Annotated in this window: 108 protein-coding genes and 3 rRNA genes (2 of these 111 running past the window's edge); 82 read left to right on the top strand and 29 right to left on the bottom strand. The window is 71.7% G+C overall.

What is annotated here, in order from left to right; genetic code table 11:
- Positions 1 to 152, top strand: partial view of a PPOX class F420-dependent oxidoreductase gene (locus SKED_RS11120; RefSeq protein ID WP_012867251.1) — the final stretch only. 256 nt of this gene lie to the left of the window's left edge; 152 of the gene's 408 nt are visible here — the last part of the coding sequence; the start codon falls outside the window, past its left edge; it ends in the stop codon at positions 150 to 152.
- Between the two features lie 55 nt (positions 153 to 207).
- Here SKED_RS11120 and SKED_RS11115 read toward each other — a convergent pair whose 3' ends face one another.
- Entirely contained in the window at positions 208 to 426 is a 219-nt protein-coding gene (locus SKED_RS11115) for an RNA-binding S4 domain-containing protein (protein WP_012867250.1), read from the bottom strand.
- A 118-nt stretch (positions 427 to 544) separates the two neighbouring features.
- Between SKED_RS11115 and hisD the strand changes: the two genes are divergently transcribed.
- The 8 genes from hisD (at position 545) to SKED_RS11080 (ending at position 8,679) form a co-directional block, all read left to right on the top strand.
- The gene (hisD, locus tag SKED_RS11110) at positions 545 to 1,867 is read left to right on the top strand and encodes a histidinol dehydrogenase (RefSeq protein ID WP_012867249.1); all 1,323 of its coding nucleotides are present in this window, start codon (positions 545 to 547) and stop codon (positions 1,865 to 1,867) included.
- Between the two features lie 202 nt (positions 1,868 to 2,069).
- Positions 2,070 to 3,146 carry a response regulator gene (locus tag SKED_RS11105; RefSeq protein ID WP_012867248.1) on the top strand — a complete coding sequence of 359 codons (1,077 nt, stop codon included), beginning with the start codon at positions 2,070 to 2,072 and terminating at the stop codon, positions 3,144 to 3,146.
- Positions 3,143 to 4,144: an ATP-grasp domain-containing protein gene (locus SKED_RS11100; protein WP_012867247.1), complete on the top strand. Its 1,002-nt coding sequence runs from the start codon at positions 3,143 to 3,145 to the stop codon at positions 4,142 to 4,144. The genes SKED_RS11105 and SKED_RS11100 overlap by 4 nt, the downstream gene beginning before the upstream one ends.
- Positions 4,129 to 4,950 carry a PHP domain-containing protein gene (locus SKED_RS11095; RefSeq protein ID WP_342626418.1) on the top strand — a complete coding sequence of 274 codons (822 nt, stop codon included), beginning with the start codon at positions 4,129 to 4,131 and terminating at the stop codon, positions 4,948 to 4,950. Before SKED_RS11100 ends, SKED_RS11095 begins: the two co-directional genes overlap by 16 nt.
- Positions 4,943 to 6,436, top strand: coding sequence for a glycosyltransferase family 2 protein (locus tag SKED_RS11090; RefSeq protein WP_012867245.1), 1,494 nt, complete (start codon positions 4,943 to 4,945; stop codon positions 6,434 to 6,436). The genes SKED_RS11095 and SKED_RS11090 overlap by 8 nt, the downstream gene beginning before the upstream one ends.
- Positions 6,433 to 6,573, top strand: a complete 141-nt coding sequence (locus tag SKED_RS20310; RefSeq protein WP_012867244.1) for a hypothetical protein — start codon at positions 6,433 to 6,435, stop codon at positions 6,571 to 6,573. Before SKED_RS11090 ends, SKED_RS20310 begins: the two co-directional genes overlap by 4 nt.
- Complete coding sequence (locus SKED_RS11085) at positions 6,570 to 6,959, top strand: response regulator (RefSeq protein WP_012867243.1); 390 nt, start codon at positions 6,570 to 6,572, stop codon at positions 6,957 to 6,959. The genes SKED_RS20310 and SKED_RS11085 overlap by 4 nt, the downstream gene beginning before the upstream one ends.
- A complete protein-coding gene (locus tag SKED_RS11080) occupies positions 6,949 to 8,679 on the top strand; it encodes a sensor histidine kinase (protein ID WP_012867242.1) in 1,731 nt (576 codons plus the stop codon). Before SKED_RS11085 ends, SKED_RS11080 begins: the two co-directional genes overlap by 11 nt.
- A gap of 101 nt (positions 8,680 to 8,780) precedes the next feature.
- Here SKED_RS11080 and SKED_RS11075 read toward each other — a convergent pair whose 3' ends face one another.
- Together SKED_RS11075 and SKED_RS11070 are read right to left on the bottom strand one after the other, a co-directional pair.
- The gene (locus SKED_RS11075) at positions 8,781 to 9,374 is read right to left on the bottom strand and encodes an acetate uptake transporter (RefSeq protein WP_012867241.1); all 594 of its coding nucleotides are present in this window, start codon (positions 9,372 to 9,374) and stop codon (positions 8,781 to 8,783) included.
- Between the two features lie 302 nt (positions 9,375 to 9,676).
- On the bottom strand, positions 9,677 to 11,938 hold the full coding sequence (locus SKED_RS11070; protein WP_086015220.1) for a RecQ family ATP-dependent DNA helicase: 2,262 nt from the start codon (positions 11,936 to 11,938) through the stop codon (positions 9,677 to 9,679).
- An 860-nt stretch (positions 11,939 to 12,798) separates the two neighbouring features.
- On the opposite strand from SKED_RS11070, the gene SKED_RS11065 reads away from it, so the two are divergent.
- The 6 genes from SKED_RS11065 (at position 12,799) to SKED_RS11040 (ending at position 17,318) form a co-directional block, all read left to right on the top strand.
- Positions 12,799 to 13,941: a histidinol-phosphate transaminase gene (locus SKED_RS11065; RefSeq protein ID WP_012867239.1), complete on the top strand. Its 1,143-nt coding sequence runs from the start codon at positions 12,799 to 12,801 to the stop codon at positions 13,939 to 13,941.
- Entirely contained in the window at positions 13,938 to 14,552 is a 615-nt protein-coding gene (gene hisB, locus SKED_RS11060) for an imidazoleglycerol-phosphate dehydratase HisB (RefSeq protein WP_012867238.1), read from the top strand. Before SKED_RS11065 ends, hisB begins: the two co-directional genes overlap by 4 nt.
- Positions 14,549 to 15,049, top strand: coding sequence for a hypothetical protein (locus SKED_RS11055; protein ID WP_012867237.1), 501 nt, complete (start codon positions 14,549 to 14,551; stop codon positions 15,047 to 15,049). The genes hisB and SKED_RS11055 overlap by 4 nt, the downstream gene beginning before the upstream one ends.
- A gap of 1 nt (position 15,050) precedes the next feature.
- Positions 15,051 to 15,698 carry an imidazole glycerol phosphate synthase subunit HisH gene (gene hisH, locus SKED_RS11050; protein WP_012867236.1) on the top strand — a complete coding sequence of 216 codons (648 nt, stop codon included), beginning with the start codon at positions 15,051 to 15,053 and terminating at the stop codon, positions 15,696 to 15,698.
- 106 nt (positions 15,699 to 15,804) lie between these two features.
- Positions 15,805 to 16,536: a bifunctional 1-(5-phosphoribosyl)-5-((5-phosphoribosylamino)methylideneamino)imidazole-4-carboxamide isomerase/phosphoribosylanthranilate isomerase PriA gene (gene priA / locus SKED_RS11045; protein WP_012867235.1), complete on the top strand. Its 732-nt coding sequence runs from the start codon at positions 15,805 to 15,807 to the stop codon at positions 16,534 to 16,536.
- A complete protein-coding gene (locus SKED_RS11040) occupies positions 16,533 to 17,318 on the top strand; it encodes an SseB family protein (RefSeq protein WP_012867234.1) in 786 nt (261 codons plus the stop codon). Before priA ends, SKED_RS11040 begins: the two co-directional genes overlap by 4 nt.
- 36 nt (positions 17,319 to 17,354) lie before the next feature.
- On the opposite strand, the gene SKED_RS11035 is transcribed toward SKED_RS11040, so the two are convergent.
- From SKED_RS11035 to SKED_RS11015, 5 genes are all read right to left on the bottom strand, one after another.
- Positions 17,355 to 18,098, bottom strand: coding sequence for a S1C family serine protease (locus tag SKED_RS11035; RefSeq protein WP_012867233.1), 744 nt, complete (start codon positions 18,096 to 18,098; stop codon positions 17,355 to 17,357).
- Positions 18,095 to 18,913 (bottom strand): hypothetical protein, encoded by an 819-nt coding sequence (locus SKED_RS11030; protein ID WP_012867232.1) that lies wholly within the window; start codon positions 18,911 to 18,913, stop codon positions 18,095 to 18,097. The genes SKED_RS11035 and SKED_RS11030 overlap by 4 nt, the downstream gene beginning before the upstream one ends.
- A complete protein-coding gene (locus tag SKED_RS11025; protein ID WP_012867231.1) occupies positions 18,910 to 19,284 on the bottom strand; it encodes a DUF1844 domain-containing protein in 375 nt (124 codons plus the stop codon). The genes SKED_RS11030 and SKED_RS11025 overlap by 4 nt, the downstream gene beginning before the upstream one ends.
- 179 nt (positions 19,285 to 19,463) lie before the next feature.
- Entirely contained in the window at positions 19,464 to 20,963 is a 1,500-nt protein-coding gene (locus SKED_RS11020; protein ID WP_012867230.1) for a catalase, read from the bottom strand.
- Between the two features lie 105 nt (positions 20,964 to 21,068).
- Complete coding sequence (locus SKED_RS11015) at positions 21,069 to 21,548, bottom strand: Fur family transcriptional regulator (RefSeq protein ID WP_012867229.1); 480 nt, start codon at positions 21,546 to 21,548, stop codon at positions 21,069 to 21,071.
- 398 nt (positions 21,549 to 21,946) lie between these two features.
- Here SKED_RS11015 and infC point away from each other — a divergent pair, with 398 nt between their 5' ends.
- From infC to pheT, 7 genes are all read left to right on the top strand, one after another.
- Positions 21,947 to 22,936, top strand: coding sequence for a translation initiation factor IF-3 (gene infC, locus SKED_RS11010; RefSeq protein ID WP_012867228.1), 990 nt, complete (start codon positions 21,947 to 21,949; stop codon positions 22,934 to 22,936).
- Positions 22,937 to 23,069: 133 nt separating this feature from the next.
- Positions 23,070 to 23,264, top strand: a complete 195-nt coding sequence (rpmI, locus tag SKED_RS11005) for a 50S ribosomal protein L35 (protein ID WP_012867226.1) — start codon at positions 23,070 to 23,072, stop codon at positions 23,262 to 23,264.
- Between the two features lie 64 nt (positions 23,265 to 23,328).
- A complete protein-coding gene (gene rplT / locus SKED_RS11000; RefSeq protein ID WP_012867225.1) occupies positions 23,329 to 23,715 on the top strand; it encodes a 50S ribosomal protein L20 in 387 nt (128 codons plus the stop codon).
- A 64-nt stretch (positions 23,716 to 23,779) separates the two neighbouring features.
- On the top strand, positions 23,780 to 24,622 hold the full coding sequence (locus SKED_RS10995; RefSeq protein ID WP_012867224.1) for a TrmH family RNA methyltransferase: 843 nt from the start codon (positions 23,780 to 23,782) through the stop codon (positions 24,620 to 24,622).
- An 8-nt stretch (positions 24,623 to 24,630) separates the two neighbouring features.
- Complete coding sequence (locus tag SKED_RS10990; protein ID WP_012867223.1) at positions 24,631 to 26,004, top strand: amino acid permease; 1,374 nt, start codon at positions 24,631 to 24,633, stop codon at positions 26,002 to 26,004.
- Between the two features lie 58 nt (positions 26,005 to 26,062).
- Positions 26,063 to 27,175 (top strand): phenylalanine--tRNA ligase subunit alpha, encoded by a 1,113-nt coding sequence (pheS, locus tag SKED_RS10985; protein WP_042439095.1) that lies wholly within the window; start codon positions 26,063 to 26,065, stop codon positions 27,173 to 27,175.
- Positions 27,175 to 29,739: a phenylalanine--tRNA ligase subunit beta gene (gene pheT, locus SKED_RS10980; protein ID WP_012867221.1), complete on the top strand. Its 2,565-nt coding sequence runs from the start codon at positions 27,175 to 27,177 to the stop codon at positions 29,737 to 29,739. The genes pheS and pheT overlap by 1 nt, the downstream gene beginning before the upstream one ends.
- Positions 29,740 to 29,816: 77 nt before the next feature.
- Here pheT and SKED_RS10975 read toward each other — a convergent pair whose 3' ends face one another.
- From SKED_RS10975 to SKED_RS10965, 3 genes are all read right to left on the bottom strand, one after another.
- Positions 29,817 to 30,077, bottom strand: a complete 261-nt coding sequence (locus SKED_RS10975) for a hypothetical protein (protein ID WP_012867220.1) — start codon at positions 30,075 to 30,077, stop codon at positions 29,817 to 29,819.
- Between the two features lie 64 nt (positions 30,078 to 30,141).
- A complete protein-coding gene (locus SKED_RS10970; RefSeq protein WP_012867219.1) occupies positions 30,142 to 31,125 on the bottom strand; it encodes a quinone oxidoreductase family protein in 984 nt (327 codons plus the stop codon).
- 147 nt (positions 31,126 to 31,272) lie between these two features.
- The gene (locus tag SKED_RS10965; protein WP_042439093.1) at positions 31,273 to 32,028 is read right to left on the bottom strand and encodes an alpha/beta hydrolase; all 756 of its coding nucleotides are present in this window, start codon (positions 32,026 to 32,028) and stop codon (positions 31,273 to 31,275) included.
- A gap of 61 nt (positions 32,029 to 32,089) precedes the next feature.
- Between SKED_RS10965 and argC the strand changes: the two genes are divergently transcribed.
- From argC to rrf, 14 genes are all read left to right on the top strand, one after another.
- On the top strand, positions 32,090 to 33,172 hold the full coding sequence (gene argC / locus SKED_RS10960) for an N-acetyl-gamma-glutamyl-phosphate reductase (protein WP_012867217.1): 1,083 nt from the start codon (positions 32,090 to 32,092) through the stop codon (positions 33,170 to 33,172).
- Positions 33,169 to 34,344: a bifunctional glutamate N-acetyltransferase/amino-acid acetyltransferase ArgJ gene (gene argJ / locus SKED_RS10955; RefSeq protein WP_012867216.1), complete on the top strand. Its 1,176-nt coding sequence runs from the start codon at positions 33,169 to 33,171 to the stop codon at positions 34,342 to 34,344. Before argC ends, argJ begins: the two co-directional genes overlap by 4 nt.
- Positions 34,341 to 35,357, top strand: coding sequence for an acetylglutamate kinase (gene argB / locus SKED_RS10950; protein WP_012867215.1), 1,017 nt, complete (start codon positions 34,341 to 34,343; stop codon positions 35,355 to 35,357). Before argJ ends, argB begins: the two co-directional genes overlap by 4 nt.
- Positions 35,354 to 36,631 carry an acetylornithine transaminase gene (locus tag SKED_RS10945; protein ID WP_012867214.1) on the top strand — a complete coding sequence of 426 codons (1,278 nt, stop codon included), beginning with the start codon at positions 35,354 to 35,356 and terminating at the stop codon, positions 36,629 to 36,631. The genes argB and SKED_RS10945 overlap by 4 nt, the downstream gene beginning before the upstream one ends.
- Positions 36,632 to 36,633: 2 nt before the next feature.
- Positions 36,634 to 37,578 carry an ornithine carbamoyltransferase gene (gene argF, locus SKED_RS10940; RefSeq protein ID WP_012867213.1) on the top strand — a complete coding sequence of 315 codons (945 nt, stop codon included), beginning with the start codon at positions 36,634 to 36,636 and terminating at the stop codon, positions 37,576 to 37,578.
- Complete coding sequence (locus SKED_RS10935; protein WP_012867212.1) at positions 37,575 to 38,102, top strand: arginine repressor; 528 nt, start codon at positions 37,575 to 37,577, stop codon at positions 38,100 to 38,102. Before argF ends, SKED_RS10935 begins: the two co-directional genes overlap by 4 nt.
- A 157-nt stretch (positions 38,103 to 38,259) precedes the next feature.
- On the top strand, positions 38,260 to 39,504 hold the full coding sequence (locus tag SKED_RS10930; protein WP_012867211.1) for an argininosuccinate synthase: 1,245 nt from the start codon (positions 38,260 to 38,262) through the stop codon (positions 39,502 to 39,504).
- A 1-nt stretch (position 39,505) separates the two neighbouring features.
- Positions 39,506 to 41,008: an argininosuccinate lyase gene (argH, locus tag SKED_RS10925; RefSeq protein ID WP_012867210.1), complete on the top strand. Its 1,503-nt coding sequence runs from the start codon at positions 39,506 to 39,508 to the stop codon at positions 41,006 to 41,008.
- An 88-nt stretch (positions 41,009 to 41,096) separates the two neighbouring features.
- Positions 41,097 to 41,684 carry a nucleoside/nucleotide kinase family protein gene (locus SKED_RS10920; protein ID WP_012867209.1) on the top strand — a complete coding sequence of 196 codons (588 nt, stop codon included), beginning with the start codon at positions 41,097 to 41,099 and terminating at the stop codon, positions 41,682 to 41,684.
- Positions 41,681 to 42,340, top strand: coding sequence for a DNA-3-methyladenine glycosylase (locus tag SKED_RS10915; RefSeq protein WP_012867208.1), 660 nt, complete (start codon positions 41,681 to 41,683; stop codon positions 42,338 to 42,340). Before SKED_RS10920 ends, SKED_RS10915 begins: the two co-directional genes overlap by 4 nt.
- 43 nt (positions 42,341 to 42,383) lie before the next feature.
- Positions 42,384 to 43,646 carry a tyrosine--tRNA ligase gene (gene tyrS, locus SKED_RS10910; RefSeq protein WP_012867207.1) on the top strand — a complete coding sequence of 421 codons (1,263 nt, stop codon included), beginning with the start codon at positions 42,384 to 42,386 and terminating at the stop codon, positions 43,644 to 43,646.
- Positions 43,647 to 44,367: 721 nt separating this feature from the next.
- Positions 44,368 to 45,891, top strand: a 16S ribosomal RNA gene (locus tag SKED_RS10905).
- Positions 45,892 to 46,340: 449 nt separating this feature from the next.
- Positions 46,341 to 49,452 (top strand): 23S ribosomal RNA (locus tag SKED_RS10900).
- A gap of 78 nt (positions 49,453 to 49,530) precedes the next feature.
- Positions 49,531 to 49,647: ribosomal RNA gene (gene rrf / locus SKED_RS10895) — 5S ribosomal RNA — on the top strand.
- The 16S, 23S and 5S rRNA genes sit together here, the layout of an rRNA operon.
- Before the next feature lie 2 nt (positions 49,648 to 49,649).
- Here the strand turns inward: rrf and SKED_RS10890 are convergent.
- A complete protein-coding gene (locus SKED_RS10890; RefSeq protein ID WP_042437991.1) occupies positions 49,650 to 49,841 on the bottom strand; it encodes a hypothetical protein in 192 nt (63 codons plus the stop codon).
- Between the two features lie 102 nt (positions 49,842 to 49,943).
- Positions 49,944 to 51,542, bottom strand: coding sequence for a hypothetical protein (locus tag SKED_RS19755; RefSeq protein WP_086015195.1), 1,599 nt, complete (start codon positions 51,540 to 51,542; stop codon positions 49,944 to 49,946).
- Between SKED_RS19755 and SKED_RS10880 the strand changes: the two genes are divergently transcribed.
- From SKED_RS10880 to SKED_RS10810, 16 genes are all read left to right on the top strand, one after another.
- Positions 51,513 to 52,094 (top strand): hypothetical protein, encoded by a 582-nt coding sequence (locus SKED_RS10880; protein WP_081447975.1) that lies wholly within the window; start codon positions 51,513 to 51,515, stop codon positions 52,092 to 52,094. The two genes, SKED_RS19755 and SKED_RS10880, sit on opposite strands and share 30 nt — an antisense overlap.
- Positions 52,091 to 53,128, top strand: a complete 1,038-nt coding sequence (locus tag SKED_RS10875; protein ID WP_012867205.1) for an HAD-IIA family hydrolase — start codon at positions 52,091 to 52,093, stop codon at positions 53,126 to 53,128. Before SKED_RS10880 ends, SKED_RS10875 begins: the two co-directional genes overlap by 4 nt.
- Before the next feature lie 220 nt (positions 53,129 to 53,348).
- Positions 53,349 to 53,501: a hypothetical protein gene (locus SKED_RS19995; RefSeq protein WP_012867204.1), complete on the top strand. Its 153-nt coding sequence runs from the start codon at positions 53,349 to 53,351 to the stop codon at positions 53,499 to 53,501.
- Positions 53,501 to 54,457, top strand: coding sequence for a TlyA family RNA methyltransferase (locus SKED_RS10870; protein WP_012867203.1), 957 nt, complete (start codon positions 53,501 to 53,503; stop codon positions 54,455 to 54,457). The genes SKED_RS19995 and SKED_RS10870 overlap by 1 nt, the downstream gene beginning before the upstream one ends.
- Positions 54,454 to 55,437 carry an NAD kinase gene (locus tag SKED_RS10865; RefSeq protein WP_012867202.1) on the top strand — a complete coding sequence of 328 codons (984 nt, stop codon included), beginning with the start codon at positions 54,454 to 54,456 and terminating at the stop codon, positions 55,435 to 55,437. The genes SKED_RS10870 and SKED_RS10865 overlap by 4 nt, the downstream gene beginning before the upstream one ends.
- Positions 55,438 to 55,441: 4 nt before the next feature.
- Positions 55,442 to 57,193: a DNA repair protein RecN gene (gene recN / locus SKED_RS10860; RefSeq protein WP_012867201.1), complete on the top strand. Its 1,752-nt coding sequence runs from the start codon at positions 55,442 to 55,444 to the stop codon at positions 57,191 to 57,193.
- Between the two features lie 5 nt (positions 57,194 to 57,198).
- Positions 57,199 to 58,389, top strand: a complete 1,191-nt coding sequence (gene steA / locus SKED_RS10855; protein ID WP_012867200.1) for a putative cytokinetic ring protein SteA — start codon at positions 57,199 to 57,201, stop codon at positions 58,387 to 58,389.
- Between the two features lie 54 nt (positions 58,390 to 58,443).
- Positions 58,444 to 59,508, top strand: coding sequence for a copper transporter (locus tag SKED_RS10850; RefSeq protein ID WP_012867199.1), 1,065 nt, complete (start codon positions 58,444 to 58,446; stop codon positions 59,506 to 59,508).
- Positions 59,505 to 60,425, top strand: coding sequence for a hypothetical protein (locus tag SKED_RS10845; protein WP_012867198.1), 921 nt, complete (start codon positions 59,505 to 59,507; stop codon positions 60,423 to 60,425). Before SKED_RS10850 ends, SKED_RS10845 begins: the two co-directional genes overlap by 4 nt.
- Positions 60,422 to 63,316 (top strand): lipid II flippase MurJ, encoded by a 2,895-nt coding sequence (locus tag SKED_RS20525; RefSeq protein WP_012867197.1) that lies wholly within the window; start codon positions 60,422 to 60,424, stop codon positions 63,314 to 63,316. Before SKED_RS10845 ends, SKED_RS20525 begins: the two co-directional genes overlap by 4 nt.
- Positions 63,317 to 63,330: 14 nt before the next feature.
- Positions 63,331 to 65,007 carry a CTP synthase gene (locus tag SKED_RS10835; RefSeq protein ID WP_042437988.1) on the top strand — a complete coding sequence of 559 codons (1,677 nt, stop codon included), beginning with the start codon at positions 63,331 to 63,333 and terminating at the stop codon, positions 65,005 to 65,007.
- A gap of 1 nt (position 65,008) precedes the next feature.
- On the top strand, positions 65,009 to 65,668 hold the full coding sequence (locus SKED_RS10830) for an NUDIX domain-containing protein (protein ID WP_012867195.1): 660 nt from the start codon (positions 65,009 to 65,011) through the stop codon (positions 65,666 to 65,668).
- A 2-nt stretch (positions 65,669 to 65,670) separates the two neighbouring features.
- Entirely contained in the window at positions 65,671 to 66,189 is a 519-nt protein-coding gene (locus SKED_RS10825; protein WP_081447974.1) for a DUF2809 domain-containing protein, read from the top strand.
- 15 nt (positions 66,190 to 66,204) lie between these two features.
- The gene (locus SKED_RS10820; protein WP_012867193.1) at positions 66,205 to 67,518 is read left to right on the top strand and encodes a multidrug effflux MFS transporter; all 1,314 of its coding nucleotides are present in this window, start codon (positions 66,205 to 66,207) and stop codon (positions 67,516 to 67,518) included.
- An 83-nt stretch (positions 67,519 to 67,601) separates the two neighbouring features.
- On the top strand, positions 67,602 to 68,639 hold the full coding sequence (locus SKED_RS10815; RefSeq protein WP_012867192.1) for a daunorubicin/doxorubicin resistance ABC transporter ATP-binding protein DrrA: 1,038 nt from the start codon (positions 67,602 to 67,604) through the stop codon (positions 68,637 to 68,639).
- Positions 68,636 to 69,481 (top strand): ABC transporter permease, encoded by an 846-nt coding sequence (locus tag SKED_RS10810; RefSeq protein ID WP_012867191.1) that lies wholly within the window; start codon positions 68,636 to 68,638, stop codon positions 69,479 to 69,481. Before SKED_RS10815 ends, SKED_RS10810 begins: the two co-directional genes overlap by 4 nt.
- Positions 69,482 to 69,503: 22 nt before the next feature.
- On the opposite strand, the gene SKED_RS10805 is transcribed toward SKED_RS10810, so the two are convergent.
- Complete coding sequence (locus tag SKED_RS10805) at positions 69,504 to 72,899, bottom strand: AfsR/SARP family transcriptional regulator (protein WP_012867190.1); 3,396 nt, start codon at positions 72,897 to 72,899, stop codon at positions 69,504 to 69,506.
- 97 nt (positions 72,900 to 72,996) lie between these two features.
- Between SKED_RS10805 and SKED_RS10800 the strand changes: the two genes are divergently transcribed.
- Positions 72,997 to 73,899, top strand: a complete 903-nt coding sequence (locus tag SKED_RS10800; RefSeq protein WP_012867189.1) for a D-hexose-6-phosphate mutarotase — start codon at positions 72,997 to 72,999, stop codon at positions 73,897 to 73,899.
- 46 nt (positions 73,900 to 73,945) lie between these two features.
- Here the strand turns inward: SKED_RS10800 and SKED_RS10795 are convergent, their stop codons facing one another.
- The 3 genes from SKED_RS10795 to SKED_RS10785 form a co-directional block, all read right to left on the bottom strand.
- The gene (locus SKED_RS10795) at positions 73,946 to 74,887 is read right to left on the bottom strand and encodes a COX15/CtaA family protein (RefSeq protein ID WP_012867188.1); all 942 of its coding nucleotides are present in this window, start codon (positions 74,885 to 74,887) and stop codon (positions 73,946 to 73,948) included.
- Positions 74,888 to 75,015: 128 nt separating this feature from the next.
- Entirely contained in the window at positions 75,016 to 75,816 is an 801-nt protein-coding gene (locus SKED_RS10790; RefSeq protein WP_012867187.1) for an ABC transporter permease, read from the bottom strand.
- On the bottom strand, positions 75,813 to 76,727 hold the full coding sequence (locus SKED_RS10785) for an ABC transporter ATP-binding protein (protein WP_012867186.1): 915 nt from the start codon (positions 76,725 to 76,727) through the stop codon (positions 75,813 to 75,815). Before SKED_RS10785 ends, SKED_RS10790 begins: the two co-directional genes overlap by 4 nt.
- 313 nt (positions 76,728 to 77,040) lie before the next feature.
- Between SKED_RS10785 and SKED_RS10780 the strand changes: the two genes are divergently transcribed.
- The 8 genes from SKED_RS10780 (at position 77,041) to SKED_RS10745 (ending at position 84,046) form a co-directional block, all read left to right on the top strand.
- Complete coding sequence (locus SKED_RS10780; RefSeq protein ID WP_012867184.1) at positions 77,041 to 77,868, top strand: helix-turn-helix transcriptional regulator; 828 nt, start codon at positions 77,041 to 77,043, stop codon at positions 77,866 to 77,868.
- The gene (sufB, locus tag SKED_RS10775) at positions 77,865 to 79,313 is read left to right on the top strand and encodes a Fe-S cluster assembly protein SufB (RefSeq protein WP_012867183.1); all 1,449 of its coding nucleotides are present in this window, start codon (positions 77,865 to 77,867) and stop codon (positions 79,311 to 79,313) included. The genes SKED_RS10780 and sufB overlap by 4 nt, the downstream gene beginning before the upstream one ends.
- Positions 79,313 to 80,566, top strand: coding sequence for a Fe-S cluster assembly protein SufD (sufD, locus tag SKED_RS10770; RefSeq protein ID WP_012867182.1), 1,254 nt, complete (start codon positions 79,313 to 79,315; stop codon positions 80,564 to 80,566). Before sufB ends, sufD begins: the two co-directional genes overlap by 1 nt.
- Positions 80,563 to 80,904, top strand: a complete 342-nt coding sequence (locus SKED_RS10765; RefSeq protein ID WP_012867181.1) for a non-heme iron oxygenase ferredoxin subunit — start codon at positions 80,563 to 80,565, stop codon at positions 80,902 to 80,904. Before sufD ends, SKED_RS10765 begins: the two co-directional genes overlap by 4 nt.
- 12 nt (positions 80,905 to 80,916) lie before the next feature.
- Positions 80,917 to 81,678 (top strand): Fe-S cluster assembly ATPase SufC, encoded by a 762-nt coding sequence (sufC, locus tag SKED_RS10760; protein WP_012867180.1) that lies wholly within the window; start codon positions 80,917 to 80,919, stop codon positions 81,676 to 81,678.
- Between the two features lie 93 nt (positions 81,679 to 81,771).
- Entirely contained in the window at positions 81,772 to 83,079 is a 1,308-nt protein-coding gene (locus SKED_RS10755; RefSeq protein WP_012867179.1) for a SufS family cysteine desulfurase, read from the top strand.
- Between the two features lie 10 nt (positions 83,080 to 83,089).
- Positions 83,090 to 83,626 carry a Fe-S cluster assembly sulfur transfer protein SufU gene (gene sufU, locus SKED_RS10750; RefSeq protein WP_012867178.1) on the top strand — a complete coding sequence of 179 codons (537 nt, stop codon included), beginning with the start codon at positions 83,090 to 83,092 and terminating at the stop codon, positions 83,624 to 83,626.
- Positions 83,627 to 83,680: 54 nt separating this feature from the next.
- Positions 83,681 to 84,046, top strand: a complete 366-nt coding sequence (locus tag SKED_RS10745; protein WP_012867177.1) for a metal-sulfur cluster assembly factor — start codon at positions 83,681 to 83,683, stop codon at positions 84,044 to 84,046.
- A gap of 104 nt (positions 84,047 to 84,150) precedes the next feature.
- Here the strand turns inward: SKED_RS10745 and SKED_RS20740 are convergent, their stop codons facing one another.
- Positions 84,151 to 84,453 (bottom strand): DUF402 domain-containing protein, encoded by a 303-nt coding sequence (locus tag SKED_RS20740; protein ID WP_245534552.1) that lies wholly within the window; start codon positions 84,451 to 84,453, stop codon positions 84,151 to 84,153.
- 22 nt (positions 84,454 to 84,475) lie between these two features.
- Positions 84,476 to 84,802, bottom strand: coding sequence for a hypothetical protein (locus SKED_RS20735; RefSeq protein ID WP_245534551.1), 327 nt, complete (start codon positions 84,800 to 84,802; stop codon positions 84,476 to 84,478).
- Between the two features lie 74 nt (positions 84,803 to 84,876).
- Here SKED_RS20735 and SKED_RS19025 point away from each other — a divergent pair, with 74 nt between their 5' ends.
- The gene (locus tag SKED_RS19025) at positions 84,877 to 85,905 is read left to right on the top strand and encodes a nuclease-related domain-containing protein (RefSeq protein ID WP_169310143.1); all 1,029 of its coding nucleotides are present in this window, start codon (positions 84,877 to 84,879) and stop codon (positions 85,903 to 85,905) included.
- 49 nt (positions 85,906 to 85,954) lie between these two features.
- Here SKED_RS19025 and SKED_RS10730 read toward each other — a convergent pair whose 3' ends face one another.
- The 3 genes from SKED_RS10730 to SKED_RS10720 are packed head-to-tail and all read right to left on the bottom strand — an operon-like array spanning position 85,955 to position 88,043.
- On the bottom strand, positions 85,955 to 86,671 hold the full coding sequence (locus SKED_RS10730) for an energy-coupling factor transporter transmembrane component T family protein (protein ID WP_245534550.1): 717 nt from the start codon (positions 86,669 to 86,671) through the stop codon (positions 85,955 to 85,957).
- Entirely contained in the window at positions 86,668 to 87,408 is a 741-nt protein-coding gene (locus tag SKED_RS10725; protein WP_012867174.1) for an energy-coupling factor ABC transporter ATP-binding protein, read from the bottom strand. Before SKED_RS10725 ends, SKED_RS10730 begins: the two co-directional genes overlap by 4 nt.
- Entirely contained in the window at positions 87,405 to 88,043 is a 639-nt protein-coding gene (locus SKED_RS10720) for a biotin transporter BioY (RefSeq protein ID WP_012867173.1), read from the bottom strand. The genes SKED_RS10725 and SKED_RS10720 overlap by 4 nt, the downstream gene beginning before the upstream one ends.
- Before the next feature lie 244 nt (positions 88,044 to 88,287).
- Here SKED_RS10720 and SKED_RS10715 point away from each other — a divergent pair, with 244 nt between their 5' ends.
- The gene (locus SKED_RS10715) at positions 88,288 to 89,886 is read left to right on the top strand and encodes an ABC-F family ATP-binding cassette domain-containing protein (RefSeq protein WP_012867172.1); all 1,599 of its coding nucleotides are present in this window, start codon (positions 88,288 to 88,290) and stop codon (positions 89,884 to 89,886) included.
- Positions 89,887 to 90,203: 317 nt separating this feature from the next.
- A complete protein-coding gene (locus SKED_RS10710; RefSeq protein ID WP_012867171.1) occupies positions 90,204 to 92,276 on the top strand; it encodes a DEAD/DEAH box helicase in 2,073 nt (690 codons plus the stop codon).
- 67 nt (positions 92,277 to 92,343) lie between these two features.
- On the opposite strand, the gene SKED_RS10705 is transcribed toward SKED_RS10710, so the two are convergent.
- From SKED_RS10705 to SKED_RS19020, 3 genes are read right to left on the bottom strand one after another with little or no spacing between them, the layout of a single operon-like run.
- Complete coding sequence (locus SKED_RS10705; RefSeq protein WP_143755714.1) at positions 92,344 to 93,357, bottom strand: SURF1 family cytochrome oxidase biogenesis protein; 1,014 nt, start codon at positions 93,355 to 93,357, stop codon at positions 92,344 to 92,346.
- Positions 93,354 to 93,599 carry a hypothetical protein gene (locus SKED_RS10700; RefSeq protein WP_012867169.1) on the bottom strand — a complete coding sequence of 82 codons (246 nt, stop codon included), beginning with the start codon at positions 93,597 to 93,599 and terminating at the stop codon, positions 93,354 to 93,356. Before SKED_RS10700 ends, SKED_RS10705 begins: the two co-directional genes overlap by 4 nt.
- The gene (locus SKED_RS19020; protein WP_012867168.1) at positions 93,596 to 94,099 is read right to left on the bottom strand and encodes a DUF3099 domain-containing protein; all 504 of its coding nucleotides are present in this window, start codon (positions 94,097 to 94,099) and stop codon (positions 93,596 to 93,598) included. Before SKED_RS19020 ends, SKED_RS10700 begins: the two co-directional genes overlap by 4 nt.
- Positions 94,100 to 94,417: 318 nt before the next feature.
- Here SKED_RS19020 and fabG point away from each other — a divergent pair, with 318 nt between their 5' ends.
- The 3 genes from fabG (at position 94,418) to SKED_RS10680 (ending at position 96,476) form a co-directional block, all read left to right on the top strand.
- Positions 94,418 to 95,113, top strand: a complete 696-nt coding sequence (gene fabG / locus SKED_RS10690; RefSeq protein WP_281042560.1) for a 3-oxoacyl-ACP reductase FabG — start codon at positions 94,418 to 94,420, stop codon at positions 95,111 to 95,113.
- A 63-nt stretch (positions 95,114 to 95,176) separates the two neighbouring features.
- Positions 95,177 to 95,947, top strand: a complete 771-nt coding sequence (gene fabI, locus SKED_RS10685) for an enoyl-ACP reductase FabI (protein ID WP_012867166.1) — start codon at positions 95,177 to 95,179, stop codon at positions 95,945 to 95,947.
- Positions 95,948 to 95,951: 4 nt separating this feature from the next.
- Complete coding sequence (locus tag SKED_RS10680) at positions 95,952 to 96,476, top strand: SixA phosphatase family protein (protein WP_012867165.1); 525 nt, start codon at positions 95,952 to 95,954, stop codon at positions 96,474 to 96,476.
- 121 nt (positions 96,477 to 96,597) lie between these two features.
- Here the strand turns inward: SKED_RS10680 and serB are convergent, their stop codons facing one another.
- Together serB and SKED_RS10670 are read right to left on the bottom strand one after the other, a co-directional pair.
- Positions 96,598 to 97,302, bottom strand: coding sequence for a phosphoserine phosphatase SerB (serB, locus tag SKED_RS10675; protein ID WP_012867164.1), 705 nt, complete (start codon positions 97,300 to 97,302; stop codon positions 96,598 to 96,600).
- Positions 97,303 to 97,410: 108 nt separating this feature from the next.
- On the bottom strand, positions 97,411 to 98,649 hold the full coding sequence (locus tag SKED_RS10670; RefSeq protein WP_012867163.1) for a glucose-1-phosphate adenylyltransferase: 1,239 nt from the start codon (positions 98,647 to 98,649) through the stop codon (positions 97,411 to 97,413).
- Between the two features lie 57 nt (positions 98,650 to 98,706).
- Here SKED_RS10670 and glgA point away from each other — a divergent pair, with 57 nt between their 5' ends.
- Positions 98,707 to 99,936, top strand: a complete 1,230-nt coding sequence (gene glgA / locus SKED_RS10665; protein ID WP_042439067.1) for a glycogen synthase — start codon at positions 98,707 to 98,709, stop codon at positions 99,934 to 99,936.
- A 135-nt stretch (positions 99,937 to 100,071) separates the two neighbouring features.
- Here the strand turns inward: glgA and SKED_RS10660 are convergent, their stop codons facing one another.
- A complete protein-coding gene (locus SKED_RS10660; protein WP_012867161.1) occupies positions 100,072 to 100,944 on the bottom strand; it encodes a hypothetical protein in 873 nt (290 codons plus the stop codon).
- 93 nt (positions 100,945 to 101,037) lie between these two features.
- Between SKED_RS10660 and SKED_RS10655 the strand changes: the two genes are divergently transcribed.
- The 7 genes from SKED_RS10655 (at position 101,038) to SKED_RS10625 (ending at position 109,330) form a co-directional block, all read left to right on the top strand.
- Positions 101,038 to 101,856, top strand: coding sequence for an ABC transporter ATP-binding protein (locus tag SKED_RS10655; protein ID WP_012867160.1), 819 nt, complete (start codon positions 101,038 to 101,040; stop codon positions 101,854 to 101,856).
- A 67-nt stretch (positions 101,857 to 101,923) separates the two neighbouring features.
- On the top strand, positions 101,924 to 102,418 hold the full coding sequence (locus tag SKED_RS10650) for an NfeD family protein (RefSeq protein ID WP_245534549.1): 495 nt from the start codon (positions 101,924 to 101,926) through the stop codon (positions 102,416 to 102,418).
- Between the two features lie 64 nt (positions 102,419 to 102,482).
- Positions 102,483 to 103,772 carry an SPFH domain-containing protein gene (locus tag SKED_RS10645; RefSeq protein ID WP_012867158.1) on the top strand — a complete coding sequence of 430 codons (1,290 nt, stop codon included), beginning with the start codon at positions 102,483 to 102,485 and terminating at the stop codon, positions 103,770 to 103,772.
- A 186-nt stretch (positions 103,773 to 103,958) separates the two neighbouring features.
- The gene (locus SKED_RS10640; protein ID WP_042439065.1) at positions 103,959 to 105,692 is read left to right on the top strand and encodes an ABC transporter ATP-binding protein; all 1,734 of its coding nucleotides are present in this window, start codon (positions 103,959 to 103,961) and stop codon (positions 105,690 to 105,692) included.
- On the top strand, positions 105,689 to 107,701 hold the full coding sequence (locus tag SKED_RS10635) for an ABC transporter ATP-binding protein (protein ID WP_012867156.1): 2,013 nt from the start codon (positions 105,689 to 105,691) through the stop codon (positions 107,699 to 107,701). The genes SKED_RS10640 and SKED_RS10635 overlap by 4 nt, the downstream gene beginning before the upstream one ends.
- An 81-nt stretch (positions 107,702 to 107,782) precedes the next feature.
- Positions 107,783 to 108,598, top strand: coding sequence for a TrmH family RNA methyltransferase (locus SKED_RS10630; protein WP_012867155.1), 816 nt, complete (start codon positions 107,783 to 107,785; stop codon positions 108,596 to 108,598).
- A 147-nt stretch (positions 108,599 to 108,745) separates the two neighbouring features.
- Positions 108,746 to 109,330: a hypothetical protein gene (locus SKED_RS10625; protein ID WP_143755712.1), complete on the top strand. Its 585-nt coding sequence runs from the start codon at positions 108,746 to 108,748 to the stop codon at positions 109,328 to 109,330.
- A gap of 110 nt (positions 109,331 to 109,440) precedes the next feature.
- On the opposite strand, the gene SKED_RS10620 is transcribed toward SKED_RS10625, so the two are convergent.
- Positions 109,441 to 109,890, bottom strand: coding sequence for a hypothetical protein (locus tag SKED_RS10620; protein ID WP_012867153.1), 450 nt, complete (start codon positions 109,888 to 109,890; stop codon positions 109,441 to 109,443).
- A gap of 185 nt (positions 109,891 to 110,075) precedes the next feature.
- Here SKED_RS10620 and SKED_RS19990 point away from each other — a divergent pair, with 185 nt between their 5' ends.
- The 7 genes from SKED_RS19990 to SKED_RS10595 all read left to right on the top strand — a co-directional run.
- The gene (locus tag SKED_RS19990; protein WP_143755711.1) at positions 110,076 to 110,297 is read left to right on the top strand and encodes a hypothetical protein; all 222 of its coding nucleotides are present in this window, start codon (positions 110,076 to 110,078) and stop codon (positions 110,295 to 110,297) included.
- A 33-nt stretch (positions 110,298 to 110,330) separates the two neighbouring features.
- Complete coding sequence (locus tag SKED_RS20520) at positions 110,331 to 110,432, top strand: type II toxin-antitoxin system PemK/MazF family toxin (protein ID WP_217167872.1); 102 nt, start codon at positions 110,331 to 110,333, stop codon at positions 110,430 to 110,432.
- 108 nt (positions 110,433 to 110,540) lie between these two features.
- Positions 110,541 to 111,056: a hypothetical protein gene (locus SKED_RS10615; RefSeq protein ID WP_012867151.1), complete on the top strand. Its 516-nt coding sequence runs from the start codon at positions 110,541 to 110,543 to the stop codon at positions 111,054 to 111,056.
- A 38-nt stretch (positions 111,057 to 111,094) separates the two neighbouring features.
- Positions 111,095 to 112,366: a sensor histidine kinase gene (locus SKED_RS10610; protein ID WP_012867150.1), complete on the top strand. Its 1,272-nt coding sequence runs from the start codon at positions 111,095 to 111,097 to the stop codon at positions 112,364 to 112,366.
- The gene (locus SKED_RS10605; protein WP_012867149.1) at positions 112,363 to 113,031 is read left to right on the top strand and encodes a response regulator; all 669 of its coding nucleotides are present in this window, start codon (positions 112,363 to 112,365) and stop codon (positions 113,029 to 113,031) included. The genes SKED_RS10610 and SKED_RS10605 overlap by 4 nt, the downstream gene beginning before the upstream one ends.
- Positions 113,032 to 113,208: 177 nt before the next feature.
- A complete protein-coding gene (locus SKED_RS10600; protein ID WP_012867148.1) occupies positions 113,209 to 114,018 on the top strand; it encodes an ABC transporter ATP-binding protein in 810 nt (269 codons plus the stop codon).
- Positions 114,019 to 114,023: 5 nt separating this feature from the next.
- A protein-coding gene (locus SKED_RS10595; protein WP_042437979.1) for an ABC transporter permease crosses the window boundary here: on the top strand, positions 114,024 to 114,121 show its 5' portion. Its footprint extends 1,816 nt past the window's final position; only the first 98 of its 1,914 coding nucleotides appear in the window; its start codon is at positions 114,024 to 114,026; its stop codon lies beyond the right edge, outside the window.

Genomic DNA, 114,121 nt, shown 5'->3' with positions numbered 1-114,121 from the left:
GCCCCGTCACCGTGCTCACCGAGCCGGAGCCCGTGCGCGAGGCCGAGCAGCGCTACGCGCGCCGCTACAAGGTCCCCCGCGAGAACCCCGCCCGCGTCGTCGTGGTCATCACCCCCGACCGCGTCATGAGCTCGAGCTACATGGCGCGCTGAGCGCGCTGAGGGCTGCTGCGCGCTGAGCGGCCTGGTCAGTCCCTGCCAGCCCCTGTCAGGCGACGGTCGCGCTCGCGCGGCCGGTGGGGGAGTCGACGACCACCACGTCGCCCTTCTGCAGCTGGCGTCCTCGGCGGGTGTCGACCTCGCCGTTGACGGACACCTCGCCGTCGGCGACGAGCTCACGCGCGTGCGCGCCGGAGTCGGCGAGGTTCGCCAGCTTGAGGAACTGCCCGAGGCGGATGACGTCGTCGCTGATCTCTACGTGGTCCATGCCCCCATCCTCTCGCGAACCGGCACCGTGGCGCACCAGGGTCGGGCAGCGGGCGAGGCCCCGCGTCGCAGTGCGAGACGCACGTCCCGCCGCCCGCCGGTCGGCCTAGGATGGACGGGTGATCAACAGACTCGACCTGCGAGGTCGTTCCCTCTCCGCCCGTGAGCTCGTCGAGGCGCTGCCCCGGGCAGAGGTCCGTGTCGAGGACGCCGCCGAGCGGGTCGCCCCCATCATCGCGGCGGTGCGCCGCCGCGGGGCCGACGAGCTCCGCGACCTCGCCGAGCGCTTCGACGGTGTCCGCCCGCACCACCTGCGCGTCCCGGCCGAGGCCTTCGAGAGCGCGCTGGCCGGGCTCGACCCGCTGGTGCGCGAGGCGATCGAAGAGACCATCTCGCGCGTGCGCACCGTGCACCGCGCGCAGCGTCCTCAGGACTTCGTGGTCGACCTCGCCGACGGCGCGCAGGTCCGCCAGCGCTGGGTCCCCGTCGGCCGTGTGGGCCTCTACGTCCCCGGCGGCCTGGCCGTCTACCCGTCGTCGGTCGTGATGAACGTCGTGGCGGCCCAGGAGGCCGGAGTGCCCTCGCTCGCCGTCGCGAGCCCGCCCCAGAGCGAGAACGCGGGTCTCCCGCACCCGACGATCCTCGCGGCGTGCGCGCTGCTCGGCGTCGACGAGGTCTACGCCGTCGGAGGTGCCCAGGCCGTCGCGATGTTCGCCTACGGGGCGCGTGGCACCGAGGAGCAGGACGGCGCGGTGCTCTGCGAGCCCGTGAACGTCGTCACCGGCCCGGGCAACGTGTACGTCGCCGCCGCCAAGCGGCTCGTCCGCGGGGTCGTCGGCATCGACGCGGAGGCGGGCACCACGGAGATCGCGATCCTCGCCGACGGCACCGCGCACCCCGACCACGTCGCGGCCGACCTCATCAGCCAGGCGGAGCACGACCCCGCCGCCGCCTCGGTCCTGGTGACCTCGTCGGTCGAGCTCGCCGGCGCCGTCGAGGCCCGCCTCAAAGACCGCGCCGAGGGCACCCGCCACTCGGACCGGGTGCTGCAGGCCCTCGCGGGTCCGCAGTCCGCGATCGTCCTCGTCGACTCGGTCGAGCAGGGGATCGAGGTCGTCGACGCCTACGGGGCGGAGCACCTCGAGATCCAGACGGCCGACGCCGCAGCCGTGGCCGAGCGCATCTCCAACGCCGGGGCGATCTTCGTCGGCCCGTACTCGCCCGTCGCCCTCGGCGACTACATGGCCGGCTCGAACCACGTCCTGCCGACCGGAGGCTGCGCGCACTTCGCGAGCGGTCTCGGAGTGCACAGCTTCATCAAGGCCGTGCAGGTGGTCGAGTACACCGAGCAGGCGCTCGGGGAGATCGCGTCGAAGATCGTCGCCTTCGCCAACGCGGAGGACCTCCCGGCGCACGGCGAGGCCGTGCAGGTGCGGTTCTGAGCGCAGCCCCGCAGCGCCGAGGACGACCGGGAAGTTCATCCCCGGCCGTCCTCCTCGTGGGGATGAATCGGACGTAGCGTGATCAGTGCCGCGCGTCACATCTCATCGCGTCGCGCCGATCCGTCATGATCTGGGCGCACGGGACGATCAGGTAGCAGTGCACGGTGCGCGGTCAGCACCGGACGACGAGCGAAGGGACACCATGCCAGGCACGACAGGGGCCTACCGGGTCTGCGTGATCGAGGACGACCCTGACGTCCTGCTCTTCCTCACCACGGTGCTCGAGAAGCGTGCGGGTGCCACCGTGCTCGCCATCTCCGACCCCCGGGACCTCCCGGGCGCGATCGAGGGCTTCGAGCCCGACCTCGTGCTCACCGACATCGAGCTCCCCGGCGTGAGCGGCCTCGAGCTGCTCGCCAGGTTCCGGGCCCAGTCGCCGGAGATCCCGGTCGTCGTCATGACCGCCCACGCCTCGGTCGACTACGCCGTGACGGCGCTGCGCAGCGACGCCGACGAGTTCCTCACCAAGCCCATCTCCGCCGCCACCCTCGTCGAGGTCGTCACTCGCCTGGTCGAGGCCGCCCGGGCCAAGAAGGCCGCGCAGCGACCGACCGTGGTGCTCGCGATCGGGGCGCACCCCGACGACGTCGAGATCGGCGTCGGCGGCATCCTCTCGGCGCACCGCGCAGCCGGTGACACCGTGGTGGTGCTCACCATGTCGCGCGGCTCGCGCGGCGGGGAGGCGAGCGACCGGCAGGACGAGTCGCTCCTGGCGGCCGAGCGCCTCGGCGCCCGGCTGTTCCTCGAAGACCTCGAGGACACCCGCATCAGCGCCGCCGACCCGACGGTCGGGATCATCGAGCGGGTCGTCGCCGAGGTCCGTCCCGACATCGTCTACACCCACAGCATCAACGACCGGCACCAGGACCACCGCGCGGTGCACTCCGCGGCGGTCGTGGCCACCCGCAGCGTGCGCACGGTCTGCTGCTTCCAGTCGCCCTCCGCGACCATCGACTTCCGGCCGACGCGCTTCGTGCCGATCGACGACTTCACCGACGCGAAGCTCAGGCTGCTCTCCAGCTACGGCTCGCAGGTCGACATCCGCGGGTACCTCGAGCCGGGCTTCGTCATCGCGACGGCACGCTACTGGTCGAGGTTCGGCGGTGGTGACTACTGCGAACCCCTCGAGGTAGTGCACGACACGGCCGACATCTCCCCAGGCTCCAGGGCAGGCGCGTCCCGCCTGGCCGACTCTCACGCAGGACGGATCGACACATGACCCGAGTACTCGTCACAGGCACCGGCGGACCGGCAGGGGTCGCCGTCGTGCGCTCGCTCCTGCGCCGCGACGACGTCGAGGTCTTCTCGGCCGACATGGACGGCTGGGCCAGCGGTCTCTACCTCGTCGACGCCGACCACCGGCGGATCGTGCCCCGGGGCGCCGCCCCGGAGTTCGTCGACACCGTGCTTGACATGTGCCGTGACGACGGCGTGACCGTCCTCGTGCCGACCGTCGACGTCGAGCTCGAGGGACTCGTCGCCCGACGCACCGAGTTCGCCGCGCACGGCATCCAGATCGCCGCCCCGAGCGCCGAGACCCTCGCCAGCACCCTCGACAAGCACGCGCTCGCGCTGGCCTGCGCCGGCGCGCTGCGCGTCCCGGCCACCGAGCTGCTCGACGCCGACGGCGTCGCGGCTCCCTGGGACTTCCCGGTGATCGTCAAGCCCCGCCGTGGGGCTGGGTCGCGCGGTGTCCGCCTCGTCGACGACCGGGACGAGCTCGAGGACATCGGCACGGGCTCCGACCTCATCATCCAGGAGCACCTGCCGGGCGCGGAGTACTCGGTCGACGTGCTCGCGGGCACCGACGGCCACGTGATCGCCGCGGTCCCGCGCACGCGTGAGCGCGTCGACTCGGGCGTCTCCATCGCCGGTCGCACGGTCCGTGACGCCGAGCTCGTGGAGGCCGCCGCGGCTGCTGCGCGGGCCGTGGGACTCGTGGGGGTGGCCAACGTCCAGCTCCGCCGGGACAAGGACGGTCGTCCCGCCCTGCTCGAGATCAACCCCCGGTTCCCCGGTGCCATGCCGCTGACGATCGCCGCGGGCGTCGACATGCCGTCGCTGTACCTCGACCTGCTGCTCGGCATCCCGGTGCCCGAGCGGGTGGACTTCGAGGAGATCGCGAACGTCCGCTACCTCGAGGACGTGTTCGTCCCCGTCGACGAGATCGTCACCTCGACCGTGACCGGGCGCGACGAGGCGTGGGCGGAGCAGTGACGGCCGAGCGGTCCGAGCAGCCCGTCCCTCCCGTCACGCCCCTCCTCCTGCCCTCGACCACGGTCGACGGGCACGTCCACTCGACCTTCTCCGACGACGCCGTGAGCAGCGTCGACGAGAACCTCGCGGCGGCCGTCGCCACGGGCCTGACGTCGGTCACCTTCGTCGACCACGTGCGGTCCACGACCGCGTGGGTGCCCGAGATGGTCGCGACCGTCCGTGCGCTCTCGGTGTCCGAGGGGCTCGAGGTCCGCTGCGGCGTCGAGACCAAGCTGCTCGACGTCCACGGCCGGCTCGACCTGCCGCGTGACGCCGTCGTCGGCACCGGAGGGCTCGACGTCGTCCTGGTCGGCGACCACCAGTTCCCCGGCACCGACGGCCCCTGGTCGCCCTCGCAGACCCGGGCGCGCCTCGCCGACGGCCTGAGCGCGGCAGACGCCGTCGACCAGCTCGTCGCGGCGAGCGTCGCGGCCATGGTCGCCCAGCCGGGGATCCAGCTCGCCCACTGGTTCTCGATCCTCCCGAAGGTCGGGCTGAGCGAGGCCGACCTCACCGACGAGCACCTGCACGCCTGGGCGAGCGCCGCCCGGGAGACGGGCAGCACGCTCGAGGTCAACGAGAAGTGGGCCTGCCCCGGACCGCGCGCGGTGCGCGCAGCCCTCCTGGCGGGCGCCAGCCTCGTGGTCGCGACCGACAGCCACGACGCCCGCGACGTGGGTCGGTACGTGCGCGTCCCGTCGATCCTCGCGGCGGCGTCCGTACCCGGGGCGCCGGCCGCGCTCGAGGGAGCAGGCGACCGTGCTTGACCCCTCGAGCGTCGCAGGGACCACGCTCACCTACGTCCTCCTGGTGCTGGTGGCGCTGGGAGCCCTCCCGATCGTGGCGATGGGCTACCAGTTCGTGCTCATCCCGCTGCACGCCTTCCGCAACCACTACGCCAAGGCAGCGCCCTACCTGCCGCGCGTCGCCGTCGTGATCCCCGCCTGGAACGAGGGAGCGGTGGTCGGCAACTCGGTCGACATGCTCATGCGCCTCGACTACCCGGCTGACGCGCTGCGGGTCTACGTCGTCGACGACGCCAGCACCGACGACACCCCAGACGTCGTCCTCGCCAAGTCCCGGCAGTACCCCGGGCAGGTGTTCCACCTGCGACGTGAGAAGGGTGGAGAGGGCAAGGCCCACACGCTCAACCACGGCCTCGCCGTCATCCTCGAGGACGACTGGATGGAGGCGCTGCTCATCATGGACGCCGACGTGGTCTACCTGCCGGACTCGCTGCGCAAGATGACCCGGCACCTCGCCGACGAGCAGGTGGGTGCGGTGACCGCGTACATCCGGGAGGGGAGCGCGGAGAAGAACTACCTGACCCGGTTCATCGCTCTCGAGTACGCGCTGTCCCAGGCGGCGTCGCGCCGCGCCCAGAACGTCATGGGGGCGGTGGCGTGCCTCGCGGGAGGGGCCCAGCTCCACTCGCGGGCCAACCTCGAGGCCCTTGGGGGGCGCATCGACACGAGCTCGCTCGCGGAGGACACCGTCACCACCTTCAAGACCCAGCTCGCGGGACGCAAGGTCGTCTTCGAGCCGCACGCGGTCGTCCTCGCCGAGGAACCCCAGAGCGTCGCAGCCCTGTGGAAGCAGCGACTGCGCTGGGGCCGGGGCAACGTCCACATCACCCGGATGTACCGCAGGCTCTGGTTCCGGCCGCAGGAGGGGAACCGCCTCGGGAGCATCGCGTTCGGGCTCGTGTGGTTCGGCGTGGCGTTCCAGCCGGTGGCCATGGTGCTGTCGTCGGTCGGTCTGGTCGGGCTGTACCTCCTGGAGAGCACGACGTCTGCTCAGGTGTTCCGCACGATCTGGGCGCTCGCCGCGTGCACCTACGTCTTCACCATGGTCATGTCGCTGGCGCTCGACCCGACGACGGCACGCAAGACCTTGCGCGAGGCCGTGTTCTTCCCGGGCCTGGTCTCGGTGCTCATCACCGTAGAGACGTTCTTCCCGGGGCTGGTCTCGGACGACGTGCCCGCGATCTTCGGGGTCGAGGTCAGCGACGGAGCGCTGCGATGGTGGACACTGTTCGTGTACTCCTGGATCACGCTCTCGATGGTCGGGGCATGGCTCATCAAGAAGATCGACGGGACCCGAGCCGGCCGGTTCGTCTCTCCGCTGCTCGTGTACCTCGTGGGCTACGGGCCGATCTTGTGTGCGATCACCGTCGACTCCTACGTCAAGGAGCTGCGGCACGCCGACGCGTCGTGGGACAAGACCGAGAAGACAGGACGGATCCTCGCATGAACCGCTCGACCCGGGAGCAGCTGCAGCGCGAGATCGACCGTGATCGCCGCGCGGAGTGGCTCATGATCCCGTTCGCCCTGCTCGCGGTCGCCGTCATCGGCGTCTTCTTCGTGGTGCGAGAGGTGTGGTTCGTATGAGCGCGGTCCCCCGGGCGGTGATCGCCGACGACGACGCCGACATCCTCGGCCTGGTCTCGATCGCCGCGCGTCGCGCCGGCGTCGAGATCGTGGGTTCCTTCGACAACGGTGACGACGCCTGGCAGCGGATCGCGCAGGGGGGCGTCGACCTCGCGGTCCTCGACATCTCCATGCCCGGGCTGACGGGTGTCGAGGTGGCCGAGCGGATCCGGGGGGACGCGTCCCTCGCCGAGGTGCGGATCATCATGGTCTCCGCATCCGTGTACCTGCTCGAGCGTCAGTCGGCGGTCCTCACGGGCGCCGACACCTTCGTGCGCAAGCCGTTCAGCCCTCGGACGCTGTCCGAGATCATCCGGTCGATGATCGGAGCACCGGGTGACGCTTGACCCGCTCTTCGGTCGGGTCTCGGAGGGGCGTTCCGGGGTGCTGCTCTACCAGCTCCCGACGCTCGCCGTGCTCGTGCTCGCGCTCGGCACCCTTCCCCTGTCCGGGGTGCTCTCGAGCACGACGATGGTGGTCACGGGGACGCTCGTGGTCGTCGCGGTCTCGGTCGCCGCGCTCGTGCTCCCCTGGAAGACCTACGACGACCGCTGGGTCGTGCTGGTCCCGGTGGTGTCGCTCGTGGGCCTCGGGCTCGTCCGGTACGGGACCGGTGGGGTGGGGTCGCCGTACTCCGCGATGCTCTTCGTGCCCTTCGTGTGGATCGCGCTGGCCGCCGGCCGTCACAACGCGCTCGTCGCGGCTGTCGCCCTCGTCGCCACGTCGCAGGGGCCCGGGCTGCTGCTGACCGACCTGCGCTCGACCTCCGACCTCGTCCGGGTGCTCTTCTCCCCGCTGGTCTACGGCCTCGTCGCCCTGGTCATCAACGAGATCGCGCGTCGTCTGCGTCTCCAGCTGGCCGACGCACGCGCGACCGTGGCGCAGCGCGACTCCCTCCTGGTCGACGCCGTGCGGGCGTCGGCCGAGGCACGGTCGAGCGAGACCCGGGCCACCGCGGTGTCCCGGCAGCTCTCCGGCCTGTGGGACGCCGTGACCGAGCAGGCGATCATCGGCACCGACCTCACGGGGCGCATCGACTCCTGGAACCCGGGCGCCTGCAAGATGCTCGGCGTGGCTCAGCACGAGGCCCTCGAGGCCGGGCTCGTCATCACCGACGTGCACGTCGCCGAGGAGCTCCGCGAGCGGGTGGCCGCCGTGGGCGACTCGACGCCGCTCGACGCCCAGGCTGCGCTCACGGCGCTGGTGCGGGACGTCGGCCCCGGGTCTGCTGACGTCCGGGAGTGGACCTACGTCCGCCCCGACGACTCCCGGCTCCCGGTCCAGGTCGCCGCCACGCAGCGCATCGGCGACGACGACGCCGTGGTCGGGTACCTGTTCGTCGCGACCGACATGACCAAGGCGAGAGAGTTCGAGCGGCTCAAGGACGAGTTCGTCGGGATGATCTCGCACGAGCTCCGCACGCCGCTCAGCTCGATCCTCGGGTACCTCGAGCTGCTGCGCGACGAAGAGGACGGCCCGCTGACGGCGGAGCAGACGCAGTACCTCGACGTGGCGGAGCGCAACGCGCAGCGCCTGCTGCGGCTCGTGGGGGACCTGCTGTTCACCGCGCAGGTCGAGGCGGGGCGGTTCCCGATCGTCCACCAGAGCACCGAGCTCGAGTCGGTGCTGCGCGCCGCTGCGCAGACCTTCGAGCCCGTCGCCGCAGCGGCGTCGGTCCGGCTGCGCGTGGTCATGGACGAGAGCCTGTCGACGGTCGTCCGCGGCGACGCCACCCGTCTCGGGCAGGCCGTCGACAACCTCCTGTCCAACGCCGTGAAGTTCTCACCGGCCGGCGGTCAGGTGACGCTCTCGCTCGTCGCGCACGACGAGCGCGCGACCATCACGGTGCGCGACACCGGGATCGGGATCCCCGACACCGAGCTCGACCAGCTGACGACCCGGTTCTTCCGGGCCTCCACCGCCACCTCCGCCTCGGTCCCGGGCATCGGGCTCGGTCTCGCGATCACCAAGGCGATCGTGGTCGCGCACCGCGGACGCCTCGACGTGACCAGCGAGGTCGGCATCGGGACGGCGTTCACCGTCGACCTGCCGACCGTCGTCGAGTAGTCGTCGTCGAGCAGTCCTGAGACGCACACCGCCCGCCGGCCGGACCTCACGAGGAGGTCTGGGCGACGGGCGGTGGTGCGCTGCGGGGAGGGTGGTCCGGCTCAGCCGCGGACGCCGAGGGGGAGCACGTCGCGCTTCCACGTGATGTTGAGGACGCCGGCGAAGGAGTTGTACCAGGCCGTGCCGGCGGTGAGGAGCCCGACGAAGCCGGCCACGTGGGTCACGGTCTCCGCCTGGGCGAGAGCCCCGACGGTGAGCAGCGCGAAGGTGATCGAGAGGGGCACGAACACGCTCATGAGCCCGACAGAGACCTTGAGGGTGACCACGGTCATGTAGACCGTGAAGATCGTCCAGGCGAGCAGGAACAGGCCCGTGGCCTGGTGGGCCGTGTCGGCCGGGAGGCCGGGGACGACGAGCTTCACGTAGGCGGCGAAGGACATCCAGAACGCGCCGTAGGACGAGAAGGCGAGGGCACCGAAGGTGTTGTTCTTGAGGAGCTCCCACATGCCGGCGAGCAGCTGGACGAGCCCCCCGTAGAACAGCGCGAGCGGCAGGACGACGGGCTCGAGGCTCGGGTCGAGGATGCCGGCGTTGAAGACGGAGAGCACGAAGGTGGTGAGCGCGAAGGCGGCGAGCCCGAGCGGGCCGGGGTCGGCGATGAGACGCGGTGCAGGGGTGGGCGTCGAGGACGTCATGGGATCTTCTCCGAGCGTGGTCGTGGTGACCAGGTGTGAGGTGGCGCGGTCGACCGCGCGGACCCCCGCCGTACCGGGACCCGTCGGGTCTACCGGTGCGGCCGTGGGGTCTCGCCGGGGCGGGGCCGTGCCAGGGCGACGCAAGTGTCCAGGTCAGACCCCTCCGGCGCATAGGACCTACGTCCCATTCGGGGGTGCGGAGAGCCGGACGTGACGGACGACGCACCGGGGCGCCGGCTCCTGGTCCGCACCACGCCGCGCGCGGCTCGGACGCCTGAGGTCGCTGGCGCCCCTCAGCGCCCTTACTGCTGTGCCAGCACGAAGGGCAGCACGGCTCCGGCCCCTGCCTCGCGCAGCAGTCGCCCGGCGACGGCGAGCGTCCACCCGGAGGCGACGCGGTCGTCGACCAGCAGGATCGAGCGGCCTGCGAGACCACCCGAGGCCGCGGGCGAGAGCTCGAGCCCGAGGCGCTGCGCGACCCCGGCGAGCCGCATGGCGGAGTTGACGTCGTGGCGCGGCGGTGCCTCGTGCCCGGCGAGCGGCCCGACGGTGCCGACGAAGGGCTTGTCGAGGTACTTGGCGAGCCCGCGGGCCAGGTGCTCGACGAGCACGGGACGGGTCGTCGAGCGGATGCAGACCACCCCGTCGACGGAGAGCCCGGACCAGGCGTCGAGGACCTGCGCCGCGGCCCGCCTCAGGTGGACGGGCACCTCGCCGTCCGGCGTGGTGGACGCGAAGAGCTCGCGCAGCGGCTGGGACCACCCGAGCCCGTCGAGCCGGGCGACGGCTCGTCCCGGCTCGGTCTTCTCGGCGGGGGAGAGCTTGCCCTTGAGGTCGATCCCGAGCGTGGGCATCCCGGTCGGCCACATGCTCCGCGGCTCGACGACCACCCCGGGGACGTCCATCGCCTTGCGGGCCTCGGCCACGTGCTCGGTGCTCGGGGCGGCAGGGAGGGTGGAGCCGCCGCAGTTGTCGCACCGTCCGCAGCGCTCGTCGGCGGCGAGGTCGGGGTCGTCGAGAGTGCGGCGCAGGAAGGCCATCCGGCAGCCGTCCGTCGACTCGTAGTCGAGCATGGTGCGCTGCTCGGCGAGCCGCGCCTGCTCGACGCGGGCGTACCGGTCGGCCTCGTACGTCCAGCCCTGCCCGGTGGACTCCCAGCCGCCCTTGACACGCTTGACCGCGCCGTCGACGTCGAGGACCTTGAGCATCATCTCGAGCCGGGACCGCGTGAGGTCGACCTGGGTCTCGAGGGCCTGGGCAGACTGCGTCCCGCCGCGTGACAGCGCGTCGAGCGTCGCCCGGACCTGGTCCTCCCGGGGGAAGGCGAGCGACCCGAAGTACTCCCAGATGCGCTGGTCCTCCTCGCCCGGCAGCAGCACGACGAGCGCGCTGTCGACGCCACGTCCCGCACGGCCCACCTGCTGGTAGTACGCGATGGGTGAGCTCGGCGCCCCGAGGTGCACCACGAAGCCGAGGTCGGGCTTGTCGAAGCCCATGCCGAGCGCCGACGTCGCGACGAGGGCCTTGACCCGGTTGGCCTTGAGGTCCGCCTCGAGCGACTCGCGCTCGGTCGGGTCGGTGCGACCGGTGTACGCGGCGACGGGCAGACCGGCCGCCTTGAGCTGGGCGGCCACCTGCTCGGCCACGGAGACCGTGAGGCAGTAGACGATGCCCGACCCCTCGGTCGACCGCAGCGCCTCGAGCAGCCAGGCGACCCGCGTCGGCTGGTCGCCGAGACGCAGCACGTTGAGGTGGAGCGACTCGCGGTCGAGGCCGCCGCGCAGCACGAGGACCTCGCTGCGTCCCGCGCCCTCTCCGGTGACCTCGAGCTGCTCGGCGACGTCCTGGGTCACGCGGGCGTTCGCCGTGGCGGTCGTCGCCAGCACCGGGATGCCCTCGGGCAGCTCGGCCAGCAGCGTGCGGATCCGTCGGTAGTCCGGCCGGAAGTCGTGACCCCAGTCCGACACGCAGTGAGCCTCGTCGATGACCACGAGGCCGGCGTCCGCCGCCAGGCGCGGCAGCACCTCGTCCCGGAACCCCGGGTTGTTGAGGCGCTCGGGAGAGCAGAGAAGGACGTCGATGTCTCCGGAGGCGATCTGCTCGTGGATCTGGTCCCACTCGGTGACGTTCGCCGAGTTGATGGTCGCGGCCTTCACCCCGGCCCGACCAGCAGCGGCGATCTGGTCGCGCATGAGGGCGAGCAGCGGCGAGATGATGATCGTCGGGCCCGACCCCCGGGCGCGCAGCAGCGACGTCGCGACGAAGTACACCGCCGACTTGCCCCACCCGGTGCGCTGGACCACGAGGGCGCGACGCTGCTCGGCGACCAGCGCGTGGATCGCGGTCCACTGGTCGTCGCGGAGCACCGCGTCGTCCCGGCCGACCAGGCGGCGCAGCGCTGCCTCGGCCTCCGGGCGCAGGTCCTCGTCGGCCCCGGGACGCACCCGGACCGCCGCGGGGCGAGCAGGAGCGGGCGGGGCGGACGGGCGTCGGCTCGGCGGCGTGCTCCCTGTGCTCCCGGTGCTCCCGGCACGGTCTGCTCGTCCGGCCGACGCCGCGGCCATCTCCTCGCCCCACGCGTCGTCCACCGGCTCGTCGAAGAACGGGACGTCCTTATAGGGGTCGTCGCCGTAGGGGTCGGTGGGGGTGGAGCCAGTCATGGAGGGTTCTGCCGTCCTCGGGTCGTCGATCATCGTGCGGGCTGGGGCTGGGGCTGGGGCTGGGGCTGGGGCTGGGGCTGGGGCTGGGGCTGGGGCTGGGGCTGCGGATTCGTCGAAGAGGTCGTCCTCGTCGAGCAGCTCGTCGTCCTCGTCGTCCTCGTCGGGGATGGTCCCCTGCGAGACGGGGCTGCCTCCCGCCGGGGGCCCGTCGTGCGGCGCGAGGGGGGCTTCGGGCTCCGGCTCGGGCGCGAACCCCGGTGTCTGCCAGGAAGGAGCGGGCGGATCCGCCACGGGGCCGGGCGCAACCGGTCCCGGCGTCTCGACCGGGTCGGCCTGCACGAGCCGGCGCGCGTCCATCGACGACGCACCCCACCCGGGGCCGTCGTCCGCGACGTAGCGACGGCGCGGCGTGGACGGGAGCTTGGACCAGTCGGGCTCGACACCCCAGCGCTTGGGGCCCTTGGGCTTGAAGGGCAGCGGCGACGACGCGCCCTGCGGGACGTCGCCCTCCGGGGCGGGTGGTGCGCCGTCGGGAGCGTCGTGCTCACGACCGGCCGGGGTGCTGTCGCCAGAGGGGGTCATACGACCAGCCTAAGGACTTCTCGACGCCCGTGTGCCCGTCGTCCCTGTCGTCGGGGATCCTCGACGACTGCGGTGCGCCTGGGGACGACGAGGCAGGCCTGCGGGCCTCCGCACCCGGACGGCACCGCACCTCCGCGTGGACATCGGCACCTCCCCGCCCGGATGCTTCCTAGAATGGAGCGGTGACCTCACGAGCCGACACACCGATCACGCTGCCGCTCCGTCGCGACCTCGCGGGGGAGGTGCCCTACGGCGCCCCCCAGATCGACGTCCCGCACCTGCTCAACGTCAACGAGAACCCCTACCCGCCGGGGCCCGAGGTCGTCGCGACCCTCGCCGCGTACGTCTCCGCCGCCGCCGGCACGCTCAACCGCTACCCCGACCGCGACTTCCCGGCGCTGCGCGCCGACCTCGCCGACTACCTCGCGGGGGAGTCAGGGGTCCGGGTCGACCCCGCGCAGGTCTGGGCGGCCAACGGCTCCAACGAGGTCATGCTGCACCTCATGCAGGCCTTCGGCGGCCCCGGGCGCACGGCGCTGTCCTTCGCCCCGACGTACTCCATGTACCCCGAGTACGCCCGCGACACCCACACCCGCTGGGTGGCCGGGCGCCGCGAGGAGGACTTCACGCTCGACCCCGACGTCGCGGTCGCGACGATCCGCGAGCACACCCCGTCCGTCATCATCCTCACCAGCCCCAACAACCCGACCGGCACCGCGATGCCGTTCTCGACGGTCGAGGCGGTCTGCGAGGCGGCCCTCGAGCTCGACGTCGACGGGTCGCCGGCCGTGGTGGTCGTGGACGAGGCCTACGCCGAGTTCCGCCGGGCGGGCGTGCCCTCGGCCCTCGAGCTGCTCGAGCGCTACCCGAACCTCGCGGTCAGCCGCACCATGTCCAAGGCCTTCGCGCTCGCCGGCGCACGGGTCGGCTACCTGGCCGGCTCGACCGACCTCGTCGACGCGCTGCGCATCGTCCGCCTGCCCTACCACCTGTCGGCAGTGACGCAGGCCACGGCGCGTGCCGCCCTCGCGCACGCGCCCGCCCTCCTCGCCCAGGTAGATTCGCTCCGGACCGAGCGCGACGCCACGGTCGCGTGGCTGCGCTCGCAGACCCTCGACGGGAGACCGCTCCAGGCAGCCGAGTCCGACTCGAACTTCGTGCTCTTCGGCACGTTCGACGACCGGCACGCCGTGTGGCAGGGTCTTCTCGACCGAGGTGTCCTCATCCGGGAGACCGGACCCGAGGGCTGGCTCCGGGTGTCGATCGGCACACCGCAGGACATGATCGCGTTCAAGGACGCACTGGTGGAGGTGGCAGGGCTGTGAAGGCTGCACAGGGGACGCGCCGCGGGCGCGTCGAGCGGACGACGAGCGAGTCGAGCGTCCTCGTCGAGATCGACCTCGACGGCACAGGGCGCACCGACATCTCGACGACGGTGCCCTTCTACGACCACATGCTCACGGCGCTCGGCAAGCACTCGCTCATCGACCTCACGGTCAAGGCGACCGGCGACACGCACATCGACGCGCACCACACCGTCGAGGACACCGCCATCGCCTTCGGCGAGGCGCTGCGGATCGCGCTCGGCGACAAGTCGGGGATCGGCCGCTTCGGCGACGCCCTCGTCCCGCTCGACGAGGCGCTCGCGCAGGCCGTCGTCGACGTGTCCGGCCGTCCGTACCTCGTGCACACCGGCGAGCCCGCAGGCCAGGAGTACCACCTCATCGGCGGGCACTTCACCGGCTCGCTGACCCGCCACGTCCTCGAGTCCATCGCCCACCACGCCGGGATCTGCATCCACATGCGCGTCCTCGCCGGCCGCGACCCCCACCACATCGTCGAGGCGCAGTTCAAGGCTCTCGCCCGCGCCCTGCGCGCAGCGGTCGAGCCCGACCCGCGCGTCGAGGGCATCCCGTCGACCAAGGGAGCGCTGTGAGCAGCCCCGACCAGAGCACACCCGACCAGAGCACGTCAGAGCAGGCCCCCTCGCGCACGAGCGGGACGACCGTCGCCGCCATCCTCACCCAGGTGGCCACGGCCGAGGCGCTCGCGGCAGCCTGCGCGATCGGCAAGCACGTCGTCGACGCCGTCCCGTCGCCGATCGGTGCCTACGCGGTCCTCGTCGACCCGTCCGGCGACCGCCCGGCCGAGCTGGCCTCCGCGGTGTCGGGACTGGTCAAGACCGTCCCGCTCATCCTCTTCGAGGCGACCGACGGCCACATCACGGCCAGCCAGTGGCTCGCGGGCGTCCGCGGCGAGGACCTCCCCGCCGCGCTCGTCCTCGACGGGGCGCCGCACGAGTTCGAGGACGTCCTGCTCGGCTCCGTCGCGGCCTCCGAGGTCGAGGGAGCCGTGTCGAGCAAGGGGATGTCGAGGTGGAAGGCTGCTCGCAGCCTGGCCGCCTCGCGTCGCGCTCCCCGCGGGAGGCGCTGACGTGGCCGGCAGACCCACCGTCGTCGTCCTCGACTACGGCTTCGGCAACGTCCGCTCGGCGGTCCGCGCCCTCGAGCACGTCGGCGCCGCCGTCGAGCTCACCGCCGACCCGAAGGTGGCCGCTGTCGCCGACGGCCTTCTCGTCCCCGGCGTCGGCGCCTTCGCCGCCGTCATGCAGGGGCTCGAGAAGGTCCGCGGCGGGCAGATCATCGAGCGTCGCCTCTCGGGCGGACGGCCGGTCCTCGGCATCTGCGTCGGCATGCAGGTGATGTTCGACGCCGGCGACGAGCACGGCGAGCACACCGAGGGCCTCGCCCAGTGGCCCGGTGTGGTCGACAGGCTCGAGGCCCCCGTCGTCCCGCACATGGGCTGGGACACGGTCGAGCCGCCCGCCGGCTCGGCGCTCTTCGACGGCGTCGAGGACGAGCGCTTCTACTTCGTGCACTCCTACGCCGCCCGCAGCTTCAGCCTCGGCACCGACGAGCCCGTCGACGGTCGCTTCAAGCCCCCGCAGGTCACGTGGTCCGACCACGGCGGCCGCTTCGTCGCGGCGGTCGAGAACGGCCCGCTCTCCGCGACGCAGTTCCACCCCGAGAAGTCGGGCGACGCCGGTGCGCAGCTGCTGCGCAACTGGCTCGGCACGCTCTGACCGGCACGAGCGCACCCGGGGCGACCTCACCGTCCCGCCGGGTGCGCTCCGCCCCTGCACGCCCCCTGCTCCAGCCACGCCCACCGGTCCCCGAGAGGATCTCGTCATGACTGACCGTCTCGTCCTTCTGCCCGCCGTCGACGTCGCCGAGGGGCAGGCCGTCCGCCTCGTCCAGGGCGAGGCCGGCTCCGAGACCTCCTACGGCGACCCGCTGACCGCCGCCCTCGACTGGCAGTCCGGGGGCGCCGAGTGGGTGCACCTGGTCGACCTCGACGCCGCGTTCGGCCGTGGCTCCAACGCCGAGCTGCTCGCCGACGTCGTGGCGCGCCTCGACGTCAAGGTCGAGCTCTCGGGCGGCATCCGCGACGACGCCTCGCTCGAGCGCGCCCTCGCGACCGGCTGCGCCCGGGTCAACCTGGGCACGGCCGCCCTCGAGAACCCCGAGTGGACCGCCCGGGTCATCGCCGAGCACGGCGACGCCATCGCCGTCGGCCTGGACGTCCGTGGCACCACCCTCGCGGCGCGCGGCTGGACCCAGGAGGGCGGCGACCTCTGGGAGGTCCTCGAGCGCCTCGACCAGGCCGGGTGCTCGCGCTACGTCGTCACCGACGTGACGAAGGACGGGACGCTGCGCGGCCCGAACATCGAGCTGCTGCGCGACGTCGCGGCGAAGACCTCGGCGCCCGTCGTCGCCTCGGGCGGGATCTCGAGCCTCGACGACCTCGCCGCGCTGCGCGAGCTCGTCGGGTCCGGCGTCGAGGGCGCGATCGTGGGCAAGGCGCTCTACGCAGGCGCCTTCACGCTGCCGCAGGCGCTCGACGTCGCCGGTCGCCCGTGACGCAGCACCCCGATCACCCGCACGACGGGGCCGCCCAGGAGCACGGCGGCAGTGCGGCTGGCGGGGGCAAGGCGCTCCCCGGGGCGTCACCCTTCGCCGGTGACGACGGGTCGGCCGACCCGGAGCTCGCCCGTCTGCTCGTCGAGCACGCGGCGGGCACCGCGCCGCTGACCGCGGTCGTCGCACGGCTCGCGCAGGTGCGGGTGCTCATCCCGGTGCTCGCCGAGGTCGAGGCCGAGGGGACGACCGACGACGGCCTGCGGGTCGACAAGGAGGCCTCGGCGGGAGTCGTCGCGCTCGAGGCCCCCGACGGACGTCGCGCGCTCCCGGTGTTCTCCTCCGTCGCTGCGATGACCGCCTGGCACCCGGCCGCGCGCCCCGTCCCGGCCGACGCCGTGCGTGCCGCGCTGTCCGCGGTCAGCGAGGACTGGGCGCTGCTCGTGGTCGACCCGGCAGGTCCGGCGAGCGCGCTCGTGCCCCGTCCCGCCGTCTGGGCCGTCGCCCAGGGACGGTCGTGGGTCCCGGCTGTCGTCGACGGCGCGGTGGACGCGGACGTGGCGCACGCGGTCGTCCAGGCGGTCTCGGGTATCCCGTCGGTCGCCAGCGTCCGGGCAGAGCCTGGTCGCTCGAAGGAGGTCGCCGTGGTCCTCGCGATCGACCCGGGCCTGACCCGTGCCGGCCTCGACGCCGTGCTCGCACAGGTCAACGCCGCGCTCGGTGCTGACGACGTCGTCGGCGAGCGCGTCGACTCGCTCGAGCTGCGGATCGGCCGGGCCGGTTGACGCGCTGGTCGTCGGTCGGTCAGCCGCGCGACAGGCTCAGCAGGTCAGCGGTTCTTGCTCCACGAACCCCGAGTCGTCGGCCAGCAGCTCCTGGAGCGTGCTGACAGGCACGAGGTAGCTGAGGTCGTCCGAGCTCTTGGCGTAGACGATCCCGATCACCTGACCGGCAGAGTCCAGCGCCGCAGAGCCCGAGCTGCCCGGCTCGACGCTGGCGTCCGTGAGGAGCACCTGGCCGAGGGTGACGTTGAGAGGGTCCGAGGTGTACTCGATGACGGTGCCCTTGGTGACCGTGAGCGCCCCTCCGTTCGGGTAGCCCACGACCGTCACGGAGTCCCCGGGCTCGGGGTCCTCGGGCGCCAGCTGGGGGAAGGTGTCGAGGTCGGTGGCGGTCCGGATGACGGCGAGGTCGGCGAGGTCGGCGCTCTCCGAGGCGGTCACGCTCACGTCGCGGCCGTCGTAGGTGCTCAGCTGGAGGTCCTGGTTCCCCTCGACCACGTGCTTGTTGGTGATGAGCAGCCGCTCGCCGACCGCGAAGCCGGTACCGCGGATCACGCCCTCGCACCCCACGTTCCGGACCCGTACGGCCATGCGGCGGGCCGCGTCGAAGCCGTCGGGCGACAGGAACCCGGTCTCGTCGGGGACGCTGCCGGAGCCCCGCGTGGGCACGACGGAGTCGGGCATCGGCCCGGGGAGGTCGGGGACGGTGCCGCACCCGGCCACGAGGAGCGCGCACAGGGCGCCGGTGGTGAGCGCGGTGCGCGCCCTGGTCGGCCGGCTCACTGCTGCGACAGGTCGCGCTGCAGGGCGTTGTAGCTGTCGATCGCCACCTTGCAGATGCTGTTGGTGTCGTCGGTGGCCTGCTGGAGCCCCTCGGGGGTCGTCGAGTCCGGCGCCGAGAGGAAGCCGAGCAGGGAGGTCTGCGCCGTCACGCAGTCGCCCATCTTCGACGAGACGTCGACCGCGGCCTCGGCGACCGCCTGGAAGTCGGAGACGGCGATCCGCTGGCTCTCGCGGTCGTCGCCCACCTGGGCCTTCTCGTCGGCGAGCTCGGTGATGCGCTGCTGCGCGGTGGTGAGCTGGTCGCGGGTGCTCGTGAGGTCGCCGGTGATCCCCTCGAGGTCGGTCGTCAGGTCGGCCACCCGCTGCCCGAGCTCGCGCGACTGCGCCTCCCACTCGCCCGAGCGCTCGTTCCACTGGTGCGAGAGCACGCCGAGATAGCCCCCGCCGGCGAGCGCGGCGACGAGCACGACCGACAGGAGGACGATCGCGACGGTCGCGCCACGTCGTCGCCGGGGTCGCTCGAGGTGGTGGGCCGTGCCAGGACCGGTCGGCGCGGACGACGCGTCAGCCGGAGCGGGCTCGGGCTCGTTCGCGACGTCGTCCAGCACGAGGTGGTCGGCCAGAGGAGCGTCGTCAGACTGCGCCTCGCCCGAGCGGGGAGACCCGGACCGCACGTCGTCCGGGTGCAGCGCCGGCTCGACCGGGGTCCTGGCCTCCGCCGCGACGTGCCCGCTGGTCCGTGTGCGTGCGGCCGGGGGGAAGGACGGCGGGACGGCGTCGGTGCCGTCGGCGCGGTCCTCGCCAGGGCTGCTCAACTGACCGTGCCGGTGAACGACTCACCCGGGCCCTCGCCCGGGGCGTCCGGGTAGATCGACGCCTCGCGGAACGCGAGCTGCAGGCTGCGCAGCCCGTCGCGCAGGGACCGTGCGTGCTGGTTGCCGATGTCTGGCGCGGCGGTCGTCACGAGCGCGGCGAGCGCGTTGATGAGCTTGCGGGCCTCGTCGAGGTCGAGCTGGTCGGCTGCCTCGGGGCCGTCCGCGAGACCGCACTTCACCGCGGCCGCGCTCATGAGGTGGACGGCGGCGGTGGTGATCACCTCGACGGCGGCGACGTCGGCGATGTCTCTCGTGGCCTGCGGCGCGAGGTCGTCGACGGAGTGTGCTTCGTGGGTGTGCTCTGCGGTCATGGGTCTAGTGTCCACGAGGACGCCCCGGTCTGGCGACCTCCGGCGCTCCTCGGGCCGTGCCCGGACGCACCACGGGGCCAGGACCGTCCGGTCCTGGCCCCGTGGTGGGCGTCAGCGGTGGGCGCCAGCCTGCTGCGCCGGGCGCCTGCTCAGGCCCGCTCAGGCCCGCTCAGGCATCGTCAGGCGTGGTCGGCGCCGATGCCGATCGGCTCGGCCGACTCGTTGGCCGTCTCGATGGAGCCGACCTTCTCGCGGAGCGTCGCGCCGAGGGTGGCGTCGACGCTGGTCCAGTACCCGAAGAAGCGCTCACGGACGCGGTGCACCGTGATGCCCGAGCCCTGCCCGACGAGGGTCTCGACGAACCGTGCCTTGGCGGCGTCGTCGAAGACCTCGCGGTACAGCGTCCCGGCCTGGCCGAAGTCGTCGTCCTCGCTGTGCAGCGTCGCCGCGGTGCGGACGAGCTCGCCGTCGCTCTCCCACGAGCCGGCTGCCGCGCGGGACGCGTCGGCGACCGGTCCGCCGAAGGAGTTCGGGGCGTAGACGGGGTCGGAGGCCGCCTTGAAGCCGTGACGCTGCGCCCCGTCCTGCGAGTAGTTGTGCACCGGTGCCTTGGGAGCGTTCACCGGGATCTGGTTGTAGTTGGTGCCGACGCGGTACCGCTGGGCGTCGGGGTAGGAGAACACGCGAGCCATGAGCATCTTGTCGGGGCTAATGTCGATGCCGGGGACGGTGTTCGCGGGGGAGAACGCAGCCTGCTCGATCTCGGCGAAGAAGTTCTCGGGGTTCCGGTTCAGCGTGTGCGTCCCGACCTTGATGAGCGGGTAGTCCGCGTGCGGCCAGACCTTCGTCAGGTCGAAGGGGTTGAACCGGTAGGTCTTGGCGTCCTCGTAGGGCATCACCTGGACGTGGACGTCCCAGGACGGGTGGTTCCCGGCCTCGATGGCCTCGTAGAGGTCGCGGCGGTAGTAGTCGGCGTCGGCGCCGGCGATCTGCTCGGCCTCGGCGCTCTCCATCTCGATGTTCCCCTGGTTCGAGGTGAAGTGGTACTTGACCCAGAAGCGCTCGCCCGCGGCGTTGATCCACTGGTACGTGTGCGACCCGAAGCCGGGCATCTCGCGCCAGGAGCGGGGGAGCCCGCGGTCGCCCATGAGGTAGGTGACCTGGTGCGCGGACTCGGGGGAGAGGGTCCAGAAGTCCCACTGCATGTCGCCGTCGCGCAGGCCGGAGCCCGGCAGGCGCTTCTGCGAGTGGATGAAGTCCGGGAACTTGATGCCGTCGCGGATGAAGAACACCGGGGTGTTGTTGCCGACGATGTCGTAGTTGCCCTCGGAGGTGTAGAACTTCACCGAGAAGCCGCGGACGTCGCGCCACGTGTCGGGGCTGCCCTGCTCGCCGGCCACGCTCGAGAAGCGCTGCAGCGTCTCGGTGACGGTGCCGGGCTGGAAGACGGCTGCCGAGGTGTACGCCGAGACGTCACCGGTCACCTCGAAGGTGCCGAAGGCGCCGCCACCCTTGGCGTGGACGATGCGCTCCGGGATGCGCTCGCGGTTGAACTGCGCGAGCTTCTCGACGAGGTAGCGGTCGTGCAGGACGGCTGCGCCGTCGGGTCCGGCGGTGAGCGAGTGCTCGTCGCTGGCGATCGGGGTTCCGGTCTGGGAGGTCGTGAAGCGGTCGGTCATGGGGGCTTCCTTCTCTTCGGGGATGCGGCGAGTGGTACGTCGGGGGTGTCGGAGGGTCCTGGTCCGTCGGACGCTGGTCCGGCGGGAGCGGGTGGGGCCGGACGCTCAGGTGGTGGGCACGGCGCCGGGGCGCGGTCCTGTCGTCATGGCCTGGCAGTCGGCGCAGGTGCCCCAGAACACGACCTCGGCCTCGTCGATGACGAACCCGTGGTCGGTGGAGGGGACCAGGCAGGGGGCGTGGCCGACCGAGCAGTCGACGTCGGCCACGGTGCCGCAGCTGCGGCAGACGACGTGGTGGTGGTTGTCGCCGACCCGCCGCTCGTAGCGGGCCGGGTGACCGGCGGGCTCGATCCGGTGGAGGATCTCCGCCGTGGTGAGCACCGCGAGGACGTCGTAGACCGCCTGGGTCGAGGCGGTGCCGAGGCTGGCTCGCACGTGGGCGAGGATCGTGTCCGTCGTCGAGTGCGGCCACCGGGCGACGGCGTCGAGCACCGCGAGCCGGGTCGCCGTGACGCGCAGACCGTGGCTGCGCAGCAGCTGGTCGTCCGCGGCAGGACGCTCGGAGGTGAGCTCGGGGGTGGTCATGGGTCCATCTCAGCATTTTTTCTGGAATCGTTCCAGTACTGGAACGGGTCCGGCGTGTCGGGGACGGCGAGGCCTGCAGGGTCGTGGTTCCGTCCCACGCCCTCGTGGGGTACAGTTAGCGGCTGACCGACCGAATGATCGTCGAGCGGTCTCCGAGCCCCGCCCCCACCAGGGTGGACGTGACGAGGAAGAGCGACGGTCGACCGGTGCACAAGTGGAGCCACTCCCACCCGAGTCTCGACAGCCTGCCACGTGCCCAGCACGCAGTAGCGACAGAGTCCGGGTTCTGGTCCGAACGACGAGCAGCACCTCGGTGCGACCCGTCGTAGCGTCGCCCGCGACCGTCTCCGGACGGACCGTGCGACCCGGACGTCCAGGCCTCCACCCTGTGCTCAGGGATGGGGGCCTTTCCCGTTCCTGACGAGCTTCCGACACGTCACAAGGAGCATCACATCAGCGAGCCTCGCATCAACGACCGGATCCGCGTCCCCGAGGTCCGGCTCGTCGGACCAGGTGGAGAGCAGGTCGGGGTCGTACGCATTGAGGTCGCCCTGAGCCTTGCGCAGGACGCTGACCTGGACCTCGTCGAGGTCGCCCCCGACGCACGCCCGCCGGTGTGCAAGCTCATGGACTACGGCAAGTTCAAGTACGAGTCGGACATGAAGGCTCGTGAGGCTCGCCGCAACCAGGCCAACACGGTTCTCAAGGAGATCCGCTTCCGCCTGAAGATCGACCCGCACGACTACGGGACCAAGAAGGGCCACGTCGAGCGCTTCCTCAGCGCCGGCGACAAGGTCAAGGTCATGATCATGTTCCGCGGTCGTGAGCAGTCGCGTCCCGAGATGGGCGTCCGCCTGCTCCAGCGCCTGGCGGAGGACGTCCAGGAGCTCGGCTTCATCGAGAGCATGCCCAAGCAGGATGGTCGCAACATGATCATGGTGCTCGGGCCGACCAAGAAGAAGGCCGAGGCCAAGAACGAGCAGCGCAAGCGCAACCAGGAGGAGTCGCCCCGTGCGGCCCGCCCGGCCCGCGCCGAGGAGCCTGTGGACCAGGCCGCCTCCGAGGACTTCGAGGCACAGGTCGCAGCCGCGACCGAGGCCGTCGAGGCTGCCCCGAAGGCCGCCCCGGTCGAGGCGCCCGCTCCTGCTGCTGCCGCTCCGGCGCCTGCTGCGGCAGCACCGGCCAAGGCAGCGCCCGCGTCGAAGCCTGCAGCGGCCTCCAAGCCTGCTGCTGCGCCCAAGCCGGTCGTCGCTCCCAAGCCTGCTGCAGCCCCCAAGCCTGCAGCCACCCCGAAGCCTGCTGCGAAGCCGAGCACGCCGAAGCCGCCCGCGGCCCGGCCGGCAGCACCCAGGCCGAGCGCAAAGCCCGCTCCGCAGAAGAGCGAGTGACGCTGCACGACCACCTGGCCGGTCCTCGGACGCACGTCCGAGGCCTGACCGAGGCGGAGCCCACCGGCTCCGACCAGACCGACGTCGAGTGTTGCACCTGACACCTGACCAGACCTGAGGAGAAACGGCAGCCATGCCGAAGAACAAGACGCACTCCGGCGCGAAGAAGCGGTTCCGCATCACCGGTAGTGGAAAGGTCATGCGCGAGCAGGCCAACAAGCGCCACCTGCTCGAGCACAAGTCGAGCCGTCGCAAGCGCCGCCTGTCTGGCGACCTGGTCGTCAGCGCCGCCGACGTCAAGAAGATCAAGAAGCTGCTCGGCAAGTGACCTCCGGCGGGCCACGGCTCGCTGACAGACCTCATTTCCAGCCCCGAACTGCAAGGAGCTACACGTGGCACGCGTGAAGCGGGCGGTCAACGCCCACAAGAAGCGTCGTACTATCCTCGAGCAGGCCAGCGGTTACCGCGGCCAGCGCTCGCGCCTCTACCGGAAGGCGAAGGAGCAGGTCACCCACTCCCTCACCTACTCGTACCGTGACCGCAAGAAGCGCAAGGGCGATTTCCGTCGTCTCTGGATCCAGCGCATCAACGCCGCGGCTCGCGCCGAGGGCATCACGTACAACCGGTTCATCCAGGGCCTCAAGGCTGCTGAGATCCTCGTGGACCGTCGTGTCCTCGCGGAGCTCGCCGTCTCCGACGTCGCCGCGTTCAACGCGCTCGTCAAGCTCGCCAAGGCCGCACTGCCGGCCGACGTCAACGCGCCCAAGGTCGCGGCCTGACGACAGTCGTGGCAGGCGCCACGCACCTGCGTGACGCCGAACCAGACTCGAGGACGCCCAGACGATGACCGAGATCACCAGCACCCGCAGCGATCGGGTGAAGATGGTCCGGTCGTTGTCTGGGCGTCCTGCTCGTTCCCGCACCGGCCGGTTCCTCGTCGAGGGACCGCAGGGTGTGCGCGAGGCAGTCCGGCACCGCCCGGAGGCCGTCCGTGACGTCTACCTCACGGCGGAGTCCCGCGACCGCTACCGCGAGATCGTCGCGGACGCCGAGGCCGCCCGCGTCTACTTCCACGTGACCACGCCCGAGGTGATCGAGGCCATGAGCCCCGACTCCCAGGGCGTGCTCGCGGTGCTCGACCTCCCCGCACCGGGCGACGGTCCCGAGGCCGCCCTCGACGCGGCCCTCGCCCGAGCACCGCGGCTCGTCGCGGTGCTGTCGAACGTCCGTGACCCCGGGAACGCGGGTGCGGTCATCCGCGCCGCCGACGCCGCCGGCGCGGACCTCGTCGTGCTCACCACGAACAGCGTCGACATCCACAGCCCCAAGGTGGTGCGGTCGACCGCCGGCTCCCTGTTCCACCTGCCCGTCGTCACGGGGGTGCCGCTCGACCAGGTCGTCGCCGCGCTCTCCGCGCACGGCCTCCAGACCCTCGCAGCCGACGGCGTGGGGACCCACGACCTCGACGAGCTGCTCGACGTCGCGGGGAGCGCCCCCGAGGGTGTCCCCGACCTGGCAGCACACTCCGCCTGGGTCTTCGGCAACGAGGCCTGGGGGCTCACCGAGGACGAGCGCGGTCTGGCCGACGCCGTGGTGCGGGTCCCCATCCGCGGGCTCGCCGAGTCGCTCAACCTCGCGACCGCCGCCACCGTCTGCCTCTACGCGAGCTCTCGCGCCCAACGCTAGGACCACCCATGACCGCTGACCAGGCCCCGCTCGGGCACGGTCTCCGTGTCCGGCACCTCACGATGATGGGCCTCGGCTCAGCGATCGGTGCCGGGCTCTTCCTCGGGACGGGCGTCGGGATCTCCGCCGCAGGACCCGCGGTGCTCGTCTCGTACGTCGTCGCCGGTGCGCTCGTCGTGCTCCTCATGCGCATGCTCGCCGAGATGGCCTCGGCCGTCCCGTCGAGCGGCGCCTTCTCGACGTACGCCGAGGTCGGCATCGGCCGCTGGGCCGGGTTCACCGTCGGCTGGGTCTACTGGTTCATGCTCGTCATGGTCCTGGGTGTCGAGATCACCGGTGCCTCGCAGATCGTCTCCGGGTGGTTCCCCGGGGTGCCGCAGTGGGTCGTCGCGCTGGTGTTCGTCACCTTCTTCGCCGTCGTGAACCTCGCCGGCGTCCGGCGCTTCGGGGAGTTCGAGTTCTGGTTCGCGACCATCAAGGTCGTCGCGATCATCGGGTTCCTCGTGGTCGGGGCGCTCGTGCTGACCGGCGTGATCGACGTCGGTCAGCCGGTCGGGATCCAGGCGATGCTCAGCGACGGCGGCTTCGCACCCAACGGCATCGCCGGGATCGCCGCAGGGCTGCTCGCCGTCCTCTTCGCCTTCGGGGGCATCGAGATCGTCACGATCGCCGCGGCCGAGTCCGAGGACCCCGCCCGCTCGATCGCGCGGGCCGCGGCGAGCGTCGTCTGGCGCATCCTGTTCTTCTACATCGGGTCCGTGACCGTGATGATCCTCGTCATGCCGTGGAGCTCACCCGAGCTGGTCGCCGGCCCCTTCGTCTCAGTGCTCGACATCGCCGGCGTCCCCGGTGCGGGCCGGGTCATGGAGGCGGTCGTGGTGATCGCGCTCCTGTCGGCCTTCAACGCGAACGTCTACGGCACGTCGCGGATGGTCTTCTCGCTCTCCCAGCGCGGCGACGGCGCACGGTTCTTCCTCGGTGTGAGCCGGCGCGGGGTGCCCAACCGCGCCGTGTGGACGTCGATCGTCTTCGGGCTCGTGTCCGTCGGCCTCAACGCCTGGCTCCCCGAGCAGATCCTCGGCATCCTGCTCAACGCGGTGGGCGCGACCCTGCTCGGCATCTGGGCCTTCATCGCGGTGTCCCAGCTGCGGCTGCGCCCGCGCCTCGAGCGCGAGGGCACCCTCACCCTGAAGATGTGGGCGTTCCCCGGCCTGACCTGGGCGACCCTCGTCGCCCTCGCCGCGATCGTCGTGCTCATGCTCTTCGACGACACCGCCCGCCAGCAGCTCGTGGCGACGGTCGGCCTGTTCGTGCTCGTCGCGGCGGTCTACGTCGTCCGTGAGCAGGGCCGACGCCGCCGGGGCGCACGACTCTCCGACTAAGATCGACGCGGGTCCACCCGACCGCGACGACCCGTACGACCGAGCCCGGAAGGCACGTATGTCTACCCCTGATCCCGCAGCGCAGGCTGCACCCACGTCGACCTCTGCTGCGACCCCCGCAGCGATCTCGCCGCTCGACGCCGACGCCGTCTCGGCGGCCGTCGACGCCGCCCTCGCGGCGGTCGCCGGGGCCGACAGCCTCGACGCGCTGCGTGCCGTGCGGACCGCGGTGACCGGCGACCGCAGCCCGATCGCCCTGGCCAACCGGGAGATCGGCGGGCTCCAGGGACCGGACAAGGCGACCGCGGGCAAGATCCTCGGTCCGGCACGTGGCCGGGTCAACCAGGCGCTCTCTGCGCGTCAGGTCGAGCTCGAGGCCGAGCGGGACGCGCGCGTGCTCGTCGAGGAGGCCGTCGACGTGACCCTCCCCGTCGACCGTCGGCTCGCCGGTGCACGCCACCCGCTCGAGCTCATCCAGGAGCGCGTCGCCGACTTCTTCGTGTCGATGGGCTGGGAGATCGCCGAGGGCCCGGAGATCGAGGCCGAGTGGTTCAACTTCGACGCCCTGAACTTCGGCCCCGACCACCCGGCGCGCCAGATGCAGGACACCTTTTTCGCGCGGACCCCCGGGACCGAGGACGGCGACTCCGGTCTCGTCCTGCGCACCCACACCTCGCCCGTCCAGGCGCGCACGCTGCTCGAGCGTGACCTCCCGCTGTACATCGCGTGCCCCGGCAAGGTGTTCCGCACGGACGAGCTCGACGCCACGCACACCCCGGTCTTCCACCAGGTCGAGGGGCTCGCGGTCGACAAGGGCCTGACCATGGCTCACCTGCTCGGGACGCTGGACCACTTCGCCAAGGCCATGTTCGGCCCCGACGCGAAGACCCGGCTGCGCCCGTCGTTCTTCCCGTTCACCGAGCCGAGCGCCGAGATGGACCTGTGGTTCCCGCAGAAGAAGGGCGGCGCGGGCTGGATCGAGTGGGGCGGCTGCGGCATGGTCAACCCCAACGTGCTCCTGGCTGCGGGCGTGGACCCGCAGGAGTACACCGGCTTCGCCTTCGGCATGGGGATCGAGCGCACGCTCATGCTCCGCCACGGCATCGCCGACATGCACGACATGGTCGAGGGCGACGTCCGCTTCTCCCAGCACTTCGGAATGGATCTCTGATGCCGAACATCCCACTGACCTGGCTCGGCGAGCACGTCGAGCTCCCTGCCGGTCTCACGGCCGAGCAGCTCGCCGTCGACCTCGTGCGCGTCGGGCTCGAGGAGGAGGAGGTGCACGGCGCGGCCGTCACGGGTCCTCTCGTCGTCGTCCGTGTGCTGAGCCTCGTCAAGGAGCCGCAGAAGAACGGCAAGGTCATCAACTGGTGCCAGGTCGACGCCGGTGCGCACAACACCCTGGACGACGACGGCCGGCCGACGGTCCCGCGCGGGATCGTGTGCGGCGCGCACAACTTCGTCGAGGGCGACCTCGTCGTCGCGGCGCTCCCCGGCACCGTGCTGCCCGGGCCGTTCCCCATCGCGGCCCGCAAGACGTACGGCCACGTGTCGGACGGGATGATCTGCTCGACGAGCGAGCTCGGGCTCGGTGAGGGCGGCGACGGCATCATCGTCCTCGACCCGGCCGTGCACGCCGGCGTCGAGCCGGGCGACGACGCGATCGCTCTCCTCGGCCTCGGCGAGGAGGTCCTCGAGATCAACGTGACCCCCGACCGCGGCTACTGCTTCTCGATGCGCGGAGTCGCCCGTGAGTACTCGCACTCGACGGGCGCGCGCTTCACCGACCCCGGTCTGCCCTCGGGCTCCCTGCCCGGGGCCACGGCCGACGGCTTCGAGGTGGTCGTCGAGGACGACGCCCCGGTCCACGGCGTCGCCGGCTGCGACCGCTTCGTCACGCGCGTCGTGCGCGGTGTCGACGCCTCGGCCGCCTCTCCCGCGTGGATGCAGCGCCGTCTGACCCAGGCCGGCATGCGCCCGATCTCGCTCGCGGTCGACGCGACCAACTACGTCATGCTCGACCTCGGTCAGCCGCTGCACGCCTACGACCTCTCGACGCTCGTCGCGCCGGTCGTCGTGCGCCGCGCCACCACGGGGGAGCGGCTCGTCACGCTCGACGGGACCGACCGGGCCCTCGACACCGGGGACCTCCTCATCACCGACAGCGCCGGTGGACGCGGCGCACGCGTCCTCGGCCTCGCCGGGGTCATGGGTGGTGCGGAGACCGAGGTGTCCTACTCCACCACCGACGTGCTCGTCGAGGCCGCGCACTTCGACCCGATCTCGGTCGCCCGGACCGCCCGACGCCACCGCCTGCCCAGCGAGGCGGCCAAGCGCTTCGAGCGCGGGGTCGACCCGCGCCTCGCGGCCGTCGCGGCCCAGCGCGTCGTCGACCTGCTCGTCGAGCACGGCGGCGGCACGGCCGACCCCGCGGTGAGCGACCTCGACGCGGTGCCCGAGCGGCCCGTCGTCGAGATGGCGCTCACCGAGCCGGCCCGCCTCGTCGGCGTCGACTACACGCGTGACCAGGTGGTCGGCACGCTCGAGCAGATCGGGTGCACCGTCGTCGAGCAGGGGGCGACCGGCACGCTGCTCGTGACCGTGCCCACGTGGCGCCCCGACCTCACCGGTGCCGCCGAGCTCGTCGAGGAGGTCGCCCGCCTCGTCGGCTACGACCAGATCCCGTCGGTCCTCCCGGTCGCACCGGCCGGCAGCGGGCTGACGCGAGGACAGCGGGCACGGCGCTCGGTCGCCCGCGGCCTCGCAGAGCACGGGCTGGCCGAGGTGCTCAGCTACCCGTTCGTCGGGCAGGCGCAGCTGGACGAGCTCGGGCTCCCCGCGGACGACGAGCGTCGCACGATGCTCTCGCTGGTGAACCCGATCTCGGCCGAGAAGGGGCAGATGCGGTCGTCCCTGCTGGTGACGCTGCTCGACACGGCACGCCGGAACGTCGCGCGCGGACGCAGCGACCTCGCGCTCTTCGAGCTCGGCCTCGTGACCCTGCCCGTCGCCGGCGCCCCCGCGGCCCCGGCGCTCCCGGTGGGTCAGCGTCCCTCGGACGAGCAGCTCGCGGCCGTCGCAGCAGCCGTCCCCGCCCAGCCCCGGCACGTCGCCGGGGTCCTGGCGGGGAGCCTCGAGCTGCCGGGCTGGTGGGGGACCGGTCGGGCCGCCGACTGGACCGACGCGCTGGCCGCGGTCCGTCTCGTCGCCGAGCGTGCGGGTGCCGAGATCGTCGTCTCGTCGACGAGCGACCGTGCTCCGTGGCACCCCGGTCGCTGCGCGGAGGTCCGTCTGACGGACGGCACGGTCGTCGGTCACGCGGGTGAGCTGCACCCCAAGGTGGTCGAGCAGCTCGCGCTGCCCGCACGCACGGTGGCCTTCGAGGTGGACCTCGACGCGCTGGTCTCGGCCGCGCCGACCGAGCCTCGGCAGGCAGGCCTCGTGTCGACCTTCCCGCTCGCCAAGGAGGACCTCGCCCTCGTCGTCGACGCCGGCGTCCCGGCGCAGGACGTCTTCGACGCGGTGCGCGACGGGGCCGGCGACCTCCTCGAGGACCTCCGGCTGTTCGACGTCTTCACCGGCGAGCAGGTGGGCGAGGGCAAGAAGTCGCTGGCCTTCTCGCTGCGCCTGCGCGCGCAGGACCGGACGCTGACGGCGCAGGACACCGTGGCCGTCCGTGAGGCTGCTGTCGCCTCCGCCGCAGCGCGTGTCGGCGCGGAGCTGCGCGCCTGACGCCAGGCAGCGCCAGGTACGACGAGAGGGCCGGTCCCGCAGGAGTGATCCTGCAGGCCCGGCCCTCTTGTCGTCGGCTAGACGGTCCCGTCGGGCGCGTAGCTGCAGTCGTACCCGGGCGGGAGCCACCGGAAGGTCGTCGTGACGTCCTCGGTGCTGACGCCCGGCGGGCGGTCCTGGTAGCAGGCGAGCCGGGACTGGTCCATGCCGACCTTCGCGTACCACGCGGCGCCGAGCCCGGTGCTGAGCACGATGAGGGCGGTCAGGGCGACGCGTGCGCCCCGTGAGGGGCCGGGTCGTCTCTCGTCGTAGCCGCCGTCGGCCCAGGAGTGGTTCATGCCGTCGAGCCTATCGGCTGCCGTGCCACGTCGGGCTGACGTGCGCCGACGCGCCGGTGGCGCGTCACGGCAGCAGCAGCACCTTACCGGTGGTGCGACGACCCTCGAGCGCACGGTGCGCCTCGGCGGCGTCGGCGAGCGGGTAGGTGTGGCCGACCCGGACGTCGAGCGTGCCGGCCCGGACGGCGTCGAAGAGCTCCTCGGCACGGCGGACGAGCTCGTCGCGGGTCACGACGTAGTCACCGAGGGAGGGGCGGGTGACGTAGAGCGACCCTCCGGCGTTGAGGCGCTGGAGGTCGACGGGCGGGACCTGACCGGACGACCCGCCGAAGAGCACGAGCATCCCGCGTCGACGGAGGGAGGCGAGCGACGCGTCGAAGGTGTCCTTGCCGACGGAGTCGTAGACCACGTCGACGCCCTGGCCGTCGGTGAGCTCCCTGACCCGGGCCGGGAGCTCGGTGGTGAGGTCGCCCATCTGGCGGTAGTCGATCACCTCGCTGGCCCCGGCGGCCCGCGACAGGGCGGCCTTCTCGGCGGTCGAGACCGTCGTGATCACGCGGGCCCCGCGCGCCACGGCGAGCTGGGTGAGGAGCAGCCCGACCCCGCCGGCACCCGCGTGCACCAGGGCGGTGTCGTCGGGGCCCAGCGGGTACGTCGAGGTCGCGAGGTAGTGCGCCGTCATGCCCTGCAGCGGGATCGCGGCCGCCACCTGGAGGTCGACGTCCGCGGGGACGGGCAGGGTGCGGGCTGCCGGCACGACGACCAGCTCGGCGTAGGAGGCGGGCGCGTCGGACCAGGCGACGTGGTCGCCGACCTCCACGTCGGTCACCTCGGACCCGACCGCCTCGACGACGCCGGCCCCCTCGGACCCGAGGACGCTCGGGTACTCGATGCTGTAGACGCCAGAGCGTCGGTACGTGTCGATGAAGTTCACGCCCGCCGCGGCGACCCGGACGAGGACGTCGTGGGGCCCGGGGGTGGGAGCGTCGACCGTGGCGTGGCTCAGGACCTCCGGCCCACCGGCCGCGGTCGCCACGACGGCGCGCATGGAGGACTGCGTCACGGAGGGCTCGGGGTGCTCAGGGGGCTGGACAGATGTCATGGTGCTCCTCGCTCGTGTCGGCCGGGTCGTGCGTCCGGTCTGCTGGTCCGGTCCTGCGGCGCGGTGCTCCGCGGGGTGGGGACGCCGGGTTCCTCAGTCGTCGCCGACGGGCCCGATGCCCTGCTCGCGGAGCCACCGCAGGCTCGCGGTGGTCCACTCCTCGACCGTACCGCTGCCGGGCGCGAGCCCGAGGCCGTGGTGCCCGGTGGGGTACACGTGCAGCTCGTAGGGCACCCCCTGGTCGCCGAGGGCTGCGGCGAGCCCCAGGCTGTGGCTCACGTGGACCGTCTCGTCGTCGGCGGTGTGCCAGAGGAAGGTCGGGGCGGTCGCGGCGTCCACGCGCTGCTCGGTGCTGAGGCCCGCGGCCAGCGCCGCGTCGTCGGCGCGGTCGCCGAGGAGGTTCTCGCGCGAGCCCACGTGCGGGGTCCGGACCAGCGACGTCACGGGGTAGCAGAGCACCGCGGCGTCGGGGCGGGCGACGGTGAGGCCGGGCGCGGAGCGTGCCTGCACGGCGGCGAGCTCGTCGGGGGTCGCCGTGAGCGCGGTCCCGGCGAGGTGCCCGCCGGCGCTGAAGCCGAGGACGGCGACGGGCCCGGTGACCTCGCCGTGCACCCCGGCCCGCAGCTCGGCGAGCGCGGTGAGCACCTGGTCGAGGGCGGTGGGGTAGCGCTCGGGGGCGATCGCGTAGTCCAGGTAGCCGCTCGCGACGCCGTGCTCGGACAGCCAGGCGACGACGTCGACGGACTCGTGCTCGGCGCGGTGGGCGTAGCCCCCGCCGGGGAGCACCAGGACAAAACCCCGGTGGTCGGCGGCCGGACGGGGTGCGAGGGTGAGGGGGGTGGGGGTCATCGTCCCAGCGTAGAGCCCTGCGAGACCCACGGTGTATCAACTCGCAGTCTTGTGTATTGTTATGCACATGACGTTCACCGTGGCAGTTGCCGGAGCCAGTGGGTACGCCGGAGGCGAGACGCTCCGGCTCCTCGCCGGGCACCCAGAGCTCACCGTCGGGGCGGTCACCGCCCACTCCAATGCCGGGACCCTGCTCGGCGCGCACCATCCGCACCTGCGCTCCCTCGCGCACCGCGAGCTGCTGCCGACCGCCGTCGAGCACCTCCTGGGCCACGACGTCGTCGTCCTCGCCCTCCCGCACGGTGCCTCCGGCGCGATCGCCGCGCAGCTCCCCGACGACGTGCTCGTGGTCGACCTCGGAGCCGACCACCGTCTCGTCGACCCGGCGGCCTGGGCCGAGTTCTACGGCTCCGAGCACGCCGGCACCTGGACCTACGGCCTGCCCGAGCTGCTGCGCGTCTCGACCGTGGACAGCCAGGTCGAGTACACCAAGCAGCGCGAGCTGCTCGCCTCCACCCGGCGGATCGCCGTCCCGGGCTGCAACGTCACCGCCGTCACGCTCGGGCTCCAGCCTGGCGTCGCCGCCGGCCTGCTGAGCACCGACGACCTCGTCACCGTCCTCGCGGTCGGCTACTCGGGCGCCGGGAAGAGCCTCAAGAACCACCTCCTGGCCTCCGAGGCGCTCGGCTCCGCGCAGCCCTACGCGGTCGGCGGCACGCACCGCCACATCCCCGAGATCGTCCAGAACCTCCAGGTCGCCGGGGCCGGCGACGTGACGGTCTCCTTCACGCCCGTCCTCGTGCCGATGTCTCGGGGGATCCTCGCGACCGCCACGGCGCGCCTCGCCCCGGGAGCAGAGGAGCCCACTCTCGACCAGCTCCGCTCCGCCTGGTCCGAGGCCTACGAGGGCGAGCCCTTCGTCGAGCTGCTCCCCGAGGGCCAGTGGCCCACGACCGCCATGACCGTCGGGTCCAACACCGCCCTCGTCCAGGTCGCCTACGACCGCCGCGCCGGACGCGTCGTCACCGTCACCGCGATCGACAACCTCGTCAAGGGCACCGCCGGCGGCGCCCTCCAGTCGATCAACACCGCGCTCGGGCTCCCGCAGACCCTGGGCCTCACCACCGAAGGAGTGGCACCGTGAGCGTCACCGCAGCACAGGGCTTCCGGGCCGCCGGCACCGCCGCAGGGCTGAAGTCCACCGGCAAGCCGGACGTCGCCCTCGTCGTCAACGACGGGCCCCTCGACGTCGCCGCCGCCGTGTTCACCTCCAACCGCGTGGTCGCCGCCCCCGTCACCTGGTCCCGCCAGGTGGTCGCCGACGGCCGCGCGAGCGCCGTGGTCCTCAACTCCGGCGGCGCCAACGCCTGCACCGGCCCCGAGGGGTTCCTCGACACCCACCGCACCGCCGAGCACACGGCCGACGCCCTCGGCGTCTCCGCCGGCGACACGGTCGTCTGCTCGACCGGGCTCATCGGGGTGCGCCTGCCGATGGAGAAGTTGCTGCCCGGGGTCGACGCGGCCGTCGCCGCGCTGAGCGCCGACGGGGGGAGCGACGCGGCCCAGGCCATCATGACGACCGACACCGTCGCCAAGACCGCGGTCGTCACCGTCGAGACCGCCTCCGGCACCTGGACCGTCGGAGGCATGGCCAAGGGAGCCGGCATGCTCGCCCCCGGCCTGGCCACCATGCTGTCCGTGATCACGACCGACGCGGCCGTCGACGCCGCGACCGCCGACGCCGCCCTGCGCGCCGCGACGACCGCGACCTTCGACCGCGTCGACTCCGACGGCTGCATGTCGACCAACGACACCGTCGTGCTCCTCGCCTCCGGTGCCTCGGGCCAGAGCCCGACCCTCGACGAGCTGACCGCAGCCGTCACCGAGGTGAGCGCCTCGCTGTCCCGCCAGCTCGTCGCCGACGCCGAGGGCGCCAGCCACGACATCGCCGTCGAGGTGGTCGGGGCGCACTCCGAGGACGCCGCCGTCGCGGTGGCCCGCGCCGTGACCCGCTCCAACCTCTTCAAGGCCGCCGTCTTCGGCAACGACCCCAACTGGGGACGCGTGCTGTCCGCCGTCGGCACCGTGCCCGAGTCGGTCGCCGCCTTCGACGCGACCACCCTCGACGTGTCGATCAACGGCGTCCAGGTGTGCCGTGCCGGGGGAGTGGGGGAGGACCGCGACCTCGTCGACCTCGCCGCCCAGCGCGAGGTCCGCGTGCTCGTCGACCTGCACGCGGGCGACGCCACCGCCATCGTCTGGACCAACGACCTCACGCACGACTACGTCCACGAGAACAGCGCGTACTCCTCATGAGCGAGCAGACCTCCAGCACCCCCGACGCCCCGCTCGACCTCAGCGGCATCGACGTCGGCGAAGACCTCAGCCCCTCCCAGAAGGCCGAGGTGCTCCTCGAGGCCCTCCCGTGGCTGCGCCAGTTCCACGGTGCGCTCGTCGTGGTCAAGTACGGCGGCAACGCCATGATCGACGACCGCCTCAAGGCCGCCTTCGCCGAGGACATGGTCTTCCTGCGCCAGGTCGGCCTGCGCCCCGTCATCGTGCACGGCGGCGGACCGCAGATCTCCGAGATGCTCGGACGCCTGGGCATCGAGAGCGAGTTCCGCGGCGGGCTGCGCGTCACCACGCCCGAGGCCATGGACGTCGTCCGCATGGTCCTCACCGGCAAGGTCTCCCGCGAGCTCGTCGGCCTGCTCAACGCCCACGGCCCGCACGCCGTCGGGCTCTCGGGCGAAGACGGCGGGCTGCTCCGTGCGCGCCGCCGGCACGCGACCGTCGACGGCGAGGCCGTCGACGTCGGTCTCGTGGGCGACGTCGTCGACGTCGACCCGCGTGCCGTCCAGGACTTGCTCGACGCCGGGCGCATCCCCGTGGTCTCGACCGTCGCCCCCGACATCCTCGACCCCACCCAGGTGCTCAACGTCAACGCGGACACGGCCGCCGCCGCGCTCGCGGTCGCGCTGCGCGCCCGCAAGCTCATCGTGCTCACCGACGTCGAGGGCCTCTACACCTCGTGGCCCGACCGCACGTCGCTCGTCAGCGAGATCGCCGCCTCGGCGCTCGACGCGCTCCTGCCGTCTCTCGAGTCCGGCATGGTCCCCAAGATGGAGGCCTGCCTGCGTGCCGTGCGCGGGGGAGTCCGCGAGGCCCACGTCATCGACGGGCGCGTCGCGCACTCGGTACTCATGGAGGTCTTCACCACCAAGGGCATCGGCACGATGGTCGTCCCCGACAGCGACGGGCGGCTCAACCCGCCGACGATCTCCACACCGACGACCAGCACCCCCACGACCGACGGAGACCCGCAGTGAGCGCGCTCGACCCCCGCACCGACACCTCCGCCGACCTCACCGGCCCGGGCAGCGGCGCCGAGTGGACCGCCCGCTACAGCGGCGCCGTCATGGACACCTTCGGCCCGCCGCAGCGCGTGCTCGTCCGCGGCGAGGGCGCCTACGTGTGGGACGCCGACGGACGCCGCTACCTCGACCTGCTCGGCGGCATCGCCGTGAACTCCCTCGGCCACGCGCACCCGACGCTCACCGCCGCGATCAGCGCGCAGCTCGGCACGCTCGGGCACGTCTCGAACTTCTTCGGCACACCCACCCAGGTCGCGCTCGCGGAACGGCTCCTCGACCTCTCCGCGGCTCCCGAGGGTTCGCGCGTCTTCTTCTCCAACTCCGGCACCGAGGCCAACGAGGCGGCCTTCAAGATGGCGCGCCGCACCGGGCGACCGCGCATCCTCGCGCTGGAGGGCTCCTTCCACGGGCGCAGCATGGGGGCGCTCGCCCTCACCTCGAAGGCCGCGTACCGCGAGCCCTTCGAGCCGCTGCCCGGTGGCGTCGAGTTCTTGCCCTTCGGCGACCTCGACGCGCTCGAGGCCGCGTTCGCGGGCGACCCCGCCACGAGCGACGTCGCCGCGGTGTTCCTCGAGCCGGTCCAGGGCGAGGCCGGGGTCCGTCCCGTCTCCGCGACCTACCTGCAGCGGGTCCGCGAGCTCACGCGGGAGCACGGCGCGCTGATGATCCTCGACGAGGTGCAGACGGGGATGGGGCGCACCGGGACCTGGCTCGCGCACCACCTCCCGCAGATCGGCGGAGGCATCGTGCCCGACGTCGTCACGCTCGCCAAGGGGCTCGGCGGAGGGTTCCCGATCGGTGCGGTCGTGGCGTACGGCCACGGTCCGGCTGCGCTCCTGGGCCGCGGCCAGCACGGCACGACCTTCGGCGGGAACCCCGTCGCGGCCGCTGCGGCGCTCGCCACGATCGGCGTGATCGAGCGCGACGGACTGCTCACCTCCGTCCGGACCGTGGGTGACCACCTCCGGACCCGGGTCGCGGGTCTCGGCCACCCGCTCGTCGTCGCGACCCGCGGCGAGGGACTGCTGGTCGCCGTCGAGCTGTCGGCCCCGGTGTCCGCCGTCGTGGCGGCACGTGCCCTCGACGCCGGCTTCATCGTCAACCCGGTGACGCCGACGGCTCTGCGCCTCGCCCCGCCGCTCATCCTCACCCGCGAGCAGGCCGACGACTTCGTCGCCTTCCTGGCCGCGCTGCCCACCGACCCCGCCGACCTCACCACGGAGGCCTGACGATGACTGCCCAGCCGACCCGCCACATGCTCCGGGACGACGACCTCAGCCCCGCCGAGCAGGCCGAGGTGCTCGAGCTCGCCCTCGCGCTGCGCGCCGACCGTCACCTCGAGAAGCCGCTCGCCGGCCCGCAGGCCGTCGCCGTGATCTTCGACAAGCCGACGCTGCGCACCCAGGTGTCCTTCGCGACCGGCATCGCGGAGCTCGGCGGCTACCCCCTCGTGCTCGACGGCAACCTCGCGCAGATCGGGGTCCGTGAGTCCATCTCCGACACGGCCCGCGTCCTGGGGCGCCAGGTCTCGATGATCGTGTGGCGCACCCACGCGCAGTCGCGCATCGAGGAGATGGCGGCGCTCGCCGGCGTCCCCGTCGTCAACGCGCTGACCGACGACTTCCACCCGTGCCAGATCCTCGCCGACCTCGTGACGATCGCCCAGCACCGCGGCGGTGTCGCCGCGCTCGCCGGGCAGACGCTCGCGTACGTCGGCGACGGGGCCAACAACATGGCCCACTCGTACCTGCTCGGCGGTGTCACGGCAGGGATGCACGTCCGTGTCGGGACCCCGGAGGGCTACCTGCCCGACGCCGAGATCCTCGCCGCGGCCCAGGCGATCGCCGAGCAGACCGGCGGGTCGGTCACCGTGACCTCCGACGCGGCCGTCGCCGTCGCCGGGGCTGACGCGGTGGCGACCGACACCTGGGTCTCCATGGGGGACGAGGCCACCGCGGCCGAGCGCGCCGAGCCCTTCGTGCCGTACCGGCTCGACGCGGCGCTCCTCGCGCACGCCGCCCCGGACGCTCTGGTCCTGCACTGCCTGCCCGCCTACCGTGGCAAGGAGATCACCGCCGAGGTGATCGACGGCCCGCAGTCGGTCGTGTGGGACGAGGCCGAGAACCGGCTGCACGCACAGAAGGCGCTCATGACGTGGCTCCTGGGGCGGTCATGACCTTCTCCGCCGTCCCTGTCGGCACCGTGCCCGCCACCAAGGCGGCGCGGCACGCCCGCATCGTGCACCTGCTCGCCCGCGAGCAGATCCACTCCCAGGCCGAGCTGGCCAGGGCGCTCGCCGCCGACGGTCTCCACGTGACCCAGGCGACGCTGTCCCGGGACCTCATCGAGCTGCGTGCCGAGAAGGTGCGTACCACCTCGGGCGTGCTCGTCTACGCGATCCCGGGGGAGGGCGGCGACCGCACGGTCCAGGCGACCGCCGACGCGGAGTTCCTCGCCGCCAGGCTCTCCCGGCTCTGCGGGGAGCTCCTGGTCTCGGCCGAGGCCTCCGGGAACCTCGTCGTCCTGCGCACCCCGCCCGGGGCGGCGCAGTACCTCGCCTCCGCGATCGACCACTCGGTGTTCACCGGGGTGCTCGGCACCATCGCGGGGGACGACACCGTCCTCGTCATCGCCCGGGACGTGAGCGGCGGGGACGAGCTCGCCGCGCGCTTCGTGGGGCTGGCGAGCGACAGCACCTGACCGCACCTGGCTGCACCTGACGTCATCGTCAGGCTGCCGCACCCGCTCGGCCCGGGACCTCCGGCCGAGCACCGTCCGTCAGACGACCACCGGGCCACCCGGGTCGACCACGGATGACAGACTTGCCCATCACCACCCTTTGAGAAAGTGAAGTGCCATGACAGAACGCGTCGTGCTCGCCTACTCCGGCGGCCTGGATACCTCGGTCGCCATCGGCTGGATCGCCGAGCGCACCGGTGCCGAGGTCATCGCCGTGGCCGTCGACGTCGGCCAGGGCGGTGAGGACCTCGAGGTCATCCGTCAGCGTGCCCTCGACTGCGGCGCCGTCGAGGCGTACGTCGCCGACGCCCGCGACGAGTTCGCGGAGGAGTACTGCATGCCGGCGCTCCGCGCGAACGGCCTCTACCTCGACCGCTACCCGCTGGTCTCGGCGATCTCCCGCCCGATCATCGTCAAGCACCTCGTGCGTGCCGCCCGCCAGTTCGACGCGCAGACCGTCGCGCACGGCTGCACCGGCAAGGGCAACGACCAGGTCCGCTTCGAGGTGGGCATCACCTCGCTCGCGCCCGACCTCAAGTGCCTCGCGCCCGTGCGCGACCTCGCGCTGACCCGCGAGAAGGCCATCGCCTACGCGGAGCAGCACAAGCTCCCGATCGCGACGACCAAGCACAACCCCTTCTCGATCGACCAGAACGTGTGGGGCCGCGCCGTCGAGACCGGGTTCCTCGAGGACATCTGGAACGGCCCGACCAAGGACGTCTACAGCTACACGGACGACCCGACCTTCCCGCCCGTGGCGGACGAGGTCGTCATCACCTTCGACCAGGGCATCCCCGTGGCGCTCGACGGTGTCGCGGTCACGCCGCTCCAGGCCATCCAGGAGATGAACCGTCGTGCCGGCGCCCAGGGCGTGGGCCGCATCGACATCGTCGAGGACCGTCTCGTGGGCATCAAGTCCCGCGAGATCTACGAGGCACCCGGTGCGATGGCGCTCATCGCCGCGCACCAGGAGCTCGAGAACGTCACCGTCGAGCGCGAGCAGGCCCGCTTCAAGCGGACCGTCGAGCAGCGCTGGACCGAGCTGGTCTACGACGGCATGTGGTTCTCGCCGCTCAAGAAGTCTCTCGAGACCTTCATCGACGACACCCAGCGCTACGTGTCGGGCGACATCCGCATGGTCCTGCACGGCGGCCGTGCGACCGTCACGGGCCGACGCTCCGAGGCGAGCCTCTACGACTTCAACCTCGCCACCTACGACGAGGGCGACAGCTTCGACCAGTCGCAGGCTCGTGGCTTCATCGAGATCTTCGGCCTCACCGCCAAGCTCTCGGCGGCCCGCGACGTGAAGTTCGGCAACGGCGTGGACCTCACGGGTGCCGACCTCCCCGGGGCCGAGGCCTGAGATGACGGACCTCACCCCGTCCGGTGCTGACCAGACCGCGCCCGTCGAGCCCGCAGCCGTCGAGGCGGCTGCGGGCACGCAGGTCGGTGCGGCCGGCGGTGCGCCGGTGAGCCTGTGGGGCGGCAGGTTCGCCGGCGGCCCCTCCCAGGCCCTCGCCGCGCTCTCGCAGTCCACGCACTTCGACTGGCGGCTCGCCCAGCACGACATCGAGGGCTCACGGGCCCACGCGCGCGTGCTGCACTCGGCGAGCCTGCTGACCGACGACGAGCTCGCCGGGATGCTCGAGGCGCTCGACGTGCTCTCAGCCGACGTGGCGTCGGGGGACTTCCTTCCGCTGCTCGCCGACGAGGACGTGCACACCGCCCTCGAGCGCGGCCTCATCGAGCGCGCCGGCAGCGAGCTGGGCGGCAAGCTCCGTGCTGGCCGGTCGCGCAACGACCAGATCGCGACCCTCGTGCGCATGTACCTGCGCGAGGAGGCGAAGGTGATCGGCGGGCTCGTGCTCGACGTCGCCGACGCGCTCGTCGAGCAGGCGGCCGCGCACCCGGACGCCGCGATGCCCGGCCGGACGCACCTGCAGCACGCGCAGCCGGTGCTGCTCGCGCACCACCTGCTCGCGCACGTGTGGCCGCTGCTGCGCGACGTCGACAGGCTCGTCGACTGGGACGTCCGTGCGGCACGCTCGCCCTACGGGTCAGGTGCCCTGGCCGGGTCGTCGCTGGGTCTCGACCCCGAGGCCGTCGCCGCCGACCTCGGCTTCGACGGTGCGGTCGAGAACTCGATCGACGGCACGGCCAGCCGTGACGTCGTCGCGGAGTTCGCCTTCGTGTCCGCGATGCTCGGCATCGACCTCTCGCGGTTCGCCGAGGAGATCATCGTCTGGAACACCAAGGAGTTCGGCTTCGTCCGCCTGGACGACGCCTACTCGACCGGGTCGAGCATCATGCCGCAGAAGAAGAACCCGGACATCGCCGAGCTCGCGCGCGGTAAGGCCGGGCGTCTCGTCGGCGACCTCACCGGCCTGCTCACGACCCTCAAGGGTCTGCCGCTCGCGTACAACCGCGACCTGCAGGAGGACAAGGAGCCGGTGTTCGACCAGGTCGACACCCTCACGGTCCTGCTGCCGGCCTTCGCCGGCATGGTCTCGACGCTCACCTTCGACACCGAGCGCATGGCCGAGCTCGCCCCCCAGGGCTTCTCGCTCGCGACCGACATCGCGGAGTGGCTCGTCCGTCAGGGCGTGCCGTTCCGGGTGGCCCACGAGGTCGCCGGTGCGTGCGTCCGGGTGTGCGAGGAGCGCGACATCGAGCTCTGGGACCTCAGCGACACCGACCTCGCCGCGATCTCCGAGCACCTCACGCCGGGTGTCCGCGAGGTGCTCACGGTCGAGGGGTCGCTGCGCTCGCGCGACGCGGCGGGCGGGACCGCACCGGTCCGCGTCGCCGAGCAGCTCGAGGCCGCCAAGGTCCAGGTCGCCGAGTACCGGTTCTGGGTCAACGGCTGAGCACTGAGCACCACTGCACGACAGGAACAGCAGCACGGCACGCACGACGGACGGGGACGGTCATGAGCGAGCACGACGGACGGCGCTCATGACCGTCCCCGACGACGTCCTCGACCTGGTCCTCGAGCAGGTCGCCGACGCTCCCGCCGGTCTCGGCGGCATGCGGCTGGTCTGCGTCGACGGCCCGGCAGGCTCCGGCAAGACCACGCTCGCCGAGCAGCTCGGCCGGGCCCTGCCGGCGCAGGTGATCCACATGGACGACCTCTACCCGGGGTGGTCCGGGCTCGCCGAGGGCGCCCAGAAGCTGCACGAGTGGGTGCTCGAGCCGCTCGCCCACGGCCGTCCCGGTCGCTACCGCCGCTACGACTGGCCGCTCGGGCTCTACGCCGAGCGGCACTCGGTGCCGCTCGGCGACACCCTCGTCGTCGAGGGCTGCAACTCTGCGGCGCTGACCACCGCCCCGTACTCGCCGGTGATCATCTGGGTCGAGGCCCCCGACGACGTCCGCCTCGCCCGGGGCATGGCGCGTGACGGCGACGGAGCACGCGACCACTGGGACACCTGGATGGTCGAGGAGCGACGCCTCTACGCCGAGCACCGCACGGTCGAGCGCAGCCACGTGCGGCTCGACGGTACGGGTCACGTCACAGGGCTCGGGCCGACGGAGTCGACGTGAACCAGCCGGCCACGCCGGCAGGTCCTCTCCCGGACCGGGCGTGGTTCGAGCGTCCCGTGCTCGACGTCGCGGCCGACCTGCTCGGCACGCACCTGACGCACCGGACACCCGAGGGGACGGTGACGCTGCGCCTCACGGAGGTCGAGGCCTACGGGGGAGCGGACGACCCCGGGTCCCACGCCGCACGCGGCGTGACCGTGCGCAACCGGTCGATGGCACTGGCCGGCGGCCACCTCTACGCCTACCGGCACCTCGGGCTGCACACCTGCCTCAACGTCGTGACCGGACCGGAGGGGGAACCGGCAGCGGTGCTGCTGCGCGGCGCTGAGGTGGTCAGCGGCGGCGAGCTCGCCCTCGCCCGACGGACAGAGCGCGGCGTCGTCCGGCAGGAGCGTGACCTGGCTCGAGGTCCGGCCCGGCTCACGGTCGCCCTCGGGGCAGGCGTCGACCACGACGGCACCGACCTGCTCGACGCCGCAGGGGGCCTGGAGCTCCGGGTGCCCGGCGCGGGGCCGGCGGACGGTGAGGTCCGCCGGGGTCCCCGCGTCGGGGTGAGCGGGGCTGGGGGAGACGGAGCCCTCTTCCCCTGGCGGCTCTGGCTCGCCGACGAGCCGACGGTCTCTGCCTACCGGGCGGTGTCCCCGCGCCGACGCTGAAGAGGGCAGAATGGTCGGGCCAACCCCTAGACGAGGAGCAGCAGTGACCAACGTTCTCGATGAGCTCACCTGGCGTGGGCTGATCAGCCAGACCACCGACATGGACGCGCTCCGCGAAGCGCTCGACGGCGGCCCGGTCACGTACTACTGCGGCTTCGACCCGACTGCGCCGAGCCTGCACCACGGCCACCTCGTGCAGCTGGTGCTGCTGCGTCACCTCCAGCTCGCCGGGCACCGGCCGATCGCCCTGGTGGGTGGGGCGACCGGGCTGATCGGCGACCCGCGCATGTCGGGGGAGCGGGTGCTCAACTCCCGTGAGGTGGTGGGCGAGTGGGTGGAGCGCCTGCGCTCCCAGATCTCGCGGTTCCTCGACTTCGACGGCGACAACCCCGCGCAGATGGTCAACAACCTCGACTGGACCGGTGAGCTCACCGCGATCGACTTCCTGCGTGACATCGGCAAGCACTACCGCATGGGCACGATGCTCGCCAAGGACACCGTCGCACGCCGGCTCGAGAGCAGCGAGGGGCTGTCCTTCACGGAGTTCAGCTACCAGATCCTCCAGGGGATCGACTACCTGGAGCTCAACCGTCGTCACGGGTGCACGCTGCAGACCGGCGGCAACGACCAGTGGGGCAACCTCCTGTCCGGGGTCGAGCTCGTCCGCAAGTCGGAGCAGCGCTCCGTGCACGCGCTCACGACGCCGCTCATCACCAAGGCCGACGGCACCAAGTTCGGCAAGTCCGAGGGGGGAGCCGTGTGGCTCGACCCCGAGATGATGAGCCCGTACGCCTTCTACCAGTTCTGGCTCAACGCGGACGACGCCGACGTCGTGCGGTTCTTGAAGATCTTCACGTTCCGCTCGGCCGAGGAGATCGACGAGCTCGCCGTCGCCGTGGCAGAGCGTCCGGCTGCTCGCGAGGCGCAGCGCGCGCTGGCCGGCGACGTGACGTCGCTGGTCCACGGAGCCAGGGCGACCGAGGCTGCTGTCGCCGCGAGCCAGGCGCTCTTCGGGCGGGGGGAGCTGTCGGCCCTCGACGAGGCGACGCTCGTCGCGGCCGTCGCGGGGCTGCCCTCTGCTGAGGGGGCGCCGGGCGACCTCGTCGTCGACCTGCTCGTCGAGACGCAGCTCGTCGCGTCGAAGGGTGCTGCCCGTCGCGCCGTCGCCGAGGGTGGTGTCTACGTCAACAACGTCAAGGTCGTCGGTGACGACGCGACCCTCGCTGCCGCGGACCTGCTGCAGGGACGGGCCGCCGTGCTGCGCCGGGGCAAGAAGACGCTCGGGGTCGTGACGGCCAAGGCCTGACCCGAGCCCGCGCGCCGTCGTCGGCGCAGCCCGGCCCTCGTCCTGACGGACGGGGGCCGGACTGCGTCTGGGGGACGGGGACGGCAGTGATGGCGGTCACCGGTCGCGGGCTTGACGCTCCTGTTCGCACCCCCGTAATGTTCTGGACGTCAGCCCGACAGGGAGGCACAGACACCACTGCGAAGCTCTTCGGAGCCGGCGCGAAGTGGCTGGTCCCGGGGTTCGACACCGCTCCGCACGAGAGGGTTCACAGGTCCGCCTGGAACCGGTAGTGTGGAGAGCCTGGTTCGGACAGCGGAGACGCTGGACCGGATGCGGTGCGGATCACTCGTGAGAGTGGTTCGGACAGCCGCCGAGACCAGGTAGTCTTCACCAGGCCCGCTTCACCGGGTTAATGCGCTGGAAACGGCGGGTTGACGCAGGGTTGCGAGTCGGGTAAGTTTGAACGGTTGCCTCACGCCAGACGCTCAGTAATGAGTGAACGGGTGATGCGCGTCCGCTCCTTGAGAACTCAACAGTGTGCTTAATAGTCAATGCCAAGACCCCTCGTCTTGGGTTGGTACCTGATCTTTCGGTTGGGGCTGATGTTGGACGAGGTTTATTTGGTATGAATTGAAAACGCAAGTTTTCGGTTTGTAGCCTTGATTAATCAAGTTCTCTCTTTGCAGGGAGGCTTGCTTCGTATGGTTGTTAACTGGTTTCGGCTGGTTGATAGCAAACATTTACGGAGAGTTTGATCCTGGCTCAGGACGAACGCTGGCGGCGTGCTTAACACATGCAAGTCGAACGGTGACGCTAGAGCTTGCTCTGGTTGATCAGTGGCGAACGGGTGAGTAACACGTGAGTAACCTGCCCTTGACTCTGGGATAACTCCGGGAAACCGGGGCTAATACCGGATACGAGACGCGACCGCATGGTCGGCGTCTGGAAAGTTTTTCGGTCAAGGATGGACTCGCGGCCTATCAGCTAGTTGGTGAGGTAACGGCTCACCAAGGCGTCGACGGGTAGCCGGCCTGAGAGGGCGACCGGCCACACTGGGACTGAGACACGGCCCAGACTCCTACGGGAGGCAGCAGTGGGGAATATTGCACAATGGGCGAAAGCCTGATGCAGCGACGCCGCGTGAGGGATGAAGGCCTTCGGGTTGTAAACCTCTTTCAGTAGGGAAGAAGCGAAAGTGACGGTACCTGCAGAAGAAGCGCCGGCTAACTACGTGCCAGCAGCCGCGGTAATACGTAGGGCGCAAGCGTTGTCCGGAATTATTGGGCGTAAAGAGCTCGTAGGCGGTTTGTCGCGTCTGGTGTGAAAACTCAAGGCTCAACCTTGAGCTTGCATCGGGTACGGGCAGACTAGAGTGTGGTAGGGGTGACTGGAATTCCTGGTGTAGCGGTGGAATGCGCAGATATCAGGAGGAACACCGATGGCGAAGGCAGGTCACTGGGCCACTACTGACGCTGAGGAGCGAAAGCATGGGGAGCGAACAGGATTAGATACCCTGGTAGTCCATGCCGTAAACGTTGGGCACTAGGTGTGGGGCTCATTCCACGAGTTCCGCGCCGCAGCTAACGCATTAAGTGCCCCGCCTGGGGAGTACGGCCGCAAGGCTAAAACTCAAAGGAATTGACGGGGGCCCGCACAAGCGGCGGAGCATGCGGATTAATTCGATGCAACGCGAAGAACCTTACCAAGGCTTGACATACACCGGAATCGGCCAGAGATGGTCGCGTCTTCGGACTGGTGTACAGGTGGTGCATGGTTGTCGTCAGCTCGTGTCGTGAGATGTTGGGTTAAGTCCCGCAACGAGCGCAACCCTCGTCCTATGTTGCCAGCACGTCATGGTGGGGACTCATAGGAGACTGCCGGGGTCAACTCGGAGGAAGGTGGGGATGACGTCAAATCATCATGCCCCTTATGTCTTGGGCTTCACGCATGCTACAATGGCCGGTACAAAGGGCTGCGATACCGCGAGGTGGAGCGAATCCCAAAAAGCCGGTCTCAGTTCGGATTGGGGTCTGCAACTCGACCCCATGAAGTCGGAGTCGCTAGTAATCGCAGATCAGCAACGCTGCGGTGAATACGTTCCCGGGCCTTGTACACACCGCCCGTCAAGTCACGAAAGTCGGTAACACCCGAAGCCGGTGGCCTAACCCCTTGTGGGATGGAGCCGTCGAAGGTGGGATTGGCGATTGGGACTAAGTCGTAACAAGGTAGCCGTACCGGAAGGTGCGGCTGGATCACCTCCTTTCTAAGGAGCTACACACTGGCTCGAGTCGGGGACTACCCCGGTCGGGTTCAGGTGGCCGCTTCCACACTCCGAATGAGGGTGTGGGCGGTTGCTCACGGGTGGAACATTGACTAGGACTCACGTTGAGGTCCGCTGCTAGTACACCAGCTTCGTCTGGTTGGAAGAGAGCGGGTCGATGGGTGGGGACATGAGCACACTGTTGGGTCCTGAAGGCACGGGCGTCTTGACGCAAGTGAACTTCAGGCGCACGCCGGCTGGCCGCAAGGTCTGGCATGAACGGTGTGTTGCCACGACACGGGTCACCCTGAACCAGTTGAACCGCTCTTGAGCCTAGCTCGGGGGTAGGCGGTGGTGTTGGGTGGGATCGTCCGTAGCTTGAGAACTGCACAGTGGACGCGAGCATCTTTGTAAGATCAAAGATTTATCTTTGTTCTCTGCAATTTTATTGTTGTCAAGTTTTTAAGGGCACAGGGTGGATGCCTTGGCACTAGGAGCCGATGAAGGACGTAGTAGCCTGCGATAAGCCTCGGGGAGTTGGCAAACGAACTGTGATCCGAGGATTTCCGAATGGGGAAACCCAGCACGAGTTATGTCGTGTTACCTGCACCTGAATATATAGGGTGTGTGGAGGGAACGTCGGGAAGTGAAACATCTCAGTACCGACAGGAAGAGATATTCCGTGAGTAGTGGCGAGCGAAAGCGGATGAGGCCAAACCGTTCATGTGTGATACCCGGCAGGGGTTGCATGGGCGGGGTTGTGGGACCTTTCAGATGAGTCTGCCGGCTTGTCAGGGAGTCAGAAAGTCATGTGATAGTCGAAGGGCATTGAAAGGCCCGGCGTAGAGGGTGTGACCCCCGTAGACGAAATCATGTGGCCTCCCGAAGGGGATCCCAAGTAGCACGGGGCCCGAGAAATCCCGTGTGAATCCGTGAAGACCACTTCATAAGCCTAAATACTACCTAGTGACCGATAGCGGACAAGTACCGTGAGGGAAAGGTGAAAAGTACCCCGGGAGGGGAGTGAAATAGTACCTGAAACCGTGTGCCTACAATCCGTTGGAGCCTCCTTAGCAGGGGTGACAGCGTGCCTTTTGAAGAATGAGCCTGCGAGTTAGTGCTCAGTGGCGAGGTTAACCCGTGTGGGGAAGCCGTAGCGAAAGCGAGTCCGAATAGGGCGTCAGAGTCGCTGGGTCTAGACCCGAAGCGAAGTGATCTACCCATGGGCAGGTTGAAGCGCGGGTAAGACCGCGTGGAGGACCGAACCCACCTAGGTTGAAAACTGGGGGGATGACCTGTGGGTAGGGGTGAAAGGCCAATCAAACTTCGTGATAGCTGGTTCTCCCCGAAATGCATTTAGGTGCAGCCTCGCGTGTTTCTTGCCGGAGGTAGAGCTACTGGATAGCCGATGGGCCCTACAAGGTTACTGACGTTAGCCAAACTCCGAATGCCGGTAAGTGAGAGCGCGGGAGTGAGACTGCGGGGGATAAGCTCCGTAGTCGAGAGGGAAACAGCCCAGACCACCAGCTAAGGCCCCTAAGCGTGTGCTAAGTGGGAAAGGATGTGGAGTTGCACAGACAACCAGGAGGTTGGCTTAGAAGCAGCCACCCTTGAAAGAGTGCGTAATAGCTCACTGGTCAAGTGATTCCGCGCCGACAATGTAGCGGGGCTCAAGTACACCGCCGAAGCTGTGGCATTCACATAATAACCAGGCCTTCGTGGTCCAGGTGTGTGGATGGGTAGGGGAGCGTCGTGTGGGCAGTGAAGCTGCGGGGGAACCCAGTGGTGGAGCCTACACGAGTGAGAATGCAGGCATGAGTAGCGAAAGACGGGTGAGAAACCCGTCCGCCGAATGATCAAGGGTTCCAGGGCCAGGCTAATCCGCCCTGGGTAAGTCGGGACCTAAGGCGAGGCCGACAGGCGTAGTCGATGGACAAGGAGTTGATATTCTCCTACCGGCGAAGAACCGCCCATACCGAGCCCGGTGATGCTAACCGCCCAAGCCTGGTCTACAGGCCCTTCGGGGCTGAGGACTCAGGGGAGCGCGGGACCCGAACCAGTAGTAGGTAAGCGTATTAACAGGAGTGACGCAGGAAGGTAGCCAAGCCGAGCGACGGTTGTCTCGGTCTAAGGACGTAGGGCGAACAGTAGGCAAATCCGCTGTTCATATAGCCTGAGATCTGACGGGACCCACCCTAGGTGGGGATTTGGTGATCCTATGCTGCCGAGAAAAGCTTCGACGCGAGGTTCAAGCCGCCCGTACCCTAAACCGACTCAGGTGATCAGGTAGAGAATACTAAGGCGATCGAGAGAATCATGGTTAAGGAACTCGGCAAAATGCCCCCGTAACTTCGGGAGAAGGGGGGCCCGGAGCGTGAAGCCACTAGCTGGCCGAGCGTGCAAGGGCCGCAGAGACCAGGGAGAAGCGACTGTTTACTAAAAACACAGGTCCGTGCGAAGTCGCAAGACGATGTATACGGACTGACGCCTGCCCGGTGCTGGAAGGTTAAGAGGACGGGTTAGCACTTGTGCGAAGCTCAGAATTTAAGCCCCAGTAAACGGCGGTGGTAACTATAACCATCCTAAGGTAGCGAAATTCCTTGTCGGGTAAGTTCCGACCTGCACGAATGGCGTAACGACTTCTCCGCTGTCTCAACCGTGAACTCGGCGAAATTGCACTACGAGTAAAGATGCTCGTTACGCGCAGCAGGACGGAAAGACCCCGGGACCTTTACTATAGTTTGGTATTGGTGTTCGGTGCGGCTTGTGTAGGATAGGTGGGAGACTGTGAAGCGGGCACGCCAGTGTTCGTGGAGTCAACGTTGAAATACCACTCTGGTCGCTCTGGACATCTAACCTCGGTCCGTAATCCGGATCAGGGACAGTGCCTGATGGGTAGTTTAACTGGGGCGGTTGCCTCCTAAAATGTAACGGAGGCGCTCAAAGGTTCCCTCAGCCTGGTTGGCAATCAGGTGTCGAGTGCAAGTGCACAAGGGAGCTTGACTGTGAGACTGACAGGTCGAGCAGGGACGAAAGTCGGAACTAGTGATCCGGCGGTGGCTTGTGGAAGCGCCGTCGCTCAACGGATAAAAGGTACCCCGGGGATAACAGGCTGATCTTGCCCAAGAGTCCATATCGACGGCATGGTTTGGCACCTCGATGTCGGCTCGTCGCATCCTGGGGCTGGAGTAGGTCCCAAGGGTTGGGCTGTTCGCCCATTAAAGCGGTACGCGAGCTGGGTTTAGAACGTCGTGAGACAGTTCGGTCCCTATCCGCTGCGCGCGCAGGAAACTTGAGAAGGGCTGTCCCTAGTACGAGAGGACCGGGACGGACGAACCTCTGGTGTGCCAGTTGTTCCGCCAGGAGCACGGCTGGTTGGCTACGTTCGGAAGGGATAACCGCTGAAAGCATCTAAGCGGGAAGCCTGCTTCAAGATGAGGTTTCCATGAGGGCTTGACCCTCGAGAGGCTCCCAGCAGACCACTGGGTAGATAGGCCGGACGTGGAAGAGAGGACTAACGACTCTCGGAGCTGACCGGTACTAATAAGCCGATAACTTGATAACACTCAATTTTTGTGTGCTACGCGTCCACTGTGCGGTTCTCGGGTAACGGCCGAGAACCGGTTGACAACCCAATAGAGTTACGGCGGTCATAGCGAGGGGGAAACGCCCGGTCCCATTCCGAACCCGGAAGCTAAGCCCCTCTGCGCCGATGGTACTGCACGGGAGACTGTGTGGGAGAGTAGGTCGCCGCCGGACAATCATTCAACGAAGGCCCACCCCACTTTGGGGTGGGCCTTCGTCGTTGTGATGAACTTCAAGCGCACCATGTCGCTGCAGGTCACCACCGCCGTACCACGACCGCACACCGCGCGACGCAGCTCGAGACCTTCTCGCTGCGGCGAGCGGATGCGATGATAGTCATGCAGGGTCAACTTGAAGAGGGAGTACACGTGAGCGACCACCAGGACCGATCGGGCGCCGGCAGAGGCCGCGAGGACGGCAGAGCTGGAGGCTACGGCCGGAACAACGGCGGAGCAGGACGTGGAGGCCCTTCAGGTTCGCGCCCCGACAGCCGCGGCCCGCGCCGCGACGACCGCCCCCAGGGCGACCGTCCCTCCTACGGCGACCGCGGTCCCCGTCGCGACGACCGCCCCCAGGGCGAGCGACCGGCCTACGGTGACCGCCCCCGTCGCGACGACCGCCCCCAGGGTGACCGTCCGTCGTACGGTGACCGCGGCCCCCGTCGCGACGACCGTGCGCAGGGTGGACGCCCCTCCTACGGCGACCGTCCCACGTCGGGTGACCGTCCGTCGTACGGCGACCGCCCCCGTCGCGACGACCGCCCTCAGGGTGACCGTCCCTCCTACGGCGACCGCGGCCCGCGCCGCGATGACCGCGCGCAGGGCGGACGTCCGTCGTACGGCGACCGTCCCGCGTCCGGTGACCGTGCTCCCCGTCGCGACGACCGTCCCCAGGGTGACCGTCCCTCCTACGGCGACCGCGGCCCGCGCCGCGACGACCGCGCTCAGGGCGGACGCCCGTCGTACGGCGACCGTCCGACGTCCGGCGACCGTCCGTCCTACGGTGACCGCGGTCCCCGTCGTGACGACCGTGCCCAGGGTGACCGCCCCTCGTACGGCGACCGTGGTCCGCGCCGCGACGACCGCCCCCAGGGCGACCGTCCGTCGTACGGTGACCGTGGCCCGCGTCGTGATGACCGTGCGCAGGGTGGACGTCCGTCCTACGGCGACCGTCCGGCTTCCGGTGACCGTCCGTCGTACGGTGACCGTGGCCCGCGTCGTGATGACCGTGCGCAGGGTGGACGTCCGTCCTACGGCGACCGTCCGGCTTCCGGTGACCGTCCGTCGTACGGTGACCGCGGCCCGCGTCGTGATGACCGCCCCCAGGGTGACCGTCCCTCCTACGGTGACCGCGGTCCCCGTCGTGATGACCGTGCGCAGGGTGGACGTCCGTCCTACGGCGACCGTCCCGCGACCGGTGACCGTGCTCCCCGTCGCGACGACCGCCCCCAGGGTGACCGTCCCTCCTACGGCGACCGCGGCCCGCGCCGCGACGACCGCCCCCAGGGTGGACGCCCGTCCTACGGCGACCGTCCCGCGACCGGTGACCGTGCTCCCCGTCGCGACGACCGCCCCCAGGGTGACCGTCCCTCCTACAGCGACCGCGGCCCGCGCCGCGACGACCGTGCCCAGGGTGACCGTCCCCGTCAGGACCGCCCCCGCCAGGACCGTGCCCCCGCGCGCTCCGAGGCGCCTCGGGACCGTGCTCCTCGCGAGGAGAGCGCCCCGGCGACGCGGACCTTCCGTGACGACGCCTCGGTCCGGCACGCAGCTCCGCAGCTGCCCGAGGGCATCACGTTCTCGGACCTGGACCGCGACGCCCGTGGACGCCTGCGCACGCTGACCAAGGAGAACGCCGAGACCGTCGGCCTGCACCTGGTCGCTGCCGGACTCCTCCTCGAGACCGAGCCCGAGCTGGCCTACGAGCACGCCCAGGAGGCCGTCCGTCGCGCCGGTCGTGTCGACATCGTCCGTGAGGCCGCAGGGCTCACCGCGTACCGCACCGAGCGCTTCGCGGAAGCCCTCCGGGAGCTCCGCACCGTGCGTCGCCTCAACGGCTCGTCCGAGCACCTCGCCATCATGGCCGACTGCGAGCGTGGGCTCGGGCGCCCTGAGCGCGCCATCGCCCTCGCGGCTACCCCTGAGGCCGAGACCCTCGAGGACGACCAGAAGGTGGAGCTCGCCATCGTGGTGAGCGGCGCCCGGGTCGACCTCGGCGAGCTCGAGGCCGCAGAGTCCGTCCTCGCCGGGATCACCGTCCCCAAGGGCGACCGCCCGCTGCAGGTGCGCGTCATCGAGGCCCGCGCCGGCGTGCTCGAGGCTGCCGGGCGGACCGAGGACGCTGCGGCGCTCCTCGCGACCCTCACCACCAAGGAGCGCACCGAGATCGGTGTCCTGGCCCCCGACGAGGACGTCGTCGTGTTCGACCTCGGTGACGAAGAGGTTGACGACGAAGTGTCTGACGCCGACGAGTCCGATGACGACGCTGACGCCGAGGCCGAGGCGGCGGACGTCCCCGAGGGCGACGCGCAGGCGGAGAGCCCGGCTGGCACGACCACGCCGACCGCGACCGTTGCCACGACCGCAGAGGAGCGCCAGGACGACGAGCAGGACGACGCGTGAGCGCCGTGCTGCGCGGGAGCGACCTCCCGCTGGCCGAGGCCTTCGACCTCGCCCTCGTCGACCTCGACGGCGTGGCCTACAAGGGGCACGAGCCGATCGTGCACGCCGCTCACGGGCTGACCTCAGCCCGTGAGCGGGGCCTGCGCCTCGTGTTCGTCACCAACAACGCCTCGCGCGAGCCCGGCTCGGTGTCCGACCAGCTCACCTCGCTCGACATCCCGGCCGAGCCGGCCGACGTCATGACGGCCGCACAGGCCTGCGCGCGTCTGCTGGCCGACCACGTCGCTCCCGGCGCACGCGTCCTCGTGGTCGGTGGGGCCGGCCTGGTCACCGCCGTGACCGAGGCCGGCTACGAGGTCGTCACGAGCGCCGACGACCGTCCCGACGCCGTCGCGCAGGGCTTCGACCCGTCGCTCGGCTGGAAGGACCTCGCCGAGGCCGCCTACGCGGTCGCCGCGGGTGCCGCGTACGTCGTGAGCAACCGCGACCTCTCGCTGCCCACGGCCCGGGGCTTCGCACCGGGCAACGGAGCGCTCGTCGGGGCCGTCGTCGCCGCGACCGGCGTCGAGCCGTCCAGCGCGGGCAAGCCGTCGCCCGCCATGTACGCCATGGCGGTCGAGCGCGTGGGCGCCGAGCGTCCGCTCGTCGTCGGCGACCGGCTCGACACCGACCTCGCCGGGGCGCGCTCCGGCGGGTACCCCGGTCTGCACGTCCTCACCGGCGTCAACAGCGCCCGCGACGACGTGCTCGCGCACCCGGGGGAGCGTCCCGACTTCATCGGGGCGGACCTGCGCAGCCTGCTCGAGCCGCACCCGCTCCCGGTCGTGGGCGACGACGGCTGGTGGACCTGCCGCGAGGCGTCCGCCCGCGTCGTCGGCGACCAGCTCGAGGTGCAGGCCGGACCGCACGGCTCCGACCCCGTGGACCTCGTCCGGGCCGCGTGCTCCGCCGCCTGGGCGCACGTCGACGCGGGCGGGACGCTCGACCCGGCGTCCGTCCCCGAGATGGCCGTCCCTGCCGAGAGCGACGTCTGATCGAGGTCTGATCGCTGTGCGCAGCGCCTGGTCCTGGCCGGCAGCCGGTAGCGTGGTCGCCAGACGACCACGCCCGGCTGTCGCCGGACTGCCCTGAGGCAGCCCGGCGACCACGGCGCGCTGCTCACGCAGGGCGCCGTCCGGACCCGCACCACGACAGGGAGACGACACCGTGACCCAGGAGCCACCCCGCCCTGCGCCCCGGGCAGTGCCGGGCCCCGTGCCCGACCAGACCGAGCGGACCCTCGCGTCCCTCGACGACGCCCTGCGTCCCCTCGACACGCTCGTCGACCGTCCCGTCGACGAGCACCCCGCCGTCTTCGAGGCGGTCCACGAGTCACTACGACGCACCCTCACGGAGCCTGACAGCTGATGACCACCTCGCACCCCACGCAGCCCCCCGCCCGCACCGCGGCACCCGCCGGCGCGCCCGGTGGGAGCTCCCCGGACGCCGCACCGCAGGGAGAGCAGCGTCTCGACGCCGAGCTGGTCCGGCGCGGCCTCGCGCGCTCGCGCGGCCAGGCCGTCGCCCTCGTCAAGAGCGGTGCGGTGACCGTGGGCTCCGAGGTCGTGCGACGTGCCTCGACCGTGGTCGCCGCCTCCACGGAGATCACCGTGGAGGCCGACGCCGACGACCCCGGCTTCGTCTCGCGGGCCGGCTTCAAGCTCGACGGCGTCCTGGTGGCCCTCGGCGACCAGGGACCGAGGGTCTCGGGCGCCGACTGCCTCGACCTCGGGGCCTCGACCGGTGGCTTCACCGACGTCCTGCTCCGTCGTGGTGCACGCAGCGTCGTGGCGCTCGACGTCGGCCACGGACAGCTCGTCGAGCCGCTGCGCAGCGACCCCAGGGTCCACGTCGTCGAGCGCTTCAACGCCCGCGAGCTCACCGCCGCCGCGCTGCCGACGGTCCCCTCGGTGGTCGTCGCGGACATCTCCTTCATCTCGCTGACGCTCGTGCTCGACGCGCTCGTCGCCTCGGTCCCCGACGACGCCGAGCTGCTGCTCATGGTCAAGCCGCAGTTCGAGGTCGGCCGCGAGCACCTCGGGTCCGGGGGAGTGGTGCGCGACACCGCGCTCCACGCCCGTGCCGTGCGCGGCGTGGTCGACGCCGCGGACCGTCTCGGCCTCGGGACCCGGGCGATCGTGCCCAGCCCGCTGCCCGGACCGAACGGGAACCGTGAGTTCTTCGTGTGGTTCTCGCGTGCCGCTGCGCAGATGTCACCGTCGGATGACACGATCGGACGAGCCGTCGGCCACCCGGTCGAGGCTGGTGCGGCTGTCACCTGGGTGACGGCCGACGACGCCGACCCCGCTGGAGGCCGTTCGTGACACGCAAGATCCTCGTGGTGACCCACGGCGGCCGGCAGGAAGCCGTCGCCGGGTTGCGCGAGGCCGTCCCGGCGCTGTGCGCGGCCGGGTTCGAGGTCGCGCTCCACGACCACGACCTCGCCGCCGAGATGGGCACGGGGTCCTTCGTGCTCGACGAGGCGCGCGACCTCCTGGACGGGACCGAGCTCGTCATGGTGCTCGGCGGTGACGGCACCATCCTGCGCGCCGCCGAGATCACGCACGGGACCCAGGTCCCGCTGCTCGGGGTGAACCTCGGGCACGTCGGCTTCCTCGCCGAGAGCGAGCGCGAGAAGCTCACCGAGACCGTCCAGCGGCTCGCCGACAACGACTACGTCGTCGAGGAGCGCGGTGTGCTCGACGTCCGCACCTACCTGCCGGGCAGCTCCGAGCCGGTGCGCGACTGGGCGCTCAACGAGGCGACGATCGAGAAGCACGAGCGCACCCTGATGATCGAGGTCGCCATCGAGGTCGACGGCCGCCCGCTGTCCTCCTTCGGGTGCGACGGCGTCGTCATGGCGACCGCGACCGGCTCGACCGCCCACGCGTTCTCCGCCGGCGGCCCGGTGATCTGGCCCGACGTCGACGCCAAGCTGCTCGTGCCGCTGTCTGCGCACGCACTCTTCGCACGGCCCCTGGTGGTCGGCCCGGGGTCGATGTTCGCGGTCGAGGTCGCGACGCGCTCGGGTGCCGGCGGCGTGCTCATCGCCGACGGCCGTCGCCGGACCTCGCTGCCCGTCGGGTCGCGGGTCGAGGTGCGCACCGGTGACACGCCGCTGCGCTTCGCCCGTCTCAACCAGGCACCGTTCACCGACCGGCTCGTCAGCAAGTTCAACCTTCCCGTGGTCGGCTGGCGCGGCCTCGCCGACGAGGCCGCAGCGCACCGTGACGAGCCCGCCAGCAGCACGGCAGAACCCCAGCCCGACACCGAGAACACCCCGCAGACTTCACAGACGAGGTGACACAGTGCTCCACGAGATGAGCATCGAGAACCTGGGCGTCATCAGCCGCACCCGGGTCGAGTTCTCGCCCGGTCTCACGGTGATCACCGGTGAGACCGGTGCCGGCAAGACCATGATCCTCAGCGGCCTCGGCCTGCTCATGGGCGGCAAGGCCGACGCGCAGGTCGTGCGCACCGGTACCGACGCCGCCGTGGTCGAGGGACGCGTCGTGGCGGACAGCGCCTCGCTCGCCGCGCGTGTCGACGAGACCGGCGCCGTCCTCGACGACGACGGCAGCCTGCTCATCGTCCGCACCGTCGCCGCGCAGGGACGCTCACGCACCCACCTCGGTGGACGCTCCGTGCCGCAGGCCGTGCTCGCCGACCTCGCCGAAGACCTCGTGACCATCCACGGCCAGTCGGACCAGATGCGCCTGCGCTCCCCGCAGCGCCAGCGCGAGGCCCTCGACTCCTTCGCCGGGGAGGTCGTCACCACGGCCCTCGCCGAGTACCGGGCGCTGTGGAACGAGCGCGCCGCCTCCGCAGCCGAGCTCGAAGAGCTCGTCGGGCGTGCCCAGGAGCGCGCCCGCGAGGCCGAGCTGCTCCGCCTCGGCCTCGCGGAGGTCGAGCGGGTGGCACCCCAGCCGGGGGAGGACACCGAGCTCGCCCAGGAGGCCGAGCGCCTCAGCAACTCCGAAGAGCTCCGCACCGCCGCCCAGGACGCGCTGCTGGCCGTCGCGGGCGACGACCTCGCCGACGTGGCGGTCGGCTCGGGCTCGAACGCCGTCGAGCTCGTCGACCGTGCCCGTCGGCTCGCCGAGCACGGCGGCCAGTTCGACCCCGAGCTCGAGGCCGTCGGCAAGTCCCTGGCGTCGGTGGCCTACGCCCTGGCCGACGTCGGCACCGAGCTCTCCGGGTACCTGGCGGCGCTCGACGCGGACCCGGCACGGCTCGAGACCGTCGAGGCACGCCGCGCCGAGCTCGGGCACCTCACGCGGTCCTACGGCGAGACCGTCGACGAGGTCCTCGCCTGGGCGTCGACCTCGGGGCTGCGGCTCGCCGAGCTCGACGACTCGGACGGTCGCATCGAGGTCCTCACCGAGTCGCTCGCGGCGCTCGACGCACGCCTCGTCGAGCGTGCCGCCGCACTGACCGCCGCCCGTACCGCGGCCGCGGTCTCGCTCTCCGACGCGGTGACCGAGGAGCTCACCGGGCTGGCGATGTCCGGGGCCACCCTCACCATCGAGATCGACACCCTCGAGGACCTCGGTCCGTGGGGTGCCGACAGCGTCCAGATGCTCCTCAGCGCGCACCGCGGCGGACCCCCCCGCCCCCTCGGCAAGGGCGCCTCGGGCGGTGAGCTGTCCCGCGTGATGCTCGCGATCGAGGTCGCCCTCGCCACGGCCGACGCCTCCGGCGCGCGCCGCACCCCGACGATGGTGTTCGACGAGGTCGACGCCGGGGTCGGCGGCAAGGCGGCGCTCGAGGTCGGGCAGCGCCTGGCCCGCCTCGCGCGGACCACGCAGGTGATCGTCGTCACGCACCTCGCGCAGGTCGCGGCCTACGCGGACGTCCAGCTCGTGGTGTCCAAGGGGGCCAGCGCGCAGGGCGCCGACGGGCAGGACGCGGACGCCGACGTCATCACACAGTCGGGCATCCGCATCGTCGCAGGTGACGACCGCGTGCAAGAGCTCGCACGCATGCTCTCGGGGCAGGACTCCGAGGCCGCGCTCAGCCACGCGGCGGAGCTTCTCGAGCGTGCCGCTGTGAGAACATGAGCGTGATGAAGCTCAGACGACGATCGACTGCCAAGGATGCGGCGCACCCTCTGCAGGGAGTCACGGGGACCGCCAAGGTCGACCGACGGACCAAAGATCTCACCAAGCGCCTGCGCCCCGGCGACATCGCGGTGATCGACCACCTCGACATCGACCGTGTCGCCGCCGAGGCGCTCGTGGCCGCCCAGCCCTCCGCGGTGCTCAACGCCGCGAAGTCGATCTCCGGGCGCTACCCCAACCTCGGCCCCAGCATCCTCGTCGAGGCCGGCGTCGTCCTCGTCGACGACCTCGGGGCCGACGTGATGTCCGTGCGCGAGGGCAAGACCCTGCGCATCGACGACGGTGCCGTGTACCTCGGGGACACCCTCGTCACCGAGGGGGTCGTCCAGGACGTCGAGAGCGTCACCCGCGACCTCGAGGAGGCCCGCGAGGGCCTCTCCGCCCAGCTGGAGTCCTTCGCGGCCAACACCATGGACTACCTCCGGCGCGAGCGGGACCTGCTGCTCGACGGCGTCGGCATCCCGGAGATCTCCACCAAGATCGCCGGTCGCCAGGTGCTCATCGTCGTCCGCGGGTACCACTACCGCGAAGACCTCAAGACGCTGCGCTCCTACATCAAGGAGTTCCGCCCCATCCTCATCGGCGTCGACGGCGGCGCCGACGCGATCATCGAGGCGGGCTGGAGCCCGGACCTCATCGTCGGCGACATGGACTCCGTCTCCGACAAGGCGCTGCGCTGCGGCGCCGAGGTCGTGGTGCACGCCTACCGCGACGGCCGCGCCCCCGGGCTCGAGCGCGTCGAGGCGCTCGCCGTGCCCTTCGTCGTGTTCCCCGCCGCGGGCACCAGCGAGGACATCGCGATGCTGCTCGCCGACGACATGGGTGCCGAGGTGATCGTCGCCGTCGGCACGCACGCCACGCTCGTGGAGTTCCTCGACAAGGGGCGCGCCGGCATGGCGAGCACCTTCCTCACCCGCCTGCGCGTCGGCGGCAAGCTCGTCGACGCCAAGGGCGTCTCGCGCCTCTACCGGCACCGCATCTCGACGGCCCAGCTGATCCTGCTGGCCGTCGCGGGTATCGCCGCCGTCGTCGCGGCGATGGTCTCGACGTCCGTCGGGCAGACCTTCCTCGGGTTGACCGGGGCACGCATCGACGACCTCTGGTCGTGGGTCGTCTCCCTGGCCTGGTGGACCTGATGGGCGCCCCGCCCGCAGCCACCGCCCTGACAGCTGACAGAAAGTTCCAGTGACGTGATCGACTTCCGGTACCACATCGTCTCGCTCATCTCGGTGTTCCTGGCCCTGGCCGTCGGGATCATCCTCGGTGCGGGCCCGCTCAAGGAGTCCATCGGCGACACCCTCACCGGGCAGGTCGACGTCCTGCGCTCCGAGAAGGACGCCCTGCGCACCGAGCTCGACGAGACGCAGGCGACGCTCGCGGGGACCGACGCCTTCGTCGAGGGTGCAGCACCCGCGCTCCTCGACGGCGTGCTCCCCGGGTGGCGGGTCGGCGTGATCCAGCTGGGCCCGGTCGACGACGCCGTCCAGAGCGCGATCGAGCAGCAGGTGCAGGCCGCCGGGGCGAGCGTCACGGCGACGACCCGCATCACGGACACCTGGACGGCCGCAGACCAGGCCGACTTCCGGCAGTCCTACGCGACGAGCCTCGCAGAGTTCCTCCCGGACACCGCGGCCTCCGAGGGCTTCGAGCTCGTCCTCGCCCGCGCCCTGGTGCTCTCGATCGCCGACGTGGACCCGTCGAACCCGGACGCCTTCTCGTCGAACGCAGCGCTGGTCCGCCGGAGCCTCGTCGACGGCGGGCTCATCGAGATGCCCGTCGACCCCACCGCCCCCGTCGACGCGATCGTCCTCGTCGGGACCGCGGACTCCGCAGCCGGCTCGGACGAGGCTGACGCCGTCGCCGACCGCTCGGCGGTCACCGCGATCCAGCTCAAGCTCGTCACCGCGTCCGAGACCGGCTCGCAGGGCGCCGTCGTGGTCTCGGGAGCCCCGCTCGAGGGCGACCTCGTCTCGACGATCCGCACCGACAGCGACCTCCAGGGGACCACGACCACGGTCTCCGACGTCGAGTCCATGACCGGCCAGGTCAACGTCCCGCTCTCCCTCGCGGCCCGTCTCGCGGGGCAGGTCGGCCAGTTCGGCACCGGGACCGGTGCGACCGCGGCGATCCCGCCGCGCGTCGTGCTCGACCCGGTGGTCCGCCAGGCGGTCGAGGAGGGCGCCGTCGAGGGCGAGCCCGTCGACCCCGCAGGCGAGGCCGGCGACCCGGCCACCGGCGAGGGCGACGCAGGGTGAGTGCCCGGCGGTGGCTCGGCGGCGCGCTCGTCGCCGCTGCCACGACGAGCCTCGTCCGCTCCCGTCTCGGGCGCACCCCGCCCGGCGGGCCCGCCCGCTGGGACCGGACGAACCACCAGGGCACCTCGGTCAGCCTCCTCGAGGGACCGGCCGTGGCCGCGGGCCTCGCGGCCGGCGCGCTCGTGTCGGGCGGCTCCACCCGATCGAGGCTCGGTCACACGACCGCCACGGTCGGAGCCCTGGTCTTCGGTCTCGTCGACGACCTCGCCGAGGACACCAGCACCCGCTCCAAGGGGCTCCGCGGACACCTCGGGGCAGCCCTGCACGGTGACCTCACCACCGGCGGCCTGAAGGTCCTCGGCATCGGTGCCACCGGTCTGGTCGCCGCTGCCCTCGCCCCGCCCCGCGAGCCCTGCGGCCCGGGTCGGCGCACGGTCGACCTCGTGGTCGACGGCGCGGTCGTCGCGGGAGCCGCCAACCTCGCCAACCTCCTCGACCTCCGCCCGGGCCGCGCGCTCAAGGCGGGCAGCGCCGCAGCACTGGCGCTGTCGGGGACGACAGCCTCCGGCCCGGCCGGCGCCGTGCTCGGCGCCGCCGCCGCAGCAGCCCCGGCCGACCTCGCCGGAGACGACATGCTCGGAGACTCCGGCGCCAACGCGCTCGGGGCGCTCCTCGGCTCTGCCGTGGTGCAGGGGACCAGCCGTCGTGCGCGGGGGACCGTCCTGGTCGTCCTCGTCGGCCTGACCCTCGCGAGCGAGCGCGTGAGCTTCTCCCAGGTGATCGCCCGCACCCCCTGGCTCGACGCCGTCGACCGCTGGGGCCGCCCGCCAGCACCGACAGCCCCGGCAGCACCGTCGACGCGCCCCGCGGCAGAGGGCCCGGGCGCGGCCGTCACGGACGGCAGCACGCGGCCGTGAGAGCACGGCTGGCGGCGGCGAGCCAGACCCTCGCGGGGGCCGCCGTGATGATCACCCTCGTCACGGTGCTGAGCCGGCTCCTCGGGTTCGGCCGCTGGGTCGTCCAGGCCAGCGAGCTCGGCACCGGTGGGGTCGCGAGCGCCTACGCGACCGCGAACGTGCTCCCCAACGTGCTCTTCGAGGTGGCTGCGGGCGGAGCGCTCGCCGGAGCGGTCGTCCCGCTGCTCGCCGGGCCGATCCTGCGCCGTGCGAAGGTCGACGTCGACGCGATCGCCTCGGCGCTCCTCACCTGGGCGGTCGTCGTCCTCGTCCCGCTCGGCCTGGCCCTCGCCGTCTTCGCGCGGCCCGTCATCGGGCTGCTCCCCGGTGTGGGGACCGGTCCCGAGGCTGACGTCGCGACCTACTTCTTGCGGGTCTTCGCGATCCAGCTGCCGCTCTACGGCGTCGGCGTGGTGCTGGCCGGTGTGCTGCAGGCCGGCCGCCGGTTCTTCTGGCCCGCCGCCGCCCCCATGTTCTCGAGCGTCGTGGTGATCGTCGCGTACCTCGTGTTCGGACGCCTCGCCGACGGGCAGCAGGGCAGCCCGGGCGAGCTCTCGGCCGCGGCCGTCGGCTGGCTCGCGTGGGGCACCACCGCGGGTGTCGCGGCCATGAGCCTGCCGCTGCTCGTCCCCGCGCTGCGCACGGGCCTGCGGCTGCGCCCCAGCCTCCGGTTCCCCGCGGGCGTCGGGTCGCGCGCCCGGCGGCTCGCGACGGCCGGCATCGGCGCGCTCGTCGCCCAGCAGGTCTCCGTGCTCGTGGTGATGTACGCGGCGCTCTCCTCGGGGGGCCAGCACACCTTCAACGTCTACCAGTATTCGCAGGCGGTCTACGTGCTCCCGTACGCGGTGCTCGCGGTCCCGCTCGCGACGAGCGCCTTCCCACGTCTCGCCGCTCGCGCCGACGCCGGCGACCGTGCCGGGTTCGCCCGCCTGAGCGCTGTCGCGACCCGCGCGGTCGTCGCCGTGAGTGCGGTCGGCGCCGCGGTCCTGCTGAGCGTCGCGGGCGCCGTCGAGGCGTTCTTCGACGCCTTCACCCCCGGCGGTACAGACGGCATGGCCGTCGCGATCGCGTGGTCCGCCCCGGGGCTCGTCGGGTTCGCGCTGCTCTTCCTCCTCTCCCGGTCCCTCTACTCGCTCGACGCGGGTCGCGCCGCGGTGGTCGGCGCCGCCCTCGGGTGGGGAGCGGTCGTCGCCGTCGCCGCGGTGCTCCCGGCGGTGCTCACCTCGGGGACGCAGGACCAGACGCTCACCCTGGCCTCCCTCGGCGCCGCCGGCTCCGCCGGGATGCTCGTCGCCGGGGTGACGCTCCTCGGCGCCGTGCGCCGCCGGGCAGGCGCCGCCGCTGTCGCGGGCCTGCCCCGCACTGCCGTCGTGGCCGTCCTCGCGGGCGCCGCAGGCGGCTGGCTGGGGCACGCGCTCGCCGACCTCCTGCTGCCGACCGGCGCCTCGGTCGTCGAGGCGTTGCTGGCCGGCGTCGCCGCCGGGGTGCTCGCGCTCGTCGTCACCGCCGGGACCCTCGTGGTGGCCGACACCTCGGTCCGCGACCTCGTCCGCGCCCGGCGTGCGGGCACGGCGCCGGAGCCTGGCGCAGCGTCAGAGCCGAGCACCGCGTCGGACTCAGGTACTGCGGCAGAGCCGGCGGCAGTGCCCGTCGCCGGGACCGGCGACGTCCTCGGTCCCGGCAGCCTCGCGACGCTCCCTGACGTCCCGCCGGCCCGGGTCCTCCAGGTGCTCGGGTCGAGCGCCGGGGGAGTGGCCCGCCACGTCGGACAGCTGGCTGCAGCGCTCGGAGCGCCGGGCAGCGCGGCCCCCTCGGTCGTGGTCGTCGCGGGACCGGAGTCGGTCCGGACCCTCGTCGCCTCCGAGCGCGTGCGCTTCGTGCCGGTCGAGATCACCGACCGGCCCCGGCCGACGGCCGACCTCGGTGCGGTGCGCACGCTGCGCGGTCTCTCGGCGCGTGCCGACGTGGTCCACGCGCACGGCCTGCGTGCCGGTGCCCTCGCCGTGATCGCGGCCCGGTCGCTGCGGCAGGGACACCGGCCCACGATCGTCGTGACGCTCCACAACCTGCCGGTCGGCGGTCGTGCCGTCCGCACCGTCTCCGGTGTGCTCGAGCGCGTGGTCGCCCGCGGGGCCGGCACGGTCCTCGGGGTGAGCACCGACCTCGTCGAGCGCGCACGCGACCGCGGGGCCCGGTCGACGGCCCGGGCGCTCGTGCCCTCCCCGCAGCAGCAGGCCCCCGACGTCCCCGACCGGGCCACGACGCGTGCGGGGCTCGGCCTCGGGCCGGACGAGCGTCTGGTCGTGACGGTCGGGCGCCTCGCGCTCCAGAAGGGCCTGCCGACGCTGCTCGACGCCGTCGCGCACGTCGGGCGCACGGCCCCGCAGCACCGGGTGCGGTGGGTGGTCGCCGGAGGCGGGCCGCTGCACGACGAGCTGGCCCGTCGCGTGCGTGACGAGCGTCTCCCCGTCGACCTGCTCGGACCGCGCGACGACGTCGCCGCCCTCCAGGGGGCCGCCGACATAGTGGTCAGCGCAGCGGTCTGGGAGGGGCAGCCGCTCAACCTGCAGGAGGCGCTGCGCGTCGGGGCCGCGGTGGTCGCCACCGACGCCGGAGGCACCCGGGAGGTCACGGGAGACGCCGCTGTGCTGGTCCCCGTGGGCGACGCGGCCGCCCTCGCCGACGCCGTCGCGGTCCTGCTGTCCGACCCCGAGGCCCTCGCCGACAGGCGCCGCCGCTCGCTCGTCCAGGCCTCCGCGCTCCCGACCGTGGGCGACGCTGTGACGCAGCTCGCCACCGTGTACCACCGGCCTTCCCCGGCCGGGGGCCTCCCGGCCCGACCCGTCGACTGATAGAGTGGAACCCCGTGGCAGACCATGTGAACAGGCTCCAGTCCAGCAACCGAGTCCGGTCGGAATCGACGACACGGCACATCTTCGTGACCGGGGGTGTCGCCTCCTCCCTGGGTAAGGGACTGACGGCGTCCAGCCTCGGTCGACTGCTCCGGGCCCGCGGGCTCCGAGTCACCATGCAGAAGCTCGACCCGTACCTCAACGTGGACCCGGGCACCATGAACCCGTTCCAGCACGGTGAGGTCTTCGTCACCGAGGACGGGGCCGAGACCGACCTCGACATCGGGCACTACGAGCGCTTCCTCGACGTCGACCTCGAGGCGGCGGCGAACGTCACGACCGGCCAGGTGTACTCCCAGGTCATCGCCAAGGAACGACGCGGCGAGTACCTCGGCGACACCGTCCAGGTCATCCCGCACATCACCGACGAGATCAAGAGCCGCATGCGTGCGCAGGCGAGCGACGACGTCGACGTGATCATCACCGAGATCGGCGGGACCGTCGGGGACATCGAGTCCCAGCCCTTCCTCGAGGCCGCCCGTCAGGTGCGCCACGAGCTCGGCCGCGACGACGTGTTCTTCCTCCACGTCTCCCTCGTGCCGTACATCGGCCCGAGCGGAGAGCTCAAGACGAAGCCGACCCAGCACTCGGTCGCCGCGCTGCGCAGCATCGGCATCCAGCCCGACGCGATCGTGCTCCGCTCGGACCGCGAGGTCCCCGAGGGCACCAAGCGCAAGATCGCGCTGTTCTGCGACGTCGACAACGAGGCCGTCATCAACTGCATGGACGCGCCGAGCATCTACGACATCCCGCGGGTCATCCACTCGGAGGGCCTCGACGCCTACGTCGTGCGCCGCCTCGGCCTGCCCTTCCACGACGTGGACTGGGACGGCTGGTCGCAGCTCCTCGAGCGCGTGCACGAGCCCGCGCACCGCGTGGAGATCGCGCTCGTCGGCAAGTACATCGACCTCCCCGACGCGTACCTCTCGGTCACCGAGGCGCTGCGCGCCGGCGGGTTCGCCAACGACACCAAGGTCGTCATCCGCTGGGTCCCGTCCGACGACTGCCAGACCCCAGAGGGCGCCCAGACGTCCCTCGAGGGCGTCGACGCGGTCCTCGTCCCCGGCGGCTTCGGCGTGCGCGGCATCGAGGGCAAGCTCGGCGCGCTGCGCTGGGCGCGCGAGGGCGGCGTGCCGACGCTCGGCATCTGCCTCGGCCTGCAGTCCATGGTCATGGAGTACGCACGGAACGTCGTCGGGCTCGAGGGCGCGTCGTCGTCGGAGTTCGACCCGGCGACCCCGCACCCGGTGATCGCGACCATGGCGGAGCAGCAGAGCTTCGTCGACGGCGCGGGCGACCTCGGCGGCACCATGCGCCTGGGCGCCTACGACGCGGCCCTCGCGCCGGGGTCCGTCGCGGCCGGCGTGTACGGCTCGGAGCTCGTGTCGGAGCGTCACCGCCACCGCTACGAGGTGAACAACGCCTACCGCGCGCAGCTCGAGGAGGCCGGGCTGGTCTTCTCCGGCACCTCGCCCGACGGCACCCTCGTGGAGTTCGTCGAGCTGGCCAAGGACGTGCACCCGTTCTACATCTCGACGCAGGCGCACCCCGAGTTCAAGTCCCGCCCGACCCGCGCGCACCCGCTGTTCGCCGGTCTCGTCCGGGCTGCCCTCGACCGCCAGGGCGTCTGACATGAGCGACGGCGCCCAGGGAGCAGGCAGCACCGAGCCTGTCGTCGACGTGCTCGCACCGCGAGAGGTCCTCGGCCACGAGGTCCTCGTGCAGGGTCGGATCTTCGACCTCGTCCGTGACGAGGTCGACCTTGACCACTCCGTGGTGCACCGCGAGTACGTCGACCACCCCGGCGCCGTCGCCGTGGTCGTCCTCGACGACCACGACAGGGTGCTGCTGCTCAGGCAGTACCGTCACCCGGTCCGCCGCGAGCTGTGGGAGCCGCCCGCCGGCCTCCTCGACGTCGCAGGGGAGGCCGCGCAGATCGGCGCAGCGCGCGAGCTCGCCGAGGAGGCCGACCTCGTCGCGGCCAGCTGGCACACCCTCGTGGACTACTACACGACCCCCGGCGGCAACAACGAGGCCCTGCGGGTGTTCCTCGCCCGTGACCTCAGCCCCGTCCCCGAGGCCGACCGCCACGTGCGCGAGGACGAGGAGCGCGACATCGAGCCGCGCTGGGTCCCGCTCGACGAGGCTGCCGACGCGGTGCTCCGCGGTGATCTGCACAACCCCTCGGCCGTGGTCGGCGTGCTCGCCGCGGTCGCCTCGCGCGCCGGCGGGTGGGCCAGCCTGCGCCCGGCCGACGCGCCGTGGCCCGAGCGACGCCAGGCGCAGGACTGACGGTGCCGTCGGGCCCAGAGCCGACGGAGCCCGACCGCTCGCCGCAGCGTCCGCCGGGAACAGCCCCGGCCTCGCCTCCGGCCTCGCCTTCGGCTCGTCGCCGCGCCACCGCGGCGCTCGTCGCGGTGGTGGTGGTCGCGACGGGTCTGGGCGTCCGCGGCCTGGCCGGGGGACCGGTGGCCTCGGCCGCCGGTGACGTCCTCTACGCCGTGCTCGTCTACCTGCTCGTGGTGGTCCTCGCGCCCCGTCTGCAGCCCGTGCGGGTCGGTGCGGTCGCGCTGGCCGTCTGCTGGGCGGTCGAGCTCGCGCAGACCACCGGGGTGCCGGCAGCGCTCGCCGAGGCGTGGTGGCCCGTCCGGTACGTGCTCGGCACGTCCTTCGTGTGGACCGACCTGCTGCTCGGGGCGGTCGGCGCGCTCCTCGCGTGCGGCGTCGACCTCGCGCTCCGAGGACCCCGCGCCCGGCGGTCCGTCTCAGCACGTGGTCAGGTCGCGTCTCCGGGAACAGGACGCCCGGTCTGAGAGGTTGTCGAGGTCATGCCCTCGACACCACCACCGCACGCCGCTGCGCGCCCCGCCGTCGCTCGCCCTGACCGCATCAGTGCTGGTCTCGTCCTGCTGCTCTCGGCGCTCACCGCGATCGGGCCGCTCACCATCGACCTGTACCTCTCGGCCTTCCCCGAGATCGTCGCGGAGATGGGCACGACCGAGTCCCGCGTGCAGCTGACGCTCACCGCGACCCTCGCGGGGCTCGCGATCGGCCAGCTGGTCATCGGTGCGCTCTCCGACGCCGTCGGGCGACGCGCCCCGCTCCTCGTGGCCCTCACGGTGTACGTCCTCGCGTCGAGCGCGATCGTCGCCGTCGACGGCATCGTGTGGCTCACCGTGCTGCGGTTCGTGCAGGGTCTCTCTGCCGCCGCAGGCATGGTGCTCTCGATGGCGGTGGTCCGTGACACCTTCCACGGGTTCCAGATCGGCAAGGTCATCGCGCGGCTCATGCTCGTGGTCGGCGTCGCGCCGATCCTCGCCCCGACCCTCGGCGCGCAGTTCCTGCGCCTGGGCTCCTGGCGGCTCATGTTCGTCGCGCTGGCCGTCGTCGGCGCGATCCTGCTCGTGGTCGTCGCGCTGCGCCTCGAGGAGTCGCTGCCGGTCGAGCGTCGTCGCACGGGCGGGCTGGGGGAGGCGCTGCGCTCCTACGCCGACCTCGTCCGCGACTGGTCGTTCTTCGGCCTCGCGCTGCTCGCGGGCTTTTACATGGCCGCGATGTTCACCTACATCTCGGCCTCCACCTTCGTGCTCCAGGGGCAGTTCGGCCTCTCCGCCCAGACGTACGCGGTGCTGTTCGGCGTCGGGGCCGTGTCCGTCACCGCCGGCAGCCAGATCAACGGCGCCCTCGTGGGCCGGGTGGCCCCGACCACCATCCTCACGGGAGCCGTGGCGGCCGGCTTCGTCCTCTCGGGGGCGCTCTACGCGGCCGCCGCTGCGGGCGCCGGGCTCGCCGTCCTCGTCTCCCTGATCGTGCTGACCCTGGGGACGGCCGGCTTCGTCATGCCGTCGGTCCCCGCGATCGCGCTCGAGCGCAACGCCCACCGTGCCGGGAGCGCTGCCGCCCTCGTGGGGGCCCTGCAGTTCGGCGTGGGCGCCGGCATCGCGCCCGTCACCGGCCTGCTCGGCGGCACCCCGTCGGTCACCATGGCCGTCGTGATGTTCGGGGTCATCACCGTCGCCGGTGTCCTCCTGCTGAGCCTGCGCCCAGGGTGGCGCCGGCTCGCGGCAGCCGAGCGCGAGACCCCGGAGACCGCGCTCGGCGAGACCGCAGAGCGGGTCGTGAAGGCGGTGCCGCAGGGGTGACAGGGCTCTGACAGCGACGTGAAAGGTCTCCGCCCCACGATGAGGGGAGCGCGGCTCGCACCGAGCCGCAGAAGGAGACCACCATGACCAGCTCCCCCTGGGCGATCGAGGCGCACGGCCTCGTCAAGACCTTCGGCAGCGCCCGTGCCGTCGACGGCGTCGACCTCCAGGTGCGCACCGGCACCGTGTACGGGGTGCTCGGCCCGAACGGCGCCGGCAAGACCACCGTGATCCGCATGCTCGCCACCCTGCTGCGCCCCGACGGCGGCTCGGCGACGGTCTTCGGCCACGACGTGGCCACCGACCCGCACCGCGTGCGCCAGCTCATCGGCGTCACCGGCCAGTACGCGTCCGTCGACGAGACGCTCAGCGCGACGGAGAACCTCGTGCTCTTCTCCCGGCTGGCCGGGCTGAGCCGCGTGGCCTCACGGGCCAAGGCCGCCGAGCTGCTCGAGGAGTTCAGCCTCACCGAGGCCGCGGGCCGTCCGCTCAAGCAGTTCTCCGGGGGGATGCGGCGTCGCCTCGACCTCGCGGCGAGCCTCATCTCACAGCCTCCGCTGATCTTCCTCGACGAGCCGACCACCGGGCTCGACCCGCGGACCCGCACCCAGATGTGGGACACGCTGCGCCGCCTCGTCGCCTCCGGGTCGACGGTGCTCCTCACCACCCAGTACCTCGACGAGGCCGACCAGCTCGCCGACCGCATCGCCGTGATCGACCGCGGTCGCGTCGTGGCCGAGGGCACGAGCGAAGAGCTCAAGGCCTCCGTGGGGCAGCAGAGCCTCCAGGTGCGGGTCGCCGACCCGGACCGGCTCGACGTCGCGCGTCGCTGCGCGGTCGAGGTGTTCGGCGTCGAGCCGGCGACGAGCGGCGGCGACGGCCGTCGGCTCACGGTGCCGGTCCTCGACCCCGCGTCCGTGACGGACCTGCTCCTGCGGCTCCGCGACGCGTCCGTCGAGGTGGACGAGATCTCCATGACGCGCCCGACGCTCGACGAGGTGTTCCTCACCCTCACCGGGCACGGTGCCCAGGGCGAGCCGGCCGAGGCCCCCACGCCCCACGACGCGGCCCACCCGACCGTCGGCGCCCCCCGAGACTCCCGAGACGAGGTCCGAGCATGAGCACCACCACACCGACCACGACCACACCGCTGCCCACCCTGATCGTGCCCGGCGCCGACCGAGAGCTGTCCGGCCGCGTGAGCCTGCACCAGACCGCCTCGAACATCCTCGCCATGGCGTGGCGGGGGCTCGTCAAGGTCCGGCGCACCCCCGAGCAGCTCTTCGACGTGACCCTCCAGCCGATCATCTTCACCGTGATGTTCACCTACATCTTCGGCGGGGCGATCTCCGGGAGCGTCTCCGACTACCTCCCGGTGATCATCCCGGGGATCCTCGTCCAGACCGTCATCACCACCTCCGTGGTCACAGGGGTCCAGCTCCGCGAGGACATGGACAAGGGGGTCTTCGACCGCTTCACGTCGCTGCCCATCGCCCGGATCGCGCCGCTCGCCGGCGCCCTCCTCGCCGACACCCTGCGGTACCTCATCGCGACGACCCTCACCTTCACGGTCGGCTTCGTCATGGGCTACCGGCCCGGCGGCGGGGTCGGCGGGGTGGTGCTGGCCGGTCTCCTGGTCATCGTGTGCTCGTGGTCGCTCAGCTGGATCTTCGCGTTCTTCGGGGTGATCGGCCGGACGGCGTCCTCGGTCCAGGGCATCTCGTTCCTCGTGCTCTTCCCCCTGACGTTCCTCTCGAACGCCTTCGTCCCGGTCGACACGATGCCGGGCTGGCTGCAGGGCTTCGTCAACGTCAACCCCGTCTCGCACATCGTGACCGCGGTGCGCGAGCTCGCGAACACCGGCACCGCGACCGGAGAGGTGCTGCTGGCCCTGGGGGGAGCGGCGGTCGTCGTCGCGGTCTTCGCCCCGCTCGCCGTCCGCGCCTACATGCGCAAGGTCTGACCCCGCCCCTGTCGCCCGGGGGTCACCGGGGGCGCTGCTCCCAGGGCCCCCGGCGCAGCACGTCGAGCACGAGCCCGACCAGCCCGTCCGCCGGCACCGCACGGACCGTCGAGCGGGCCGCCTCGAGCGCCGCGTCGCCGTGCAGCCGGCGGGCCGCGTCCTCGTGGGTGCTCCGCAGCAGCGAGGGCACGTCCTGGCGCGACCCGAGCCGCTCGGCGGCCGCGAGCAGCAGCAGCCCGTCCTCGACCCGTCCGAGGGCTACCTCGTGCACGAGGTAGGCCCCCAGCGCCAGGCTCGCGGTCCCGAGGATCGGGTGGTCGGTGAAGCGGGGTGAGAGCCGCTGCTGCGCCACCGTCCGGGCCCGCAGGTTCGGCGCCGAGCGCCGGAGGTGGTCCTGGGCGTCACCGAGCACGGCCAGGCAGACGATGCTGGCCCCGAAGACGAGGAACCACGGCGACCTGCCGGAGCTGGTCCCGCGCATGTGGTCACGAGCGCGCCCGTACAGACGCAGCGCAGCCAGCGGGTCCCCGGAGACGAAGGCGATCTCGGCCCGTCCGGACAGGTGCACCGCCCTGGCGTTCTCGGCGTCCTGGTGCGACGAGGGACGGGCGGGGTCCTCCGTCGACGCGCTCAGCCCGGCGAGCAGGACCTCGGCCTCCTCCACCCTGCCCAGCGCGACGAGGCTCGACGCCTCGAGCCAGGCGGCCTCGTCCAGGTCAGCGGTCGCCTCGAGCAGCACCATGCCCTCCCGGGCGTGGGCGAGCCAGCCGAGCGCCTCCGCGGGACGTGCCTGCTCGCTCGCCAGCTGACCGAGCAGCATCGCTGCCGACGCCGCGCCCCAGGTCTCCTGGCGGGCGACCGCGAGCTCGTAGCCCGCCAGGGCGTGCTCCTGCGCCTGGAGCAGGTCGCCTGCGTTCTCCGCGAGCTGTGCGCTCACCACGCACGCGACCGCGGCGACGAAGCCGTCGCCGGACCGCCGCGCCCGCGCGAGCGCCGACCCTGCGGCCGACAGGTCGACGGCCTCGACGGCGACCGCGCCGAGCTCGCGCACCACGGCCGGCAGCGGGGCCGGCGAGCAGAGCACCGCGCGCAGCCTCAGCAGCGCACGCCGGCGGACGTGCTCCTGCGTCGTGAAGGTCGTCGTGAGCACCACCAGGAGGGCGAGCGCGACCGTGCCGGCGCGCTCCGGGGGTACCGGCGTCCGCGCGCTCGCGGACAGCACCTCGGGGGCGCTGGCCACGACGTCGGAGTGGGCCCCGGAGAGCGTCCAGAACAGACCGAGCAGCCCGAAGACCGTGATCACCACGTCACCACGTCCTGCGGCGGTCGACCGCCGCAGGACGTGCACGAGGTTCTCCTGTTCGAGGCGAGCCCGCGCCAGGGCGGCCACCTGGCCGGCCCCGGTGAGCGACGGCCACTCCCGCTCGCTGTGCTCCACGGCCCAGACGAAGAGCGCGTCCTCGGCGGCCTGCGTCTCGTCGGACTCCCGCAGCCGGAGCGCGCCGAACTCCCGGACGGTCTCCAGCATGCGGTACCGTGCCGCGCCGGTGGCCGGGTCCTCGTGGACAGTGAGGAGCGACTGGTCGACGAGACCTGACAGCAGGTCGAGGGTCTGGACCGTCACCGCGTCGTCGGAGGGCGCGCCGTCGTCGGAGGCCGTGCCGTCCACGGACGCGGGCACCGGGACGGTACGCACGACGTCGCGGAGCCCTGCGACGGTCTGCGCCGCCTGTGCCGAGAACCCCGAGGGGAAGACCGACGTCCGCCGCAGCAGCGCCCGCTCGGCGAGGGAGAGCAGCTCCCAGCTCCAGCCGATGACCGCCTCGAGGGTGCGGTGACGCTCGGGGGCCGTGCGCCCGCCGCCGGTCAGGAGCTCGAAGCGCCGTGTCAGGCGCTGCTCGACCTCGACGACCGTCATGCTCCTCACCCGTGCCGCGGCCAGCTCGATGGCGAGAGGCAGCCCGTCGAGGCGCTCGCAGAGCCGCACGACCACCTCGCGCGGGAGCGCAGCATCGGGGCGCACTGCTCGGGCACGTGCTTCGAAGAGCTCGACGGCAGGGCCCGCGCCGCCGTCGGGCGGGGTGACGGCTGACAACGGCGACAGCCGGACCAGCTGCTCGCCGCCCACGAGCAGGGGCGACCTGCTCGTGGCGAGCACCGACAGGGTCTCGACCGAGCCGAGCAGCTCCGCGACCCACGCGGCCGCCCCCTCGACGACGTGCTCGCAGTTGTCGAGGACGAGCACGGTCGGCTCCTCGCCGAGCCGCTCGGCCACGCGGGTCGAGGTGTCGGAGTGCACGAGCCGGTCGCTGATCCGCCGTCCGCCCGCCTCGTCGCGGACCTCGAGCGCGGAGGCCAGCGCGAGCGCCACGTCGTCGTCGGTCCGCACGCTCGCGAGCTCGACGACCACGACGCGCACCCCGTCGGCGTCCGTGCGGCGGGCGGCCTCCTGGGCCGTCCGGGTCTTGCCCAGACCTCCGGGGCCGAGCAGGGTCACCAGGCGCGTCGACCCGAGGAGGGTGAGCAGGGCCTCGACCTCCTCGGTGCGACCGAGCATCGGGGTGGGGGCGGAGCGCAGGCCGACCGACCGGCGCCTCCGAGGTGTGGGAGAGACGGGTGAGGGGTGGGAGAGGGGAGGTGGGGCGGCCGGGCCCGGGCCGTCTGGGACCGGCTCGTCCGGCTGGCGGAGGAGCTCGGTGTTGAGCCGGACCAGCGCGGCACCGGGAGCGCTCCCGAGCTCTGCGGCGACCGCGTCCCGGACCCGCGAGAACACGCGGAGCGCGTCGTTGGTGCGCCCGAGTCGGGCGTAGCACCGCATGAGCGTGAGGTGCAGGGCCTCGTCGGCAGGGAGCCGTGCCGACAGCGACTCGCCGACCTCGACCGCCTCGGCACCAGCGCCCAGGGCGACGAGCGCCCCGAGCTCGGCACGGTCGACCGCGAGCAGCAGAGCGCTGCGGACCTCGTCGACCTCGACCTCGGCCTCGGTCTGCACCGGCTGGTCGGAGCCGCAGCGGGCCCGCGCGTCGCGCACGACACCGAGCGCGTCCTGAGGCCGTCCTCCGTCGATCAGCACGCCTGCCTCGCGGGTCGCCGACTCGACGAGGTCGATGTCGCTCGGCACGCCCAGCGCATACCCGTGCGGGGTCGAGACGACGACCTCGGGCCCGACGGCCCGGAGCCGTGCGACGACGGTGTGCAGGGCCGCCCGCGGGGACAGCGGGACCGACTCCGACCAGAGCGCACCCACGAGCCGGTCCGCGGAGACAGACCGCCCCCGCGCGAGCGCCAGGGTGAGGAGGAGGTCGCGGGGCCTCCGCCCGGTGACCTCGGCCCGAGAGCCTGGGCCGACGACGGCCGTGCTCCCGAGCACCGTGACGTACACGGCAGCGGTGGTGCTCGGCGGAGGGGCGGTGGTCACCGCGCAAGTCTAGGAGGGTGCGCCGCTAGGGTGAGAGCCGCCACCCTGGCGCCGGGCCCGACACGGCGCGCAGGACCCCTGCGTCCAGGAGGACACCGTGACCACGGACAGCACAGCCCCCGCGCTCCCGCCGACGGTGACGTCGAGGACGACGCCCGCCGGCCTGGAGGTGCTCACCGTCGCCAACGCCCACGGCACCGCAGAGGTCTACCTCCAGGGGGCGCACGTCACGGCGTGGACCCCGGCCGGCGAGGACCCCGTGCTGTGGCTGAGCTCGGCGAGCGCCTTCGAGCCCGGCGTCCCGGTCCGTGGCGGCATCCCGATCTGCTTCCCGTGGTTCGGTGCCCGGGACGGCCATCCTGAGGCTCCGGCCCACGGCTACGCCCGGCGCACGGTGTGGACGCTCGTCGGCGCTCACGACGACCACGAGACCACCGTGCTCCGTCTCGCGCTCGCGGCCCCGGCCGACCCCGCGCTCGCGGACCTCTCCGGACTCGACGCCCTCTACGAGGTGCGCGTCGGGCGGACGCTCGACGTCGCGCTCACGGTGACGAGCACCCGGGACGTGCCGGTGCGCTTCGAGGAGGCGCAGCACACCTACCTGCGCGTGCTCGACGTCGAGGCGACCGCGGTGCACGGCCTCGAGGAGGTCGCCTACCTCGACAAGACGGCCGCTGCCGGGACGGACCCGCACCGCACTCCTGAGGGGGCGCCGCTCGTGCCGAGCGGCCAGGTCGACCGGGTGTACCTCGGGACGTCGGGTCCGGTGCAGGTGGTGGACGCGGCGCGGACCGTCCGGGTCACGAAGAGCTCGTCGCAGAGCACCGTGGTGTGGTCTCCGGGTGCCGAGGTCGCGGCGGGCATGCGGGACATGGGCCCGGGGGAGTGGCGCGAGATGGTCTGCGTCGAGTCCGCGAACGTCGGGGAGCACGCCGTGGTGCTCGAGCCTGGTCGTCCCCACACCCTCGGCTCCTCCTACGAGGTCCTGCCGCGGGTGTGAGCACGGCCGGTGCCGGCCGTGCTCACCAGAGGGGAGCTGTCGCGCGTCAGACGCGGCTGCGGAGCGCGAGCGGCACCCGGGCTGCGCCTGCCGTCAGCAGCGCGGCGCCGACCATGTGCGCGCCGACCAGGAGCTCGGGCAGGCCCGTGAAGTACTGGACGTAGCCGATGGCACCCTGCGCGAGCGTCACGACGAGCAGCACGAGGACCACCCGGCGGGCACGGTCCACGCGGGGCGACGTGCGGTAGACCAGGACGAGGAGCGTCACGAGCAGCGCGGTGAAGACCCACACGGAGGCCGAGTGGAACTGGGTCACGTGCGCGGGGTCGACCGCGAACCGGTAGCCGACCTCGGAGTCTCCCGAGTGCGGTCCGGCGCCGGTGACGATCACGCCGAGCACGAGCACCGGGACGAGCGCCACCATGAGGAGCCACGAGACCACCCGGGTGCGCGGTCCGACCAGGGGCCTCGGCGGGCCGTCGCCCTCCCTGGCACGGTCCAGCAGCACTGCCGAGACGGCGACGAGGGCCATCGAGACGAGCAGGTGGCTGCCGACCACCGCGGGGTGCAGCTCCACGAGCACCGTGATGCCACCCAGGACCGCCTGGAAGATCACGCCGAGCAGCGGGACGAGCCCGAGCACCCGGAACGCCTTCGAGCGGTCGCGCGCGCGCCACACGAGCACGGCGACCACGATCGCGATGACGCCGAGCACGCCCGTGAGGGTCCGGTTGCCGAACTCGATGAAGGGGTGGAGCGACGTCGCCTCGTGGAACTTCGGCGTGAACTCGCCGGGCTCGCAGAGCGGCCACGTCGAGCACCCGAGGCCGGAGCCGGTGAGGCGCACGGCACCGCCGGTGCCCACGATGACGATCTGGGCGACGAGGTTCGCGGCGAGCGCCGGGACGGTGAAGCGGCGGGCGGAGTCGAGCCAGCGTCCGACGGTCCCGGAGGTGGTCGAGGCGTCCGGTGGGGTCTGGGTGGTCACCAGACAAAGGTAGCCGGGACGGACCTCCGCCCAGGAATCCTGAGGGGGTCGGCGGGTGTGAGATGAGCCCGGTCGGGCGGCGCCGGCGCCCCGCGGGACGCCGCGCCGAGGCCGGGGAGAGCGGGTCGTCAGCTCCAGCGGAAGAGCTTGCCAGCACCCCAGCCGAGGGCTGCCGTCCAGCCGAAGAGCACGACCAGCGAGAAGGCGGGGATCGCACCGTCGAGGAAGGCCCCGCGGACGGCCTCGCCGAGCGCCCCGGACGGCAGCAGCAGCGCGACGTGCCGCAGCGCACCCGGGAGCTGGTCGGCCGAGGTGAGCACCGCGCCGAGGACCACGAGGAGCACGAGGACGATGTTCGCGACCGCGAGCACGCCCTCGGCCCGCAGCGTCCCGGCGAGCAGGAGCGCGAGCGACGTGAAGGCCGCGGTCCCGAGGAGCACCGCGACGACCGCGAGCGGGATGCCCGCAGGGTCCGGGCGCCAGCCGAGCACCACCGCGACCACCGTGATGACGGCGATCTGCACCGCCTCGACGGTGAGCACGCCGATGATCTTCGAGGTGAGCAGGCCACCGCGCCCGAGCGGTGTGGTGGCCATGAGGCGCAGCACCCCGTTGCGCCGGTCGAAGGCCGTGGCGATCGACTGGGACGTGAAGGCGGCGCTCATCACGGCCAGGGCGATGACACCCGGCGTCATGAAGTCGATGCGTGAGGCGCCGCCGGTGTCGATCTCGACGATCGAGGTCTGGGTGAGGCCGATCAGGGCCATCACCGGCAGCAGGATCGTCACCATGAGCTGCTCGCCGTTGCGCAGGATCGCCCGGGCCTCGAAGGCCGACTGCGAGAGCACCCGGCGGCGCGCGGAGGCGGCGCCGGCGGTGCTCGGTGCGGGGACGGGGCGCGGTGTGGTGCTGGGGGTCGCGGTGCTCATCGCAGGCTCCGTCCGGTGAGGTCGAGGAAGACGTCCTCGAGGGTGCGGCGCCCGGTCGAGACGCGGGAGAGCAGGATCGACCTGTCGGCGCACCAGCGGGTGAGCGAGACCAGGGTGGCCGGTGTGACGGCGCCGGAGACCGAGTAGCTGCCGGGGGTGGTCTCGCGGACGCCGGCGCCCAGGGCGCTCGCGAGCGAGAGGGTCTCGATGCCGGCCGCGGCCGCGAAGGTCAGCGCGCCGGTCGACCCGGACACGAGCTCGGCCGGGGTGCCCTCGGCGATCACCTGGCCGTGGTCGACCACGACCACCCGGTCGGCGAGCTCCTCGGCCTCGTCCATGAGGTGGGTGGTGAGCACGATGCTCACACCCTGCTCGCGCAGCGCCCGGACGAGCTCCCACACGGCGTGCCGGCTCTGCGGGTCCATGCCCGCGCTCGGCTCGTCGAGGAACACGAGCTCGGGGCGCCCGACGAGGGCAGCGGCGAGCGCGAGGCGCTGGCGCTGGCCCCCCGACAGCCTGCGGACGGTGGTCCGCGCGAAGCTGGCGAGCCCGAGGCGCTCGACGAGGTCGTCGACGTCCCAGGGCTCGGCGTACATCGTCGCGACGTGGCGGAGCATCTCGAGGGCGCGGACCGACGTGGGCAGCCCGCCGTCCTGGAGCATCACGCCGACGCGCGGGCGCAGGGCCGCGCTGTCGGTGACGGGGTCCAGGCCGAGGACCCGGACGGAGCCGCCGTCCGGGAGGCGCAGGCCTTCGCAGCACTCGATCGTCGTCGTCTTGCCGGCACCGTTGGGGCCGAGGACGGCGGTGACCTGTCCGTGGTGGGCGGTGAGGTCGAGGCTGCGGACGATCTCTCGGCCGTCGTACCTCTTGACGAGGCCGGTGATCTCGACTGCGGGGTTGGAGGGCACGATCGATGAGTCTAGTGGGCGCCGCGGGCGCGTCGGGCGCGGTGCTGACGGGTCGTCGCCACCAGGAGGTGTACGCAACGTCACCCCGGTATCGGCCCAGGTGAGGCTCTCCTTGCTTGCGCGGATGCATTTAGCCCATAAGTATGTTGTCTAAAGTGCGCGAGCTGACGCGCCACTGCTCGGCCCCCTCCTCGACGTCTGACTCGACACCGTCGCAGGGAGCCTGACAGGCCGTGAGAACGGCCACCGAGACCAGCCGCAGGCCGGTCGCTCCAGCACCGACGAGATCGCCGACGAGCACGAGAGGACGAGCATGACCATCACGCCCCGCGCGACGCACGCCACGCCCGCCCGTCTCGCCTCGCCACGCCCGGCGGCAGAGGGCGTCGACCACGAGTCGACGACCCGGGCCCGGGTCCTCCAGCACGTCCTGGCCGACGGCCCGGTGACCGCGGCCGCCCTCGCCCGCACGCTCGACCTCAGCGCGGCCGGCATCCGTCGCCACCTGGGCTGCCTCGAGGACGACGGCCTGGTCGCCGTCCACCACGGGCGCCCGACCGGCGGACGCGGCCGCCCGGCCCGCTCCTACGTCGCGACCGACCGCGCGCACGCCGAGATCTCGGGGGAGTACCCCGACATCGCGAGCCAGGCCCTGCGGTTCCTCGCCGAGGTCGCCGGGAACGGCGCGATCGAGGAGTTCGCCCAGGCCCGCATGGTCGAGCTCGAGGAGCGCTACTCCGCCGTCGTGACCGCCGACGACGTCGACGGCCGTGTCCGCCAGCTCGCGGACGCGCTCTCGGCCGACGGCTTCGCCGCCTCGGTCCGCCCGGTCGAGGGCACCTCGACCGTCCAGCTCTGCCAGGGGCACTGCCCGGTCGCGCACGTCGCGGCCCAGTTCCCCCAGCTGTGCGACGCCGAGGCGCAGGTCTTCTCGCGCCTCCTCGGCTCGCACACCCAGCGCCTCGTGACCCTCGCCAACGGCGGGCACGTGTGCACCACCAACGTGCCCGTGCACGTCCCGGCACCCCGGACGCGGTCCGACCGACCGCCCGGGGACCGCGAACCGCCCGGGCCCCCCGAGCCCGACGGCACCCCAGACCTCTCCGACACCCCCGAACGGCCCATGGAAGGAACAAGATGAGCGCCCCCACGCAAGACACCGCGAACGCTCCGCAGACGCAGAGCGACGAGGAGATCATCGCCTCGATCGGGTCGTACGGCTACGGCTGGCACGACTCCGACGCCGCCGGCGCACTCGCCCGCCGCGGCGTGGACGAGGACGTCGTCCGCAACATCTCCGCGCTGAAGAACGAGCCCGAGTGGATGCTCAAGCTCCGCCTCAAGTCGCTCAAGCTCTTCGAGAAGAAGCCCATGCCCAACTGGGGCTCGGACCTCTCGGGCATCGACTTCGACAACATTAAGTACTTCGTCCGCTCGACCGAGAAGCAGGCCACCAGCTGGGAAGACCTGCCGGCCGACATCAAGGCGACGTACGACAAGCTCGGCATCCCCGAGGCGGAGAAGCAGCGCCTCGTGTCCGGTGTCGCGGCCCAGTACGAGTCCGAGGTCGTCTACCACCAGATCCGTGAGGACCTGGAGGAGCAGGGCGTCATCTTCCTCGACACCGACACCGGCCTGCGCGAGCACCCGGAGATCTTCGAGCAGTACTTCGGCTCGGTCATCCCCGCGGGCGACAACAAGTTCGCCGCGCTCAACACCGCTGTCTGGTCCGGCGGCTCCTTCGTCTACGTCCCCCCGGGCGTCCACGTCGAGATCCCGCTCCAGGCGTACTTCCGCATCAACACCGAGAACATGGGTCAGTTCGAGCGGACGCTGATCATCGCCGACGAGGGCTCCTACGTGCACTACGTCGAGGGCTGCACCGCGCCGATCTACAAGTCGGACTCGCTGCACTCGGCCGTCGTCGAGATCATCGTCAAGAAGAACGCCCGCGTGCGCTACACGACCATCCAGAACTGGTCGAACAACGTGTACAACCTCGTGACCAAGCGCGCCACGGCCGCCGAGGGCGCGACCATGGAGTGGGTCGACGGCAACATCGGCTCCAAGGTGACCATGAAGTACCCGGCCATCTACCTCATGGGCGAGCACGCCCGTGGCGAGACGCTGTCCATCGCCTTCGCCGGCGAGGGCCAGCACCAGGACGCCGGCGCCAAGATGGTGCACGCCGCCCCCCACACCTCGTCCTCGATCGTCTCGAAGTCCGTCGCCCGCGGTGGCGGCCGGACCTCGTACCGCGGTCTGGTCCAGGTCCTCGAGGGTGCCGAGCACTCGGCCTCGACGGTCCTGTGCGACGCGCTGCTCGTCGACCAGATCTCCCGCTCCGACACCTACCCCTACGTCGACGTCCGCGAGGACGATGTCTCCATGGGGCACGAGGCCACGGTCTCGCGGGTGAGCGAGGACCAGCTGTTCTACCTCATGTCCCGAGGCATGGCCGAGACCGAGGCCATGGCGATGATCGTGCGCGGGTTCGTCGAGCCCATCGCGCGCGAGCTCCCCATGGAGTACGCCCTCGAGCTCAACCGCCTCATCGAGCTGCAGATGGAAGGGTCCGTCGGCTGATGACCACCCAGACAGAGTCCACCACCCCGAACGCCACGACCGGCCTGAGCACGGACCACTCCCGTGCCGCGGCCGACGGCGCGCACACCCACGGGGTCGGCGGCACACCGCAGGGCTCGCGTGCCGAGCGCCTGACGTCCTTCGACCCCGAGGTCATCACCGTCCCGACGGGCCGCGAGGAGGAGTGGCGCTTCTCGCCGGTCTCCCGCCTCGCCCCGCTCTTCGAGACGGGCCTGAGCTCGCGCGGCGTCCGCACCACGGTCGTCGAGGCCCCCGAGGTCGAGGTGCAGATCGTCCCCCGCGACGACGAGCGTCTCGGCAAGGCCGGCGTCCCCGGCGACCGCACCGCGGTCACCGCCTGGGACTCGGTCAGCGAGGCGACCGTCGTGACGATCCCCGCCCAGGCCGTCGCCTCCGAGGTCACCTCGATCCGCGTCGAGGGCATCGACGACACCCCGAGCGCGAGCCACCTGCTCGTGCACGCCGGTGCGCTGAGCGAGTCGGTCGTCGTGCTCGACCACATCGGCCGCGCGACCCTCACCGAGACCGTCGAGGTCGTCGTCGACGACGGCGCGCACCTCACGCTCGTGAGCGTCCAGGACTGGTCGGAGGGTGCCGTGCACGCGGCCTCGCACCGCATCCGCCTGGGCCGCGACGCCAAGGTCAAGCACATCGTCGTGACCTTCGGCGGCGACGTCGTCCGGGTCACCCCGGACGCCGAGTTCACCGCCGAGGGCGGCGAGGTCGAGATGGTCGGCCTGTACTTCGCCGACGCGGACCAGCACCAGGAGCACCGCCTGTTCGTGGACCACGCGGTCCCGAGCTGCAAGTCGCGGGTCACCTACAAGGGTGCGCTCCAGGGCGCCGGCGCCCACACGGTGTGGGTGGGCGACGTGCTCATCCGTGCCGAGGCCGAGGGCACCGACACCTACGAGCTCAACCGCAACCTGGTCCTCTCCGACGGCGCGCGCGCCGACTCGGTGCCCAACCTCGAGATCGAGACCGGTCTCATCGAGGGTGCCGGCCACGCGAGCGCGACGGGTCGCTTCGACGACGAGCAGCTGTTCTACCTGCAGGCTCGTGGCATCCCCGAGGCCGACGCCCGTCGCCTCGTGGTGCGCGGCTTCTTCGCCGAGCTCATCCAGGCGATTGGTGTCGAGTCGGTCGAGCAGCGCCTGCTCGACTCCATCGAGGCCGAGCTGTCCAAGTCGATGAGCGTGATCGAGGGCGGGCAGCCGACGGTGGGCGCATGAGCGCCCAGCTCGCCTGCCTGACCCAGGACGTCCCCGCCGAGTCGGCCCTCAAGGTCGAGCTCGAGGGGGCGTCCGGCACCGTCGACGTCGCGATCGTCCGCGACTCCGACGGTGAGCTCCACGCCATCTCGGACATCTGCTCCCACGGAGCGGTGTCGCTGTCCGACGGCGAGGTGGAGGGCTGCCTCATCGAGTGCTGGCTCCACGGGTCAGCCTTCGACCTGCGGACCGGAGCACCGACCGCCCTCCCCGCCTCCCGCCCCGTGCCCGTGTACCCCGTGACGATCGACGGCGAGCGCGTGCTCGTCGACGTCGACGCACCCCTGACCTTTTCCTAGGAGAACCCGAACATGTCAACGCTCGAGATCAAGGACCTGCACGTCAGCGTCGAGACCAAGGAGGGCCCCAAGCCGATCCTCCGCGGTGTCGACCTCACGATCGACTCCGGCAAGACGCACGCCATCATGGGCCCGAACGGCTCCGGCAAGTCGACCCTCGCCTACTCCCTCGCGGGACACCCCAAGTACCAGGTGACCTCCGGCTCCGTCTCGCTCGACGGCGAGGACGTCCTCGCGATGAGCGTCGACGAGCGCGCCCGCGCCGGCCTCTTCCTGGCCATGCAGTACCCCGTCGAGGTCCCCGGCGTCTCGGTGTCGAACTTCCTGCGGACCGCGAAGACCGCGATCGACGGCGAGGCGCCTGCGCTCCGCTCGTGGATCAAGGACGTCAAGGGCGCCATGGAGGCCCTGCGCATGGACCCGGCCTTCGCCGAGCGCTCCGTCAACGAGGGCTTCTCCGGTGGTGAGAAGAAGCGTCACGAGATCCTCCAGATGGAGCTCCTCACCCCGAAGTTCGCGATCCTCGACGAGACCGACTCCGGCCTCGACGTCGACGCGCTGCGCATCGTGTCCGAGGGCGTCAACCGTGTGAAGGCCAACACCGACACCGGCTTCCTCCTCATCACGCACTACACGCGCATCCTGCGCTACATCACGCCGGACTTCGTCCACGTGTTCGTCGACGGCCGCATCGCCGAGGAGGGTGGCCCCGAGCTCGCCGACCGCCTCGAGAACGAGGGCTACGACCGCTTCCTCACGAGCGCGACGGCCTGACCCTCTCGCTCGACCCTCGTCGCCGGCCCTGCGGGGCCGGCGACGGCACCCTGGCTGCAGGCGCAGCCCGTCGCACGACCGAATCGAGGGACCATGACCGCGACCGACCTCACGGCTGCCGGCACCCACGCGCCGCTCTCCGCGGCCGAGCTGGTGGCGGTCCGTGCTGACTTCCCGCTGCTGAGCCGCACGCTCCGCGGCGGGCGTCCGCTCGTGTACCTCGACTCGGGGGCCACCGCCCAGAAGCCCGACCCGGTGCTCGACGCCGAGCAGGACTTCTACCTGCAGCGCAACGCCGCCGTGCACCGCGGGGCGCACCAGCTCGCCGAGGAGGCGACGCTCGCCTTCGAGGACGCGCGTGCGCAGGTCGCCACGTTCGTCGGGGCCGACGAGGACGAGATCGTCTGGACGTCCAACGCGACGGCCGCGATCAACCTCGTCGCCTACGCGATCTCCAACGCGACCGCCGGTCGCGGGGGAGCGGCGGCACGCCGCTTCGCGCTCGCCCCGGGGGACGAGATCGTCGTCACCGAGTCCGAGCACCACGCCAACCTCGTCCCGTGGCAGGAGCTGGCCGCGCGCACGGGTGCTGTGGTGCGCTGGATCGAGGTCGACGACGACGGCCGCCTGCGCCTCGAGCAGCTCGCGACGGTCGTCACCGACCGCACCCGCGTGCTCGCCTTCACGCACGCCTCGAACGTCACCGGTGCGGTCACCGACGTCGCGGCCTTCGTGGCGCGAGCGCGCGAGGTCGGTGCGCTCACCGTGCTCGACGCCTGCCAGAGCGTCCCGAACCTCCCCGTCGACCTGCACGCCCTGGGCGTCGACTTCGCGGCGTTCTCCGGGCACAAGATGCTCGGACCGACCGGCGTCGGCGCGCTCTACGGCCGCCGCGAGCTGCTGGCGGACATGCCCCCGGTCACCACCGGAGGCTCGATGGTCGAGGTCGTCACGATGACCGAGACCACCTACGCGCCGCCGCCGCAGCGCTTCGAGGCCGGCACGATGATGGTCGCCCAGGCCGTGGCCATGGGCGCCGCGGCGCAGTACCTCGGCGACCTCGGGATGCACGGTGTCGCGGCCCACGAGCGCGAGCTGGCGGCCGAGCTGCTGAAGATCACCGAGATCCCCGGCATCCGGGTGCTCGGCCCGCTCGACACCGTCGACCGGCTCGCCGCCGTGTCGTTCGTGGTCGACGGCGTGCACGCGCACGACGTGGGCCAGGTGCTCGACGACGCCGGCATCGCCGTGCGGGTCGGTCACCACTGCGCGCAGCCGCTGCACCGACGCTTCGGCGTCGCCGCCTCGGCGCGCGCGTCGGCGTCGGTCTACACGACCGTGGACGAGGTCGTGGCCTTCCGGGAATCGTTGGGTACCGTCCGAGCGTTCTTCGGACTATGAGGAGACTTTCATGAGCAGCTCGATGGAGCAGCTGTACCAGCAGGTGATCCTGGACCACTCGAAGAAGCCGCACGGGCAGGGTCTGGTCGACCTCACCGCAGCCTTCGCGAGCGAGTCGCACCAGGTGAACCCGACCTGCGGCGACGAGGTCACCCTGCGTGCCCAGTTCGCCGAGACCGCGGACGGGCGTCGCGTCGTGGAGTCGATCAGCTGGGAGGGACAGGGCTGCAGCATCTCGCAGGCCTCCCTCTCGGTGCTGACCGACCTCGTGACCGGCCAGGACGTCGCGACCACCGAGCGCCTGGGGTCCGTGTTCCGCGACCTCATGGGCTCGCGCGGCAAGGGCCTCGACGAGGAGCTCGAGGACGAGCTGGGTGACGCGGCGGCCTTCACGGGCGTCTCGCAGTTCCCGGCCCGGATCAAGTGCGCGCTGCTCGGCTGGTCCGCGCTGCGCGACACCCTGGCGACCTCGGGCGTGCTCGAGGGCGTCGGAGCAGCGGGAGCGACCGCAGCCTCCCACCACGAGCACCAGCACGAGCACGCGTGACCCTGGACGCCCGCACCACCCACCCGTACCCACCTTCCGAGGAGAGCAGCTGACATGAGCAGCGACACCGCGAACGACACCCCGCAGGGTGCGCCGGCCACGGCCGGAGCACCTGTCAACGTCGCCGACGTCGAAGAGGGGCTCCGGGACGTCATCGACCCCGAGCTCGGCATCAACGTCGTCGACCTCGGCCTGATCTACGGCATCGCCCTGGACCAGAACCACCACGCCGTCATCGACATGACGCTCACGTCCGCGGCCTGCCCGCTGACCGACGTCATCGAGGACCAGGCCGGCCAGGCCCTCGAGGGCCTCGTCGACGGCTTCCGCATCAACTGGGTCTGGATGCCGCCGTGGGGTCCCGAGAAGATCACCCAGGACGGCAAGGACCAGCTCCGCGCCCTCGGCTTCAACGTCTGAGGACACGCACGCCTGAGCTCTGAGCCAGCAGCACGCACCGACGGCCCGGCCCCCGCGAGGGAGCCGGGCCGTCGGTGCGTCGCGGGGCGGAGCCGCGCCGAGGCTCAGGTGGGGCTGGTGGTGCTCGCCAGCCGGTCGAGCCACCCGGAAGGCGTCGCGGTGTTGAACGGGGCCCGGTGGGCCTCCACCTCGTCGCGGAGCCGGTGCGCGACCTCCTCGAGGTGGGTGACGACCTCGGGCGGGTAGCCCCAGAGCGCGGCGTGCTCGACCAGCTCGTCCTCGTCGTCGACCCAGGTGCCGCGTCGGCCGTCTCGCACCACGTCGAGGTCCATGTCGATGCCGACCACCGCGGCAGGGGCGTCCGCCGACCACCCCACGGATCGACCGAGGTCGATGTAGACCTCCATCGTCGTCTCGTGCCCGGGCGGGTTAGAACGTCGCCACCCAGTCGCCCTCGACCGGGACGAGCACCACGTTCGCCGTACCGGCCACCACGTCGCGACCGGGACGCCAGGACCGCGTCCCGGCCCGTTGGCCCAGCCAGTCCCCGTGCTCGTCCGACCCGAGCCACACGCACTCGTGCTCCCAGTGCTCGGTCCCGGGCCACTTGGTCCAGCGGACGGGCACGGCGTCACCGGGGGCCAGCGACGGTCGCGTCCCGGTCGGGCGACCGGTCTCAGCCGGTGCGACCTGGTCGGAGGGGAGGGCGTGCCCGTGGTCGGGACGGGGCGTGGCTGCGCTGTCGGTCGGAGGCATCTGGGCAGGATATGCCTGCTGCTGGCCGCCGGCAGGTGCTCAGGTCCACGGCAGGTCGTGCCGATGCACCGACCATGGGGGAATCACACGACACCAACCTGCCAGGTGCCGGGGCCGAGGAGCTGGCCTCGCGCGCGTCGAGACGGGCCGCGCGGCTGCGCGAGGACCAGGCGATGGGCGAAGGCGCGGACGCCGCCGTCGCCGAGCAGCTGCGGCAGGCCGAACGGCGGCTCCGCACCTACTCCCAGGGCGCCGAGGGTGAGCGGCTCGTCGCGCAGGCCCTCGGGTTCCTCGAGCGGTACGGCTGGGTCTCGCTGCACGACGTCCACTGGCCCGGCCGGCCGAAGGCCAACATCGACCACATCGCCGTGGGCCCCGGTGGCGTCGTCGTGGTCGACGCCAAGAACTGGACGGGTGAGGTCGTGGTCCGCGACGGCGTGCTGCGGCAGAACGGGTACTCGCGGGAGCGCGAGACGACCTCCGCCACGACAGCCACGACCGCCGTCGGCGCACGGCTCGCCGCGGCGCACCGCAGCGCCGTGCACCCGGTGCTGTGCCTCGTCGCGCAGGACGTCGAGCCGGTGGTCCTCGGCCAGACCACCGTCGTCGGACGGTCCGCTCTCGTCGAGCACCTCGTGTCGCTGCCCCTGCGGCTCAGCGCCTACGAGGTCGCCGACGTCGCCCGGTTCCTCGCGACAGATCTCGGCGGCCCGAGGTCGCCCGAGGTGCTCACGTCGGCCGACCTCGCGACGCAGACCCTCGCGAGGGCCGGGTTCACGGTGCGCTCGGAGCCTGCTCGTCCGACAGGGCGAGGACGGACGGGTGCGGGACGGTCGAGCCCCGCCCCGGCGAGGACGCGGGCGGCTGGGCAGCCGCCGAGGCGCCGACCGTCGGCGAGGAAGCGCGACCAGCGCCGAGGACGAACCTTGGTGGGCGGTCTGGTGCGTGTCGGGATGGTCGTGGGGCTTCTCGTGGCGGTGCCGCACGCCCTCGAGTGGTGGTCCGATCACGGCCCCACGGTCGTCTCGACGTTCCTCACGCCCTCGACGCCCGAGCCTGCTCTCCCCGCACCGGTCGAGCCGGGACCTGAGCCCACGGGCTGACGGGGAAGAGCGGCCGCTGGAGGGCGTCCTCCGCCGGCGAGGTCCCGTCTCAGGTCCTAGGCCTCCTGCGGCTCTCCTCGACGTCGTCCCCGTCCACGATCCCCCGCGCGGCGAGGGCGTCGCCCGTGCGGTGGGCGCGGGCGACGGTGCGCAGCACGAAGGGCACCAGGTAGGCGCGCGGCGACCGCTCGAGCCCGCGGGCCCGGGCCGCGTCGCGCACCTCCCACGCGAGCTCGACGAGCAGCGGGACAGAGCGCAGCATGAGCGTCACGGTGAGCCCCACCACCTCCGGGGACAGCCCCACGTGACGCAGCGGCCCGGCGGCCCGCACGACGGTGTCGAGCACCCGGTCTGCGGGCGAGGTGACCGTCACGACGGTCGCGGTGACGACCAGGGCGAGCAGGGTCCCCGACACGGCGACCGCCGCGGACAGGTCGCGTGACCACCACTGGAAGACCCCGAGCAGCGCCGCGACGAGCGTCACGGGCAGCAGCGCCCGTGCGGTCTGGCGCAGCGGCGCCCCGCTCACCACGAGCAGGAGCACGGCGACCCCGAGCGCCGTGAGGGCGACGGCAGGCGTGCGCCACACGGTGAGCGCGACCGACAGCACGGCGAGGGTGAGGATCTTCCACCCAGGGCTCAGGCGGTGCAGCCACGTCGAACCGGGGGAGTAGAGGCCGAGCGGCCCCGTCCACCGGGTGCGGGGTGCACGGCGGCGGGGCTGGCGCGCCACCCCGCTGCTGCTGTCCGACGGTCCTGGCGTCACGGCTCGTCCGTGGTGCCGACCCGGGTGGCCATGAGCGCGCGGTACGCCGCCACGGACTCGTCGGGCGCCCCGTCCGCGACGACCCGCCCGTGGTCGACGACCAGCACCCGCTCGGCGAGGAGCGCGGCGTCGAGGTCGTGGGTCACGTGGACCACCTGCTGCTCGAGGCGCCCGAGCAGCGCGGTCACGTGCGTGCGCCAGCGCAGGTCGAGCAGCGTCGTCGGCTCGTCGCACACGAGGACGCGCGGCTCGGTCGCCAGCACCCCGGCGAGGGCCAGCAGCTGCTTCTGCCCTCCCGAGAGCGCGTGCACGCTGACGTCCGCGAGGTGCAGGAGGCCGACCGAGGCCAGCACCTCCTCGACCCGCTCCGCACGCCGGGAGCGCTCGACGCCGGTCCGGCGCACCGACAGGGCGACGTCCTCACGGGGCGTCGGCATCACCAGCTGGGCCTCGGCGTCGGAGAACACGAAGCCGACGAGCCTGCGGACCGCCCGGCCGTCGTCGTGGGTGTCCAGGCCGTCGACACGCACGTAGCCGCGGGTCGGCAGGACCAGCCCGTTGAGCAGGCGGGCCAGCGTCGACTTGCCGGAGCCGTTCGCGCCGATCACGGCCACCGAGCGCTCCGTGAGCGTGAGGGTCGTCGGCTGGAGGATCGTGACCTCGTCGGGCTGGTCCTGGCCTCGGCGTGCCCCGGCGCTCGCGGGCACGGAGACCGAGACGGAGTCGAGCTCGATCACGTGTGTCGCCGCGAGCCGGTCGCCAGGGACGGGAAGGCGCGGAGCACGGCGGTCGCCACGATCCCCACGGCGACGCACTTGAGGAGGTCGCCGGGCACGAAAGCCGCGTTGACGGTGAAGGCCGCGCCGAAGGTGAGGTCGGCGCGCCACATGAGCCCGACGATCCCCAACGGGTACACGACGAAGACCGTCGCGACCACGCAGGCGAGCATCACGAGCGCGCTGCGGAGGGCCTGGCCGGCGCGGGCGGGGACCGCCCGGACGAGGAGCCCGACGACGACGGCCACGAGCGGGAAGGAGACGGCGTACCCGGCGGAGACGCCGGTGAAGATCACGAGGCCGGAGACCCCGAGCGAGAACACGGGGACGCCTGCCACGCCGACCGCGAAGTAGAGGAGCACCGCGAGCAGCCCGCGCCACGGACCGAGGACCGCGCCGCAGAGCAGCACCGCGAAGGTCTGCAGGGTGATGGGCACCGGACCGATGCCGATGCTGAGGAAGGAGCAGACCGCGAGCAGTGCCGCGAAGGTCGCCACGAGGGCGACGTCGGTCGCGGTGCTCGACCTCGTGAGGCCCCGTCGCTCACCCAGGGGTGCGGGCTGCTCCTCGGTCGGTCCGGTCGTCGTGCCGCTCATCGGTGCCTCACGGTCGCAGGTGTGATGCAGCGAACTCCTCGCCCGCTGTCCAGCCCAGCATCCGCCCGAGGCCTCAGAGAGGACTGTCGTCGGAGCCGGTCGGCAGACCTGGTGAGGCCGTCACGGTCAGCCCGTGGCGATATCAGGTGCCGTCGGAAGCCTATACACCGATAAGATCGGTGGCGTTTGTGCCCGCCCCCAAGACTCACCCCGGGTCTTGTGGGCATCCTACGGAGGACTACCTGTGATCTCTGCCCATGCCGTCGAGCTTCGAGTCGGAGCCCGCGTGCTCCTCGAAGAGGCGTCCTTCCGCATCGCACCTGGCGACAGGATCGGGCTGGTCGGCCGCAACGGTGCCGGCAAGACGACCCTCACCAAGACCCTCGCGGGGGAGACGCAGCCCACCGGCGGCCAGATCACCCGCACGGGCGACATCGGCTACCTCCCGCAGGACTCCAAGTCCGGCGACATGGACATGATCGCCATGGACCGCGTGCTCTCGGCGCGCAGCCTCGACAAGCTGGTCCGTCAGATGCGCGACACCGAGGGCGAGATGGCCTCGGCAGACGAAGAGACGCAGATGGCCGCCATGGAGCGCTACCCGCGCCTCGAGGAGCGGTTCACCGCAGCCGGCGGCTACGCCGCCGAGAGCGAGGCCGAGCGCATCGCCTCGAACCTCGGTCTCTCCGAGCGTGTCCTCGAGCAGCAGCTCGGCACGCTCTCGGGTGGTCAGCGCCGCCGCGTGGAGCTCGCCCGCATCCTCTTCTCCGGCGTGGGCACTCTGCTCCTCGACGAGCCCACCAACCACCTCGACGCCGACTCGATCATGTGGCTGCGCGAGTACCTCAAGTCGTACTCCGGCGGCTTCATCGTCATCAGCCACGACACCGAGCTCATGCGCGCCACCGTCAACAAGGTGTTCCACCTGGACGCCAACCGCGGCGAGATGGACCAGTACAGCCTCGGCTGGGACGCCTACCTCGAGCAGCGCGAGACCGACGAGCGTCGTCGACGCCGTGAGCGCGCGAACGCCGAGAAGAAGGCGGGCGTGCTGCTCGTCCAGGCCGAGAAGATGCGCGCGAAGGCCACCAAGGCCGTCGCCGCCCAGAACATGATCCGGCGCGCCGAGCGCATGCTGTCGTCCCTCGAGGGCGAGCGCGTGAGCGACCGCGTGGCCAAGCTGCGCTTCCCGACCCCCGCGCCCTGCGGCAAGACGCCGCTCACGGCGTCGGGCCTCAGCAAGGCCTACGGCTCGCAGGAGGTGTTCACCGGGGTCGACCTCGCGATCGACCGCGGCTCGCGCGTGGTCATCCTCGGCCTCAACGGAGCCGGCAAGACGACGCTGCTGCGCATCCTGGCGGGTGTCGAGGAGTCGGACAGCGGGACGGTCAACCCCGGCCACGGTCTCAAGCTCGGGTACTACGCTCAGGAGCACGACACCCTCGACCTCGACGCCACCGTCGTCGAGAACCTGCGGCACAGCGCCCCGGACCTCAGCGACACCGAGGTCCGCTCCGTCCTCGGGTCGTTCCTCTTCTCGGGGGACGACGCCGAGAAGCGCACCAACGTGCTCTCCGGCGGTGAGAAGACGCGTCTGGCGCTCGCCACGATCGTCGTCTCGGGCGCCAACGTGCTCCTGCTCGACGAGCCCACCAACAACCTCGACCCTGCGTCGCGGGCCGAGATCCTCGGGGCGCTCAAGACCTACGAGGGCGCCGTCGTCATGGTCACCCACGACCACGGTGCCGTGGAGGCGCTCTCGCCCGAGCGTGTCCTGCTGCTGCCCGACGGCGACGAGGACCACTGGAACGACTCCTACGCCGAGCTCATCGAGCTCGCCTGACGTTCCGCCCGTCCCTGCTCACGCCGCCCCTCAGCCGGCGTCCGGTGAACGACAAGGAGTGATACGTGGCACGACGAGGCCAGAGACGGTCCGGGGGCGAGCACGGCTCTCAGGGAGCCCAGGGTTCTCAGGAGGGCCAGGGAGCCCAAGGTGACCAGGGAGCTCGACGGTCCCAGGGCGCCCAGGGCGCTGGACGTGCCCAGGGCGGGCAGCGGGCCACGGGTGGTCAGCGCGCGCAGGGCAGCAAGCGCACGCAGGGTGCGCCCGACGCCCAGCGCCGCCGCGCCCAGCGCCGGACCCCGCAGGGACTCGTCTCGGTGCTCGTCGACGTCGCCCGCGACGTCGACGTCGCGGTCCGGCGGCCGCCCGCCAGCCCGACGGTCCGCACCAAGTTCCAGGTCGTCGCGCTGCTCGTGCGCGAGGAGCGTGCCCGTCTCAAGACCGACACGACGCTGACCGCGGCCCGACGCACCGAGGAGCTCAAGCGCCTCGACGGCGTCGCGACCATGCTGGCGCGCACGGCTGCGCGAGACACGTCGCTCCTCGCGCTGCTAGCGGACGACGCCCGGGTCTCCGAGGCCGCCCGCACGCTCCGTGGCAAGGTGCTGCTGGCCGCCGGGATGGAGCCACCCGAGCCGGAGGAGGCGCCCGCGCCCGTGGTCCCGACCACGCCGACGTTCAGCTCCTCGGCCCAGGTGGTGCCCCGCTCGGTGGTCTCGCGCCAGATGGCGAACCCCTTCCTGGCCCCGGACTTCGAGGCTGCGGCCCAGCGCGCCGCGCCGCGTGCCCGCCGGCTGTCCGGCTGGGAGCTGCTCGAGCCGCTCTTCCGGTCCTTCGAGGTGGCCGCCACCGGTGCACCGGCTTGCATGCCCCTGCCCGACCCCCGTCCGGTGCCCGTCCCGCGGGGCCGCGACGTCATGCCGCACCAGGCGCAGGTCATCACGGCCGCGGCTCGTGGTCACCGCACGTTCCTGCTCGCCGACGAGCCCGGGCTCGGCAAGACCGCGCAGGCCCTGCTCGCCGCACAGGCCGCCGACGCCTACCCGCTGCTGGTCGTGGTCCCCAACGTCGTCAAGGCGAACTGGGCCCACGAGGTGGCGCTGTGGACGCCGTCGCGGCGGGCCACCGTGGTGCACGGCGACGGCGACCAGATGGACGGCTTCGCCGACGTGGTGATCGTCAACTACGAGCTCCTCGACCGGCACATCGGCTGGCTCGGCGACCTCGGCTTCCGTGGCATGGTCGTCGACGAGGCCCACCTCATCAAGAACAAGACCTCCCAGCGGTCCCAGCACGTCCGCGCCCTGTCCGACAGGATCCGCACCCGGGTCACCCGGCCGCTGCTCATGGCCCTCACCGGCACCCCGCTCATCAACGACATCGAGGACTTCCGGGCGATCTGGCAGTTCCTCGGCTGGATCGACGACACCGTGCCGCTCGGGGCGCTCGAGGCCTCCCTCGAGGAGACCGGGCTCACCCCGGCCGACCCGGGCTTCGCGTCCGCCGCACGGTCCAGCGTGATCGACATGGGCATCGTGCGCCGCCGCAAGATCGACGTGGTCGCCGACATCCCGGCGCGCCGGGTCGCCGACCTCCCCGTCGAGCTCGACGGAGCGGCCGGCCGCTCGATCCGTGCCGCCGAGGCCGCCCTCACCGACCGGCTGGTCCAGCGCTACCGGGCCGCGCTGGAGATGCGCACCGGCAGCACCGCCCTGGACGAGGTCGGTCTCGACGGCATCGACCACGAGCTCGTCCGCCGGGTCGCCGCGGCGGAGCTCAAGGACTCCACCTCGAAGGCCGGGGGCGAGAACGTGTTCACCATGGTCCGCCGGATCGGCCAGGCGAAGGCCGGGCCCGCCGCCGACTATGCCGCGCAGCTCGCCCGCAGCGTCGGCAAGGTGGTGTTCTTCGCCAAGCACGTGGACGTCATGGACCAGGCCGAGCAGCTCTTCGCCGACCGCGGCATCCGGTACGCGTCGATCCGCGGGGACCAGACGCCGAAGGTGCGGGAGAAGAACATCACCGCCTTCGTCGAGGACCCCGAGGTGCAGGTCGTGGTCTGCTCGCTCACCGCCGCAGGGGTGGGCCTCAACCTCCAGGTGGCGTCGAACCTCGTGCTGGCCGAGCTGTCGTGGACCTACGCCGAGCAGACGCAGGCCATCGACCGCATCCACCGCATCGGCCAGGCCGAGCCCGTCACGGCGTGGAGGATCATCGCCGCGCAGACGGTCGACTCGAGGATCGCCGAGCTCATCGACAGCAAGTCCGGGCTCGCGGCCCGCGCGCTCGACGGCGCGGACGAGGACGACCTCACGTCGTCGACCAGCGTGCAGCTCGACACCCTCGTCGGGCAGCTCACCGACGCGCTGCGCCCGGACCCCGTGGTCTGAGCAGAGCCCCGCGGGGCGTCGCCGGGTCCGTCCGCGGGCCCGGCGTCGACCGTGCGAGAGGCGCGTGTCAGCGGGTCGAGCTCGAGTCGATGAGCGCGTCCTCGATCTCCTCGGCGCTCTGCCGCCCGCGTCGGCGGGCCGAGGAACCCGGAGACCTGGTCGCGCCGCGCTGGCCGTGCGTGCCGGCGTCGCCACCCGCTTCGGGCTCGCGCCCCCGGTCCTGGTCGCCGAGCGCCGCGAAGGGGTGCGGGAGGTCGCCGAGGGCGTCGAGCGTGGCGTCCCGTCGCTCGCGGCGGATCAGCACGAGGAACCCGGCGACGCCGCCGACCGCGAAGACCCACCACTGGAAGGCGTAGGACAGGTGGGAGCGGGGATCGGTGTCCGGCACGGGAGGCGTCCCGAGCCCCTGGACGGGCTGGCCGTCCTCGGCGGCCAGGACGCCGTAGCCGCTGTAGGTGCGGCCCTGCGCCCACGCGGCCCCGTCGGGCCCGGCGGCGAGCACCTGGGCGGTGTTGATGGCCTGCGCCTGCCCGGGCGGGGCTCCGTTGTCCGCGGCGGGCTCGTCGGCGCGCAGCCGCAGGGTGAGCTCGACGTCGCCCGACGGGGGAGCGGGCAGCGAGGCCGGAGTCGCGCTGTCGGCCCCGTAGGGCACCCAGCCGCGGTTCACCACGATCACCGTGCCCTCGTCGGTGACGAAGGGGACGAGCACGTGGAAGGCCGCCTGGCCCTCGACGGGACGGTTGCGCAGCAGCACGGTCTTGTCCGCGTCGTAACGCCCGGTCACGGTGACCTGGCGCCACGCCTCGGAGGCGGGCACCACGTCGCCGGGGCCGTCGAGGAGCTCGTCGATCGGCACGGGCTGCGAGGCGTAGTTGGCCTCGATGACGGCGATCTGCGCGTCGCGGTCGACGTGCCGGTTCCACTGCCACCGACCGGCGAGCACGCACCCGGTGAACAGCAGGGCCACGCCGAGGGCGAGCGAGACCCACTGCCGCGGGGTCCGCAGCTGCACCCGGGGTGCGTCCGGGGCGGGCGTCGCGGGTGCGGGAGCCGTCGGTGCGGGGGGCGGGGCGTCGGTCACTGCGCGGGCTGCTGCTCGAGGTCGGTGACGGGGACGGTGCCGTGGCGGAAGCCGCGGGCGTCCAGGAAGGTCTCGAGGTGCTCGCGGTGGTCGTCGCACGCGAGCCACACCTTGCGGCGCGCGGGGGTGTGGATCTTCGGGTTGTTCCACAGCAGACCCCAGCGGGCCTCGGCGCGGCAGCCCTTGCCGCTGCAGACGAGGTCGTCGGAGATGGGGTCGGCGAGGCCGAGCAGGTCGATCATGGGCGCTTCTCCTCGTGCGGTGCGGTGGTCCCGGCGTCGTCGTCCGGCGCAGGTCCTCGCGTCCCATCCTCTCCCGGCTCAGGGGTGGTCGGGGGCGTCGTGCCGTCGGCCGGACCCTCCGGGTCCACCACGTAGACGTACGACGGCGGCTCCTCGGGCGCAGCGGCCGGTCTCGGCCCCATGGGGCCGGTCGCGCCCTCGGCGCTCGGCAGCTGGTAGTACTCCATCAGCGGGCCCTCGGTCTCCTGGCCCTTGGTGCGCGTCTCGTTGGCGCTGATGACGGCGGCGTAGGGGAGCAGGACGGCGCCGGCCAGCAGCGCCCACATGAGCCACCCGTCGGCGAAGAACGCGCCGGCGAAGCAGACCAGGCGGAGACCCATCTGGATCAGGTATCGCTTGGCGCGGCGGGACTGGTCCTGCCGGAGGGAGTCGGCGGCGTTCGTGATCCGGTACACCTCGTCACGGTGCTCGGAGCGCCCGCGGGTGCCAGGAGTCTTCACCTCTCGAGTTTACGCGCGATGGGCTCGTGACGCCCCTCACGATCTTTGTCGGCCGGGCACAGCAGAACGGCTGTCCGACCAGCACAGGACCCCCACACTCTGTAGGGTTCCCACTAGCGTGGGCCCGTCGCCCTGAGGATTCCTGCGCCCCGGCGCGACCCCGGGTCGGCTACCGTTCTGACGCAGGCTCCGTACGGTTCGGGGCCGCGCCGACGCTCAGCCGCACGCGCAGACCTGCGGCTCGAGACCGGCGCACGACCAGAGCACCATCACCTTGGAGGACCTGTGGCAGCGGCTGAGACGACTGAGACCTCACGCGTGGTCCTCGTGACCGGCGCGAACCGCGGCATCGGTCGTGCGATCGCCGAGCGCTTCGTCGCGGCCGGTGACCGCGTGGCCACCATCTACCGCAGCGGTGACCTCCCCGAGGGCGTCTTCGGCGCCGTCGCGGACATCAGCGACACCGCTGCCGTGGACGCGGCGTTCACGGCGATCGAGGCCGAGCTCGGCCCGGTCGAGGTGCTCGTGGCCAACGCGGGCATCACCCGCGACCAGCTGCTCATGCGCATGACCGACGAGGAGTTCGAGAGCGTCGTCGACGTGAACCTCACCGGGACCTTCCGCTGCGTGCGCCGCGCGTCCAAGGGCATGATCAAGATGCGCCGCGGGCGCATCGTCCTCGTCTCCTCCGTGATCGGCCTCTTCGGCGGCGCGGGGCAGGTCAACTACGCGGCCTCCAAGTCTGCGCTCGTCGGGATGGCCCGCTCGATCACCCGTGAGATCGGCTCGCGGAACATCACCGCGAACGTCGTCGCCCCGGGCTTCATCAACACGGCGATGACCGCCGAGCTCCCCGAGGAGCGCCAGAAGGCCTACAAGGCGTCGATCCCCGCGGGCCGGTTCGCCGAGCCCGACGAGGTCGCCGGCGCGGTCTTCTTCCTCGCCTCGCCCGACGCCGGCTACATCAGCGGCGCCGTCATCCCCGTCGACGGCGGCCTCGGCATGGGTCACTGACCCGAGCCAGACCGTCTCCTCGCACCTCTTTCTCGTACCACCCCTCCGTCGGAAGGATCAGGCATGGGCCTGCTCGAAGGTAAGAAGCTGCTCGTCACGGGAGTCCTCACGGACCACTCGATCGCGTTCCACGTCGCGCGCCTCGCGCAGCAGGAAGGCGCCCAGGTCGTCCTGACGTCCTTCGGCCGCCAGTTCCGCCTCACGCAGGCGATCGCCAAGCGTCTCCCGGAGGCCGCGCCGGTCGTCGAGCTCGACGTCACCGACGACGAGCACCTCGCCGCGCTCGAGGGGAACGTGCGCGAGCACGTCGACCACATCGACGGCGTGGTCCACTCGATCGGCTTCGCCCCGCAGTCCGTCATGGGCGGCAACTTCCTCAGCGGTGAGTGGAAGGACGTCGCCACGGCCCTCGAGGTCTCGGCGTTCTCGCTCAAGTCCCTCGCGGTCGCGGCCAAGCCCCTCATGACCAACGGCGGCGGCTCGATCGTCGGCCTCACCTTCGACGGCAGCTTCGCCTGGCCCGTCTACGACTGGATGGGCGTCGCCAAGGCCGCCTTCGAGTCGACCTCGCGCTACCTCGCCCGTGACCTCGGCGCCGACAACATCCGCGTCAACCTCGTCTCGGCCGGACCGATCCGCACCACCGCGGCCAAGTCCATCCCCGGCTTCGAGAAGATGGAGGGCGGCTGGCCCGAGCGCGCTCCCCTCGGCTGGGACCAGACCAACCCCGAGCCGACCGCGCGCGCCGTCGCCGCCCTGCTCTCCGACTGGTTCCCCGCGACCACCGGTGAGATCGTCCACGTCGACGGTGGCGTGCACGCCATGGGCCTGTAGCCCGGTGACGACGACCGCGGTGCGCCGCCTGGTCCTGCTGCGCCACGCGAAGGCGGAGCCGGGCGGCACCGTGCCGGACGTCCTGCGACCGCTCGCCCTCAAGGGCCGGTCGCAGGCCTCCGCGGTCGGACGGTCCCTCGCGGCCGCCGAGGTGCTCCCCGAGGTGGTGCTGTGCTCGGACGCCGTGCGCACCCGCCAGACGTGGGACCTGGTGCGCCCCGGGCTCGGCGACGTCGAGCCCGAGGTCACCGTGACCGCCGACCTGTACACGGCTGACGTCGCGCAGGTGCTCGCCCTCGTGGCGGCCGTCGACGACAGGGTCCGCACGGTGCTCGTGGTCGGCCACGAGCCGATCATGTCCTCTGTCGCGGAGCACCTCGCGGGGCCGGACTCGGACTCTGCTGCGCTGCGTCAGGTGCAGGTCGGCGTGCCGACCGCCTCGTACTCCGTCGTCGAGTCCGACGTCCCGTGGGACGCCTGGGGCCGGCGCACCGGCACGCTCGTCCGTCTGGTCCGCGCCGCGGACTGAGGCTCACGGGCCCCGCAGCAGCACGAAGGACCGGGACCGACGCCTCGAGGGCATCGGTCCCGGTCCTTCGTCGTGCTGGGCTGGTGTCGCGCGAGCTCGCGCGAGGCCGTGGCGGTCGGTGTCAGGCCGCGTCGATGATCTCGAGCACCGCGTCGAGGCGCGGCCCGTCGACCGAGTAGGGGGCCTGCTCCCGGACGACCGGCTTCGCCGCGAAGGCGATGCCGATGCCGGCAGCGGCGATCATGTCGAGGTCGTTGGCGCCGTCGCCGATCGCGACCGTGTGCTCGATCGCGACGCCCTCCTGCTCGGCGAGCTCGCGCAGCGTCTGCGCCTTGTACGCCCGGTCGACCACCTGACCGGTGGTCCTGCCCGTGAGCACGCCGTCGACGACCTCGAGGTGGTTCGCGCGGAAGAGCGTGATGCCCAGCTCCGCGGCGAGCGGGGCGACGACCTCGGTGAAGCCGCCCGAGACCAGCGCGACCACCCAGCCGCGCCGGTGGCACTCCGCGACGAGCTCGCGCGCGCCCGGGGTGAAGGTGGTCGTCCGGCGGACCTCGTCGAGCGCCGTGACGGGGACCCCGGCGAGCGTCGCGACGCGCTCGCGCAGCGACTCGGCGAAGTCCAGCTCGCCCCGCATCGCCCGCTCGGTCACCGCGGCCACGAGGTCCTGCGTCCCGGCGTGAGCCGCGATGAGCTCGATGACCTCCTGAGTGATGAGCGTCGAGTCGACGTCCATCACCACCAGACGGCGGGGGGAGGGCGCGGTGGCGGTGCCCTCGACGGGCTCCGCGGTGGCGGCGGACAGGGGTGCGGGAGTCTCGGTCACCGGACCAGCCTAGGCGGGACCCCGGGACGCACCGAGCCGCGCCCGCACAGCGGACGCGGCTCGGTCAGAGGGGGGCGGAGAGTAGCGGCCCCTCTCCGGCGGTGCGGGTTACTCGACGATCGTCCCCTTGGGGACCACGGTGATGCCGGACTCGGTGACCGTGAAGCCGCGGGCGCGGTCTTCATCGGCGTTGAGGCCGACGCGGGCGCGCTCCTTGATGATGACGTTCTTGTCGACGATCGCCCGGTGGACCTGGGCGTGCCGGTGCACCTGGACGTCGTCGAGCAGGACGCTGTCCGACACGGCCGCCCAGGAGTGCAGGTGCACCCCGGGGGAGAGCACCGAGCCGACGACCGTCGCGCCGGAGATGAGGACACCGGGGGACACGATCGAGTCGGCGGCGTGGCCGAGGCGACCGGCACCGGCGTGCACGAACTTGGCCGGGGGGAGGCCGACGTAGCCGGTGTGCAGCGGCCACTCGTGGTTGTAGAGGTTGAAGACCGGGGTGACCGCGATGAGGTCCTTGTTGGCCTCGTAGTACGAGTCGATGGTCCCGACGTCGCGCCAGTAGTCGCGGTCGCGGTCGGTCGAGCCGGGCACGTCGTTGCGGATGAAGTCGTAGACGCCGGCGGTCCCGCGGTCGACGAAGTACGGGACGATGTCGCCGCCCATGTCGTGCCGGGACTCGAGGTTGTCGGCGTCCTTGGTGACGGCCTCGACGAGCGCGTCGGCGTTGACGACGTAGTTGCCCATCGACGCGAGGATCTCCCCGGGGGAGTCGGCGAGGCCCACCGGGTCGGCAGGCTTCTCGAGGAAGGCGCGGATCTTGTCGGGGGTGGCCGGGTCGGTGTCGATCACGCCGAACTCGGTGGCGAGGGCGATCGGCTGGCGGATGCCGGCGACCGTGAGCTCGGCGCCCGAGGCGATGTGGGCGTCCACCATCTGGGAGAAGTCCATGCGGTACACGTGGTCGGCGCCGACCACCACGACGATGTCGGGGCGCTCGTCCTCGATGATGTTGAGGCACTGGAAGATGGCGTCGGCGGACCCGAGGTACCAGTGCTTGCCGACCCGCTGCTGTGCGGGGACCGGTGCCACGTAGTTGCCGAGGAGCGCCGACATCCGCCACGTCTTGGAGATGTGGCGGTCCAGGCTGTGGGACTTGTACTGGGTCAGCACGACGATGTGCAGGTAGTGCGAGTTGACGAGGTTCGAGAGCGCGAAGTCGACAAGTCGGTAGATGCCGCCGAAGGGGACGGCTGGCTTTGCGCGGTGCGCCGTCAGCGGCTTGAGACGGTTGCCTTCGCCGCCTGCCAGGACGATCGCGAGAACTTTAGGGGCTGCCATGCCATGACCTTAGGGCCGCGCGCCCCCGGATGCACCCAGAAGCGCTACCGTGTCGACGTGAGAATCGACCTGTTGACCCGTGAGTACCCCCCGTTCGTCTACGGCGGGGCTGGTGTCCACGTCGCCGAGCTGTCGGCCGTGCTGCGCAGCCGCGTCGACGTGCGCGTCCGCTGCTTCGACGGCCCCCGGACCGGTGACGACGCCCAGGAGGGCGTCACCGGGTACGCGCCACCGCCGGACCTCGAGGGAGCCAACCCGGCGCTCGCGACCTTCGGCGTGGACCTCGCCATGGCGGGCGACGTGGCCGGCGCGGACCTCGTGCACTCCCACACCTGGTACGCGAACCTCGGCGGGCACCTCGCCGGTCTGCTGCACGGGATCCCGCACGTGCTCTCGGCGCACTCCCTCGAGCCGCTGCGCCCGTGGAAGGCCGAGCAGCTCGGCGGCGGCTACGCGCTGTCCGGCTGGGCCGAGAAGACCGCCTACGAGGGTGCCGCCGGCATCATCGCGGTGAGCGCCGGCATGCGCGCCGACATCCTGCGGTCCTACCCCGACGTCGACCCGGCCAAGGTGCACGTGGTGCACAACGGCATCGACCTCGACGGATGGGTCCGACCCACCGGTGACGAGGCCGTGCGCGCCGACTCCGTCGTGCGTGCGCTCGGGATCGACCCGGAGCGTCCCGCCGTGGTGTTCGTCGGTCGCATCACGCGGCAGAAGGGCCTGCCGTACCTGCTCCAGGCGGCGGACCGGCTGCCCGAGGACGTCCAGCTGATCCTCTGCGCCGGGGCCCCCGACACCCCGGAGATCGCCACCGAGGTGGCCACGGCCGTCGCCGAGCTCTCGTCCCGCCGCGAGGGCGTCGTGTGGATCGAGGAGATGCTCCCGCGCCCCGACCTCGTCGCCGTGCTCGCCGCGTCGACCGTGTTCGTGTGCCCCTCCGTCTACGAGCCGCTCGGCATCGTGAACCTCGAGGCCATGGCCGTGGGCCTGCCCGTGGTCGGCAGCGCGACCGGCGGGATCCCCGAGGTCGTCGACGACGGCGTCACCGGCCTGCTGGTGCCCATCGACCAGGTGCAGGACGGCACGGGGACCCCGACGGACCCCGAGCGCTTCGTCGCCGACCTGGCCAAGGCCCTCACCGACGTCGTCACCGACCCCGAGCGTGCCGCCGCGATGGGCGTGGCCGCCCGCAAGCGCGTCGAGGACCACTTCGCGTGGGACGCCATCGCCGACCGCACCCTCGAGGTCTACCAGACCGTCCTCGACCAGTGGGCGGCGCGCTAGCCACACCAGCTGCTGGCCCCGCGAGGTCGCACGCCTGATCGCGAGGTCGCAGGGACACGCCAGATCTGCCTCTGAATCGGGGGTGTCTGGCGTGACTGTGCGACCTCGAGCCTGGTGGTGCGACCTGGTGCGGGGTCAGGCTCCGTCGGGGACGTGCAGGGTGGCGGCGGACATCGCGCGGCGTGCCGCACGGTCGACCTCGCGCAGGGCGGTCGAGCGCTGGTCGGCCTGCCACAGGTTGACCGCGCCGCCGTCGTCCGCCGTCGCGAGGTCCACGATGGCGCGCAGCCGCGCGGCCGACTGGAACACCTCGGCCCGGCGGGCGTCGACGTCCCGCGGCAGCACCGACCGGAGGTCGACGGGCTCGCGCAGCGACGCGATGACACCGGCGGCGTCCTCCCGCCAGCGCGAGACGTCCAGCTCCATGAGGGCCTCGGTCGCCTCGCGCAGCCCCAGGCGCAGCTGGCGCTGCGCGTCGTCGAGCGTGCCGACCACCCCGAGTGTGCGGTGCTCCCACGTCTCGATCCGGGCCACCGTCCACGTGACGAGGTGCCCGGGCTCGAGGACCGAGCCGAAGCGCTCGACCTCGGGCACCAGGGCCCAGTGCTCCAAGACCTCCGGCGCGTCCGGCCCGGGAGGCACCACGCCGGCACCCGGCGCCTGCGGCCCGGCCGCGACCGTCACGAGCACGCACTCCTCGGCGTCGATCGCGATCGGGCTGATCGGCGCCGGAGCCCCCATCGCGTCACCCGGACCGGGGAAGATCGCCGCGGCGGACCGCACGCGGCCCGCCCACACCGAGAAGAGCTCCTCGAGGTCCGCGGCCGGCAGCCCGTCCGGCGGCACCTCGACCAGCCGGTGCGGCTCGTCGTCGTCGACGACGGTCCGCACCGCGGCGGGCGCGTCGTCGGGCCGCACCGTGGCCCACAACCACAGAGCGAGCGAGGCGGAGCGGGGGACGATCGCCCCCGGGTCGGGACGGGTGGGGCGCGAGGCGTGCGAGGTCACGACGACAAAACTACGCCGCCCGTGCGCCGCAGGGCGCGCTGGCGGCGTGGCACGGTCGGCGTCACCCCCGGGGAGCGGATAAGGTCGGTGACCATGACCTGGGTGCTTGACCTCGAGAACGTCTCTGTCCGCCGCGGTGAGAAGAACATCCTCGACGACGTGTCGTGGCAGATCGCCGAGGGCGAACGGTGGGTGATCCTCGGCCGCAACGGAGCCGGCAAGACGACCCTCCTGCAGATCGCCTCGGCCCGCATGCACCCCACCAAGGGCGTCGCGAAGATCCTCGACACCCAGCTCGGCAAGGTCGACGTCTTCGAGCTCCGGCCGCGCATCGGCCTCGCCAGCGCGGCGCTCGCGGACCGCATCCCCGCCTCCGAGGTCGTCTCCGACGTGGTCCTCACCGCCGCCTACGCCGTGACCGGCCGCTGGCGCGAGTCCTACGAGGACCTCGACGTGTCCCGCGCGACGGACCTGCTGGCGGCCTTCGGGGTCGACCACCTCGCCGACCGTCGCTTCGGCACCCTGAGCGAGGGCGAGCGCAAGCGTGTGCAGATCGCCCGCGCCCTCATGACCGACCCCGAGCTGCTGCTCCTCGACGAGCCGGCGGCCGGCCTGGACTTGGGCGGGCGCGAAGAGCTCGTCGGCGCCCTCTCCGAGCTCGCCGCGTACCCGCAGTCGCCGGTGCTGGTCCTCGTGACTCACCACGTCGAGGAGATCCCGCCGGGCTTCACGCACGTCATGCTCATGCGCGACGGCGGCGTGCACACCGCCGGGCCGATCGCCGAGGTGCTCACCGACGAGCACCTGAGCGAGGCCTTCGGCCTGCCGCTCGAGGTGAGCCGGACAGGCGACCGCTGGTCTGCTCGCGCGGCCCAGGTCGAGCCGGCCCGCAGCGGCGGCCACGCCGACTGACCGGGGACTTCTCCCCGCGGGCCACCGCGCCAGACTGGGCTCGATAGCGTAAAGTTTCGGCAAAGCCATGTTCGGCTTTGACGGAGCGGAGGCACCCATGGACTGGTACTGGTGGATCGGAGCAGCGCTGCTCCTCGTGGTCGTGGAGGTCGTCACCCTCGACCTGGTCCTCATCATGTTCGCCGGCGGCGCGATCGCCGCTGGCATCGCGAGCGCCCTGGGCCTCGGGCTCGTCGGGCAGATCGTCGTGTTCGGCGTCGTGTCCACGCTCCTGCTGCTGGCCCTGCGCCCGTGGCTGCTCAAGTACCTCCGCCAGCGCGAGCCCCTCGTCGAGACCGGCGCCGCCGCGCTCCCCGGTCGCGTCGGGACCGTCGTGTCCGAGGTCGGCGAGACCGGCGGGCGCATCAAGCTCCTCGGCGAGGTGTGGACCGCCCGGTCCCTCGGCGCCGTGACCTTCTCCCCGGGGACCGACGTCCGCGTCGTCCGCATCGAGGGCGCGACGGCTGTCGTAGACGCCGTCGAGGCCCCCCACAGCTCACCCGGCGCACCGCCCGTCCTGTGACAGGCGGAGCGCAGCACGTGACCACCCACCGCACCATGACCCACTGCACCTCGAGAGGACCCTCATGAACGATGGCAACAACGGCCAGATCATCGGCCTGGTCATCGCAGCGCTCATCGCGCTGTTCTTCATCATCGCCCTGGCACGTGCTGTCCGGGTCGTCCCGCAGACCGCCTCGCTCATCGTCGAGCGCCTCGGGCGCTACTCGCGCACCATGGACGCCGGTCTGCACTTCCTCATCCCGTTCATCGACCGCGTGCGCGCCGGCGTCGACCTGCGCGAGCAGGTCGTGTCGTTCCCGCCGCAGCCGGTGATCACCTCCGACAACCTCGTCGTGAGCATCGACACCGTCCTGTACTTCCAGGTGACCGACCCGAAGTCGGCCGTCTACGAGATCGCGAACTACATCACGGCGATCGAGCAGCTCACCGTCACCACGCTCCGTAACGTCATCGGGTCCATGGACCTCGAGCAGACCCTCACCAGCCGCGACCAGATCAACGGCCAGCTGCGTGGCGTCCTCGACGAGGCGACCGGCCGCTGGGGCATCCGCGTCAACCGTGTCGAGCTCAAGTCGATCGACCCGCCCCAGTCCATCCAGGGCTCGATGGAGCAGCAGATGCGCGCCGAGCGTGACCGTCGCGCCGCGATCCTCACGGCCGAGGGCTTCAAGCAGTCGCAGATCCTCACCGCCGAGGGTGAGAAGCAGGCCGCGATCCTCCGCGCCGAGGGTGGCGCCCAGGCCGCGATCCTCACCGCCGAGGGTGAGGCGCGTGCCATCCTCCAGGTCTTCGACGCGATCCACGAGGGTGACGCGTCGCCGGAGCTGCTCGCCTACCAGTACCTGCAGATGCTCCCGCAGATCGCCAACGGCACCTCGTCGAAGATGTGGATCGTCCCGACCGAGTTCACGGCGGCCCTCGGGTCGATCACCAAGGGCTTCGGCGGAGACTCCGGCGACGGTGACCACGGTGGTGGCTCGCACGGTGGCGGAGACGGCGACGGGTCCAGCCCGCGCCCACGTCGTGAGCGTGCGACCAACCCCCGGACCTCGGCCCTCGAGGACCCGACGCAGGCCCTGGCCGAGGCACGTCGCCTCGCCGAGGCGGCGACCGCCGACGCGACGAGCGCCGGCACGCACTCGGGGTCCCCGACGGACCCGTCCCGGTCCGCGGGCCAGCAGCCCTCCGGGTCGCACGGCTCCGCACCGACGGCGCCGCGCACCCTCGGCTCCGAGGGCGGCGGGGCGCGGTTCGCCCCGCCCGCGCCGGACGCGTTCGAGAAGCCGGCGACGCCGCCCGCCCCGCCCACGCCGCCGACGGCCCCAGGGCAGGGGCAGCCGCCGCAGCAGTAGTCGCGGCAGCACCACCGCACGACACCACCGCCCCCGCGGTCGTCCGTCCGCCCTGAGCGGACCAGGACCTTCTGCGGGGTGCACCGAGGGCCACGCACCGTAGGCTGACAGATGGTCAGCACACTGACCATCTGTCAGCCCGGGGCGTGGCCCTCGGGCGTCCTACGGGGAAAGTCGAGGATGTCCGTGCTCCTCAAGCTGCTCAGAGCCCACCTGCGGCCCTACACGTCAGCGCTCGTGCTCGTCATGGTGCTCCAGCTGGTGCAGACCATCGCGTCGCTCTACCTGCCGAGCCTCAACGCCGACATCATCGACAAGGGCGTCACCACCGGCGACACCAGCTACATCATCCGCATCGGTGCGCTCATGCTCATGGTGAGCCTCGGGCAGATCGTCTGCGCCGTGACGGCCGTGTACTTCGGCGCACGCGCCGCGATGGGCTTCGGCCGCGACGTGCGCGCGTCGTTGTTCACGACGGTCCAGAGCTTCTCCGGCCAGGATGTCGGCCGCTTCGGTGCGCCGTCGCTCATCACCCGGACCACCAACGACGTCCAGCAGGTGCAGATGGTCGTCATGCTCGGCCTGACCATCATGGTCATGGCGCCGATCATGCTCATCGGCGGCATCATCATGGCGCTGCGCCAGGACGTGGGGCTCTCGAGCCTGCTCATCGTCATCGTGCCGGTGCTCGGCGTGACCGTCGGCCTCATCATCTCGCGGATGGTCCCGTACTTCCGGCAGATGCAGAAGCGCATCGACCGCATCAACTCGGTCCTCCGCGAGCAGATCACCGGCATCCGCGTCATCCGTGCCTTCGTGCGCGAGCGTCACGAGGAGCAGCGCTTCGAGGTCGCGAACACCGAGCTGTACGACACGTCGCTGCGCGTCGGCAAGCTCATGGCCCTGATGTTCCCCGTCGTCATGCTCGTCATGAACCTGTCGAGCGTCTCGGTCATGTGGTTCGGGGCCCAGCGCATCGACTCGGGCGAGATGCAGATCGGTGCCCTCACCGCCTACCTCAGCTACATCATGTACATCCTCATGGCCGTGATGATGTCCACGATGATCTTCATGATGGTGCCCCGCGCGGCCGTGTCGGCCGAGCGCATCACCGAGGTCCTCGACACCGCGTCGAGCGTCGTCGAGCCCACCAGCCCCGTGGCCATCGGGTCGGTCTCCGGACGCGTCGAGCTCGACCACGTCGAGTTCCGCTACCCGGGTGCGCAGGACCCGGTGCTCAGCGACGTGACCTTCACGGCAGAGCCGGGGGAGACCACCGCGATCATCGGGTCGACCGGCTCCGGCAAGACGACGCTGATCAACCTCGTCCCACGCCTGTTCGACGCGACGGGCGGTGCGGTGCGCATCGACGGTGTCGACGTCCGTGACGCCGCGGGCCAGGACGTCTGGGCGCACATCGGCATGGTGCCGCAGAAGCCCTACCTGTTCTCGGGGACCATCGCCTCGAACCTCGCCTACGGGCTCGAGGGTGCTACCGAGGAGCAGATGTGGGACGCCCTCGAGGTCGCGCAGGCCGCCGACTTCGTCCGTGACCTCGCCGAGGGCCTCGAGACGCCGGTGGCCCAAGGTGGCACGAACTTCTCCGGCGGGCAGCGACAGCGCCTCGCGATCGCCCGCGCGCTCATCCGGAAGCCGAAGATCTACCTCTTCGACGACTCCTTCTCCGCCCTCGACTACGCGACCGACGCCGCGCTCAGACGGGCGCTCGCGCCACGGACACGAGGGGCGACGACGATGCTCGTCGCGCAGCGCGTCGCGACCATCCGCACGGCCGAGAAGATCGTCGTCCTCGACAACGGCCGCGTGGTCGGCCAGGGTACGCACGACGAGCTGCTCGAGACGTGCCAGACCTACCAGGAGATCGTCTTCTCCCAGCTCTCGGCGGAGGAGGCAGCATGAGCGCGCACACCGGAGGACCGGCCCGCAGCAGCTCGGAAGAGCCCGTGGGCGAGGTGACCCCACCCACGAAGTCTCCCGCTCGCGCCGGACGCGGCCGCCCCGGTGGCCCGATGGGCGGCATGGGGATGCCCACCGAGAAGGCCATGAACTTCACCGGGTCGCTCAAGCGGTTCGCCGGGTATCTGCGCATCGAGCGGATGCGGGTGGTCGTCGTGACGGTCCTCGCCGTCGTGTCGGTGACGCTGTCGGTGCTCGGCCCCAAGCTGCTCGGCAACGCGACCAACATCATCTTCGAGGGGGTCATCGGCCGGCAGCTGCCCGCCGGCTCCACCCAGGCCGAGGCCGTCGCCGGGCTGCGTGCGCAGGGGAACGACACCTTCGCCGACCTCGTGTCCGGCATGACCGTCACCCCGGGGCAGGGCCTGGACACCACGGCGCTGCGCAACGTGCTGTTCGGCGTGATCGCCGTCTACGTCGGCTCGTTCCTCTTCGGGTGGCTGCAGGGCCGGTTCACCGCCGTCGTGGTGCAGAACACCGTGCTGCGGCTGCGCGCCGAGGTCGAGTCCAAGATCAACCGCCTGCCGCTGGGCTACTTCGACAAGCAGCAGCGCGGCGAGGTGCTCTCGCGCGTCACCAACGACATCGACAACGTCGCCCAGACCCTCCAGCAGACCCTGTCCCAGCTGGTCACCTCGCTGCTCACCATCATCGGCGTGCTCGCCATGATGTTCTGGATCTCGCCGCTGCTCGCCGTCGTCGCCCTCATCACGGTGCCGCTGTCGGTGCTCGTGACCGCGATGATCGCCAAGCGCTCGCAGCCGCAGTTCATCAAGCAGTGGGCCGCGACGGGCACCATCAACGCGCACATCGAGGAGATGTACTCCGGGCACGCCCTGGTCAAGGTGTTCGGCCACCAGCAGTCCGCCATCGACACCTTCGAGCAGGAGAACGCCGGGCTCTACGAGTCGAGCTTCAAGGCACAGTTCATCTCCGGGATCATCCAGCCCGCGATGGGCTTCATCGCCAACCTCAACTACGTGATCGTCGCCGTGGTCGGCGGGCTCCGCGTGGCGTCGGGGACCATGACGCTCGGTGACGTTCAGGCGTTCATCCAGTACTCGCGCCAGTTCACGCAGCCCATCACGCAGGTCGCGTCGATGATGAACCTGCTGCAGTCCGGTGTGGCGTCGGTCGAGCGGGTCTTCGACCTGCTCGACGCCGACGAGCAGACGCCCGACCCGGCCGAGCCCGCCCGCGTCGAGACCGTCCAGGGTCGCGTGGCCTTCGAGCACGTGAAGTTCAGCTACTCGCCGGACGTCCCGCTCATCACCGACCTGTCGATCGTCGCCGAGCCGGGCCAGACGGTCGCGATCGTCGGGCCGACGGGTGCCGGCAAGACGACCCTCGTGAACCTCATCATGCGGTTCTACGAGGTGGACGGCGGGCGCATCACCCTCGACGGCGTCGACACGTCGACCATGACGCGCGACGCGCTGCGCTCCAGCATCGGGATGGTGCTGCAGGACACGTGGCTGTTCAAGGGGACCATCGCCGACAACATCCGGTACGGCGCGACCGGCGAGGTGTCCGAGGAGCGCCTGCTCGAGGCCGCGACCGCGACGCACGTCGACTCCTTCGTGCGGACGCTGCCCGACGGGTACGAGACGGTGCTCGACGACGAGGGCGGCAGCGTGAGCGCTGGCGAGAAGCAGCTGCTCACCATCGCCCGCGCGTTCCTCGCCGACCCGCCGATCCTCATCCTCGACGAGGCGACGAGCTCGGTCGACACCCGCACCGAGGTGCTCGTGCAGAAGGCCATGAACGCCCTGCGCCAGGGCCGCACGAGCTTTGTCATCGCGCACCGGCTCTCGACCATCCGCGACGCCGACGTCATCCTCGTCATGGAGGACGGCGACATCGTCGAGCAGGGCTCGCACGACGAGCTGCTCGCGTCTGGTGGGGCGTACGCACGGCTGTACCAGAGCCAGTTCGCGGGGGCGGAGGACTGACGCACGACGTCTGTCCTAGGTGATGCAGAGCCCGTCCGGCCGTGAGGCCGGGCGGGCTCTGTCGTCGGGGAGAATGGTCCCGTGCCTCTCATCCCCATCACCGACTCGACCGACCCGCGCCTCGACGACTACACGAACCTCACGGACATCGTGCTGCGCTCCAAGCACGAGCCCGAGAAGGGCCTCTTCATCGCGGAGAGCTCCAACGTCATCCGCCGTGCACTCGCCGCGGGTCTGCGCCCGCGGTCCTTCTTCATGGCCGAGAAGTGGGTCGAGTCGATGGCCGACGTCGTCGAGCAGTGGCCCGACGTCCCGGTGTTCGTCGGCGAGCCGAAGCTGCTCGAGGACATCACCGGCTTCCACCTGCACCGCGGAGCGCTCGCCGCGATGCACCGACCGGTCGAGCCGAGCGTGGCTGAGCTGCTGGCGGGCGCGCGAGGCGGCGAGGGAGCACGCCGCGTCGCGATCTTCGAGGACGTCGTCGACCACACGAACCTCGGTGCTGCGTTCCGGAGTGCTGCGGCGCTGGGTGTCGACGCGGTGCTGGTGACGCCGCGGTGCTCGGACCCGTTGTACCGGCGGAGCGTGCGGGTCAGCATGGGGACGGTCTTCCAGGTGCCGTGGACGCGGATCCCGTGGCCGTCGGGGATCGGTGAGCTGCAGGCAGCCGGGTTCACGGTGGCGGCGCTCGCGCTGTCGGACGACTCGGTGACCCTCGACGAGTTCGTCGAGCAGAAGAACGAGAAGACGGCGTTCATCTTCGGCACCGAGGGCCACGGCCTGGCGCAGGAGACGCTAGAGGCGGTCGACTCGGTGGTGAAGATCCCGATGGCCGGGGGAGTGGACTCGTTGAACGTGGCGGCCAGTGCGGCTGTGGTGTTCTACGCGACACGATAGAAGACGGCCGAGCGACCGGCCGTCATGACCCGATGATGGCGTGCCCTTGACCTTGCAGGCCCGCGGTCCAGATGGCAGGCTCGAGTCGATCACGCCGCCGGGCCCGACCATCAGCGACGGGTCGGCTCGACACAGGGGAGCAGCGCCATGACGAGACACCGCGTGACGAGACGCCGGTCGACGAGCACGTGGATGGTGGCCGCAGCGGTCCTGACGCCTCTTGCGCTGGCGGGCTGCGCGGGTGACGACGCCTCGCGAGAGCCGGTCGACATGATCCCGGTCCTCGCTGCCACGCAGACGTCGCAGGACGAGATCCCGCCTGCACCTGACGCCGACGGGCTCGGGGTGCAGCCTGACACGACCCGCCTGCTCCGCGAGAGCGACACCGAGACGCACTGGGTAGCCCTCGGCGACGACGGCAGCATCTGCCTCGTGTCGTGGCTCGTCGACACGGACCTCTACGGGTCGTCGTGCACCCCGCCGGACATCTTCTTCGACCGGGGGACCTCGTTGCAGATTGCTGCCGGCGAAGTTCGTGGGAGCACCTCGCTCCTCGTCCCGTCCGACGTCGATCTCGCCCCGTTCGACGTCACCGCTCCAGGGTCCGCGTCGAGGTCCGACCCCGCGACTGCCCAGCTCGTCGTCATGACCCGCGACCAGGCGCGGAACCTCGACGACATGGAGGTCGAGCGCGAGACCGGCGGTACCTTCACGCTGCACACGGGGTCCTGAAGGGCAGCACTGGACCGCCGCGCTGATCGCGCGTCTGCTCGGATCTGAGCACGAGACGGGAAGCGGACTTCGCGGCCTGATCAGACGTGCCCCAGGCTCTGGGCGCAGAGTCAAACTCCCTCGAGATGCTCCCACAGACGCGCGCTGGCTCCGTCGTCGGTGCGGATCTGCTGCCAGTTCCGGCCACCGCGCGCGAAGGTCTCTCTCACGGCTGCGGGGACGAGCTCCACCGGTACTGGGCCAGCACCCCACTCGCAGTCCCGTTGGTGTGGGAGACCGAGTCGGAGTGCGTCCGTGTCCCGGGCGTAGCGCTGGCCGCCCCCGAGACGTCCGAGGTGCAACCCTCCGCTGCGATCCTGTGTCCAGACGAGGGAGCCTGCTGGAGTCAGCGTGAAGCGGCGGATGCGTCGCGCCGTGCGTTCGTCGAGCTCGAGGTCGACCGCCGCCAGCACCTCGTCGAGACTGTCGACCTGGGCCTGGATCGCCCCGTCCAGCCCGACGACCCCGGCGGAGATCGCCCACTCCGCGGCCGTGCCGTCGTCGACGCGTAGCGTACGCATCGGGGCGCGGTAAGCAGAAGTAGAGGCGGTGCTGGGGCTCATCTCAGCAGCCTAGCCAGCGGAGTCAGATGAATATCCTTGGACGGGCCGTCCTCGTGCACCAGGAGGTCGCGACTGCTGTCGCTGGGCATGGCTCAATGCGGGCGCAGGCCGGATCGTGACATCCTGCGTCTATGGTGCGAGGTGTGAACAATGGTGCGCAGGGGCGTGGTCGTGTTCTGCCCGGTTCCTCGACGAAGACCAGCCAGTCGAACTCTGGCGTCGAACGTGAAGCCACCACGTCAGATGATCACGAGGCGCGCGTCGCGCTCGCGTCACGACAGGCAGACGATCTTCGGGAGGCCCCGGAAGACCTCGCCGAGATGGCCGAAGTCATGGAGCACATGAACTTCCTGCGCTCTTGGTGATGTCTACAGACGAAGGTGCGGCAGACCAGTGCGGTGAACGTAGAGCACCGGCTCGGTGACTTCGCCGGGCGCCTCGACGCGGACGAACTGGTGGAGGTCGACGAAGCGCTACGTCTGGTTCTCGGCCTGCTCTGACCGCTCGCAGACCTGCCGACATGGAGCCGTCGACCCCAGCGGGGTACCGTGGCTGCGCGCCTCGGAGCCCCGGACGTGGCGCGTGGTCCCGAAGAGAGTGAGCCCCCCATGAAGCGTCAGAGTGCCGCAGCGGTGCTGCTCGCCCTCGTCCTGACCGTGTCGGGCTGTACCTCGTCGGCCCCGAAGGACTCGGCCCCGGTGGCCCTCCCGGCGCCGTCGCCGACGGCCTCCGCGACGCCCTCAGAGCCTGAGACCACCGAGCCCGCACCGTCGGACACCCCGGCGGAGTCCACCCCGGCGCCCGACGTCATCGCACCGCCCTCCGAGGGCGACCCGGACGACGGTGCGTCGCAGGTCCCGGACGACTTCAAGGAGATGGTCGTCCCCGAGGACCTCATGGACCTTACCGCCGACGACATGTACGGCCCGGGCATCAACGACCTCATGACGGACGTCGAGACGGGCGACAAGGGCCGCGGCGTCGGGGTGTGCCGCACGGCCGCGATCATCGTCTCCGAGCTCACCCGCACCGAGATCGAGGATCGTCGCGCCTCCATGACCGAGGAAGACCTCGACGTCCTGGTCGACTTCATCGACCTCTGCGGGCGGATCCTCGCCAGCTAGGGCATACCAGCCACACCTCGGGCCTAGACTCACGTCTCGTGACAGGAACCCGTGCGCCGCGCACCGTCGACGCGTGGGTCGCAGCCGTCGGGTGGATCTTCGCCTGCGGGGTGCTGGTCGCCCTCCCGGTGCTCGACCCGGCCGAACCCGACACGGTCGTCGCAGCTCCCGGGACCCTGGCCTGGTGGCTCACCCTTGTCACGCTGACCGCTCAGGCGCTGGCCGTGAGCCGCGCCAGGACGACGCCCCGTGCGTCCCTCCTCGTCGTCGCTGCGCTCCCGGTGCTCCTCGCCGCCTCCGGACCGGGCGTCGTCTACAGCCTCACCGGGACGCTCACCGTCCTCGCGGTCTTCCTCGTCACGCTCGTCCTCCCACCCCGGGACCTCCGCGTCTTGCTGCCCGCCGCAGCGCTGCTCGTCCTGGCGGGCGAGTCCATCAACGCCATCGTCACCGGCACCGACCCGCTGCCCGTCGTCCTCGGCTCCGCCGCGCTCCAGGCGCTCGCCGTCGTCGGGCTGCCGTGCGTCGTGGCGCTCGCGGTCGCGGCCCGCCGCGAGGCCCGCATGGCGCACCGCGGCGAGGAGCAGGCGCTCGTGCGCGAGCGCGACGCCCTCGTGCAGGCCGCAGTGGCCGACGAGCGCACCGCGATGGCCCGCGAGCTCCACGACATCGCCGCGCACCACATGTCCGGCATCGCGATCATGTCCGCGGCGATCGCCCGCCAGATCGACACCGACCCCGAGGCCGCGAAGCGGTCCGTGCAGCAGGTGCGCGAGCAGAGCACCGCCGTGCTCGACGACCTGCGCCGCCTGGTCGGGCTGCTCCGCCACGACGACGGTGTGGCGACGCGGTCCGTCGAGACCGTCGCCGCGCTGCGCGACCTCGTCGACGACCGCCGCACCGCGGGCCTGGACGTCGAGCTCCGCGTGTCAGAGACGCCCGGGCACCAGCTCGGGGAGGGCGTCGGGCCGCTCGCCCAGCTCGTCGTGTTCCGCATGGTCCAGGAGGGGCTCGCCAACGCCGCGATGCACGCCCCGGGTGCCGCGTGCGTCGTCGACGTGGACGACCAGGACGAGGCAGCACTCATCGTCCGTGTGCACAACGCCGCCCCCACCCAGCCCACCATCCGCACCGGGAGCAGCCCGGGCTTCGGGCTGCTCGGCATGGGGGAGCGAGCCGCGCTCGTCGGGGCCCACCTCGCCTACGGCAGCACCGTGGACGGCGGCTGGGAGGTGCGGCTCACCCTGCCTCGCGACACCACCCACCCGCCGCGCACGACGACCGACCAGCTGCCAGGAGACCCCGCATGATCCGCGTCCTCGTCGCCGACGACCAGCCCCTTGTCCGTGCCGGGCTGTCCGCGCTGCTCTCGGCCGAGCCCGACCTCGAGCTCGTGGGTGTCGCCTCCGACGGCCTCGAGGCGCTCGAGCTCGCCCAGACGCTGCGTCCGGACGTCGCGTGCCTCGACATCCGCATGCCCGGGCTGGACGGCATCGAGGTGACGCGCCGCCTCAGCGGCCCCGACGTCGAGCACCCGGTCCCGGTCCTCGTGCTCACCACCTTCGACATCGACGACTACGTCTTCGGTGCCCTCGAGGCGGGGGCGTCGGGCTTCCTCCTCAAGGACGCCGACCCCGACGTCATCGTCCACGCCGTCCGCCAGGTCGCCGCCGGGCACGGCACCATCGACCAGACCCTCACCCGCCGGATCCTCCGCGAGTTCGTCGACCGCCGCAGCCTGCGCCCCGTCGCCGCGCACCGCGCCGACGGGCTGCTCACGGAGCGCGAGCGCGAGATCCTGCTGCTGCTCGCCCAGGGGATGTCCAACGACGAGATCGCCCGCGAGCTCGTCGTCGAGGTGTCGACCGTCAAGTCGCACCTGGCCCGCATGCTGCCCAAGCTCGGGGTGCGCTCCCGCCTGCAGGCCGTCGTCTGGGCGTACCAGAACCGGGTCGTCGCGCTGCCCGACGCCTGACGAGCGCGCTGGTCCGCAGTCTTCCACCCAGTGACGCCCTGCATCCCTGTGCCTTCCTCCGAAAGGTGCAAGCCGCCAGGTCCCTCCGCAGGCATCTAGGGCAGCCGCCCCCGTCTCCGTAGCGTCGAGAGCATCACCTGGTCCCACGGTGATCCCCTCCCCGCAAGGAGCATCCCGATGTCGCTCAGCTCTCACACCCCGCACCCTCAGACCTCGCCCCCTCAGGCCCAGCACCCACCCACCTCGCTGCCCGCGCTCTCGACCGAGACCGCGGTCCGCCTCGTGCAGGTGTCCAAGACCTACCCCGACGGCCCCGACGTCGTCACCGCGCTGCGGTCGGTGTCCCTCGCGATCCCGCGCGGCTCGTTCACCGCGATCATGGGCCCGTCCGGCTCGGGGAAGTCCACGTTCCTCAGCTGTGCCGCCGGCCTCGACTCCCCGACGAGCGGGCAGGTGGTGGTCGGCGACGTCGACGTCACCGCGCTCTCACCCGACGCCGTGACCCGGTTCCGCCGCGACCACGTCGGCTTCGTCTTCCAGGCCTACAACCTCGTGGGGCACCTCACGGTCGTCGAGAACATCCAGCTGCCGATGCTGCTGGGCGGGACCCGACCTGACCCGGTGTGGCAGGCGTCCCTCGTCGAGGCCGTCGGGCTCACCGGCATGGAGGACCGCCTGCCCGGCGAGCTCTCGGGCGGCCAGGCGCAGCGCGTCGCGATCGCCCGCGCCCTCGTCACCCGGCCGGCGGTCGTGTTCGCCGACGAGCCCACCGGTGCCCTCGACACCCGCACCGGCCAGCTGGTCCTCGCGCTGCTGCGCCGCATGTCGGACGAGCTCGACCAGACCCTCGTGGTCGTCACCCACGACCCCCGCGTCGCGGCCACCGCTGACCAGGTGCTGTTCCTGGCCGACGGGAGCGTCGTCGGCCACCTCGTGTCGCCCACCGTGGCCGAGATCTCCGCGCGCCTCGCCGAGACGGGGCGGTGAGCGCCATGTGGTCCTTCGCCCGCTCTGCGCTGCGCGCGCACCGCTCGAGCATCGTCGGGAGCTTCCTCATGGTCGCCCTCGCCTCCGCGCTCCTCACCGCGAC

Origin of the sequence: Sanguibacter keddieii DSM 10542, from assembly GCF_000024925.1 — a bacterium.
GTDB lineage: Bacteria > Actinomycetota > Actinomycetes > Actinomycetales > Cellulomonadaceae > Sanguibacter > Sanguibacter keddieii.
The sequence above is the reverse complement of the archived record's forward strand: the minus strand, read 5'-3'. Positions and strand labels throughout refer to the sequence as shown.

Bases quoted from the DNA above. Each gene is read 5' to 3' on its own strand.
- SKED_RS11115 (WP_012867250.1), bottom strand. From the start codon at position 426: ATGGACCACGTAGAGATCAGCGACGACGTCATCCGCCTCGGGCAGTTC.
- SKED_RS11105 (WP_012867248.1), top strand. From the start codon at position 2,070: ATGCCAGGCACGACAGGGGCCTACCGGGTCTGCGTGATCGAGGACGAC.
- SKED_RS11100 (WP_012867247.1), top strand. From the start codon at position 3,143: ATGACCCGAGTACTCGTCACAGGCACCGGCGGACCGGCAGGGGTCGCC.
- SKED_RS20310 (WP_012867244.1), top strand. From the start codon at position 6,433: ATGAACCGCTCGACCCGGGAGCAGCTGCAGCGCGAGATCGACCGTGAT.
- SKED_RS11085 (WP_012867243.1), top strand. From the start codon at position 6,570: ATGAGCGCGGTCCCCCGGGCGGTGATCGCCGACGACGACGCCGACATC.
- SKED_RS11075 (WP_012867241.1), bottom strand. From the start codon at position 9,374: ATGACGTCCTCGACGCCCACCCCTGCACCGCGTCTCATCGCCGACCCC.
- SKED_RS11070 (WP_086015220.1), bottom strand. From the start codon at position 11,938: ATGGCCGCGGCGTCGGCCGGACGAGCAGACCGTGCCGGGAGCACCGGG.
- priA (WP_012867235.1), top strand. From the start codon at position 15,805: ATGACTGACCGTCTCGTCCTTCTGCCCGCCGTCGACGTCGCCGAGGGG.
- SKED_RS11025 (WP_012867231.1), bottom strand. From the start codon at position 19,284: ATGACCGCAGAGCACACCCACGAAGCACACTCCGTCGACGACCTCGCG.
- SKED_RS11020 (WP_012867230.1), bottom strand. From the start codon at position 20,963: ATGACCGACCGCTTCACGACCTCCCAGACCGGAACCCCGATCGCCAGC.
- SKED_RS11015 (WP_012867229.1), bottom strand. From the start codon at position 21,548: ATGACCACCCCCGAGCTCACCTCCGAGCGTCCTGCCGCGGACGACCAG.
- infC (WP_012867228.1), top strand. From the start codon at position 21,947: ATGGGGGCCTTTCCCGTTCCTGACGAGCTTCCGACACGTCACAAGGAG.
- rpmI (WP_012867226.1), top strand. From the start codon at position 23,070: ATGCCGAAGAACAAGACGCACTCCGGCGCGAAGAAGCGGTTCCGCATC.
- SKED_RS10995 (WP_012867224.1), top strand. From the start codon at position 23,780: ATGACCGAGATCACCAGCACCCGCAGCGATCGGGTGAAGATGGTCCGG.
- SKED_RS10990 (WP_012867223.1), top strand. From the start codon at position 24,631: ATGACCGCTGACCAGGCCCCGCTCGGGCACGGTCTCCGTGTCCGGCAC.
- pheS (WP_042439095.1), top strand. From the start codon at position 26,063: ATGTCTACCCCTGATCCCGCAGCGCAGGCTGCACCCACGTCGACCTCT.
- pheT (WP_012867221.1), top strand. From the start codon at position 27,175: ATGCCGAACATCCCACTGACCTGGCTCGGCGAGCACGTCGAGCTCCCT.
- SKED_RS10975 (WP_012867220.1), bottom strand. From the start codon at position 30,077: ATGAACCACTCCTGGGCCGACGGCGGCTACGACGAGAGACGACCCGGC.
- SKED_RS10970 (WP_012867219.1), bottom strand. From the start codon at position 31,125: ATGCGCGCCGTCGTGGCGACCGCGGCCGGTGGGCCGGAGGTCCTGAGC.
- SKED_RS10965 (WP_042439093.1), bottom strand. From the start codon at position 32,028: ATGACCCCCACCCCCCTCACCCTCGCACCCCGTCCGGCCGCCGACCAC.
- argC (WP_012867217.1), top strand. From the start codon at position 32,090: ATGCACATGACGTTCACCGTGGCAGTTGCCGGAGCCAGTGGGTACGCC.
- argB (WP_012867215.1), top strand. From the start codon at position 34,341: ATGAGCGAGCAGACCTCCAGCACCCCCGACGCCCCGCTCGACCTCAGC.
- argF (WP_012867213.1), top strand. From the start codon at position 36,634: ATGACTGCCCAGCCGACCCGCCACATGCTCCGGGACGACGACCTCAGC.
- SKED_RS10935 (WP_012867212.1), top strand. From the start codon at position 37,575: ATGACCTTCTCCGCCGTCCCTGTCGGCACCGTGCCCGCCACCAAGGCG.
- SKED_RS10930 (WP_012867211.1), top strand. From the start codon at position 38,260: ATGACAGAACGCGTCGTGCTCGCCTACTCCGGCGGCCTGGATACCTCG.
- argH (WP_012867210.1), top strand. From the start codon at position 39,506: ATGACGGACCTCACCCCGTCCGGTGCTGACCAGACCGCGCCCGTCGAG.
- SKED_RS10920 (WP_012867209.1), top strand. From the start codon at position 41,097: ATGACCGTCCCCGACGACGTCCTCGACCTGGTCCTCGAGCAGGTCGCC.
- SKED_RS10870 (WP_012867203.1), top strand. From the start codon at position 53,501: ATGACCACCTCGCACCCCACGCAGCCCCCCGCCCGCACCGCGGCACCC.
- steA (WP_012867200.1), top strand. From the start codon at position 57,199: ATGAAGCTCAGACGACGATCGACTGCCAAGGATGCGGCGCACCCTCTG.
- SKED_RS10830 (WP_012867195.1), top strand. From the start codon at position 65,009: ATGAGCGACGGCGCCCAGGGAGCAGGCAGCACCGAGCCTGTCGTCGAC.
- SKED_RS10820 (WP_012867193.1), top strand. From the start codon at position 66,205: ATGCCCTCGACACCACCACCGCACGCCGCTGCGCGCCCCGCCGTCGCT.
- SKED_RS10815 (WP_012867192.1), top strand. From the start codon at position 67,602: ATGACCAGCTCCCCCTGGGCGATCGAGGCGCACGGCCTCGTCAAGACC.
- SKED_RS10810 (WP_012867191.1), top strand. From the start codon at position 68,636: ATGAGCACCACCACACCGACCACGACCACACCGCTGCCCACCCTGATC.
- SKED_RS10790 (WP_012867187.1), bottom strand. From the start codon at position 75,816: ATGAGCACCGCGACCCCCAGCACCACACCGCGCCCCGTCCCCGCACCG.
- SKED_RS10780 (WP_012867184.1), top strand. From the start codon at position 77,041: ATGACCATCACGCCCCGCGCGACGCACGCCACGCCCGCCCGTCTCGCC.
- sufB (WP_012867183.1), top strand. From the start codon at position 77,865: ATGAGCGCCCCCACGCAAGACACCGCGAACGCTCCGCAGACGCAGAGC.
- sufD (WP_012867182.1), top strand. From the start codon at position 79,313: ATGACCACCCAGACAGAGTCCACCACCCCGAACGCCACGACCGGCCTG.
- SKED_RS10765 (WP_012867181.1), top strand. From the start codon at position 80,563: ATGAGCGCCCAGCTCGCCTGCCTGACCCAGGACGTCCCCGCCGAGTCG.
- sufC (WP_012867180.1), top strand. From the start codon at position 80,917: ATGTCAACGCTCGAGATCAAGGACCTGCACGTCAGCGTCGAGACCAAG.
- SKED_RS10755 (WP_012867179.1), top strand. From the start codon at position 81,772: ATGACCGCGACCGACCTCACGGCTGCCGGCACCCACGCGCCGCTCTCC.
- sufU (WP_012867178.1), top strand. From the start codon at position 83,090: ATGAGCAGCTCGATGGAGCAGCTGTACCAGCAGGTGATCCTGGACCAC.
- SKED_RS10745 (WP_012867177.1), top strand. From the start codon at position 83,681: ATGAGCAGCGACACCGCGAACGACACCCCGCAGGGTGCGCCGGCCACG.
- SKED_RS20740 (WP_245534552.1), bottom strand. From the start codon at position 84,453: ATGGAGGTCTACATCGACCTCGGTCGATCCGTGGGGTGGTCGGCGGAC.
- SKED_RS20735 (WP_245534551.1), bottom strand. From the start codon at position 84,802: ATGCCTCCGACCGACAGCGCAGCCACGCCCCGTCCCGACCACGGGCAC.
- SKED_RS19025 (WP_169310143.1), top strand. From the start codon at position 84,877: ATGGGGGAATCACACGACACCAACCTGCCAGGTGCCGGGGCCGAGGAG.
- SKED_RS10720 (WP_012867173.1), bottom strand. From the start codon at position 88,043: ATGAGCGGCACGACGACCGGACCGACCGAGGAGCAGCCCGCACCCCTG.
- SKED_RS10700 (WP_012867169.1), bottom strand. From the start codon at position 93,599: ATGATCGACCTGCTCGGCCTCGCCGACCCCATCTCCGACGACCTCGTC.
- fabI (WP_012867166.1), top strand. From the start codon at position 95,177: ATGGGCCTGCTCGAAGGTAAGAAGCTGCTCGTCACGGGAGTCCTCACG.
- SKED_RS10670 (WP_012867163.1), bottom strand. From the start codon at position 98,649: ATGGCAGCCCCTAAAGTTCTCGCGATCGTCCTGGCAGGCGGCGAAGGC.
- SKED_RS10655 (WP_012867160.1), top strand. From the start codon at position 101,038: ATGACCTGGGTGCTTGACCTCGAGAACGTCTCTGTCCGCCGCGGTGAG.
- SKED_RS10650 (WP_245534549.1), top strand. From the start codon at position 101,924: ATGTTCGGCTTTGACGGAGCGGAGGCACCCATGGACTGGTACTGGTGG.
- SKED_RS10645 (WP_012867158.1), top strand. From the start codon at position 102,483: ATGAACGATGGCAACAACGGCCAGATCATCGGCCTGGTCATCGCAGCG.
- SKED_RS10635 (WP_012867156.1), top strand. From the start codon at position 105,689: ATGAGCGCGCACACCGGAGGACCGGCCCGCAGCAGCTCGGAAGAGCCC.
- SKED_RS10625 (WP_143755712.1), top strand. From the start codon at position 108,746: ATGACGAGACACCGCGTGACGAGACGCCGGTCGACGAGCACGTGGATG.
- SKED_RS10620 (WP_012867153.1), bottom strand. From the start codon at position 109,890: ATGCGTACGCTACGCGTCGACGACGGCACGGCCGCGGAGTGGGCGATC.
- SKED_RS10615 (WP_012867151.1), top strand. From the start codon at position 110,541: ATGAAGCGTCAGAGTGCCGCAGCGGTGCTGCTCGCCCTCGTCCTGACC.
- SKED_RS10605 (WP_012867149.1), top strand. From the start codon at position 112,363: ATGATCCGCGTCCTCGTCGCCGACGACCAGCCCCTTGTCCGTGCCGGG.
- SKED_RS10600 (WP_012867148.1), top strand. From the start codon at position 113,209: ATGTCGCTCAGCTCTCACACCCCGCACCCTCAGACCTCGCCCCCTCAG.